Here is a 104133-nt window from a genome sequence, read left to right on the forward strand (position 1 = left end):
CCACCAGATACGACAAGCTCTCCGTCCGCTACCAGGCAACCCTCGAGATCACCGCCATCAACGAATGGCTCCACCTACTTCGAAACACGGCCTAGACCGCCCCGCCCCGACCCGCGGCGGGGCGGAGCCGGTGGGTCAGAGCAGGTCGCCGTACTTGTCCATGCTGCCGGCGGGCAGGTCGAGCTTCTTCTCGATCTTCGGGTAGTACTCGGCGCGGCACGCCTGCTTGTCGGTGGTGGTGTTGGACGCGCTGACGCAGCTCTGGTAGCCGCTCAGCTCCGTCCACAGGAACGCCGTCAGGGAGACCGACAGCAGCGAGAACACCAGCCCGATCGTCCCGAGCACGATGCCGGGGACGGCGCCGGGTGCGGCGTCGTGCGTGCGGCGGGCGCTGCGGCGGGCCTTGACGCCGACGACGAGCGCGGCGATGCCGAGCACCAGGCCGAGCGGGTAGAAGAAGAACGCGGTCAGCAGGGCGATGCCGCCGAGCCACAGGGCCCGCCAGCCGGTGCCTCGCCCGCCCTGGCGCGGTCCCGCGGGCGGCTCTCCCACCGGCCGCCCGTCGGGGCGGTCTTCGGGCTGGGCCGGACGGTCCGGCTGGTCGCTCACGTTCTTCTCCTCCTGGGGCGTGCGCATCTCGGTTCCATGCGGGGTGTGCGTACGGTCTGCGTTCGTACGGGTCTGGGTTCGGGCGGGCTCTTGTTCGGGCGGGCTTCCGGTTCGGGCGGTCTGGGGTGAGGCCGCGCCGAGGTCGCCCGATAGGCTTCGTGTCGTCCCAGCAACGTCCACCGGGGAGAAAAGGTGTCCGCCCGGCTCGTCGTCCTCGTCTCCGGCGCGGGGACCAACCTACAAGCGCTGCTCGACGCGTGCGCGGATCCAGCCTACGGGGCGGAAGTGGTGGCCGTGGGGGCGGACCGCCCCGATATCGGCGGAACCGAACGCGCCGAACGGGCGGGATTGCCGACTTTCACCCTCTGCATACCGGATTTTCCGTCCCGGGACGACTGGGACGCGGCGCTCGCCGAGACGGTCGCCGAGCACGAGCCCGACCTCGTGGTGTCCGCCGGCTTCATGAAGATCCTCGGCCCGCGGTTCCTGGCGCGCTTCGGCGGCCGGACGGTCAACACCCACCCCGCGCTGCTGCCGTCCTTCCCCGGCGCGCACGCCGTACGGGACGCCCTGGCGTACGGAGTGAAGGTCACGGGCTGTACGGTTCACTTCGTCGACGAAGGCGTGGACACCGGACCCGTCATCGCCCAGGAGACCGTCCCCGTGGGCTGGCATGACGACGAAGACTCCCTGCACGAGCGGATCAAGCAGGTGGAGCGCCGGCTCCTGGTCGACGTCGTCGGACGGCTGGCCCGCGACGGGTGGACCGTGCGCGGCAGACGGGTCTCGATGAAGTGCCGGACCTGCGCGGACTCGCCCGGCGGCGAGACCTCCGCCCCGGGTCCGTCCGACAGCGGTTCGTCTGGCAGGGGTTCGTCCGATCAAGAGGGGAGCTCGACCGGTGAGTCGGGTGGCGATTAAGCGCGCGCTGATCAGCGTGTACGACAAGTCCGGGCTGGAGGAGCTGGCCCGCGGCCTGCACGAGGCGGGAGTGGAGATCGTCTCGACCGGGTCGACGGCGGGCCGGATCTCCGCCGCCGGCGTCCCGGTGATGAGGGTGGAGAAGCTCACCGGGTTCCCCGAGTGCCTGGACGGACGGGTCAAGACCCTGCATCCGAAGGTGCACGCGGGCCTGCTCGCCGACCGGCGCAAGGAGGACCACCTCCAGCAGCTCGACGACCTGGCCGTCGAGCCGTTCGACCTCGTGGTCGCGAACCTGTACCCGTTCGCCGACACGGTGGCCTCGGGCGCGACGCCGGACGAGTGCGTCGAGCAGATCGACATCGGCGGGCCCACGATGGTCCGCGCCGCCGCGAAGAACCACGCGAGCGTCTCCGTCGTGGTGGACCCGTCCGCCTACGGGACGGTCCTGGACGCCGTGAACGCCGGCGGTTTCACCCTGGACGAGCGCCGCCGCCTGGCCGCGCGGGCGTTCGCGCACACCGCGTCCTACGACGTGGCCGTCGCGTCCTGGTTCGCCGGCGACTACGCGCCCGACGAGACCGCCGCCGAGACGCGGTGGCCCGACTTCCTCGGCGCCACCTGGGAGCGCTCGAACACCCTGCGGTACGGCGAGAACCCGCACCAGCGGGCCGCCCTGTACCGCTCGCCGGGCGAGAGCGGCCTGGCCGGGGCCGAGCAGCTCTACGGCAAGGAAATGTCCTACAACAACTACGTCGACACCGACGCCGCGCGCCGCGCCGCCTACGACTTCACCGAGCCGTGCGTCGCGATCATCAAGCACGCCAACCCGTGCGGCATCGCGGTCGGCGCGGACATCGCCGAGGCGCACCGCAGGGCGCACGCCTGCGACCCGGTGTCGGCGTACGGCGGCGTGATCGCGGCGAACCGGCCGGTCACCGCCGCGATGGCCCGCCAGGTCACCGAGAGCTTCGCCGAGGTGCTGGTCGCCCCGTCCTTCGAGGACGAGGCCGTGACCGTCCTGAAGGACCGCTTCAAGAACATCCGCCTGCTGGTCTGCCCGGACGCCCCGGCGGGCGGCGTCGAGTACCGGCGCGTCGACGGCGGCGTGCTGCTGCAGGACGTGGACCGCGTGGACGCCCCCGGCGACGACCCGTCCTCCTGGGAGCTCAAGACCGGTGCCGCCGCGGACGAGGCGACGCTGCGCGACCTGGCGTTCGCGTGGCGGGCGATCCGCTCGGTGAAGTCCAACGCGATCCTGCTGGCCGCGGACGGCGCCACCGTCGGCGTCGGCATGGGCCAGGTCAACCGGGTCGACTCCGCCAAGCTCGCCGTCGCGCGGGCCGGGCAGGAGCGGGCCGCGGCGTCGGTGGGCGCGTCCGACGCGTTCTTCCCGTTCCCGGACGGCCTGGAGGTGCTGGCCGAGGCGGGCGTCCGCGCGATCGTCGAGCCGGGCGGGTCCGTCAACGACGACAAGGTGATCGCCGCGGCGGAGAAGGCCGGCATCACCCTCTACTTCACCGGCGTCCGGCACTTCTTCCACTGAGGGGCCGCGAGGCGCGCCGTCCGCCGGGCGCGCCGGCGGGGAACGTCCCGCCGGCGCGCCTGCGCGCTTCCCGGCCCGTGCCGCCGCGGGGCGTCGCGTCCGCGCTCCCCAGACGCGGGTCAGCCGCGTCCCTGGCGCGGGCCATCGGGCGGACCGCGGGGCAGAAAAAAAGGATCGGCTCCCGGTCAAGAACGCGTCGGCCGACGGACCGAGCCCCGGTCGCTCCTCTAGCGTGAGCCCTGACGAGGGGCGTCTCCCGTGCGGCGGGAGCCACGGCGGGGGAGGGGCCATGAGCTTTCAGGTGCTCCCGCTGGCCATCACGATGATGGCGGGTCCCCAGATCATGTCGGCGATCATCCTGGTGACGACCCCGAGGCCCGTGCGGGTCTCCCTGGCGTTCCTGGCGGGCGTGGCCATCTCGGCGAGCGCGGGCGTCGCCGCCGCGCGGGGCATCTTCGCGCTGGTGGGCAACAGCGTGGACATCGGCAAGCCGTCCGACGACAGCTCGGTCGGCAAGATCGTCCAGTATGTGCTGATCGCGCTGCTGCTGGCCGCCATCGTGCGCAACTACGTGAAACGGGCCACGATCGAACCGCCCAAATGGCTCGGCTCGCTGATGAACGCCGGGCCGGGCCGGGCGTTCAAGACCGGGCTGCTGCTGATCATCCTGATGCCCTCCGACATCATCGTGATGCTCACGGTGGGGGCCAACCTGGAGCAGCACCACGAGGGCGCGGCGGAGGCCGCCGTCTTCGTCGGGGCCACCCTCCTGGTCGCGGCGCTGCCGCTGCTCGCCGTGCTGCTCTTCCACCGGCGCGCCGAGCGCGCCATGCCCCGCGCGCGGGAGTGGATGACGAACAACAGCTGGATGGTCAACATCATCTGCTGCCTGATCTTCATCGCGATCATCCACTGACGGCGGCCCGCCCGGCCGCCCTCGCGCGACCCGTTCCGCGGCGCGGGACCACACACGGCCGCCGGGCGGGTACCCTCAGGCTGCCGCGCCCCCCTGTGACCCTCCCTTGACCCCGGCGCGGGCGTTCCGTGGTGGAGGCAGGATGAATCTGCTGATGTCCCTCATGCTCGGCGTCGTCTACCAGGCCGACTTGCTGCTGATGGAGTCGCGCCAGGTGATCGGGCTGGTCGCCGCGTTCCTGGCCGCGGTGCTCGCCGCCCAGCTCGGCTGGCACGGCACCGACCGCCTCATCGGCTGGCGCCAGCGCTCCGAGGACTGAGCGCCCCGCCCACCGGCCGTCAGCGCAGTCTCGCGCGCAGGGCGCGTTCGGCGGCGGGCCAGTCGTCGTCCGTCATCGCGTAGACGGCGGTGTCGCGGATCGAGCCGTCCGCGCGGATCCGGTGCTTCCGGTGGACGCCCTCGAACGCCGCCCCGAGCCGCTCGATCGCCGCGCGCGACCGCTCGTTGCTGACGTGCGTGTGCCAGCCGACCCGGATCGCCCCTAGGTCGGCGAACGCGCGGCCTATGAGCAGCAGCTTCGCCTCGGTGTTGAGCCCCGTCCGGTGCCACCGCGCCCCGATCCACGTGTGGCCGATGCACAGGCCGCGGTCGGACGGTGAGATCTCGTAGTACGACGTCGTCCCGGCGACCTCCCCGGTCACCGCGTCGATCTGGACCCAGGGCAGGCGCAGCCCGCGCTCGCAGGCCGCCAGCGCCTGGTCGACCTGCGCGCGCATGTCGGCGACGCTCTCCGGCCGGCGCTGGCTCATCCACGTCCACAGGTCCGGGTCCTTGGACGCCTCGAACAGGCCCGGGGCGTGGTCGGCGGACAGCGGCTCCAGCCGCACGTACCGCCCGGTCAGGACGGGCCGCTCGAACCATTCCTCGTTCATGCGGAGCACGCTAGGACCCCGGGGGCGGCCTCCGGCAGAGCCACTCGGCGCCCTTTTCCGCAAGCCACTCGCGGGGGGCCTCCTCCACGGAGCCGCGGGGCCCGCCGTCTCCGGGCGGCCGGTTAGCATGGGGGCCTACGCGACTGGCGCGGTCAAGGTGGATCACCACCGGGGAGCGAACGACAGTCCGGACACCGCGCGCCTGGGTGGACGGGACCCATCCGGCCGGGCTGTGCGCCCGGGGCCCGGTCCCGCCGAGATCCACGCGGAGGAACGCATGACGGCACAGATTCTGGACGGCAAGGCCACGGCCGCCGAGATCCGCTCGAACCTCAAGGTCCGCGTCGAGGCGCTGCGCGAGCGCGGCGTCTCCGTCGGGCTCGGCACCGTCCTGGTCGGCGACGACCCCGGCAGCCACTCGTACGTGAACATGAAGCACCGCGACTGCGCCGAGGTCGGCATCGAGAGCATCCGCCGCGACCTGCCCGCCACCGCCTCGCAGGACGAGGTGGAGCGCGCCGTCGCCGAGCTGAACGCCGACCCCGCCTGCACCGGCTACATCGTCCAGCTGCCGCTCCCGAAGGGCCTCGACGAGCAGCGCGTGCTGGAGCGCATCGACCCCGTCAAGGACGCCGACGGCCTGCACCCGGTCAACCTCGGCCGGCTCGTCCTGATGCAGCCGGGCCCGCTGCCGTGCACGCCGAAGGGCATCGTCGAGCTGCTGCGACGCTTCGACGTCCCGCTGAAGGGGGCCGAGGTCACCGTCGTCGGCCGCGGCATCACCGTCGGCCGCTCCCTCGGCCTGCTGCTGACCCGCCGCACCGAGAACGCGACCGTCACCCTCTGCCACACCGCCACCCGCGACCTCGCCGAGCACACCCGCAAGGCCGACATCGTCGTGGCCGCGGCCGGGGTGCCCGGCCTCATCACCGCCGACATGGTCAAGCCCGGCGCCGCCGTCCTCGACGTGGGCGTGTCCCGCGTGGACGGCAAGCTCGCCGGGGACGTCGCCGCCGACGTCCGCGACGTCGCCGGCTGGGTCGCGCCCAACCCCGGCGGTGTCGGCCCGATGACCCGCGCCATGCTCCTCGCGAACGTCGTCGAGGCCGCCGAGCAGGCCACAGGGCAGGCCGTCTGACCACCAGCCCGACCGGCCGGCCCCGCCGGGCCGGCCGGGCACGGGCCGCGGACAGGCACGCTTCGGGGGCCGCCACCAGCACCTGGGTGGCGGCCCCCGCCGGCGAGTCCCTGGGCCGCGCCGTCACTTACGCGGCCGCATCGGGGGCTGAGCGATCGCCCTCCTGTCGCGCTGCCGGGGAGGGCGACCGCGGGTCTCACATCAGCTGGCCCTCCGTCCCGCGGCCGTGCTGTGCGCCGGACGGCCCGGGCCGTGCGCGTGGCCGGTGGCGCCCGGCCGGCGCGTCTCGGTGGTGCCGCGCACCCCGGGGACGCGCCCGTCCATCGGCGGACGGCCCTGCTGGGGCACGTGCACCGGCGGCAGCGGGCGGACGAGGCCCATCGCGATGACCTCGTTGGCGAGCCGGGTGCGCCGGTTGGCGCCCTCGGGGATCCGGAACTTCTGGTAGAGGCGCAGCAGGTGCTGCTTGACCGCGGCCTCCGTGACGACCAGCTCGCCGGCGATGTCGCGCGCCGTGGCCGGGGCCACGAACGCCTCGTCGGACAGTGCGGGCCGGCACAGCGAGGTCAGCACGTCGACCTCCCGGCGGGTGAGCTCGGGCGCGACGGCGCGCCGCAGTTCGACGTCCGGGTCGACCTCCTCACGGGGGATGCCCCCCAAGCGGCAGCGCGCCGTGCCGAAGCTCACGACGTCACCGTCCTCCAGCACACGGCGGGCGATCGGCCGGCCGTTGACGCGCGTCCCGTTGCGGGACAGGCCCATGTCCACCACGTAGACGTACGGGCCACGTCGGACGATCTCTGCGTGCAAACGGGACACAGACGGGTCGTCGAGGCGGATGTCCACTCCTCTCCCTCTCCCGACCGTCGTCACGTCGGGGCGCAGCGGCACCACCAGCCCGCTGTCCTCGATCCGCATGAACGGCCCCTCCACGGCAGTCCTCCCAGCTAGTTAGCGACCCCTGTCTGCCGGGTTACCCGGGTGCCATGCCGTCACACCCTCCTACTGGCGAGTAGGACCGATGGCGCAGGGGATTCCGGGCTCTCGGCCATCACCTTGAGCACATAGGTCCCATCCGCATTTCGGCGGCGTGTGACAAACCGGACGCTCCCCCCCGCCGCCTCGCTTGCGTCTCCGCCCCGACTCATTCGCGTCGCCCCGCGGACCGCTCCCGCCGGAGGGGTGCGCGATGTCGTGCCGGGGCCCGATTGCCTATACCGTGAGGGCCATGAGCACCCAGGTGCACCGGCGCAGGCGCAAGGCGCCGCGTCGGAGGAGCGCCGCCCCGCACTGGCTCGCGCGGCTGCCGTACCTCCTCGTGCTCAGCGGCGTCGGCGCGGGGCTCACGCTGTGCGCCTTCAACTACTTCCGCAAGGGCTCGGGCCTGATGGCCGCCGCGCTGCTCATCGGCGCGCTGGCCCGGCTTCTGCTGCCCGAGTCGCAGCTCGGCCCGCTCGCCGTCCGGAGCCGGTCGGTCGACTGCTGGACGCTCGTGATCCTCGGCGAGATGGTCGCGTTCGTGTCGCTGAGCGTCCCGCCGATGAACAAGACCGGGCTCGTCCTCGCCGGCGCGTTCGGCGTGCTGATCGCGTTCACGATGATGGTGCGCGGGGCGCGGCTGCTCCTCGCCGGGCGCTCCTCCCGGACGGCCAAGGAGCCCCCGGGCTAGCGCGTCGCCGCAGGTCAGGTCGGAGGCGGCGGGTCCCAGGGCAAGGCCAGGTCTAGACCTCATGACCGCCTCGGCTAGCCTTGCCAGTTGAGCCTTACAAGGACTGCTGGCCAGGTGTAGGAAAGGGACAGCAACAGCATGCCCAAGATCAAAGTAGCGGGCCCGGTCGTCGAACTCGACGGCGACGAAATGACGCGGATCATCTGGAAATTCATCAAGGACCAGTTGATCCTGCCCTACCTCGATGTGGACCTGAAGTACTACGACCTGGGGATCGAGCACCGTGACGCCACGGACGACCAGGTCACCGTCGACGCCGCCAAGGCCATCCTGGAGCACGGCGTCGGTGTGAAGTGCGCGACCATCACCCCCGACGAGGCGCGCGTCGAGGAGTTCGGCCTGAAGAAGATGTGGCGGTCCCCGAACGGGACGATCCGCAACATCCTGGGCGGCGTGATCTTCCGTGAGCCGATCGTTGTCTCCAACATCCCGCGCCTGGTCCCCGGCTGGACGAAGCCGATCATCATCGGCCGCCACGCCCACGGCGACCAGTACAAGGCCACCGACTTCGTCGTGCCGGGCCCGGGCAAGGTGACGATCACCTACACCCCCGAGAACGGCGACGAGCCGATGGAGTTCGAGGTCGCCTCGTTCCCCGGCGGCGGCGTGGCCATGGGCATGTACAACTACGACGACTCGATCCGCGACTTCGCCCGGACGAGCATGCGGTACGCGCTGAGCCGCGGGATGCCGCTGTACATGTCGACGAAGAACACGATCCTCAAGGCCTACGACGGCCGGTTCAAGGACCTCTTCCAGGAGATCTACGAGACCGAGTTCAAGGCCGAGTTCGAGGCCAAGGGCCTCACCTACGAGCACCGCCTGATCGACGACATGGTCGCGGCCGCGCTCAAGTGGGAGGGCGGGTTCGTCTGGGCCGCCAAGAACTACGACGGCGACGTCCAGTCCGACACCCTCGCGCAGGGCTTCGGCTCCCTCGGCCTGATGACCTCCGTCCTCATGACCCCCGACGGCAGGACCGTCGAGGCCGAGGCCGCGCACGGCACGGTGACCCGGCACTACCGGCAGCACCAGCAGGGCAAGCCGACGTCGACCAACCCGATCGCGTCGATCTTCGCCTGGACGCGCGGGCTGGAGCACCGCGGCAAGCTCGACGGCCAGCCCGAGGTCATCGACTTCGCCCGCAAGCTGGAGCAGGTCTGCATCGAGACCGTCGAGAGCGGCCAGATGACCAAGGACCTCGCCCTGCTCGTCGGCGGGGAGACCCCCTGGCTGACCACGCAGGGCTTCCTGGAGGCGCTCGACACCAACCTCCAGAAGAAGATCGGCGGCTAGCGTCTCGCCGGTCGCCCCCCGCGCACGCGGGGTGAAGGCCGTTCCGGATCCGTCCGGGGCGGCCTTCCGCCTGTTCGGGGCGGGGGGCGTGCCGGGAGGCGCACCTGCGCGGTGGCGGGCGGGACGTGCGCGATAGCCTGGCACCGCAACTATCTCGACGGCGAGAGAACCCGCGCGACGGAGTGCGGGCGGGCGGCCTCTCGGGCGGTCGGGTTCCCAAGGATGGCCGCCTGAGCCCCGTCAGGTCACAGCAGGAGAAGGACGCATGACTCGCACCCCAGTCACCGTTACCGTTACCGGCGCCGCGGGCCAGATCGGCTACGCGCTGCTGTTCCGCATCGCGTCCGGGCACCTCCTCGGCGCGGACGTGCCCGTACGCCTGCGCCTGCTGGAGATCCCGCAGGCGGTGAAGGCCGCGGAGGGCACCGCGATGGAACTGGACGACTGCGCGTTCCCGCTGCTGTCCGGCATCGACATCTTCGACGACGCCGGCCGGGCGTTCGAGGGGACGAACGTGGCGCTGCTGGTCGGCGCCCGCCCGCGCACGAAGGGCATGGAGCGCGGCGACCTGCTGGAGGCCAACGGCGGCATCTTCAAGCCGCAGGGCGAGGCGATCAACGCCGGCGCCGCCGACGACGTCAGGGTCCTCGTGGTCGGCAACCCGGCCAACACCAACGCGCTGATCGCGCAGCAGCACGCGCCGGACGTCCCGGCCGAGCGGTTCACCGCGATGACGCGCCTGGACCACAACCGCGCCCTCGCGCAGCTGGCGAAGAAGACGGGCGCCTCGGTCTCCGACATCCGCAGGATGACGATCTGGGGCAACCACTCCGCCACGCAGTACCCGGACCTGTTCCACGCCGAGATCGCCGGCAGGAACGCCGCCGAGACGGTGAACGACCAGGACTGGCTGGAGAACACCTTCATCCCGACCGTCGCCAAGCGCGGCGCCGCGATCATCGAGGCGCGGGGCGCGTCGTCGGCGGCGTCGGCCGCGTCCGCCGCGATCGACCACGTGCACACCTGGGTGAACGGCACCGCCGACGGCGACTGGACGTCGATGGCGGTCGTGTCGGACGGCTCCTACGGCGTCCCCGAGGGCCTGATCTCCTCCTTCCCGGTCACCGCCGCGGACGGGAAGTGGGAGATCGTCCAGGGCCTGGAGATCGACGACTTCTCCCGCGCCCGGATCGACGCGTCCGTCGCGGAGCTGTCGGAGGAGCGCGAGGCGGTCCGCAAGCTCGGCCTCATCTGACCTGAGCGCCGACGAGCCCCGGACCCCGTGGTCCGGGGCTCGTCCGCGTCCGGGGCCGCTTCCGGGCGGCGGCGGGGCGGCGATCACGCGGTGGCGACGGCAAATGATCTGAATGCGTCGGTATCGGTCGCTAGGGTGTGATCGCTCGGAAAGTGATCGGGGGAGGCGTGCCGGTGGCCGAACAGGCGTTCCAGGTGGACCTGCGGGGCGTGGTGGATCTGCTGAGCCGCCATCTCTACGCGAGCCCGCGCGTCTACCTGCGGGAGCTGCTGCAGAACGCGGTGGACGCGATCACCGCGCGCGGCGCCGGCGGCCGCGTCGAGATCGAGACGGGCGGCGGCGTGCTGCGCGTCCACGACGACGGCGTCGGCCTGACCGAGGACGAGGTGCACACGCTGCTGGCGACCATCGGGCGGTCGTCCAAGCGGGACGAACTGGGCTTCGCGCGGCACGACTTCCTCGGCCAGTTCGGGATCGGGCTGCTGTCGGCGTTCCTCGTCGCGGACGAGATCGAGGTCGTGACGCGGTCCGCGCGCGGCGGCGGCGCCGTCCGGTGGACGGGACGGTCCGAGGGCAGCTACCTGGTCGAGCCGGGCGAGCGCGACGAGCCGGGCACGACGGTGACGCTGCGGGCGCGGCCGGGCGCGGGGGAGCTGCTCAGCCCGCCGGTCGTCGCCGAGCTGGCCGCCACCTACGGGTCGCTCCTCCCGGTCGAGCTGGTCGTGGACGGCGTGGCCGTCACCGGCGACGGGCCGCCGTGGCGGGCGTCCTACCGCGATCCCGCCGACCGCAGGCGGGCGCTGGAGCGGTACTGCGAGGAGGTCTGCGGGTTCACCCCGTTCGACGTCGTGGACCTCGACGTGCCGGAGGCCGGGCTGACGGGCGTCGCGTTCGTCCTGCCCGAGCCGGTGTCGCCGTCCGCGCGCGCCGCGCACCGCGTCTACCTGAAGCGGATGCTGCTGGCCGAGAGCGTCGAGGGACTGCTTCCCGACTGGGCGTTCTTCGCGCGCTGCGTCGTGGACGCGGGGGAGCTGCGGCCGACCGCGAGCCGCGAGGCCCTCTACGAGGACGAGCTGCTCGAATCGACCCGGCACGGCCTCGGCGAGGTGCTGCGGCAGTGGCTGGTGAAGCTCGCCGAGACCGACCCGGCGCGGCTGCGGGCCTTCCTGCGGCTGCACCAGCTCGGCGTCAAGGCGATGGCCCTGCACGACGACGACATGCTGCGGATCGTCGACCGGTGGCTGGAGTACGAGACGTCCTCCGGGCCGATGACCCTGCACGAGTTCCGCCGCCGCCACCCGGACGGCCGGTTCACCGCGGACGTGGACGAGTTCCGGCGGCTCGCGGCGGTCGCGGGCGCCCAGGGCGTGGGCCTGGTCAACGGCGGCTACGTCCACGACACCGAGATCATCGAGCGGCTGCCGGACCTCGATCCCGACATCCGGCTCGCGCGGCTGGACGCGGCCGAGCTGACCACCACCTTCGGCGTCCTCGACCCGGCGGCGGAGCTGGCGCTGCGGCCGTTCCTCGCGGCGGCGCAGCGGGCGGTGGAGCGGCTCGGCTGCGAGGTCGTCGTCCGCGACTTCGACCCCGCGTCGCTGCCCGCGCTGTACCTGACGAGCCGGGATGCGCAGTTCCGCGAGGAGCTGGCCCGCGCGCAGGAGGAGGCGGGCGAGCTGTGGGCGGACGTGCTCGGCGCGGTCGGCGCGACCACGAGCGCCGACCGCCCCCAGCTGGTGCTGAACTACCGCAATCCGCTGGCGCGGCGGGTCACCTCGCTCGGTGACGGCGGGCCGGTCGAGGCGGCCGTCCAGGCCCTGTACGGGCAGGCGCTGCTGCTCGGCCACCATCCGCTGCGGCCCGTCGACACGGCGGTCCTGAACCGTTCCTTCATCGGCCTGCTGGAGTGGGCCGTCCACTCCCCGGAGGGCCCCGTTGAGCATGGATGACGTCTACGCGCTGATGGCGCGGTCGCAGGAGCTGCCCTACGGGGAGGCCCGCACCGTCCTGATCGAGGACGCGCTGCGCCGCGCCGAGGCGGCGGGCGACGAGGTCCTCGCGTTCCACGTGCGGGTCAGGCTGACCGACGCCTACCGGTACGGCGGCGAGCCCGTGAAGGCGTTCGCGACGTTCAGCCGCACGCTGGCCGACCACGACCGCGACCCCGCCCGGTTCGACGAGACGCACAGCCTGCTGTGGCAGATGAAGGCGGTGGTCAGCTCCCTGACCTCGTTCCCCGAGATCCCGCTGGACCGCGCCTACGCCGTCCTCGACGACATGGAGCGGCGCTACAAGGCGGGCGGGCACAGCCTCCAGGCGGTGTACCACTACCGCAACGTGGTGGCGCGGCACATCGGCGACGCTTCGGCGCACGAGTGGTTCGTGAAGTGGCGCGCCGCCGAGCGGGACGAGCTGTCCGACTGCGAGGGCTGCGACCCGACCGGCATGGCCCGCCACCTGGTCGAGGCCGGACGGCACGAGGAGGCGTTCGAGATCGCCGCGCCGGTGCTGAGCGCGCGGCTGTCCTGCAACGAGCAGCCGCAGTCGATCCAGACGGCGCTGCTGCCGGTGTACCTGCGCATGGGCCGCCTGGAGGAGGCCGCCGCCGCGCACCGCCGCGCCTACCGGGTGCACCGGGCGCGCCTCGCCGACCTCGGCGACATCGGCGAGCACCTGGAGTTCTGCGCGGTCACGGGCAACGGGGCGCGCGGCCTGGAGATCCTGCAGCGGCACCTCGGCTGGCTCGACCGGGCCCCGAGCGCGCACGCCGACATGGAGTTCTCCGCCGCGGCGGCCCTGCTGCTGGGGGCGGTCGAGGCGGCCGGGCACGGCGCGGCGACCGTCCGACGACCGGCGGCCGACGACCGCCCGGCGGCGGACGTGCCCCTGCCCGAGCTGCGCGCCGAGCTGGCCGAGCGCGCGACGGCGCTGGCGGCCCGGTTCGACGCCCGCAACGGCACGTCCCACCAGGGCGACAAGGTGCGCGCCACGCTGGAGGCCGAGCCGGTCGTCGACTTCCTGCCGCTGGCCCCCCACCACCGCCGCCCCGCGCCCGCCCCCGCCCCGCGGACCCCTTCCGCGGACGACGCCGCCTCCGCCGACGCCCTCGCGTCCATGGACGATCTCGGGGAGCTGCTCGACCTGGTGGACCGGCGCCGCGCCGACGGCGACCTGCCCGGCATGCTCGCGGCCTTCCGGCGGTTCGACGCCGTCGCCGAGACCACCGGGCCGACGCCCTTCCAGAAGGCCCGCCGCCTGGACGGCCGGGGCGTCGAGCTGGCCGTCGAGGGCGACGGCCAGGGCGCCGCGCGGTGCTGGGAGGAGGCCTCCCGGCTGTACGCGGAGCTGGGCGAGGAGACGCGCCGGTACCGCGCGCTCGGCCGCCTCGGCGCGATGCGCGTCGACCTCGGCGACGAGGGCGGCCTGGAGCAGGTGGTCGCGTCCGCCGAGCACCTCACCGCGCATCCGGGGGAGGACGGCGACGCCACGGCCGCGCTGCTCCGCCTCGCCACCGCGCACCTCGGGCTGGACCGCCCGGCCGAGGCCCTGGCCGCGCTGGACCGGGTCGACACCGGCGACGCGCCCGACCGCGCCGGCGAGCTGTGGTTCCTGCGGGGGCAGGCGCTCCTGCGGACCGGCGACACCGGCGAGGCGGTGGCGGCGCTGCGGCGCTCCGCCGACGCGGCGCGCGCCTCCGGCGAGCCGGAGACGGTCGCCTCGCCCGGCCTGCTGCTCGCCCGCACCCTCGCCCGCGGGGAGACCGGCCCGGACGAGGAGGTGTTCGCCCTGCTCGACGAGGTGATCGCCGCGCTGCCCCCGTCGCCGATGCGCGCGGTGGCGCACTGCGACCGCGGCCTGGCGCTCCTCGCCGCCGACCGGCCGGCCGACGCCGTCGCCGACCTCGCCGAGGCCATCGCGGCCTGGACGGCCGAGGGCATGCACGAGCAGGCCGTCCACCTCCGCGTGGACCTCGCCGCCGCGTACCTGGCCGTGGGCCGCCACCTGGAGGCCGCCGAGACCGCCGAGGAGGCGCTGCCCGGACTGGACGGCGACCCCGCCCGGCGCTGCCGCCTGATCCTCGCGCACGCGCAGAAGGACATGGGCGAGGAGGACGCCGCCGCGACGTTCGCCGACCTCGCCGAGGACGCCGCGCGGGACGGCCGGCACGACGCCGTCGCGCACTTCCTGGAGGAGGCCGGGGGCGTCCTGACCGCCCTCGACAGGGACGCCCAGGCCGCCGCCCGGTTCGCCGAGGCCGCCGAGGCCAACGAGAAGGCGGGCGATCCCTACGGGGTGGTCCGCACCCGCCGCCGCGCCGCGATGAGCCTGCTGTGGAGCGGCGACGCCGACGAGGCCGTCGCCGTCATGGACACGGCCCGCGCGGCCCTGGCCGGGCTGCCCCCGGACAACGAGCCCGCCCGCGTCTGGGAGACCGCCCTCGTCTCCTACGACCAGGCCCGCGTCCTCGGCCAGGTCGGCCGCCTCCCCGAGGCGGCCGCGCACGCCGCGGCCGCCGCCGACGGCTTCACCACCCTGGACGAGACCGGCGCCGCGGAAGAGGCCACCCGCCTGCACGACGACCTCAAGTCGGCCCTCAGCTGACGCGGTGGGCGCCCTCGGAGGGGGGCGCCTCCAGGAACTCCGGGGCCGTCCAGCCGCGGTCGGCGTAGGCGGCCGTGATCGCGTCCCGCACCTTCTGGGCCCGGGCGGCCGGGGTGAGGACGATGGCGGAGCCGCCGAAGCCGCCGCCCACCATGCGGCCGCCCCGGGCGCCCGCGCGCACCGCGGCGTCGACGGCGGCGTCGGCCTCGGGCCAGGAGACCTCGAACTGGTCCCGCAGGGACAGGTGCGAGGCGTTCAGCATGGCGCCGAGCTCGGGGAGGGCGCCGGCGCGCAGCAGCCCGACGGCGGCCTCGACCCGGTGGTTCTCGGTGACGACGTGCTGGACGCGGCGGCGCAGGACGGGGTCGCGCAGCGCGGCGAGGGCGGCGGCGAGGTCCTTGACGTCGCGCAGGGCCTCGACGCCGAGCAGGGACGCGGCCTCCTCGCACTCCGCGCGGCGGCGGCCGTAGTCGCCGCCCGTCAGCGCGTGCGAGGCCCGCGTGTCGACCACCAGCAGGACCATGCCCGAGGCGGCCGGGTCGAACGGGACCTGCGACGACAGACCGCTGCGGCAGTCGAGCATCAGCGCCCGGCCGGGCGTGCACAGCAGGGACGCCGACTGGTCCATGAGGCCGCAGGGCATGCCGACCTGCTCGTTCTCGGCGCGCTGGGCCAGCCGGGCCAGCGCGGGACGGTCGATCTCCACGCCGTGCAGGTCGCACAGCGCCAGCGCCGTCGCGCACTCCAGGGCGGCGGACGAGGAGAGGCCCGCGCCCTGCGGGAGGTCGGAGTCGATCAGCAGGGACGCGCCGCCCGTGCCGTGCTCGCGCAGCACGCGCGCGACGCCGACCGGGTACGCGGCCCACTCGCGGTCGGCGGGCCAGTTCTCGGCGGCGACCGTCCCGCCGTCCACGGGCGCGGTGACGGTGGTGGCGGCCTGCAGCGAGCGGACCTCCACCACGCCGTCGTCGCGGCGGGCGGCGGCGACCGAGACGCCGTGCGGGAGCGCGAACGGCAGGACGAAGCCGTCGTTGTAGTCGGTGTGCTCGCCGATCAGGTTGACCCGGCCGGGCGCGCGCCACACGCCCTCCGGGGCCCGCCCGAACGCCTCGGCGAAGGCCTCGCTGAGCGCGCCGCTCATCGGGAGCGCAGGAAGGTCCACGCGTCGCCGACCATGGTGCGCAGATCGCGTTCGGGCTTCCAGCCGAGCCGTGCCTGGATCTTCTCCGAGGAGGCGACCAGCACGGCCGGGTCGCCGGGACGGCGCGGCGCCACCTCGGCGGGGATGTCGCGGCCGGTCACCTCGCGGCAGACCTCGACGACCTCGCGGACCGAGTTGCCGGTGCCGCTGCCCAGGTTGAAGATCTCGTGGCGGCCGGGCTCGCAGGCGTCCAGCGCGAGCAGGTGGGCGCGGCCGAGGTCGGTCACGTGGATGTAGTCGCGGACGCAGGTGCCGTCCGGGGTCGGGTAGTCGTCGCCGAACATCTTCACGGCGTCGCCGCCGCCCTGCGCGATCCTCAGCACGTTCGGGATCAGGTGGGTCTCGACCGTGTGGCGCTCGCCGAGCCGCCCGTACGCGCCGGCCACGTTGAAGTACCGCAGCGACACCCCGCCGATCCCGTGCAGCCGCGCGTACTCGGCGAGGGCCGTGTCGATCGCCAGCTTGGACGCCCCGTAGGGGTTGGTCGGACGGGTCGGGTCGGTCTCCAGGATCGGCGTCGACTCCGGCTCGCCGTAGGTCGCGGCCGTCGAGGAGAACACGATCCGGGGCACGCCCGCGACGCGCATCGCCTCCAGCAGGGCGAGGGACTCGCCGAGGTTCTTGTCCCAGTACAGGCCGGGCTTCTCGACGGACTCCCCGACGAGCGAGCGGGCCGCGAAGTGCAGCACGGCGCCGAACCCGGCGCCGCCGAGCACCTCCGCCGCGGCGTCGCGCAGCGTGCCGCGCACCAGCCGTGCGCCCTCGGGCACCGCGTCCGCGTGCCCGGTGGACAGGTCGTCGAGCACGACGACCTCGTGCCCCGCCTCCAGCAGCAGAGCGGAGACGACGCTGCCGACGTAGCCGGCGCCTCCGGTGACGAGCAGCTTCACTGACGGACCTCCACGACGAGACTCTCGGCCGGTTCACGATCATCAGGACGGCGAGACCCGTCCAGGCCGAGGGGTCCGCCCAGGCTATCCGGAACGCCGAACGGGGAAGGCTGAACCCATGGACCGGACGCCGTCCCGGACGCTCGTGGGGCCCGCGGGAGCGCTCGCCCGCCCCCTGGCGCGGCTGCTGTCGAGCTCGACCCACCTCGTCGTGCGGCTGTCGGGCGGCGACCCGGGCACGCTCCGCGGGGAGATCACCGCGGAGCGGATGCGCACGCTGGTCGCCCAGAACACGCAGCTCACCCCGGACGAGCGGGCGCTGATCGGGGAGGTGTTCGCGGCGGGGGAGCGGCCGCTGCGCGAGGTCCTCGTCCCGCGCACCGAGGTGGAGTTCCTGGACGCCGCGCTCCCGCTGACCGCCGCCGCCCGGATCGCCGCCGGCAGCCCGCACTCGCGGTTCCCGGTCTGCCGCGACTCCCACGACGAGGTGATCGGGTTCGTGCACATCCGCGACCTGCTGGCGCCCGTCCTGCCGGACGGGCCCGCCCCGGGCGTCCCCGGCGACGGCCCGGTGGGCGGTCTGGTGCGGCCGGTGAAATTCCTGCCGTCCTCCAAGCGGGTGCTGCCGGCGCTGTCGGAGATGCGCCGCGAGGGCTGCCACCTGGCGATCGTCATGGACGAGTACGGCGGCGTCGCCGGCATCGTCACGCTGGAGGACCTCCTGGAGGAGCTCATCGGCGACATCCGCGACGAATATGATGTCCAGGACGCGCAGGCACGGCGCCTGCACGGCGGGGTGGTCGAGGTCGACGGCCTGCTCAACCTGGACGACTTCGCCGCCGAGACCGGCATCCGGCTCCCGGCCGGGCCGTACGAGACGGTCGCCGGGCACATCATGGCGGTGCTGCGCCGCGTGCCCGCCGAGGGCGACTCGGTGGACGCCGGCGGTCGCCGGCTCGCCGTGGCCCGGATGGAGGGCCGGCGGGTGGCCCGCGTGCGCGTCATGCCGCGGGCGTCGCCGCAGGCCGCACCGGTGCCGCCCGGCACGCCGTCCGCGACCCCGCGGGCGGTGGCAGGCGACGCCGCCGCCGGCCCCGGCACCCGGCAGGCCACCGGCGGCGAAGTCTCAAGCGACACCTGAGAGAATCGGTCCGTGCACATGCCCGAAGCGCCCAGCCCCGAAGCGTCCGCCGGAACGGCCGCGGCACCGCCGCGCGTGCTGTCCGGCATCCAGCCCACCGCCGACTCGTTCCACCTCGGCAACTACCTGGGGGCGCTCCGGCAGTGGGTCTCGATGCAGGACACCCACGACGCCTTCTACTGCGTGGTGGACCTGCACGCGATCACCGTCGAGCACGACCCCGCGCTGCTGCGCCGCCGGACCAAGGTCGCCGTCGCCCAGCTCCTCGCGATGGGCCTGGACCCCGAGCGCGCCACGGTGTTCGTGCAGAGCCACGTCCCCGAGCACGCCGAGCTGGCCTGGGTCCTCGGCTGCCTCACCGGCTTCGGCGAGGCCCAGCGGATGACGCAGTTCAAGGACAAGTCGTCCAAGCAGGGCACGGGCGGGACGACGGTCGGGCTGTTCACCTACCCGGTCCTCCAGGCCGCCGACATCCTGCTCTACTCGCCCGACCCCACCGCCGAGGGCGGCCGGGCGCTGCGCGTCCCCGTCGGGGAGGACCAGCGTCAGCACCTGGAGCTGACCCGCACCCTCGCGCAGCGGTTCAACCACCGCTTCGGCGACACGTTCGTCCCGCCGGACGCGCACATCCCCGAGGGCGCCGCGAAGATCACCGACCTGCAGGAGCCGGACGCCAAGATGAGCAAGTCGGCGTCCTCGCCGCAGGGGATCATCGACGTGCTGGAGGAGCCCGGCCCGATGCGCAAGAAGATCATGCGCGCGGTCACCGACACCGGCTCCGAGGTCGTCTACGACGAGGAGAAGAAGGCCGGCGTCACCAACCTCCTGCGGATCTTCTCCGCGCTGGAGGGCACCTCCGTCCCCGACCTGGAGAGCCGCTACGCGGGCTCGGGCTACGGGCAGTTCAAGAAGGACCTCGCGCAGGTCGTCCTCGACACGTTCACGCCGATCAGGGAGCGCACCCTCACGCTGCTGGAGGACGAGGAGCGGCTCGACCGGGTGCTCGCCCTGGGAGCCGAGCGCGCCTCCAGGGTCGCCACCGCGACGATGGAGACCGTGCGCGAACGGGTGGGATTCGTGGGACGTGGCCGCTGACGGCCCCGCCCGCGACGCCGCGGAGGGCCCCGGGAAGGCGCCCTCCGCCGCCGGGGGCGTGACCCCCGGCGGGGACGGCGGCGTGCGCACCATCGGCGTCGCCATCCCCATCCCCGACCCGTTCGGGGCCTTCCTCCAGGCGCGGCGGGCCTCGTTCGGGGATCCGCTCGCCCACGCGATCCCGACGCACATCACGCTGCTGCCGCCGACCGAGGTCCCCGAGTCGGGGATCGACGCCGTCCAGGAGCATCTGCGGGCCGTCGCGGCGACCGAGACCCCGTTCCCGATCAAGTTGCGAGGCAGCGGAACGTTCCGGCCGGTGTCACCGGTCGTGTTCGTGGCGCTCGCCGAAGGAATCGGCGGTTGCGAGCGGGTTCAGGCGAAGGTTCTGTCGGGTCCGCTCGCCCGGCCGCTGCCGTTCCCGTACCACCCGCACGTGACCATCGCCCACCACCTCCCCGAGAGCGTCATGGACCAGGCGTTCAAGGAGCTCGCCGGCTACAGCGCCGACTTCGAGGCGTGGGGGTTCTCCCTGTACGAGCACGGGCGGGACGGCGTCTGGCGCCCGCAGTGCGACTTCATCTTCGGCGACGGCGCGGTGCCGTCCCCGGGCGGCGACCGCGGCGGGCCCGCCCCCGGATGAGCGGGCCGCACGAGACGCTGCGTTGACCGTTCGATTACCGTCTGCGGCATCGACCGGCCCGCGTTGGGTACGTTGCGTGCATGCGGCAGGTGATCGGCAGGGTTCAGCGGCGGAGCGAGTCCCTGCTCGGCGACGGGAAGGCGCTGCTGCAACGCTCCCGGGAGCGGTCACGGTGGTTCGACCACCAGGTGCGCGCGTTGGAGCGGTACCAGGAGCGCCGCGGCGACCGGCTCGCCGCCGCCCTCACCAGCTACGCGTTCCTGTCGTTCTTCCCGCTGATGGCGCTGGCGTACGCGCTGCTCGGCTATCTCGTCGGGGTCAGCGACGAGGCCCGCGCCTACTTCGTCCGGGCGATCAGCTCGCAGCTGCCGGGGCTCGCGGGCCAGCTGGACGTCGAGCAGATCGCCCAGTCCAAGACCGCCGTCGGGGTCCTCGGCCTGGTCGCGCTGCTGGTCACCGGGATCGGCTGGGTGCAGGTGCTGCGCGAGTCCCTGCGCGACATCTGGGGCAACGAGCCGGGCGGCGGCGGCAACTTCTTCCTGAAGCGGCTCTGGGACGGGGGCGTGCTGGCGTTCCTCGGGCTCATCCTGATCTGCGGCATGGCGGTCACGACGGTCACGACGTCCGCCACCCACACCGTCCTCGGCTGGCTCGGCCTGGAGCACGTCCCCGGCGCCGGGACCGGGCTGCGGCTGCTGTCCCTCGCCTGCGCCATCTTCTTCGACACCGTGGTCTTCCTGGCCCTGTTCAGCCGGTTGTCGGGCACCCGGGCGCCCTGGCGCCGGATCATCCGGGGCGCGCTCTTCGGCGCGGTCGGCTTCGAGATCCTCAAGCAGATCGCGGCCTTCCTGATCGGGCGGACGACGCAGAACCCCGTCTACGGCACGTTCGCGGTGCTGGTCGGCCTGATGGTGTGGATCAACATCGCGACCCGGTTCGCGCTGTTCGTCGCCGCCTGGACCGCGACGCGCCGCGTCGTCCTCACCGCGGATGCCGCCAACCCGGAGAACAGCGTCGACCGCGCGGAGGTCGAGGCGCTCCAGGAGCGCGCCGGGGAGAGGCCCGGCAGGCACGAGAGGCCCGCGAGGAACGAGGACCCGGCCGAGGACGGGGCCGAGGCCCGCCGGAAGCCCGGCCGCCACGAGAAACCGGCCGAGACCGGCGACCGCGCGGAAGACGAGAAGGCCGCAGAGGCCACGAAGCCCAAGGAAGACGAAAAGCCGCTCGAAACCGGAAAACCGGCCTAGGACCTGTCTCGAAGTGGCCCTGCCCGCACGCGCGAACGCGTGACCTGGCCGGTGGAGCGAAGCCGGAGGCGAGCGGAGCCGGGCAGATCGCGAAGCGATGCCGCGTTCGCCCAGGCCCGGTCACGCAGCGAACCGCCAGGCGAGCGAAGTGGGCCGGGACGTTGAAACACAGCCGCCAGGCGAGCGAAGTGGGCCGGGACTGTGAAACACGGTCAGGTCCAGAAGGCGTCGTTGGCGTACTGGTCCTCGGCCAGGGTGCGAATCTCGGTGATCTTTCCGTCGCGGAAGCGGAACAGGTCGACGGCGCGGCCGTCCAGGATGCGGCCGGGGCGCTCGGCGCAGGTCTGGACGAGGGCGGCGCCGTACTCGTCGTTGGCCATGACCGAGTAGGGCTCGGTGTGGAACGTCCCGCCGGACAGCTCGAACAGCCGGACGTAGAAGCCCAGGACCTCCTCGGGCGTCCGGTACACGCCGCAGACGGGCCCGCGTCCGGGGACGCGGTGCACGACGTCGTCGGCGAGCAGCTCGCGGATGAGCTCCATGTCGCCCTTGTCGAAGGCCGTGTAGCCGTCCTTCAGCAGCGTCACGTTCGGATGCTCGTACGTCGGCGGCGGCTCCGGCGCCAGGGCGAGGGCGCCGGGCAAGGGGACATACAAGTCGGACATGGCGCAGTTCCTCCCCGCGGCGCCGTTCCGCCGTCCCCCCGGCGGTGACGCGATCACCGGCGCCACCGCGAGCGTAAGCCCGCCCGGCGCGGCGGTGCCAGGCCCGTGGGAAGGGGTGGGGGAAGCTTTACCGGCCGCCGCGGGAGCGGGCCGCCTCCAGCCGCCGCCTGCGGCGCAGCACCACGTACAGCACCGCGATCGCGAGCAGGGCGCCGACCGCGCCGCCGCCGACGAGCAGCCACATGCGGGACGAGTCGTCGGAGGCGAGCGGCGCGTCGGGCAGCACGCCCGAGCCGCCGTTCTTGCGGGTCTGCTCGATGTCGCCGGGCGGGACGAGCGTGCCCACCGGCTGGACCCTGCCGCGCGCGGCGAAGCCCCAGTCCAGCAGCTTGGCCGCGTACGCCGACGGCGGCATGTCCGCCCGCATCAGCGAGATCACGATCGTGTGCCCGCCGCGGCGCGCCTGGGCGACGAAGGTCTGCTGGGCGGCGATCGTGTAGCCGTTCTTGCCGCCGAGCATCCCGGGGTAGGCCAGCCGCTCGCCCGGGAGCATGTGGTTGTGCGTGTGGATCGGGTACCCGCCGACCTTCTTGCCCTTCTTGCGCTCCTTCTTGGTCGGGGGCGCCGGGAACGGGAAGTCGATCGCCTGCATGTAGGCGCGGTACTGGGGGTTCTTCATCCCCTCGCGCAGGATGAGCGCGAGGTCGTAGGCCGAGGTGTGCTGCGTCCGGACGTTCAGCCCGAGGTCCTTGTCCAGCCCGTTCGGGGATCCGGCGAGCGTGTCGCGCGCGTTGATCCGCCGGGCCTCGGCGTTCATGTCGGCGAGGGTCCTGCCCATCCCGCCGTCGGCCTCGGCCAGCGTCACCGCCGCGTCGTTGGCCGACATCATCAGCAGCGCGTGGAACAGGTCGGAGACCTTGTACTGCATCTTCGGCGTCAGCCCGACCTTGGTGCCCTCGGTGTCGCACGCCTTCTGGGACGGCCGGACGAGCCGGTTCGGGTCCAGCTTGGGGACGAGCGTCAGCGCGGTGAGGGTCTTGAGGGTGCTGGCGGGCAGGTAGTGCCCGTGCGGGTCCTTGGCGGCCAGGACCTCGCCGGTGTCGGCGTCCGCGATCAGGTACGAGGCCGCCTTGATCTTCGGCGGGGCCGGGACGCCCGGGGCCGTGTTCGCGACGACGCCGCGGCTCGCGAGCCGGGGCCCGCCGACCGTCTGCGCGGACGGCGACGCCACGGGCGACGCCTCGGCGCGCGCGCCCCCGCCCGGGGGGGCTCCGGCACGCGCGGCGCCGGCCGGTGCGGCGGCGAGCGCGGGGGCCGCCGCGAGCGAGGCGGCCGTGACCGGCACGGTGATCAACGTCAGGGCGCGGCGGACGCCGGCCGGCCCTCGTCGCTGTCCTGGCAAGCTCCCGACGCTCCTCAGTCCCATGGGAGCGCGATCGCTCCCGGCGCGCAGGCGCCCAACGCCCATGACTCCCCCCGAAGACTAGGCGACCTATCCGGCGAAGAGGTACCCGATCGCGAATCCGGCAAGCGCGGGGCGCAGGCGACGGACGTGACGACAGGGTGCAGCGGTCATAACCCGGTACGTATGGGGCGAGGCCGATCGGTTACCATCCGTCATGGACGAGACTTTGAGACGGGCTGACGGTATTTTGGACGGACTGACTAGTTCGATCTAGCGGTGCGGACGCCAAGATCGTGACCGAAAAGTAGGACGTCCGCCCCCCTTCCGACGGCTCGCATGAGTCAATTGATCCGCAAAGGGCATGGACGCCCGGCAGGGGGCGGGCACGGACGCCATCATGGAACGAACACGTGACCTGGACCGGCGTTTGTCCAGGCTTAGGGACCCGCTGGCTGAATTGCGCCACGTGCCACGCAACGACCTGCAAGGATTGTGGACGGAGGTTGGCCGTGGCCATTGACTTCAACGCATCGCACGGGGCGACGCTCGGCGTCGAGTGGGAGATCCAGCTCGTCGATGCGGAGACCAGGCACCTGCGGCAGGACGCACGCGAGGTGCTCGCCGCCCTGCCTTCGCTCAGTGACGACGGCGACAACCCGCGCGTCCGGCACGAGCTGATGGAGTCCACCATCGAGGTGGTGACCGGGATCAGCGACACCGTGGGGGAGGCCAAGGCCGACCTGGCCGGCACCCTCACCGACCTGCGCGCCGCCGCCGCGGACCGCGGCCTCGCCCTCGCCTGCACGGGCACCCACCCGATCAGCGACTGGCGGGAGGCGGTGATGGCGCCCATGGGGCGCTACGCCAAGCTGGTCGAGGAGATGCAGTGGCTGGCCCGGCGCATCCAGACGTTCGGCGTTCACGTCCACGTCGGCATCTCCGACGGCGCCAAGGCGATCCCGATCGTCAACGCGCTCTCGTCCTACCTTCCGCACTTCCTCGCGCTCACCGCGTCCAGCCCGTTCTGGAGCGGCAGCGACACCGGCCTCGCGTCCTGCCGGGCGGTCGTGTTCGGCCAGCTGCCCACGGCCGGGCCGCCCCATCTCCTAGACGACTGGGCGGCCTTCGAGGATTACATGGACACGCTGATGCGTTCGGGAACCATAAGGAGCATCAAGGAGGTCTGGTGGGACATCCGGCCGCATCCTGACTTCGGCACCGTCGAGATCAGGATGTTCGACGGGATTCCCACCCTGCGTGAGGTGGGGATGGCCGCCGCGCTGTGCCAGAGCCTCGTCACGCTGTTCGAGCAGCAGCTGGACCGCGGTTACACGCTGCCGCGGCCGGCCGCCTGGGTGGTGCGCGACAACAAGTGGCGCGCCACCAGGTACGGGCTCGACGCCATCGTCATCACCGACGACACGGGGAACACCGCTCCGCTCCGCGACGACCTGTACGAGCTGATCAGGGAGCTGGAACCGGTCGCCGACCGGCTCGGCTGCGCCGAGGAGCTCAAGGTCGCCGGCGAGGTGCTGGAGCACGGCGCCCCGTACGAGCGCCAGCGCGCGATCCGCGCCGGCGGAGGGACGCTGGAGAACATCGTCGACGCGGCGATCGCCGAGCTCGCGGAGGACAGGTTCGTCACACTGGGGGAGGTCGCACATGCCGGAGCCTGAGCAGCCGGACGGCGCCGGGAACCCCGCGAACACCGATCCCGCGAGCAGACCCGAGAACCGCACCGCATCCACCAACGAGAACATCACCCGGCGGGCGCCGCTAGGCTCCGCCGTCGCGCAGGGGGCGCACATGACATATCCGGGACCCGGGGTGATGCCCGGCCTTGAACCACCCGCCGCCCCGGGACACGAGAGTCCCGAGGGCCGGGAGGACCGGGGCGCCGCCGCCGGCGCCGCCGGAGTGAACGGGACGGCCTCCGGCGGGCCCGCACCGCGCGACGCCGAGGGCTCGGCGCGGCGGCGGGACGCGTCCGCCGCGGCGGCCGGAGCACCGGTCGTGTCCGGGCTCCCGGCGGTGCTCGGCGGCGCCGTGCTGCAGCCGCAGCTCGACGCGTTCCTCGCCGGGCACGAGGCGGAGCTGATCGCCTTCCGCCGCGACCTGCACATGCACCCCGAGCTCGGCTACGCCGAGCACCGCACCACCCGCAGGCTCGCCGAGCGGCTCCGCGCGGCCGGGCTCGAACCCGTGATCCTGCCGAAGGGCACCGGGCTGTTCTGCGACATCGGCCCCGCCGACGGCACGACCGTGGCGCTGCGGGCCGACATCGACGCGCTCCCGCTCCAGGACGAGAAGGAGGGCGTCGCCTACCGGTCGACCGTCCCCGGCGTCGCGCACGCGTGCGGCCACGACGTGCACACCGCGATGGTGCTGGGCGCGGGCCTGTTCCTGGCCCAGCAGGCGGAGGCGGGGCTGCTGCCCGGCCGCGTCCGGCTGCTGTTCCAGCCCGCCGAGGAGACGCCCGGCGGAGCGCTGGACGTCATGGCCGCCGGCGGCATCGCGGGCGTCGACCGCGCCTTCGCGCTGCACTGCGACCCCCGCATCGAGGTCGGCCAGCTCGGGCTGCGCACCGGCCCGATCACCGCGGCCTGCGACAAGGTCTACGTGAAGGTCACCGGGCCCGGCGGGCACACCGCCCGGCCGCACCTGACCGCGGACCTGGTCTACGCGCTCGCCAAGATCGTCACCGAGCTGCCGTCCGCGCTGTCGCGGCGCGTCGACCCGCGCTCCAGCCTGTCGCTGGTGTGGGGCCGCGTCTCGGCCGGGTCCGTCGCCAACGCCATCCCCGACGACGGGATCGCCGAGGGCACCGTCCGCTGCCTGGACGACGAGGCGTGGCACCGGGCGCCGGAGATGATGAAGGCGCTGCTGCAGTCGGTCGCCGCCGCCTACGACGTGGAGGCGTCGCTGGACTACGTGCGGGGCGTCCCGCCGACCGTGAACGAGGTGGCCAGCGTGCAGATGTTCCGCGACGCGGCCGCCCAGGTCATGGACGAGGACGGCGTCGTGCCGACCCCGCAGAGCCTCGGCGGCGAGGACTTCGGCTGGTACCTGGAGTCGATCCCCGGCGCGCTCGCCCGGCTCGGTGTCCGCACTCCCGGTTCGCCCGGCGAGTACGACCTGCACCGCGGCGACTTCGACGTCGACGAGCGGTGCATCGCCGTCGGCATGAAGGTGCTGAGCGCGACCGCGCTGACCGCGCTGTGGGACGGCGGACGTCCCGGCGACGCCGAGTCGATCGAGGGCGCCGCGCTGGCCTAGACTCCCCCCGCCGGCCGGGCTTGATCACCAGGCGTCATCGCCCGGCCTGTCGCTTTCCGTCCTTTCGGACGCCCGCGCACGAGGGCCTCGCGCGCCGGTCAGCGCCGTCCATGGCGGCGCTGACCTGTGGCGATATGCCTACGCATTGGTAACGGACCTGTTGCGAAACCGTGCAAGCAAGAGGTTTGCCCTCATTCGCGAGGTAGCGTCCTGACGATTTCGGTGACCGGATCTGTCACCGGACCGTGGGTGGGACGGAAGGAGCGCTACCTTGCGCCGTGGACTGAAGATTACGCTCGTCACCGTGACGGGTGCGGCGCTGACGCTCAGCGCTTCCGCGTGCGGTGGCAAGAAGGCCGACAGCGGCGACGGCGGCGGCGACGGCAAGAAGACCCTCAAGATCGGTCTGGCCTTCGACATCGGCGGCCGCGGCGACCAGTCCTTCAACGACTCGGCGGCCGCGGGCCTCGACAAGGCCAAGAAGGACCTGGACGTCAAGACCGAGGAGATCTCCGCCAAGCCGGACGAGCCGGACTCCGACAAGGAGTCGCGCCTGCGTCTGCTGGCCAACAAGGGCTACAACCCGGTCATCGGCGTCGGCTTCGCCTACACGGCCTCGATCAACAAGGTCGCCAAGGACTTCCCGAACACCAAGTTCCTCGTCGTCGACGCCGACCAGTGCAAGGTCGAGGGCGCCAACGTCAGCGGCGCCTGCTTCTCCGAGGAGCAGGGGTCCTACCTGGTCGGCGCCGCGGCCGCGCTGAAGTCCAAGACCGGCACCATCGGGTTCATCGGCGGCGTCAACGTCCCGCTGATCAACAAGTTCTTCGCCGGGTACCAGGCGGGTGCGAAGAAGGCCAAGCCGGGCATCAAGGTGCTGCCCGCCAAGTACCTCACGCAGCCCCCGAACTTCAACGGCTTCAAGGACGCCGGACTCGGCAACGAGGCGGCCAAGGGCCAGCTCGACGAGAACGCCGACGTGATCTACCACGCGGCGGGCGGCGCGGGCATCGGCGTCATCAAGACCGTCGGCGCGGCCAAGAAGTGGGCGATCGGCGTCGACTCCGACCAGTACAACCAGCCCGCGGTCGCCGGGGTGAAGGCCCAGATCCTGACGTCCATGGAGAAGCACGTGGACGTCGCGGTGTACGACTTCGTCGAGAGCGTCGCCAAGGGCACCTTCAAGGCCGGCACCACGCAGTACAACCTGAGCAACGACGGCATCGGGTACGCCACCTCCGGCGGCAACGTCGACGACATCAAGGCCAAGCTCGACGAGCTGAAGGCGGAGATCGTCAGCGGCAAGATCACCGTTCCGACCAAGGCCTGACGCCGCGGCCGGGACGCGGGAGCACGCTCCCGCGCGGCGACGTGCCGGCCGGTCCGCCGGCCGACGCGCGCACCGGGCGCCATCTCGTGGTGGCGCCCGGTGCGGCGGCACGTATCCCCGTCCAGGACCTCTCTCACGTTCTAGGCAGGAGGAGGGGCACTCGTGCCTGACCAGGTGCCGGCCGTGCGGCTGACATCGATCACCAAGCGGTTCCCCGGAGTGGTGGCCAACCGCGACATCAACCTCACCATCGAGCGCGGCGAGGTGCACGCGCTCTGCGGTGAGAACGGCGCCGGCAAGTCCACGCTGATGAAGATCCTTTACGGGATGCAGCGGCCGGACGAGGGCACCGTCGAGGTCGACGGCGAGCAGGCGGCCTTCCGGACGCCGGCCGACGCGATCGCCCGCGGCATCGGCATGGTGCACCAGCACTTCAAGCTGGCCGACAACCTCACCGTCCTGGAGAACGTGATCCTCGGCGCCGAGCCCCGCGCCAAGGGCCGGCGGCGCGGCCGGATCGACTTCGCCGCCGCGCGCGCCAAGATCAAGGATATGTCGCAGGCGTACGGGCTTCGCGTCGACCCCGACGTGCTGGTCGAGACGCTCGGCGTCGGCGAGCGGCAGCGCGTGGAGATCCTCAAGGTGCTCTACCGCGGCGCCCGCGTGCTCATCCTGGACGAGCCGACCGCGGTGCTCGTCCCGCAGGAGGTCGAGGAGCTGTTCGGCAACCTGCGCGAGCTGCGCGCCGAGGGCCTGACCGTCCTGTTCATCTCCCACAAGCTGGACGAGGTGCTGACCGTCGCCGACACGATCTCGGTGATCCGGCGCGGCACGACGGTCGCGACCCGGCTCGACCCGCGCGAGGTGACGTCCCGGCGCCTGGCCGAGCTGATGGTCGGGTCCGAGCTGCCCACCCCGGAGCTGCGCGAGTCCACCGTCACCGAGGACGTCCAGCTGGACGTGGCCGGGCTCACCGTGCTGACCTCCGAGGGCCGTCCCGTGGTGGACGGCGTGTCGCTGCGCATCCGCCGCGGCGAGATCGTCGGGCTGGCCGGTGTCGAGGGCAACGGGCAGACCGAGCTCATCGAGGCGATCATGGGCATCCGCGGCGCCGACGCCGGGACCATCGGCTACGGCGGCGAGGACGTCACCTCGTGGTCGACGCGGCGGCGCCGCGAGGCCGGCATCGCCTACATCCCCGAGGACCGGCACCGCCACGGGCTCGTCCTGGAGGGGACGCTCTGGGAGAACCGCATGCTGGGCCACCAGACCCGGCGCCCGAACGTGCGGGGCCCGTGGATCGACCGGCGCGGCGCCCGCCGCGACACCACCCGGATCGTCCAGGCCTACGACGTGCGGACGCCGGGGATCGACGTGCCCGCCGCCGCGCTGTCGGGCGGCAACCAGCAGAAGCTCATCGTCGGGCGGGAGATGTCCGGCGACCCGCGGCTGCTGATCGCGGCGCATCCGACGCGCGGCATCGACGTCGGCGCCCAGGCCGCCATCTGGGAGTACCTGCGGCAGGCCCGCGCGGACGGGCTGGCCGTGCTGCTGATCAGCGCCGATCTTGAGGAACTCATCGGTATGTCCGACACCCTGCACGTGATCCTGCGGGGGCGGCTGGTCGCGGAGGTCGATCCGCGGACCGTCACCCCCGAGGAGCTCGGCTCCGCCATGACCGGTGCCGGAGCGCCCGCATGAGCGACGAGCGCAAGGACCTGGACCCGGCGGGCGAGGAGCCCGCGGGCGGCGGGGAACCGGCGGGCGCGACGCCCCCGGCCGACGTCCCCGCGCCGCGTCCGGGCGAGAGCCCCGATCCCGGGAAGCGGCCCGAGAAGGCGTCCGGCCCGGTGGAGCCGGAGACGGTGCCGTCGTGGAAGGCGATGCTGCGCGGCCTCGGCCCGCGGGGGCTCGGCCTGAAGATCGGCGCGCCGGTGCTGGCGCTGCTGATCTCCCTCGGCATCACGATGATCCTGCTGCGGGTCACCGGCGCCGACCCGGTCAGCTCGATCCAGAGCATGATCGACTACGGCACGACCGACAACTCGATCGTCGACATCGTCAACCGCGCCACCCGCTACTACCTGTCGGCCGTGGCCGTGGCCATCGGGTTCCGGATGGCGCTGCTGAACATCGGCGTGGACGGCCAGTACCGGATCGCCGCGTTCCTCGCCGCCGCGCTCGGCGGCGCGCTGGCGCTGCCCGCCCCCCTCGGCCAGATGCTGACGATCGTCGCGGCGATGGTGGTCGGCGGGCTGTGGGCGGCGATCGCGGGCGTGCTGAAGGTGACGCGCGGGGTCAGCGAGGTGCTGTCCACGATCATGCTGAACGCGATCGCGACCGGCCTGATCGCCTACCTGCTGAACGACAAGCGGCTCGCCGAGGTGCGGCCGGGCAGCAACAACGTCGCGACGCCGCAGATCCCCGAGTCGGGACGGGTCGGCGGCCTGAACGGCCTCCTGTCCTCGATCGGCATCGATCTGCCGGGCGACGTCTACGGGCTGCTGCCGCTGGCGATCCTGGTCGGCGTCGTGTTCTGGGTCGTCATCAACCGCACGCGTTTCGGGTTCGACCTGAAGGTGTCGGGGCTGTCGCCGTCGGCGGCGCAGGCCAGCGGCGTCAACGCCCGCCGCATGATCGTCTACACGATGGTCGCGTCCGGCGTGGTGGCGGGCCTGATCGGCATGCCGGAGCTGCTCGGCGCGTCCTACGAGTACTCGCTGAACTTCCCGGCCGGCCTCGGCTTCACCGGCATCACGGTCGCGCTGCTCGGCCGCAACCATCCGGCCGGGATCGCGCTGGCCGCGCTGCTGTTCGCGTTCCTCGACCAGACCTCCGACGTCCTCCAGGAGGTCGATGTCCCGAAGGAGATCGTCGGGGTCATGCAGGGCGTGGTCGTGCTGACCGTCGTCATCGTGTACGAGCTCGTCCGGCGCTGGGAGATCCGGCTGCAGCAGCGGGCCGTCGCCGCCGAGCTGGCCACCGGCCACGACCTGGCCCGCGAGGCCGCTGGGAGCGCCTCATGAGCACCGCCACCGAGACGGCCCCGGCCCGCAAGGCCGCGGGCGGCGCGCGCCGGCTGCGCTGGCCGCACTACCTGCTCATCGCGTCCGGCCTGCTGGTGCTGCTGTCGCTGGTCCGGGTGATCGACGACGCCGACCCGGTGACCTCCAGCGGGACGGTCAGCGCCGCGCTGCGCCTCGCCGTGCCGATCTTCCTGGCCGGGCTCGGCGGGCTGTGGTCCGAGCGGTCCGGCGTGATCAACATCGGCCTCGAGGGCATGATGATCCTCGGCACCTGGACGGGCGCCTGGGCCGGCTACCAGTGGGGCCCGTGGATCGGCGTCCTCGCCGGGATCATCGGCGGCGTGCTCGGCGGGCTGCTGCACGCGATCGCGACCGTGTCGTTCGGCGTCGACCACATCGTGTCCGGTGTCGCGATCAACATCCTCGGGCTGGGGCTCACCCAGTTCCTCGCCGGGCTGATCTTCGACAAGGGGGAGGCGAAGGCGCTCGGCGGCGGCCCCCGGCAGTCTCCGCCCGTCGATCCGATCCCGACGCTGACGCTGCCGGTGCTGTCCGGAGGCAAGATCGGCGGCTGGCAGAGCCCCGACTGGCTCGGCTCGCTGGAGAGGCACCACTGGTTCCTGGTGTCGGACCTCGCGGGGATCGTCCGCGGTCTCACCAGCGACATGTCGCTGCTGACGCTCGTGGCCCTGCTGCTCCTCCCGGCCAGCTTCTTCGTGCTGTGGCGGACGGCGTTCGGTCTGCGGATCCGCTCGTGCGGCGAGGACGCGTACGCGGCCGAGTCGCTCGGCGTGCAGGTCTACCGGATGAAGTACGCGGCCGTGATGATCTCGGGCGGTTTCGCGGGCCTGGCGGGCGCGTTCCTCGTCACCGTCGCCGCGCCGATCTACCAGGACGGCCAGACCAACGGCCGCGGGTTCATCGGCCTCGCCGCCATGATCTTCGGCAACTGGCGTCCGGGCGGCCTCGCCGCGGGCTCGCTGCTGTTCGGCTACACCGACGCGATGAACGTGCGCGGCGGCGGCCAGTCGGTGCACGCGCTGCTGCTGTTCGTGGCGATCCTGCTGATCGGCGTCGCGGTCTGGCAGGGCGTGCGCGCGAACCGCCTGCTCCCGCAGGCGGCGCTGGACGTGGCGCACCGCCGCGACATGCGGGGCGCCGTCGTCGGCTCCGCGCTGTCCCTGGTCACGGCCGCCGCGCTGCTCACGTGGTTCCTGCTGAGCGACATCGTCCCCGGCGAGCTGGTCTCCTTCACGCCGCACCTGACGACGCTGCTCGTCCTGGCCCTGGCCAGCCAACGCCTCCGCATGCCCGCCGCCAACGGGCTCCGCTACCGGCGCGGTGAGGCACGATAACTCTTATGGAGATTGATTGGCCTGTTCTGCGCGCTGAGGCGCGGGAGGCTATGGAACGTGCCTACTGCCCGTACTCCGGGTTTCCGGTCGGGGCCGCCGCGCTGGTGGACGACGGCCGGGTGATCACCGGGTGCAACGTGGAGAACGCCTCGTACGGGGTCGGGCTGTGCGCGGAGTGCGCGGTCGTGTCGGCGCTGCACGGGCCCGGCAAGTCCGAGCGGCCGCGGCTGGTCGCCATGGCGGTGGTCGACCGGCACGGGAATCCGCTGATGCCGTGCGGGCGCTGCCGGCAGTTGCTGTGGGAGCACGGCGGCGCCCCGATGCTGCTGGAGACGACGCGCGGCATCCTGCCCATGTCGGACGTCCTGCCGGACGCGTTCGGTCCCGACGATCTCGTGGACCGGGCCTGACCGACGCACCCTGGCCGGCACACCCTGGCCGGCTCGGTTTCACCTTCTGAGAGGATTTCGTGGACGCCACCGATGTCATCCGCGCCAAGCGGGACGGGGGGACGCTGACCCCCGAGCAGATCGACTGGGCGGTGGACGCCTACACGCGGGGCGTGATCGCCGAAGAGCAGATGTCGGCGCTGGCGATGGCGATCCTGCTGAACGGCATGTCGCGGGCCGAGGTGGCCCGGTGGACCGAGGCGATGATCCGGTCCGGGGAGCGGATGGACTGGTCGGCGCTGGACCGTCCGACCACCGACAAGCACTCCACCGGCGGGGTCGGCGACAAGATCACTCTGCCGCTGGCGCCGCTGGTGGCGGCGTGCGGGGCGGCGGTCCCGCAGCTGTCGGGGCGCGGCCTCGGGCACACCGGCGGGACGCTCGACAAGCTGGAGTCGATTCCGGGCTGGCGGGCGTCGCTGTCGAACGCCGAGATGCTGGACGTGCTGCGCTCGGCGGGCGCGGTCATCTGCGCGGCGGGCGGCGGCCTCGCGCCCGCCGACCGCAAGCTCTACGCGCTGCGGGACGTGACCGGCACGGTGGAGTCGATCCCGCTGATCGCCTCCTCGATCATGTCGAAGAAGATCGCCGAGGGCACGGGCGCGCTGGTGCTGGACGTCAAGGTCGGCTCGGGCGCGTTCATGAAGACGGCGGACCGGGCCCGCGAGCTGGCCGAGACGATGGTCGCGATCGGCGCCGACCACGGGCTGCGCACGGTCGCGCTGCTGACCGCGATGGACCGTCCGCTCGGCAACGCGGTCGGCAACGCCGTCGAGGTGGCCGAGTCGGTGGAGGTGCTCGCCGGGGGAGGCCCGTCCGACGTGGTCGAGCTGACCCTGACGCTGGCGCGGGAGATGCTCGCCGCCGCCGGGATCTCCGGGAGGGACCCGGCGGACGCGCTGAAGGACGGCTCCGCCATGGACGCCTGGCGCCGCATGATCACCGCGCAGGGCGGCGATCCGGACGCGCCGCTGCCGGCCGCCCGCGAGACCCATGTGGTCACCGCCCCGTCCTCGGGCGTGCTGACCAGGCTGGACGCCTACGGGGTGGGCGTCGCGGCGTGGCGTCTGGGCGCCGGCCGGGCCCGCAAGGAGGACCCGGTGTCGTTCGGCGCGGGCGTGATCTGCCATGCCAAGCCGGGCGACACGGTCGAGGCGGGCCGGCCGTTGCTGACGCTGCACGCCGACGACGAGGCCAGGTTCGGTCGCGCGCTGGAGGCCCTGGACGGCGCCTTCGACATCGAGGCAGGCGGCACCGTGCCCGCGCTCCCCCTGGTCATCGACCGGATCGCGTGAACCGGCCGGTTTGTTAAGAATCACCGTTGACGGGCGTTGTGTCCGCTCTGGAAGCTGATCAGGTTTCTCTCAGCAGCCAAGGAGCGGACGTTGCGACTCTCACTCCTCCCCGCCGCGGCGCTCGCGGGCGCGGTCGGCCTCGCGGCCGGCACCGTGCCCGCGTACGCCGACGCGGGACGTCCTCACATCGTGGTGAAGGACGGCAAGACGCAGCCCACGTTCTCGTTCAAGGACGCCATCCGCGAGAAGGTGTTCGTCGAGACGACCGTGGACAGCGACCGGGACGGCAAACGCGACCGCGTCTCCGTCTACATCACCCGCCCGAAGGAGACCGGCGGCGGCCTCAAGGTCGCCTCGATCCTTGAGGGCAGCCCCTATTACGCGGGCCTCCAGGACCCGCCGTACCACCCGGCCGACGTCACCGACCACCCGCGCCTCGCGCCGTGGACGCCGCCGCCCGGTCCGCCCGGACCGACGAGCTACTCGCGCGTCTACTACGACAACTACTTCGTCTCCCGCGGCTACGCCATCCTCGCGGCCGACACCCTCGGCACGGGCGACTCCGACGGCTGCCCGACCGCCGTCGGGCCGAACGAGGCGCAGGGCATGAAGTCGGTCATCGAGTGGCTCACCGGCAAGGCCACCGCGTACGACGCCCAGGGCAACAGGATCCGCGCGGGATGGTCGACCGGGAACGTCGCCATGGCCGGCAAGTCCTACGACGGCACGCTGCCCCTGGCGGCCGCCGCGACCCGGGTGTCCGGCCTCAAGACGGTCGTGTCCATCTCCGGCGTGTCGAACTGGTACGACGAGTACCGCGCCAACGGCGGCGTCGTCGCACCGGACGGCTGGGAGGGCGAGGACCTCGACCTGCACGCCAAGGCCGTGCTGACCCGGCGCGACCCCGAGGTCTGCGCGCCCGTCATGCACGACCTCGAGAAGAAGATGGACCGGGTCACCGGCGACTACAACCGGACCTGGGACGAGCGGAACTTCGCCAAGTCCGCGCCCCGCTTCAAGGCCAGCGTGTTCATGACCAGCGGCCTCGCCGACTGGAACGTCAAGCCGATCCAGATGTCCCTGCTGTGGGACGGCCTGAAGAAGGCCGGCGTCGACCGCAAGCTGTGGATCCACCAGGCCGCGCACGACGAGCCCCTGGACGTCCGCCAGAGCGTGTGGCTCGAATCCCTGAACCTGTGGTTCGCGCATGAGCTCTACAACGTCCGCAACGACATCATGCGCCAGCCCAAGGTCGACCTGGAGCGCACCCCCGGCCAGTGGGAGACGCACAAGGACTGGCCGGAGGCCTCGGCTCGCCCCGTGCCGCTCGGCCTGTCGGCCAAGGGCCTCGGCGAGCGCGGCGCCGGCACCCAGCAGCTGGTGGACGACCCGTCCCGCAAGGCCGAGGAGCTGGCCGCGAACCCGGACGCGGCGGACCCGAACCGCCTGGTCTACCTCACGCCGAAGCTGACCAAGGCCATGCGGCTCAGCGGCACGGCGCGGATCAAGCTGCGCGCCTCCGTCGACGGCCGCTCGCCGTACCTGTCGGCCCTCCTGGTCGACTACGGCTCCGACGAGCGCGTCTCCGGCTTCGGCCCGACGTCCGACCGGTGGTGCTACGGCGACTCGATTCCCGGCGACGAGGGCTGCCGGACCGTCCGGAAGTACACCACCGCCGTCAGCCCGTTCAAGATCGTGACGCGCGGCTGGACGGACGTGCGCAACCGCGAGTCGATCTGGCGCAGCAGCCCGGTGACGCCCGGCAAGGACTACACGTTCAGCTGGCCCATGCAGCCGTACGACTACGTCTTCAAGCCCGGCCACCGGATCGGCCTCATGGTGCTGGCCACCGACCACGCCTACACGCTCCGCTACCCGGCGGGCACGAAGGTCAAGGTCGACCTGCACGGCAGCACCCTGACCCTGCCCCTCACCAGCGGCTGACCCGGCACGCCCTGAGGTAGGGGCGGCCATTGAAGAGCTGCGCCCGGAACGCCGAATCGGCGTTCCGGGCGCACGCCTTCATGGCCCGTGCGCGCTCGCCCCCACGCGCGGCGGGGCCGTCCCTTCACCGACTCCCGCAGCGCGGGCAGTTCGGCGGGCCTTCGGCTCCCCCGCGGGGTCCTGGACGCCTCGTTCGGGCTTGCTCGCCGATGTCCGACGACACCTGCGACCGCACGGAACCTGACCTGTTCACCCTCCGGTCGTCGGCCGGCGGCATCCAGTTGAGGCCCCAGGGCCGCGATCTCTGCGTCGGTGTGAAGGGCGAGCCCGCGGTCCGCGCCCCGGTGCTCCAGTTGCCGTGCGACGAACGCGCGCCCGGCCAGCTCTTCACCGTCGCCGACCGCTAGCGCCGTTCACTACTTGACGCGGAGGAGCAAGTACTTGCTATCGTTCGTCAAGTGACGACCACGCAAGACCACATCGAGCTCGTCGCCGAGCTGGTCCGGACGCTGGAGACGCGGATCTTCGATCCCCTGGAGATCCTGCTGGCCTCCGACGAGCCGCTCGGGCCGATCAGGGCGCGGCTGCGCGTGGAGGCCGAGGTGTGGGCGGCCCAGCTGCTCGGCGCCGACCGGGAGCGGGCCACGCTGACCGCGGCACGGCTCATCGGGGTGCTGTTCCCCGGTGACGGGCCCTTCGACCCGCCCGCCGCGTGGTGGCGCACCGCGCTGGGACGGGCCGTGGCCCGCACGACCGCCCACCCCGCGGCGGCCGTCCCGTACTCCACGGCCGGGGCGATGCTCGGCATCACCCGGCAAGGCGTCCACGACCTGGTGAAACGCGGAAAGCTCGACAGGGATCCCGGCGGCGGCGTCACCACCTCCTCCATTCGCGACCGGCTCGACCGACCCCAGGAGAGCACCCGTGGCACCGCAAGAAGTGATCATCGATGACCGTCCGGTCCGCCTGGCCGCCCGCGACCACGGCGGGGCCGGGTCTCCGGTGCTGCTGCTCCACGGCCTGGGCGGCACCCTCCTGCACTGGGACGCCGTCGCGCCCCTGCTGACCGGCGCGCACCGGGTCGTCGCGATGGACCTGCGCGGCCACGGGCTGTCCGGCGACGGGCCGTGGGAGTGGGAGGCCGTCCTGGACGACGTGCAGGCGGTCGTCGACCACTTCGGCCTGACCGCTCCTCTCGTGGTCGGCCATTCCTTCGGCGGCATGGTCGCGGTGCGGTGGGCGCTGCGCCATCCGGACGGTCCCGGGATCGTCAACATCGACGGCCTGCGCTCGGCCGAGACCGCGCCGGAGCACTACGCGGGCATCGAGCCCGACGAACTGACCCCGCTGCTGGCGGAGCTGAAGTCCCTCTTCGACGCCCAGGCCGAGGCGATGGCCCGGCCGCTGCCCGAGGCCCAAGCCGCGATGCTTCCCTCGCGGGCGCTGCGCACCATCGATGAGGGCGTCTACGCGCGGCCGGACGCGGAGCTGGCCGGGCAGATCAGGTACGACCCGTACTTCCAGGACAGCGTGGCGGCGGTGGCCGGCATCCGCTGCCCCGCCCTGTTCGTCCTGGCCACCGAGAACCTGCCCGGCCTGCCGGGCCGCGTCGGCGACCTCATGGCGGCGCAGCGTGCGGGCGTCCGCCGCGACCTGCTGGCCCTCACCGCCGATCGGCCGCACCTGCGCGTGCTCGAACTGGCCGGCAGCCACGCCGCGGTCGCGGAACGGCCCGAGGAGATCGCCCGGGCCGTGCTGGAATGCGGCGCCCACCGCCCGAACCTTTCCTAGAACACCGGGCGGGCGCGTCGCCGGCCATTGAAAAAAGGATCACCGAACCAAACCGGGGCCGTCCTCATCAGAGATGGGCATAAGGGGGACACGGTCCAGCGGGCTGAAAGTCGAGTAAGCCACCGTGTCGATATGGGGAGAACATGCGACTCGGTAAGGCGGCCGTTCTCGGCCTTGTGATCGGTACGGCGACGCTCGGCGCGGCCGCGCCCGCGATGGCCGACCCCGGCGACGTCGTCGTGAAGCCCGCGCAGGCGCGCCCCGGCGAGCAGGTCACCGTCGTGGGGAAGAAGTGCGAGGTCGACGGCACGGCGGGCTCGCTGGCCTTCGTGGGCGGGGCCGTCCCGCTGAACGGCGCGGAGGAGGTCGACGGCCGCGCCGGTCTCGCGACCATCAAGAAGGACACCTTCGCCGGCACCTACACGGTGCTCGTGCGGTGCGGCGCGTACAAGGGGACCGGCGAGGTCCACGTCGTGGACGGCAAGGCGCGTCCGATGTCGCAGCCCACCCCGACCGGCGGGCCGGCGACGGGATTCGGCGGCGGGACGGGCGGCGCGGACACCGCCCTTCTGGCCGGCGGAGGCGTCCTGCTGCTGGGCGGGATCGGTGTCGGCGCCATTGCCGTCCGACGCAGGAATGGCGCGAGCGCGTAATACCGCAGCCTTTCTCGCGAAGGCTGACTCCGACAATTCCAAGGGGACGGGAAGGGCGATGGGGAGAAAGGGCGGCCGGTGGGGCCCGGGGGCGGCGGCAGCGGTCCTGACGGCCGCCGGTCTCGTCCTGGTCGTCCTCGGGCTGGGCGGGCGGGCCGGTCCGCCCAGCCCGCCCGCGTGGGCCGCGACCCCGCGGGCGGTCGACCGGCACGGGCCGGTGCTGGACCGCTCCCTGCCCGTCCGGGTGTCCATCCCGTCGATCGGGGTGCGGGCGCCGCTGTCGCGCCTGGGCCTCGGGGCGGGCGGCGAGGTGCGGGTCCCCCCGGCCGACCGGCCGGGGGAGGCCGGCTGGTACCAGGGCGGGCCCACTCCCGGCGAGCGCGGCGCGGCGGTCATCCTGGGCCATGTCGACTCCGGGAAGGGCGCCGCGGTCTTCTACGACCTGGGCCGTCTGAGGCCCGGGAACCGCGTCGAGGTGGAACGCGCGGACGGCCGGGTGGCCGTGTTCACCGTCGAGTCCGTGGAGCGCGTCCCGAAGGGCCGCTTCCCCACCGCGCGCGTCTACGGCCCGCTCGACCACCCCGGGCTCCGCCTGGTCACCTGCGGCGGCGCGTTCGACCGCGCCGAGCGCAGCTACCGCGACAACGTCATCGTCTACGCCGCCGAGACGGCGGTCCGGTAGCCCCGGCCGAAGGCCGATCCGGTCACTGCGCGGGGGAGACGAGGGTGCCGGAGGACTGGAACGCGGTGGTCAGGATCCGGCCGACCTTGTCGAGATTCTTCCGTAGCTTGACGGCGCCGGTGGCGCCGCCGGACAGACCGGTCGTCGCGAGCCCGAGCTCGACGACCACGGTCCCGTCGGGCTGCGGCCTCAGGAGCAGGTGGTACTTGTAGTGCGTGGCGAACGCTCCGAGGAGCATCGCCTTGGTGCGGGTCCCCTTCTCGACGATGCCCTGACCGGGGTTCTCCCACGTGAAACGAAAGCCCTCGGGCTGCAGGGCGGCCTCCACGACGGCACGGACCTGGTCGAGGGTGCCGGACACCGCGAGGCTGACGGAATTGGCCATGGTTCTCCTTGATCGAGTGGGATCGGGGGGCCGGCGCCGCCGCCCCCCGACATGAGACGTCCGTCCACTCCCCGAGTACGCAAGTCCGATCGGTCACCTCGTTCGCCCATGCCAGGGGTGACAACGCGTGGTTGTGACCTGGGCGGGCGGTTGTTTGATCCGCGGCCCCGCCGCCCGCTTGGATCTCCCTGGCCGCCGGAGGCGCGGCCGGCGGAAGGGGCGTGGCGATGGTGCGCACGGGGGAGCGACGGTCGCTCGGCCGGGGGTTCGGGTGGCTCTGGACGGCCTACGCGGTCAGCGCGTTCGGGACGTGGCTCGCCTTCGACGCGTTCCCCCTGATCGCGATCACCGTGCTGCACGCCGGGCCGGCCCGGGTGTCGGCGCTGGCCGCCGCGGGCCTGCTGGCGGGGGCGGCGGTGGCGGTGCCGCTCGGCCCGTGGGTGGAGTTCCGCCGCAAGCGGCCCGTGATGGTCGCGATGGACCTGGTCCGGTGCGCGGCGCTGCTGAGCCTGCCCGCGGCGTTCCTCCTCGGCGGGCTCGGCTTCGCCCACCTGCTGGTCGTGTCGGTCGTCGTCGCCGCGGCCGACATCGCCTTCACCGCGGCGAGCGGCTCCTTCCTGAAGGCGCTCGTCCGGCCGGACGACCTGCTCACCGCGAACGGGCGGCTGGAGTCCACGAGCTGGACCGCCACCATGCTCGGGCCGCCGCTCGGCGGCGCCGCGATCGGCCTGTTCGGCCCGCTGGTCACCGTGGCGGCCAACGCGGTCAGCTTCCTGCTGTCGGCGGCCGGGATCCGCGCGATCGGCGGGACGGAGCCGCGCCCGGCCCGGAGCGCGGGTGCCCGGCTCCGGGCCGGGGACCTGCTCGAAGGGTGGCGGCACATCCTCACCGGCCCGGCGCTGCGCTCGCTGTTCCTCAACCAGATCCTGGTCGGCGGGCTGATCATGGCGACGGCGCCGGTGCTGGCCGTCCTGATGCTCGGCGACCTCGGGTTCGCGCCGTGGCAGTACGCGCTGGCGTTCGCCGCCCCGTGTGTGGGAGGGCTCGCCGGTTCGCGGCTGGCCCGGCCGCTGGCCGCGCGGTTCGGACGGGCCAGGACCATGCTGGTCTTCGGCACCCTGCGCGCGTGCTGGCTGCCCGGGCTGGCCTTCGTCCGCCCGGGCGTCGCCGGCCTGGTGCTCGTCATCGCCGTCGAACTCGGGCTGATCACCTGCATGGGGGTGTTCACCCCGCTGTACGCCACCTGCCGGCTGGAGTGGACGCCGCCCGACCGCGTCGCCCGCGTGCTGTCGGCGTGGTCGGTGACGAGCAAGCTCACGATCGCGGCCATGACGGGCCTGTGGGGCGTGCTGGCCGGGCTCACCGGCCCCCGCACGGCCGTCGCGGTCGCGGGAGTCCTGTCCCTGGCGACCCCGGCGCTGCTGTTCCGCAACCGCCGCGCGCTCGCCGCTCCAGACGGCTTGACGCAGGTCAGCACCAGTGCGAGCGTGAAAAGAGAGGGGGAAGGGGGACCCGACATGATTGAGATCAAGAGCATCGAGAAGCCGGACGACCGGCGTGACTTCCCCAGGGGGCACCTGGAGATCGCCAACCTCAGCGGCCTCGTCTTCGGGAAGGCGACGTTCGAGCCCGGATGGCGCTGGACGGAGTCGGTGAAGGACATCGCGGGCACCGACCTGTGCGAGGTCCACCACAACGGCTACGTCGTCCAGGGGCGGATGCACATCCGCATGCGCGACGGCGCGGAGCAGGAGGTCGGCCCCGGCGACGTGTTCGTCGCCACGCCCGGCCATGACGCATGGGTCGTCGGAGACGAGGCCTGCGTCATGTTCGACTTCGCCGGCGGCATCGGCGAGTACGCCAAGGCCGGTCACTGAGCGTTCGGTTCCGTGAGGCGGGGGCGCCGTCGGGTGCCCCCGCCTCCGCGTGTCAGGAGGACTCCGGGCCGGGTTCCGCGGGCCTGTGCCGCCGGTAGTGCCGCGCGACGCGGACGCGGTTGCCGCAGCGCGCCGCCGAGCACCAGCGGCGGCGCGGGTGGGCGGGCAGGAAGAGCAGCACGCAGTCGTCGGCCTCGCACTTCCGGATCCTGGTGACCGCCGGGTCGGCGAGGAGTTCGGCGGCGGCCTCGGCGAGCCAGGACGCCGGGCGCAGTTCCGGCGGGCCGGTGCGGCGGCGGGCCGCGAGCAGGGACCGCCCGTCCCAGACCGGCTCGGTGACCGCGGGCGCCGCGCACTGGGCCCGGGTGAGGGCCTCCAGGTCGGCGGCCGAGGGCGGCTCGCCGCGGCGGACGCGGTCGAGGGCCCGGGCCGTGTGCTCCCGGACGTCCCGGACGGCGGCCAGCGACGCGGCCCCCGTCTCCGCGGCGGCGAGCGCCGCGGCCTCGTCGGACCGGTCGGCCTGCAGGCGCAGCCAGGCCCGGAGGTCGTCGGGCGTGGACAGCAGGTCGGCGCCCGCCGGTCGCGTGTTGACCAGGTCCAGGGCCGGGGGCTCGCCGGTCAACGGGGTCGGGTCGCTCATGTCCTAACGGTACATCGACCGATTGACCCGTTAGGTGTGCGATCGTTGTACCTAATGCAACATCTCGACAGTTAGGCGTTAGGTATGTTTTCGATCGCCCGCACCGCCCACCGGCACGCCGACGTGAACGGTGTCCGCGTCTTCTACCGCGAGTCCCTGCCGGAGAGGGAGGACGCGCCCGTCCTGCTGCTCCTGCACGGCTTTCCGTCCGCCTCGCACCAGTTCCGCCGGCTCGTCGACGTCCTCGGCGCCCGCTACCGGCTGATCGCCCCGGACTACCCGGGCTTCGGCCACACGCGGGCGCCGGACGACTTCGCCTACTCCTTCGACGGGCTCGCCGACGTCATGGAGGGCTTCGTCGAGCGGCTCGGCCTCACCCGTTTCGCCATGTACGTGTTCGACTTCGGGGCGCCGGTCGGGTTCCGGCTGGCCGAGCGGCGGCCCGAGCGCATCGCGGGCCTGGTCGTCCAGAACGGCAACGCCTACGCCGAGGGCCTGTCGGACGGCGCCCGCGACTTCATCGCCCTGCGTCCCGGTGCGCCGGGGGCGGAGGAGGCCGTCCGGGGCCTGCTGACCCTGGACGGGACCCGGAGCCAGTACGAGACGGGCGTCGCCGACCCCGAGGCGATCGCACCGGAGGGCTGGACCCTCGACCAGCACTTCCTCGACCTGCCGGGACGCAAGGAAGCCCAGGTCGCGCTGGCCTTCGACTACCACTCCAACGTCGAGCGCTACGGCCGCTGGCAGGCCTGGCTGCGCCGGTGCACGCCGCCCACCCTCATCGTCTGGGGAGCCGGCGACCCGTTCTTCACCGCGTCCGGCGCCCGTGCCTACCTGCGGGACGTCCCGGACGCGGAGCTCCACCTTCTCGACACCGGCCATTTCGCCCTCGAAACCCACCTCTGCGAGATCGCGCCCCTCGTCGCCGCGTTCCTCGACCGTCTCGGGGTGTAGCGGGCCGGAAGGTCCGCAGGTCGCGAGGGCGGGGGGCGGCGGTTCCGGCGAGAATTGATGACGCCGGGAGAGGCCGGGACGGGTAGGTTCGGGGAATGAACGATCGGCCTACTCTCGAGGACATCCGCCGCGCGCCGAAGGTACTGCTGCACGACCACCTTGACGGCGGCGTGCGGCCCGCCACCATCGTGGACCTGGCGCGGGAGACCGGGTACGGGGACCTGCCCACCACCGACGCGGACGCCCTGCGGACGTGGTTCGAGGAGGCCTCCAACTCCGGATCGCTCGAACGGTACCTGGAGACGTTCTCCCACACGGTCGGGGTGATGCAGACCGTCGAGGCGCTCACCCGGGTCGCCTACGAGTGCGCCGAGGACCTCGCGAACGACGGGATCGTCTACGCGGAGGTCCGGTACGCCCCCGAGCAGCACCTGCGCGAGGGGCTGTCGCTGGAGCAGGTCGTCGAGGCCGTCCTGGACGGCTTCGCCCGCGGCCGCGAGGACTTCGGCATCCGCGTCGGGACGCTCGTCACCGCGATGCGGCACCAGGCGCGCAGCATGGAGATCGCGGAGCTGGCCGTCCGGTACCGGGACGCGGGCGTCGTCGGGTTCGACATCGCGGGCGCCGAGGCCGGGTACCCGCCCACCCGCCACCTGGACGCGTTCGAGTACCTGCAGCGCGAGAACGCGCACTTCACGATCCACGCGGGCGAGGGGTTCGGGCTGCCGTCGATCTGGCAGGCGATCCAGTGGTGCGGCGCCGACCGGCTCGGGCACGGCGTCCGGATCATCGACGACATCGAGGTCGAGGGCGGCGAGGCGCGGCTCGGCCGGCTCGCCGACTACGTGCGCGACAAGCGGATCCCGCTGGAGATGTGCCCGACCTCCAACATCCAGACGGGCGCGGCGAAGTCGATCGCCGAGCACCCGATCGGGCTGCTGCGGAGGCTGAGCTTCCGGGTCACGGTCAACACCGACAACCGGCTGATGAGCGGCACGACGCTGTCGGAGGAGTTCGCCAAGCTCGCCGACGCGTTCGGCTACGGATGGGACGACCTGCAGTGGTTCACGGTGAACGCGATGAAGTCGGCGTTCGCGCCGTTCAACGAGCGGCTCGAACTGATCAACGGGGTGATCAAGCCCGGTTTCGCGCAGCTCAAGTGGAGCGGCGCCCGGCCCCTGGCATGATCGAGCCATGACCATTCGCTCCACCGGCGGGCGCGTCGCGGCGTACGCGTGGCTGGTGTTCGCCGCCCTCAACCTCGTCGACCTGTTCGTCGGCATCACCGGCGACCCCGACTACTCGCTGACGACGGTGACGATCGCGTTCCTGCTGCTGCTCGGCTGCGGGATCGCCTACACGGTCGGGCTGCGGCCGCTGATCGCCGGCGACGAGGACGGGGTGACGATCCGCAACCCGCTGCGGGACGTCCGGGCGCCGTGGGGCGCGGTCCGCCGGATCGAGGGCAGGAACGCGCTCACGGTGGTGTTCGCCGGCCCGGACGGGACGGACCTGGAGACCCGGGCGTGGGTGCTCCAGACCTCGCCCCGGGCGCAGGCCAAGGCGGAGGCCCGCGCCGAGAAGGAGGCCCGCAAGGGCAAGGGGCAGGCGCAGGGGCTCGATCTGCGGGGGCGGACGCCGACCGCGTACGCGGCGCAGCAGTTGAACGAGATGAAGGAACGGCAGCGCTCCACGGCCCGGTCGGGCGCGCCGGACAAGGCGGCCAGGGCCAAGGCCGAGGCGGAGGAGCAGGGGCCCGCCAGGGGGAGGGTCACGTGGTCCGTTCCCGCGGTGGCCTCGCTGGCCGTCCCGCTGGCGGTGGTCGTCGCCCTGCTGATCGTCGGCGCGGTCGGCTGAGGGGCCCGGTCGGCTGAGAGGGGCCCGGTCAGCCGATGGCCGCGGACACGTCCGCGCGGAGGGCCTCCAGGTCGGCGGCGGCGCGCGCGCGGACCTCGGCGACGTCCCCGTCCACCGGGAGGACGACCTCCAGGTAGCACTTCAGCTTCGGCTCCGTCCCGGAGGGGCGCACGACCACCCGCGAGCCCCCGGCCAGGCGGAACCGGAGCCCGTCGGTGGGCGGCAGGTCCCCGGCGGGCAGGGCGAGGTCGTCGAAGGACTCGACGCGCCGCCCGCCGAGCTCGCGCGGGGGATCGGAGCGCAGCCGGGCCATCGCCGCGGTGATCAGCGAGAGGTCGCTCACCCTGACCGACAGCTGGGACGTCGCGTGCAGCCCGTACCGGCGGGCCTGCGCGTCCAGCAGGTCGAGAAGCGTGCGGCCGTCGCGCCTGGCGTCGGCCGCGAGCGCGGCGACGGCGAGCGCGGCGCCGATGCCGTCCTTGTCGTTGACGAGCACGCCCCGGTCGCCGCCGACGCTGTAGCCGAGCGCCTCCTCGTAGCCGAACACCATCCTGAGGCCCGGACCGCCCGCCTTCATGATCCACTTGAAGCCGGTGAGCGTCTCGGCGAACCGGACGCGGTGCGCGGCGGCGATCGAGCGCAGCAGCGACGACGACACGATCGTCGTCGCGACCAGGCGGTCGTCGCCCGTGGTGTGCCGCAGCACGTGCTCGGCCAGCAGCCCGCCGACCTCGTCCCCGGTGAGGGTCCGCCACCCGGACGGGCCCGGGACGGCGACGGCGCAGCGGTCGGCGTCCGGATCGTTCGCGATCACCAGGTCGGCGCCGCGGGCCTCGGCGAGGCCGAGCGCCAGGTCGAGCGCGCCCGGCTCCTCCGGGTTCGGGAAGTCGACGGTCGGGAAGTCGGGGTCGGGCTCGGCCTGCTCCGGGACGACGGCCGGCGCGGGGAACCCGGCGCGCTCGAACGCGGCGAGCAGGACGTCCCGGCCCACCCCGTGCAGGGGCGTGTAGACGATCGAGACGTCCCGGTCGCCGCCGAGGCGCAGGGACGACACCGCGTCCAGGTAGAGGCCGGCGCCCTCGTGGACGGGCCACCCCTCGCCGAGGGGGAGCTCGTCGACGCGGCCGACGGCGTCGATCGCGGCGGAGATCTCCGCGTCCGTCGGCGGGACGATCTGCGCCCCGTCCGCCCAGTACACCTTGTAGCCGTTGTCGCGCGGCGGGTTGTGGCTGGCCGTGACCATGACGCCCGCCACGATGTCGTCGAACGCCCGGGTGAAGTGCGCCAGGACCGGCGTCGGGACGGGGTCGGCGAACACCTCGGGACGCAGCCCCGCCCCGCTCAGCACGGCCGCGGTGTCGTCGGCGAACCGCCGGGAGCCGTGCCGCGCGTCGAACCCGATCACCACCCGGCCGCCGGCGGGCAGCCGGGCGGCCAGACCGGCGGCGGCGCGCATGACCGTCACCCGGTTCATCCGGTTCGGCCCGGCGCCGAGCTCGCCGCGCAGCCCGGCCGTCCCGAACTCCAGCCGCGTCCCGAACCGGTCGGCGAGGACCGCCTCGTCGCCCGCGTCGAGGATCGCCCGCAGTTCTGCGCGGGTCGCCGGGTCGGGGTCCTGGGCGAGCCACTCCCCGGCCCGCGCGCGCAGGTCGCTCACAGCTTCGCCAGGACGGTGGCGAGCAGGGTGCCCATGCGGCCGGCCGACGCGCGTCCCGCCGCGAGGACCTCCTCGTGGTCGAGCGGCTCGTCCGACAGCCCCGCCGCGATGTTGGTGACCAGGGAGATGCCGAGCACCTCCGCGCCGCCCTGGCGGGCCGCGATGGTCTCCAGCACCGTCGACATGCCGATCATGTCGGCGCCCAGCGTGCGCAGCATCCGGATCTCGGCGGGCGTCTCGTAGGTCGGGCCGCGGAACGCCGCGTAGACGCCCTCCGACAGGCTCGGGTCGGCCTCCTTGGCCAGGGCCCGCAGGCGTCCCGAGTACGCTTCGGTCAGGTCGAGGAACGTCGCGCCGGTCAGCGGGTTCGCGCCGGACAGGTTCAGGTGGTCGGAGATCAGCACCGGGTCGCCCACCCGCTGGTGCTCGGGCCGCAGCCCGCCCGCCGCGTTCGTGAGCACCATCGTCTTGACGCCCGCGGCGAGCGCCGTCCGGACGCCGTGCACCACGGAGTCGACCCCGCGCCCCTCGTACAGGTGCGTGCGGCCGAGGAACACCAGCGCGTTGCGCCCGCCGATCTCCACGACCCGGATCCGGCCGGCGTGGCCCTCCACGGCCGGCGGCGCGAACCCGGGCAGCTCGGCCACCGTCAGCTCGGCGACGGGCTCGCCCAGCTTGTCGGCCGCCGGAACCCACCCGGACCCCATGACGAGGGCGACGTCGAAGGAGTCGATGGACGTGCGGGAGCGCAGCGCGTCCGCGGCGTCCCGTGCCAGTGCAAAAGCGTCGTTGCTCACGCCGCCGACACTACCGCCGCGCCGCCCGGCCGCCGCCGGTCAGTCGCCCAGCGACTTGCAGGGGCGTGTGCGCAGGTCCTTGACGTAGTCGTCGGGCGCGCCGGCCTTCTCGGCGGCGTCGGCGAGGATGCCGAGATAGCGCGCGGACGGCAGCCCGCCCTCGTAGTCGTCCAGGACGTACATCCAGCACAGCGCGTCGCCGTCGAGCGTCTGCACCCGCACCCTGATCTTGCGGTAGACGTTGAGCGCGGCGCCCTCCCAGGCGTCGAGTTCCTTCTCGTCCCAGGCAGGCACGTCGTAGATGACTACGAAGACCTGCTCGGAGTCGTCCTCGACGACCGTCGCGAGAGCCCCGTCCCAGCCCTTGTCCTGCCCGCCGAAGGTCAGGCGCCAGCCGGCGAGCCAGCCGGTGCCGCGCATGGGCGAGTGGGGAGCCCGGCCGGCCATCTGCTCGGGATCCATGTTGGAGGCGTACGCCGCGTACAGAGCCACGGGGGAAGGCTACGCCAAGTAAGGCTCGGGGGTGTGGGGGACGCCCCCCACAGGGAAGACGCCACCGGGGAGGCGGGGGTGTGGCTGCTGTGGTCTGCGATGGAACGCGCCACACCGGTTGATGGGCCACTCGGGGGTTGTTGCAGGAAGAAAGGGTCCGGAGCGGGACTTTTCACTGCCGTGAGTAGGAAACAATGGAAGATGTGACCCGCATCGTGATCATCGGAGGAGGCCCGGGCGGTTACGAGGCCGCGCTCGTCGCGGCGCAGCTCGGCGCCGACGTGACCGTCGTCGAACGGGACGGTCCGGGCGGCGCGTGCGTGCTCACCGACTGCGTGCCCTCCAAGACGCTCATCGCCACCTCGACCCGCATCGCGGTCATGTCGGAGTCGGCCGGCCTCGGGCTGCGCTTCAACGGCGGCCCGGACGGGATCGTCGGCGCCCTCGAAGCCGACATGGCCATCGTCAACAAGCGCGTGAAGGACCTCGCACGGGCCCAGTCGTTCGACGTCGCCGAACGGCTCGCCTACGAGGAGGTCAAGATCGTCCGCGGCGAGGCGCGGCTGGTGGAGCCGCACGTCGTGGCGGTCGGCGAGCGCCGCATCCACGCCGACATCGTGCTCATCGCGACCGGCGCGACGCCGCGCGTGCTGCCCGGCGCGGAGCCGGACGGCGAGCGCATCCTGAACTGGCGCCAGCTCTACGACCTGCCGGAGCTGCCCGAGGAGCTGATCGTGGTCGGCTCCGGCGTGACGGGCGCCGAGCTCGCGGGCGCCTACCTGTCCCTCGGCTCGAAGGTGACGCTGGTCTCCTCGCGCGACCGGATCCTGCCCACGGAGGACGCCGACGCCGCCGCCGTCCTGCAGGACGTGTTCCTGCGGCGCGGCATGAACGTCATGTCGCGGTCGCGGGCCGCGGCCGTGGAGCGGTCGGGCAACGGCGTGATCGTCACGCTGGAGGACGGGACGAAGGTCGAGGGCACCCACTGCCTGATGACCGTGGGCATGGTCCCGAACACCCGGGGCATCGGCCTGGAGGAGGTCGGCGTGCGGTGCGACGCGCGCGGCTTCGTCGAGGTCGACAAGGTGTCGCGGACGTCCGTCCCGCACATCTACGCCTCCGGCGACTGCACCGGCGTGCTCATGCTGGCGTCCGTCGCCGGCATGCAGGGGCGCATCGCGATGTGGCACGCGCTGGGCGAGGCCGTGCAGCCGCTGAAGCTCGGCTGGGTCTCCTCCAACATCTTCACCGATCCCGAGGTCGCGTCGGTCGGCGTGACGCAGCACATGGTCGACTCCGGGGACGTCAACGCCCGGACGGTCATGCTGCCGCTGTTCACCAACGCGCGCGCCAAGATGCAGGGCTTCGAGGACGGCTTCGTGAAGCTGTTCTGCCGCCCGTCCACGGGGATCGTGCTCGGCGGCGTCATCGTGGCGCCGCGGGCCAGCGAGCTGATCCTGGGCGTGTCGATCGCCGTCCAGCAGCACCTCACGGTCGACCAGGTGGCGCACACGTTCGCGGTCTACCCGTCGCTGTCGGGCAGCATCACCGAGGCGTCCCGCCGGCTGATGGCCGAGCACGCCTACTAGCGGCGTGCCCGGCCGGGCCGTCCGGAGATCCGGCTAGAAGTAGCGCAGGGCGACGTAGACCCACGCCATCAGCGTGCTCAGCACCGTCACGATGATCCCGTACCGGGTGAACTGCCAGAAGCTGATCGGGTTGCCGGTCTTGGCGGCGATGCCGATCGCGACCACGTTGGCGCTCGCGGCGACGGCCGTCCCGTTGCCGCCGAAGTCCGCGCCGAGGGCGAACGACCACCACAGCGCCTGCGCGGTCGTGGGGTCGGGCGCGCCCGCGGCCATCCCCTCCACGATCGGCGCCATCGTCGCCGCGTAGGGGATGTTGTCGAAGAACGCGCCGAGCACGGCCGACCCGAACAGCAGAGCGGTGGCGCCCGCGAAATAGTTGTCGCCCACGGCGTCCGCCGACCAGGTCCCGATCCTCTCGATGACGCCGGTGTGCCCGAGGGCGGCCACCATCACGAACAGCCCCATGAAGAAGACCAGGACGGGCCACTCCACCTCTTCGAGGACCTCGGAGACCTGGACGCGCGACACCAGGAGCATCACGCCCGCGCCGACGAGCGCCACGATGGACGGCTCGACGTGCAGCACCGAGTGCAGCGAGAACCCGGCGATGACCAGGCCGAGCACGGCCAGGCACCGGACGAGGAGCGCCGGATCGGTGATCGCCTTGCGCTCGTCCAGCGACATCACCTCCGCCGCGTACCGCTCGTCGTACCGGAAGGAGGAGCGGAACAGCACCCGGGCCAGCAGCACGAACGCGATGAAGACGATCACCGTGATCGGCGCCATGTGGACGAGGAAGTCGTTGAACGTCAGCCCCGCCCGGCTGGCGATGATGATGTTCGGCGGGTCCCCGATCAGGGTCGCGGCGCCGCCGATGTTGGACGCCAGCACCTCGGCGATGAGGTAGGGGTGGGCCGGGACGCGCAGCCGGTTGCAGACCACCACCGTCACCGGCGCCACCAGCATGATCGTGGTGACGTTGTCCAGGAACGGCGAGGCGACCGCGGTGATGAGCATCAGCATCACCAGCAGCCGGTACGGCCGGCCCCTGGAGCGCTTGGCCGCCCAGATCGCCAGGTAGTCGAAGAGCCCGGTGCCCTTGACGACCCCCACGATGATCATCATTCCGAGCAGCAGGAAGATGACGTTCCAGTCGATCCCGTCGTGCTCGGAGAAGAAGACCTCGGCGCCGGGGGCGAGCCCGAGGACCGTCAGCACGCCCGCGGCGACGAGGACGACCTTGACCTTGTCGACCTTCTCGGTCGCGATGAAGAAGAACGCGACCACGAACACGGCGAGTGCCGCGACCGCGGTCACCGCGCGCCCTCGCGCCGGGCGCCGGCGGGGGAGCCGTCCCTCAGTCGCCGGGCCTGGTCAGCGCCAGCGCCGACAGCAGCCGGTCGAGCGTGACCGCCCCGGCCAGCAGCCCGGCCTCGTCCACCACGGCGACCAGGGGGCTGCGCTGGCGCGCCATCAGCGTGGCGAGCTCCAGCAGCGTCGCGGACGTCCTGACGATCACCGGGCGGGGAGTGGGCGTTGCGAGGCAGTCGCCGACCGTGAGGTCGCGGATCTCGTGCCAGAAGACGTCGGCGTGCGCCTCGTCCACGGTCCGGGTCAGGGCCGGATCCTCCTGGTAGGCGACGGGGACCGCCAGCCGCAGCACCTGCGTGCCCGGCAGGACGACCAGGGGGCGCTGCGCCCGGTCGATCACGATCAGGCCGGGCAGCCGCCCGAGCGCCATGACCTGGATGGCGTGGGCGATCGAGTCGCCCAGGGTCACGGTGGGCACCTGTACGGCGATGTCCCGCGCTTGCATGGTGTCCTTTCGGCTTCCGGAAAGCCTGGTCCTCCGGGTGGATAGGGTCCTCCTTCTGGCGCCGGGGGCGGACCCGTCACGGGACGGCCTCCGCGGTGCCGTGGGCGGGGGACGGTGCCCTCCGCCCGTTCGCCGTGCCATGCGTCCGCCCCTTTCGTCCTGCGGCTTCCAGTCTTTTCGGCGGCGGCCCGCGTCCCCATCGGGCGCGGCACCCATATCGGGCGGTGCGGATCATGTATTCGCGGGCGGCGGCCCGGTCCCGCCGGGGCGGCGCGCCTAGGATGAGGACGAGACCGCAGGTGACCGGTGCGCACGAGAGGCGGTGATCGGTGCACGCGGGAGGCTTCGCGCACACCCGGGAGTCGGCGACCCGGATCCTGCTCGCCGACGACCACGCGCTGGTGCGCCGGGGGCTGCGCCTGATCCTGGACGCCGAGCCCGACCTGACCGTGGTGGCGGAGGCCGCCGACGGGGCGGAGGCGGTCGACGCGCTCGCCGCGGGCGGCGTCGACCTGGCGATCCTCGACATCGCGATGCCCCGCATGACGGGGCTGCAGGCCGCGCGGGAGATCTCCCGCCGCTTCCCCGGCGTCCGGACGCTGATCCTGTCGATGTACGACAACGAGCAGTACCTGTTCGAGGCGCTCAAGGCGGGCGCGTCCGGGTACGTGCTGAAGTCCGTCGCCGACCGCGACCTGCTGCACGCCGTCCGCGCCGCGATGCGCGGCGAGCCGTTCCTGTACCCGGCGGCGGTGACCGCGCTGATCCGCGAGTACCTCGACCGCGACCGGCGCGGCGAGGGCCAGGCGAGCATCCTGACGCCCCGCGAGGAGGAGATCATCAAGCTGGTCGCGGAGGGCTACTCGTCCCGGCGGATCGCCGAGACCCTCACGATCAGCGTCAAGACCGTCGACCGGCACCGCGCCAACATCCTCGGCAAGCTCGGGATGCGCGACCGGCTGGAGCTGACGAAGTACGCGATCCGCGTCGGGCTCGTCGAGCCCTGAGGGGCGGGCGCGGCGCCCGGCGGGGTCAGGCCCGGCGTGCGCCGGGCGGGGGGACGACCAGCCTCACCTCGGTGCCGCCGCCGTCCGCCGGGCCGATCGTCAGCTGCGCGCCGACGAGCATCGCGCGCTCCCGCATCCCGTGGATGCCGGACCCCACCCGGTCCGGCGGGCCGGTCCCGTCGTCGGCCACCCGCAGGACGACGCGCCCCTCCTCGTCCTGGGCGAGCGACAGCTCGGCGTTCCGCGCGCCCGAGTGCCGCCACACGTTCGTCAGGCTCTCCTGCGCGATCCGGTAGATCACCAGTTCGGCGTCCGCGCCGAGCCCCTCGGGGACGGGCTGGACGCGGCGGGTCACGCGGGGGCCGCCCGTCCCGGAGAAGTCCGTGGCGAGGGCGGTGAGCGCGCTGGTCAGCCCCAGGTCGTCCAGGACGCCGGGGCGCAGCCGCCGGGCGACGCGGCGCACCTCGTCCAGGCTGGACCGGACGGTCTCCTGGACCTCCCGCAGCTCCTCCGAGATCTCCTCCGGCGCCCGGTTCGCCACCGACTTCAGCTCCAGCAGCACCACGGTGAGGGTCTGGCCGATCTCGTCGTGGAGCTCCTGGGCGATGCGGCGGCGCTCCGCCTCCTGCGCGTCCAGGACGAGGGCGGTGCTGGTGCTGCGGTCGGCCTCCAGCCGGTCGAGCATCGCGTTGAACTCGTCGACCACGTGGAACAGGTCGCCGCTGCCGCCGGCCGGCAGGCGGTCGCCGGAGCGCAGCGAGTCCATGCGCGCCATCAGCGCGGTGAGCCCCTCCAGCGGCGCCAGGCCGGCGCGCAGCAGCAGGGCGTTCGCCGCGACCATGACCGCCAGCCCGCCCAGCAGCACGAAGAACTCGTTCAGGAGGATCGGCGTCGACACGGTCACCGGTCCCACCGCCAGCACGAGGGTGCCGACCACGAACACCAGGCCGTTGATGCCGAGGATGCGCCAGAACAGCGCGGACGCGGGTGTCCTGCTCACGGGGAACGCCCCTCAGAAGCCGCCGAAGTCCCCGCCTCCGCCGAAGTCGCCGCCGCCCCCGAAGTCGCCTCCGCCGAAGTCCCAGCCACCGCCGACGTCGCCGTCGCCCCCGCCGAAGTCGCCTCCGCCGAAGCCTCCGCCGAAGCCGCCGCCCCACATCGAGCCGAGCGCGGTGCCGATCAGCATGCCGCTGAGCAGGTCGACGCCGCCGTAGCCGTAGTAGTAGCCGCCGGCGTAGGGCGCGTAGGCGGGGCCGGCGTTCCAGTAGGGCTGCCGCCCCCCGCCGACCGGGACCATGCGGACGTCGGGGTCGTTCCCGTGCAGGACGGCCTCCGCGTCGGCCGCGCACGCCGGGACGGAGCGGGCGACGCCGCCGGGCGGCGCCCACGTCACGTCCTGGACGGACGGGCCGTGCTGCGGGTTGAAGAAGCAGGGCGGGCGCCGCTCGGGCACCGGGTCGCCGGCGACCCGGGCGCGCGTCGCGGTCATGTAGTAGCGGCCGTCCTCCAGCGCCGTCGTGACCTCCTGCATGTCCTGCGGCCGGGCGGCGCGCTCGGTCGCGGACTTGGCGCGGTCGTAGGAGTTCATCGCGCGCTCGTAGTCGGCGCGGGTGTCGGGATCGAGGCCGCTGTCCATGACGTTCAGGTCGAGGCGGGCGATGTCCTCGCCGAGGAGCGTCACGTCCTCCTGCACGCCCGCCTTGAGGTCGGCCATCTCGCGCGCCGCCCGCTCCCGCCGCTTCCTCCGGGCGTTGAGCATGACGCCCGTGATCGCCGCCACCACGAGCACGAGCACGCCGAGCAGCACGTAGCCGATCGTCGCGCTGGACCTGGAGTCGCTGTCGACCTTCTTCTCGGCGAGGCCGCCGAACTGGATCAGCCGCTGCTTCAGCGGCGCGCCCTCGGTGCGGGTGACCAGCTGGTTGATCTCCGCGCGGTCCAGCTTCTTGGAGATCGCGCCCATCCGCGCGCCGTCGGCGGTGACCGCGACGTAGGTCTGGCCCTTGCCGACGCGCTCGGCGACGGCCGGGAGCAGTTGCCGGACCTCGGTCCCGGTCACGTCGTTGCGGACGACCACGGCGCGGATGTCGGCGTCGCTGTCGCCGCCGAGGGACGTCTCGATCTCGTTCCGGTCGGCCGGGGTCAGCGGGTTCCCGGCGCCGCTCGTCACGTACAGCCGCGAGTCGATCAGGCCCTTGGCGATCTGGCCGACGGTGTCGTCCGCCGCCGCCCGCGGAGCCGCCGCCCGCACGGCGGTTCCCGTCGCCGTCGCGGTCGCCGTCGTGCGGGTGGCGGCGGCCTGCGACGCGGCGGCGCCCGCCGGGGCGGCCAGGGCGAACGCCGGGACGGCGACGGCGGCGATGACCGCCGCCGCGGCGCCCCCGCGAGCCGCTCGAACGGCCCGGTTCTCGGTGCTCATGCTCTCAGTCTGCCCACGTGGACGCACCGATGCGTCCTTCGCAGGACGGATTTGCGCACGCGCCGCATGGGCACCGCGCCCCATCCCCTCCAGGGACCCGGAGCGCCGGGGCCCTGGAGGCGGCGCGGGCCGGGGGCCGCGCTCAGGAGTCCTTGATCTCGCAGATCACGGCGCCCGCGGAGACGGTCTGGCCCACCTCGGCGGACAGGCCGGTGAGCGTCCCCGCCTTGTGCGCGGTGAGCGGCTGCTCCATCTTCATGGCCTCCAGGACCACGATGGTGTCGCCGGCCGCCACGGTCGCGCCCTCCTCGACGAGGAGCTTGACGATGGTGCCCTGCATCGGGCTGACCAGGGAGTCGCCGGACGCCTGCGCCGCGCCGCCCTTTTTGGCGCCGCGCCGCCTGGCGGGCGCCGCCTTGCCGGCGGCGGGGGCGGCGGAGGCGCCGAACCCGGCGGGCAGGACGACCTCGATGCGGCGGCCGCCGACCTCCACGGTGACGCGCTCGCGCTCGCCCTCGTCCTCCTCGCCCGCGGGGGGAGCCTCGTGGGGCGGGATCGTGTTGTCGAACTCCGTCTCGATCCACCGGGTGTGGACGCTGAACGGGGTCTCGTCGTCCGCCGGGACGAACGCGGGGTCGTCCAGCACCGCCCGGTGGAACGGCAGGACCGTCGGCATGCCCTCGACGACGAACTCGGCGAGGGCGCGGCGGGACCGCTCGACGGCCTGCCGCCGCGTCGCGCCCGTCACGATCAGCTTCGCGATGAGGGAGTCGAACTCCTGGGGGACGGTCTGCCCGGCCTCGTAGCCGGCGTCCAGGCGGACCCCGGGGCCCGTCGGGGGGTGCCAGGCCGTCAGGGTGCCGACGGCCGGCAGGAACCCGCGCCCGGCGTCCTCGGCGTTCAGCCGGAACTCGATCGAGTGGCCGCGCAGCTCCGGGTCGCCGTAGCCGATCTCCTCGCCGTCGGCGACGCGGAACATCTCGCGGACGAGGTCGACCCCGGCGACCTCCTCGGTGACGGGGTGCTCGACCTGCAGGCGCGTGTTGACCTCCAGGAACGAGATCGTCCCGTCCTGGCCGACGAGGAACTCGCACGTCCCGGCGCCGACGTAGCCGGCCTCCTTCAGGATCGCCTTGGACGAGGAGTACAGCAGCTCCAGCTGCTCCTCGGACAGGTACGGCGCGGGCGCCTCCTCGACGAGCTTCTGGTGGCGGCGCTGGAGCGAGCAGTCGCGCGTGGACACCACGACCACGTTGCCGTGCTTGTCGGCCAGGCACTGCGTCTCCACGTGCCGGGGCTTGTCGAGGTACCGCTCGACGAAGCACTCGCCACGCCCGAAGGCGCCCACGGCCTCGCGGACGGCCGACTCGTACAGCTCGGGCACCTCCTCCAGCGTCCGGGCGACCTTCAGGCCGCGCCCGCCGCCGCCGAACGCGGCCTTGATCGCGATGGGCAGGCCGTGCTCGCGCGCGAACGCGACGACCTCGTCCGCGCCCGACACCGGGTCGGCGGTGCCGGCGACCAGCGGCGCGCCCACCCGCTGGGCGATGTGCCGGGCCTGCACCTTGTCGCCGAGCGCGGTGATCGCGGCCGGCGGCGGACCGATCCAGGTCAGTCCCGCGTTCTGCACGGCCGCGGCGAAGTCGGCGTTCTCCGCCAGGAAGCCGTAGCCGGGGTGGACGGCGTCGGCGCCCGACTCCGAGGCGATCTTCAGCAGCTTGTCGATGTCCAGGTAGCTCTCGGCCGCCGTCCGCCCGCCGAGGGCGAACGCCTCGTCGGCGACCCGAACGTGCAGCGCCTCCAGATCGGGCTCGGCGTACACCGCCACACTGGCCAGCCCCGCGTCGCGGCAGGCACGGGCGATACGGACCGCGATCTCGCCGCGGTTGGCGATCAGGACTTTGCGCACGTGGGTCTCCTCCTTCAACCTCGCAGGCAGTCTAGATAACCCGGATCCCAGGTTTTCGTAAGCCCCTCCTTATTGGGGGCGAGGTCCCGGATAGTGGGAGGCTTCCCCAGAAAGCGGTACCCCCAGGGGGATCCGGGCGGGTCTCCGGTCCGTCTCATCCGGGAACCCGCGGCACGACCCCCCGTGCGGGCATGAGAGGAGCCACCGTGGCCGAGAAGAAGACGTCCACAGCCAGGGAGAAGGCCGGCGCGACCCGGCGCTCCGGGGTGAGGGCGCCCAGCCGGCGCACCGCCATCGTCGCCGCCGTGCTGCTGGTCGTCGTGGGATGGCCGGTGCTGAGCGCGCTGTTCGGCGGCTTCGAGCGCACCGGCGGCGGCGAGATCGCCGTCGTCCGCAACGGCGGGTTCTTCGACAACAACAGGATCCGGCAGGTCATCGACCCCGGATCCGGCCGCGTCTGGGTCGGGCTCTACTCGCAGGTCCACAAGTACCCCGCCCAGCAGCGCTTCTACACGATCACCTCGGACTCCGGGAAGGGCGACGAGTCCGGCGTGGACGTCGTCACCGTGCCGAGCTCGGACGGCGTCAACATGGGCATCGAGGGGACGCTGTACTTCACGCTCAACCAGGACCACAAGGCCCTCAGGCAGTTCGACGACAAGTACGGCACCCGCAAGTTCCGCAGCGCCAGCGGCGAGACCTACAACGTCTACGACGGCGACAAGGGCTGGTCGGCGTTCCTCGACCAGATCGTCCGGCCGGTCATCGACAACGACCTGCGCAGCCAGATCAACAGCTTCCGCTGCGCCGAGCTCGTCTCCTCCTGCGCCCTCGTGCAGAACTCCTCCGCGCCGAGGAACGTCCAGACCGCGGGGCAGCAGGCGCAGAGCAACAACGGCAACATCGCCAAGGTGCAGAACGCGATCAACACGAGCCTGGCCGCGGACCTGGAGCAGACGCTCGGCGGCAAGTTCGTCACCAACATCCACTTCAACCTGGTGCGGATCACCCTGCCGGCCAAGGTGCAGGACGCGGTGGACCGCGCGCAGGCCGCGTTCGCGCAGATCAGCGAGGCCCAGGCCAAGGTCGCCTCGGCCAAGGCGGAGGCCGCGGCCAACAAGGCCCGCCAGGACGGCTACAACAAGTGCCCGACCTGCGCGAGGATCGAGGAGCTGAAGGCCCTTCCGCAGGGCATCACGGTCTACGCGCCCGGCAACCCGAACGGCTCGCTCCTGCGGGGCAGGTAGGCGCCGGGGCGGCGGCGGGCGCGGACGGCGAGGGAGGCGGTCGTGCGGTTTCTGATCGTTCTGGTGGCGCTGGCGGTGGCGGCCGTGGTGGTCGTCCTGCTGCTCTACGGGTTCTCCGACCGGTCGTCGCGGAGCCGGGCGCGGCTGGAGGACGGCGCCCGGTGGGAGGCGCACACCGAGTCGACCGGCGGCGTCACCACGGTCGTCGTCCGGCGGGTCTCCCGCGGCGGCGCCGGGGAGGTGCTCGCGGAGATCGGCCGCCAGGCCGTCGCCGCCATTCCGGACGGTGATCCGGAATGGGAGGAGCGCTACCACGAGGCGATGGCGCGGGCCCGCTCGCGCGTCGCCGCACTGGAGAGCGAAGCGGACTGAACCGGCGTTCCTCCCACGGTCCGGCCGTGTAATGTCGGCTCGGACCCACCAGCCTTTGATCAGCGGGAGAGGCCGATGGTTCGCCCGTGGCCCCGGGCCGGACTGGCGGTCGTGCTGGCCGCCTGCCTGCTGGCGCCCTCGTCGGGCGTGCGCGGGCCGACCCCTGCGGTGGAGGACTACCTCACCCGCCAGCTCACCGTCGCCGCGAACTCCTACCTGGAGCGCCGTTCCCAGGCCCTCGTGCAGAAGGACGGCCGCGACCGCGGCGCCGCCCCCACGGAGGTGCTCGGCGTGCGGATCTCCCCGTCGCTGGTGCGGTCGCAGGAGAAGGCCGTCCGGGAGCTGGAGACCCGCAACCGCGCCCCCGTGGAGGGCGGCCCCGCCTATACCGGGGCCCGCACGCGCCTGGACGAGGGCCGCGCCGTCCGCACGGGCGACCGCATCACGCTGGAGGCGGTGGAGCACACGGAGATGCGCTACGGCCTCGGCGGCCGCGGGAAGGTCACCCAGTCGGTGCGGCGCCGGTTCGAGTTCCGCGCGTCCGGCGAGCAGATCACGATGGTCGGCGAGCGGGTCCTGGACCCGGGGGCGCACCCGGTGAACGACCCGATCGGCGAGAACCGCTGACGCGCCGCTCCTCCCTTTCTTACGGCGATCTCCATTCGCATCCGGAAACCGCTCTGAAATTCTCTTGACGCGCAGTAATTATCCTCGTCACAAGCCGTTCGGCTTCGCCCTCGCTGGCCACATCCGGACAGGCCGTCATGGTGGGAATGTGGCCGTTTCGACGGGGGATACCCGGGGGGTCGCTGGATGGATGTGATCGGTGGGGCGTAGGCTGGCGCCATTCCTGCGGCAGCGGCTGGAAACGTTCCAACGATCAGCGAGGAAAGGGCCGGGGCGATGGGTGACAAGCGCGGCGCCAACCTGGGCGAGCTAGAGGAACTGTCCCGCATCTTCAGCAAGCACTCCCGCAACCTCGACGCCCTCATCAAGGACCTCAACGGCCGCACCGTGAGCAGCAGCGCGGCCTGGTGGGGCCCCGGGGCCGACCGCTTCCGCGCCTCCTGGGCCGAGGCCAAGACCGCCTTCGACAAGATGGCCGTCGCCCTCGAACAGGGCAGCCAGGACATCCGCAGGTCCCAGCAGAACATCGAGGCCGCCACGCGCTGAGCCTCCGCGAGCCGCGGGTCCCGGCCCATCCCCCCGAGGCCGGGACCCGCCTTTTTTCTTCGCCCGGCGCCCTCCGCCCGGCGGAGGCCGGTCGCGATCAGTCGGAGCCGACCGGAGGGGGAAGCGCCACCTGGATCCGGGTGGTGGCGCCCGCGGCCACGAACAGGCCCCGGCCGGTGGGCCCGCCCAGCGGCGCGTTGCGGGGCAGGCGCAGCCCGAACAGGTCGCCGTCGTCCGGGGAGTCCACCGACAGCAGGACGCCCGACCGCGAGCGCCGGGTGTCGGACAGGAAGCCCCGGTAGCCGCGGCCCAGATCGTCGGTGGTGCCGCCGATCACGACGGCGTGCTCCCCGTCCCGGGCGGTGCGCAGGACGCCGCTCAGGGCCTCGTCCAGCTCGGTCTCGTCCAGGAGCTCGGCGTCGTCCACGACCACCGCGAAGCGGTGCTCGTCGCCGATCGCGCGTTCCAGGTCGTCGGCGCCGGCGTCGGACGTCAGCACGCCGAGCACGCCGGGCCGGCCCGCCAGCAGGCGCAGCGGGGAGCGGCGCGGCGTCACCAGGACGACCGGGACGAGCCCGCCGCCGACCGCGGGGTCGAGCAGCGACTGGACGATCGTCCGCAGCGTCGTGGAGCGGCCCGAGCGGGGCGGCCCCGCGACGGCGAACCCCGGGCCCTCGTTGAGCAGGTCGACGCCGACGGGCGCGAGCGTGTCGCCGCCGACGCCGACCAGCGCCCACAGCGCCGAGGGGGCCAGGAACTCCGGGTCGAGCGACATCGCCTCCCGGTAGGTGACGCGGACCGGCAGCTCGTCCACGTGCAGGGGACCCCGGCGGCGCGGCAGCCGGCCGTAGCGGGACACGCAGCTCCGGGCGATCTCCTGCAGGGCCGCGACCTGGGCCGCGCCGGACGCGTCGTCCCCGAGGAGCGCGATCTGCGACTCGCGGGGAGGCGCGCCGGGCCCCGCGGGCTCCAGGGCGCGCCCGGGCGGCATCTCGGCGGGGATCTGCCGGTCCTGCAGGCCGCCGTACCCGTAGTCGTTCGGGTCGGCCATGCGCAGGATGAGGCGGCGGTCGAAGACCGTGGAGACCTGCCCCCCGAGACCGGAGCGGTCGCCGGTGAACACGGCGCGCAGCCCGGCCGCGGCGCCCTCACGCAGCAGCCGGACGACCTGGTCGACGAGGCGCCCGTAGTCGTAGTGCTCGAACGCGCCGAGGAAGCCCTCCCAGCGGTCCAGGAGCAGGACCATCCACGGGAGGCGGTCGGTGGCGGCGACGGCGGCGCGCTGCTCGGCGAGGGAGGAGAACCCCGCCTCGGCGAGCACCTGCTGGCGGCGGGCGACCTCGGCGGAGAGCGCGGTGAGGAGGCGCTCGCAGCGGTCGAGCTGGTCGCGGGTCACGACGGCGCCGCAGTGCGGCAGGGAGACCAGCGGCAGCAGGGCGTTCGCGCCGCAGTCGACGGCGTACAGGTGCGCGTCGTAGGGGGAGCACGCCCCCGCCAGGGACCCGGCGATCGTGCGCAGCGCCGTGGAGCGGCCCGACTGCGCGGACCCGGCGATGTAGAGGTGGCCGCCGGCCGCGAGGTCGAGCGTCAGCTCCTCGCGGGACTGGACGGCGGGCAGGTCGGTGACGCCGAACGGGATCGGCGGGACGTCCACGACGGAGCCGCCCGCGGCGGTGCGGGGCGCCAGCGCGACCCGCTCGGGCAGCGGGCTCAGCCACGGCGAGGGCTGCCGGGCGATCCCGGCGCGGCGCGCGGCCTCGTCGACCGCCTGGACGAGCACGCCGAGGTCGGTGGCGAGCACGGCGTCGTCGGCCGCCTCGCGCGGCGCGGGCAGCGGATGGCCGAGGCCCTGCCACGGCAGCGGGTGGACGGTCGGCCCGCCGGACCCGGACGCGGCCCCGGGGCGGCGGCCCCCGATCCGCGCCGACTGGACGGCCTGCGGCGACGACGCCCCGGAGCGGACGTAGCAGCGCCCGGGGGTGGACTTGGAGATCTGCGCCGCGTCAGGGGAGTCCAGGACGTCGGCGGACTCGTCGGGGTCGGTGACGCGCAGCGCGATGCGCAGGTTGGTGTTGGCGCGGATGTCGGCGGTGACGACCCCGGCGGGGCGCTGCGTGGCGAGGATGAGGTGGACGCCGAGGGAGCGGCCCCGGCGGCCGATGTCGACCAGGCCGGCGACGAAGTCGGGCAGCTCGGTGACCATCGCGGCGAACTCGTCGATGACCAGGACGAGCCGCGGCACGGCCGGCAGCCCCGGATCGGCGGGGCGCAGGTCGTCGTAGTCGTCGACGTCCTTGGCGCCCGCGCCGAGCAGGATCTCCTCGCGGCGGCGGAGCTCGGCGGCCAGCGACTCCAGGGCGCGCTCGGTGGCGTGGCCGTCCAGGTCGGTGACCATGCCGACCGTGTGGGGGAGGTCCGCGCAGTCCTTGAACGCCGCGCCGCCCTTGTAGTCGATGAGGACGAACGTCATCTCGTCGGGGCGGTTCGCCACGGCGAGCGAGGCGATGAGGGTCTGGAGCAGCTCCGACTTGCCCGCGCCCGTGGTCCCGGCGATGAGGCCGTGGGGGCCGTCCGCGCGCAGGTCGATCTCGTAGCGGCCGCCCGAGGCGAGGCCGACGGGGACGCGGGTCGTCCGGCCGCCCGTCCTGTTCCACGACTGCAGGACGTGCTCGGCCGTGGGCTCGGGCATGTCGAGAATGTCCAGGAGCCGCACGTCGGCGGGGAGCGAGTCCTCGGCGTCCTCGCGGGACACGTCCCGGACGGGGGCCAGCGCGCGCGCCACCCGGTCGGTCCAGGTCGCGGAGACCTGGTCGGCGAGGACGGGGCCGACGGCGTCCAGGCCCCGCCCCTGGAGCAGGAGCGTCGAGTGCCGCTGGGCGTCCCAGGCGGCGACGGCGCTGCACTCCTCGGGGAGCAGCCGCTCCTCGTCGTCCACGCAGATGGCGTAGAGCCCGTACTCGGCGCCGCGCGACAGCAGCATCGGCATCCCCGGGATGCGGCGCAGCGCGCGGGCGCCGTCCAGGACGATCAGGATGTTGTACGGCGCGCCGTCGGCGGGCCGACCGCCCTGGCCGAAGAACGACGACTCGGCCTGCGCGGCCCGCCGCCGCTCGGTCACCCGGATCGCCAGTTCGGTGACGCGGTGCGCCGCCGACTCGGGGTCGGTGCCGACGAGGGCCACACAGTCCTCGCCCTCGCGCGGCGCGCAGTGGGGCAGCCAGCGCACCCAGTTCCACTCGTGCCCGGCGTTCTGGTCGGCGGACAGCACGACGATGGCCAGGTCGCGGGGGCTGTGCAGGGCGGCGGCCTGCGCGACCATCCAGCGGGCCAGGGCGCGCGAGGCGTGCCGGGGCCCGGTCAGCCCGACGACGCCCAGCTCGGTGAGGGGCAGCACCACGGGGACCTGCCGGGCCTTCGGGACCCGGAGTCCGCGCCCGTCGGAGGACGGCCCCTCCCGCTCGCCTCCGGCGCCGCCCGCCGGCTCGGCGTCCCCGGTCAGCTCGATGCGGGCGGGCAGGTCGGCGAGGCCCACCCGCAGGTGCAGGACGTCGGGGTCGTCCCGGCGGCGTTCCCACAGGCGGCGCCGCGGGCCCGTCGCGGTGAGCAGGACCTCGGCGGCGTCGGGGTGCAGCGCGCGGCGCTCGGCCTCGTCCTCGCGCCGCAGCCGCTCCAGCTCGCCGTCGAACTCGCCCGCCTTGCGGTGGTACTCCTTCAGCGACTTCTTGTAGGACTTGCGGCCGTGCATCCGGTCGCCGAGCCACTCGCCGAGCGTCATCACCGGCCAGGCCAGCGCGAACAGCGCCCACCACCACTGGCCGAGCCCGAACGCCATGGCGAGCCCGAACGCCGAGAACAGCAGGGCGCCGAAGAGCCGGAGCCGCTCGCGCGGGTTGCGCTCCGGGCGCTTCGGCACCTCCAGCGTCCGCGCCCGCCGCGGTCGGTTCAGCCGCGGCGGCCGGTTGAACGCGAGGCCGCCCTCCGGCAGGGGCTCCAGGTGGGTGTCGGGGGCGGCGCACGGCGCGAGGGCGAGCACGCTGGCCCCCACCGTCAGCAGCGCGCCCATCGGCCACGCCGTCTTCGCGCCGAGGGGCGTTCCGTCCAGGACGACCGCCCCCTGCATCGTCAGGGCGGACGCCTCGACCTGGACGGCCGTGCGCTCGACCGTCAGCCGCAGGGACCGGGCCGGGACGGACGGGTCGTCCAGCACCACGTCGACGTCGTTCCCGGACCCGATCGTGCAGACGCCGAGCCCCAGCCGGTGCACGGACCCGGCGGCCGGGCCGCCGACGACGCGCACCTCGACCAGCCCGGTCGGCTCGGTCAGCACGGTCGCGGCGGCGCCGCGCCGCTCGACCGCCACGACGGCGCCGTCCCGCAGTTCCTTCACGGCGAGCGCCTGCGGGTCCAGCATCCGGCCGTCCATCCAGAGGGCCTTGCGCGCGCCCCGGGACAGCAGCGCGTCCTTGGAGAAGCGCGGGGCGGGGACCGCGGGACGGCCGTCCAGCGTGGCGGCGAGCGTCTGGGCGACGCCGTCCACGGTGGCCTCGGAGTCGAGGTTGAGCACCACGTCGCGGGGGCCCCCGCCGGTCAACGCCGTGAACGAGATCCGCATCCGAGCCCTCCGACGTCCGCGGGACAACCGGGCCTAGCTTAATTACCCGTCCCCTCCGCCATCCGGGAAGCCGACACGACCGCCTTCAGGGCGTCGTCCAGCGGTGTCGGGGCCATCCCGAAAGTCGACTCGAAGGCCGAGGAGTCGAGGATGTAGGGCTTGTCGAACTGGTACCGCGTCTCCCGCAGCTCCCTGAGCATCGGTGAGAGGAGCCCGGCCGCGTTGAAGACCGCGCGGGGAACCTCGCTGATGCGCGGCGCCGGCGCTCCGGCGATCTCGCACAGCCGCTCCCCGACCTCGACCGTGGACACCGCCGGGCCGGTGGGGACGTGCCAGGGACGCCCCCAGGCGCGCTCGTCCGTCCCGGCGATGGCGAGGGCCTGCGCGACGTCCGGCAGGTACGTCCACGCGTGCGGGACGGACGGGTCGCTGAAGTACAGGACGCGCTTGCCCGCCAGCAGCGGTTTCACGAACCGCGTCTCGCCGATGTAGGCCTGGTCGGTGCTGCGCGGCCCGTAGTAGTCGGACCCGCGCAGCTCGGTGACCCTGGCGCGGCCCGCCTCGTGCGCGGCCAGGGCGTCCTTCCACATCCTCGCCCGCACCCGCCCCTTGGCGCCGGTCGCGGCGAGCGGCAGGTCCTCGGTCATCGGCCCGTCCACCGGTCCGTATCCGTACAGGCAGCTCAGCGTCACGAGGACGGCCCCGGTGTCCTCGGCGGTCCCGAGGAGGGACGCGGCCATCGGCGGCCAGTCCTGCGTCCACCGGTGGTACCGCGGATTGACGCAGTTGTAGAGCGCGTCGGCCCCCTTGGCGATCCGGGTGAGGCGGTCCCGGTCGGCGACGTCCGCCGCGACCCGCTCGACCCCGTCCGGGCCCGACCCGGACCGGGTCACGACGACGACGTCGTGCCCCCGCCCGGTCAGCAGTTCGGCGAGGTGCGTCCCGACCTGCCCGGCTCCGACGATCACGTGCCTGCCCATGGTTCTCTCCCTGACGGTGGTGTGTGCCCGGTGGTGTGTGCTCGGTGTTGCGCGCTCCGCCTCAGGCGGAGGCCTCGACGTGGTCCTTGAGGGCGGCCAGCCGGGCCTCGTGGCCCGCGCGGAGCTTGTGCTCCCCGTAGATCAGCCGGATCAGCGGGCCGTCCAGCGACTCCTGCACGGTCACGCGGGTCCGGCCGCCCTCGTCGGCCAGGACCAGCCGGTCCACGGCCCGGTAGAGCGCGAGGAAGGTGCCCGTCCAGCTCAGCTCCCGGCCGGGGTCGACCACGGCGAAGCGGGACCGCAGGGGCGTGCCGCCCTGGCTCCAGCGGAACTCCCGGCCCGGCTCGACGGCGTCCAGCTCGCGGAGCCTGAAGTCGGGCGCCCAGGCCTCCCAGCCGCGCAGGTCGGCCAGGACCTCCCAGACCCGCGCGGCCGGCGCGTCGATCAGGACGGTGGAGGCGCTGGTGACGGGCGCGGCGTCGTCGATGCGTCCGCGCAGCGCGTAGTCGTCGTGCAGGGTCGTGAGGCTTCGCATGGCCGGCTCCTTGTTCGGTGCTCCGTTACGAGAGCAATGCTCTCTGAGGAGAGCGGTGTTGTCAAGAGCAGTGCTCTCGAAGAAGTTCGTCGCTCTCAAAACAGCGCGGCGCTCTGCTAGCCTCCGGAGGACGGGCAGGACGAAGGGGCCGGCGGAAGGCCGTCCCCGAGGAGGTGGGCATGAGCGCGGGGCAGACGGCGCGCGAGCGGGTCCGGGCGGAGATGGTCCGGGAGATCACCGAGATCGCGAGGCGGCAGCTCGCCACCGACGGCGCCGCGGGGCTGTCGCTGCGCGCGGTCGCCCGCGAGATGGGCATGGTGTCGTCGGCGATCTACCGGTACTTCCCGAGCCGCGACGACCTGCTGACCGCGCTGATCATCGACGGCTACAACGCGGTCGGCGAGGCCGTCGAGCGCGCCGACGCCGGGGCCGGCGCGGAGCACTACGGCGGACGCTGGCTCGCCGTGTGCCGCGCCGTCCGGGAGTGGGCCCTCGCGCACCCGCACGAGTACGCGCTGCTCTACGGGTCGCCGGTCCCCGGCTACAAGGCCCCGGAGGAGACCGTCCCCGCCGCCGTGCGGGACACCGTCGTCATGGCGCGGATCGTCGCCGAGGCGCACGCCGCCGGCGAGCTCGACCCCGCCGGGCCGTGCCCCCCGCCGCCGGCCGCCATCGCCGAGGACATGGCCCGCGCACGCGCGATGCTCCCCCTGGACGTCCCTGGCGACGTCATGGCGCGGGCGTTCACCGCGTGGGCCGCTTTGTACGGGACTGTCAGCTTCGAATTGTTCGGCCAGTACAACAACGTGATCGAGGAACGGGCCGCCTATTTCGACCACACGTCGACCCTGCTCGCGCGCCTCATCGGCCTGAAACCGTGACCGGACGGGCCCTCCCGCCCGTCCGGCCCGGGGGTCAGTGACGGATGTGACTGGTGGTAAGTGGCCATGTGATCCGTGAATTCGCAGGTCATCGCCGTGTGCTCGGATATGGGGGCGCTCGGCTCCCGCGAATCCATTGACGTGACCTCTCCGCCCCCGCGAGCATGGATCGCTCGACGACGCGGACTCCGGTGGGACGGGGCCGGGTCAGGGCGGGAAGGAGCGCGTGGGCAGCGCGATGAAGGCCAACCAGTCGACCATCTCCGGCGGCGGCGCGGCGGGCTCGTCCGGCGGGACGGGACTCGGCCGGTCGGGGCTCGGCACCTCGGGAGGGCAGCGGCTCCCCGCGTCCTCGCGCGAGCGCAGACCGGCGCTCGCCGCGCTGGCGGTGCTGCTGATCCTCGGCGGCGCCCTCGCCAGCGCCTACCTCGTGATGGCCAGCGGCGAGCGGGTCTCGGCGATCCGCATCGCCCAGCCGGTTGCGGCCGGGCAGCGGATCCCGGCGGGCGCCCTCGAAGAGGTGCAGATCGGCGACACCGGCATCCAGTACCTCAAGTGGTCCGAGCGGGCGAAGGTGAGCCGGTACTTCGCGGCCGTCCCGCTGGTGAAGGGCGCGCTGCTGACCAACTCCATGATCAGCCCGGCCGACGCGCCCACCAGCGGCCGGCTCGTCGTCGGGCTCGCGCTCAAGCCGGGCCAGATGCCCTCCGGGAACGTCACCCGCGGCGCGCACGTCACCCTGTTCGCGGTCGGCGGCGGGACGGGCGGCGGGCCGCGCGCCGGGACCGTCCTCGCGCGGGACGCGGTCGTGCTGAACGTCGGCGCCGGGGACGGCGGCGGCCCGACGCGGCTGCGGTCCGAGCAGACGAGCGTCGACGTCGCCGTGCTCCCGGCCGACGCGGCGCGGGTGACGCAGGCGGCCTCCGCCGGGACGGTCGCGCTCGCGCTGCTCCCGCCCGGCACGAACGTCTCGGTGCCGCCCGCGGCGCCCGAGGGCTCGGACGGCGGCAACGGCGTCCAGCCCGTCCCCGGAACCGGCACTCCCGGAGCCGGCACTCCCGGAGCCGGCACCCCCGGCGCCGGCACCCCGGGCCCAGGCACGGGCGGTAACTGACGGTGGCACTCATCGCGCTGGCGGCCGACAAGGGCGCGCCGGGCGTCACGACCGCGGCGGTCGCGCTCGGCGCCGTGTGGCCGCGTCCCGTGCTCGTCGCCGAATGCGACCAGGCGGGCGGCGACCTGGTCTACCGGCTGCCCTCCGCCCAGCCGGACGGCGACGCCGACGGCGGCATGCTCAACCCCTCGCGCGGGCTGCTCAGCCTCGCCGCCACGGCCCGCCGCGGGCTGCGCCCCGACCAGGTCGCCGAGCACTGCCAGCGGCTCTCCGGCGGCCTCGACGTGCTCGTCGGCGTCACCAACGCCGAGCAGGCGCACGCGATGACGTGGCTGTGGGGGCCGCTCGGCCGGGCGTTCGCCGGCCTCGCCCCCGTCGACGTGATCGCCGACTGCGGGCGGCTCGGCGCGGCCAGCCCGCTGATCGACCTCATGCACGAGGCCGACCTCGTCGTCCTGCTCACCAGGGCCACCCTGGAGCAGGTCGCCCACCTGCGCGAGCGCGTCGCCGCGCTGACCGCGGAACTGCGCGGCGGGCCGCCCGTCGGCGTGCTGGTGCTCGCCGACCCGCGCGACTTCCGCGGCTCCATCGCCGAGGTCGACCGGATCCTCGCGGGGGTGCGCGGGCGCGCCGCCGACGCCGCGCAGGGCCCTCCGCCGCCGGACGTCACCGTCCTCGGCGGCCTGGCCCTCGACCCGAAGGGCGCCGACCTGCTGTCCGGCAGCTGGGGCGGGCGGCTGGACCGTTCGCTGCTCATCCGGTCGGCGCGCGAGGTCGCCGCCGACCTGGTCGGGCGCCTGCCCGCCGCGGTCTCCGCCGCGCCTTTCGCCGGGCCCCCCGGAGCGCCTCCCGCGGGGCACGACGTCCCGCTCCCGCCGGGACCGCCCGAGCAGCCGCCGCAGGGACCCCCGTCGCCGCGGCAGGCGCCGCACGTCCCCGCGGGCGGCGGGCACGAGGAGGGGAGGCGCTAGATGGACCACGCTCTGGTCAAACGTCTCCGCCAGGAGGTCGGCGACCGGCTGGCCCGGCAGCGCCGGCTGGACGCCGCCAACGGGCTCCCGCCGATGTCCGGGGAGGACGAGCGGCAGTTCGCCCGCGCCCTGATCGGCCAGGTGCTGGAGGAGTTCGCGCGCGGCGAGATCACCTCGGGGCGCCGGCCGCCGAACGCCGAAGAGGAGGAGGCCCTCGCCGCCGGCGTGCACGCGGCCCTGTTCGGCGTCGGCCGGCTCCAGCCGCTGCTGGAGGACCCCGAGATCGAGAACATCGACATCAACGGCTGCGACCGGGTGTTCCTCGGCTACGCCGACGGCCGCGAGGCCATGGGCGAGCCCGTCGCCGAGAGCGACGAGGAGCTGGTCGAGCTGATCCAGATCCTCGCCGCCTACAGCGGGCTGTCCTCGCGCCCGTTCGACACCGCGAACCCGCAGCTGGACCTGCGGCTCCCGGACGGGTCGCGGCTGTCGGCGGTGATGGACGTGACCGTCCGCCCCGCGCTGTCGATCCGCCGCGCCCGCCTCGGCAAGGTGTTCCTCGCCGACCTGGTCGGCAACGGCACGATCACGCAGGAGGTCGGGCAGTTCTTCCGCGCCGCCGTGCACGCCCGCAAGAACATCATGATCGCGGGCGCGACCAACGCGGGGAAGACGACGCTGCTGCGCGCCGTCGCCAACGAGATCCCGCCGCACGAGCGGCTGATCACCGTCGAGCGCGCCCTCGAACTCGGCCTCGACGCGTTCCCCGAGCTCCACCCGAACTGCGTCGCGTTCGAGCAGCGGCTGCCGAACTCCGAGGGCCAGGGCGCGATCTCGATGGCCGAGCTGGTCCGCCGGTCGCTGCGGATGAACCCGTCCCGGGTGATCGTCGGCGAGGTCCTCGGCGACGAGATCGTCACGATGCTGAACGCGATGACGCAGGGCAACGACGGATCCCTGTCGACGATCCACGCCAACTCCTCGGCGGAGGTCTTCAACCGCGTCGCCACGTACGCGATCCAGTCCGAGGAGCGGCTGCCGGTCGAGGCGACCCACATGCTGATCGCGGGCGCGATCGACTTCGTGGTGTTCATCGAGAAGCGCAACGACTACGCCTCCGGCGGCCGGCTGCGCCGCTACGTGGCCAGCGTCCGGGAGGTCACCGGCGTGGACGGGCGCGTGCTGTCCTCGGAGATCTTCGCGCTCGGGCCCGCCGGGTACGCCGTCCCCGCGGCGCCCATCGCGTGCATCGCCGACCTGGTCGAGCACGGCTACGACCCGTCCGCCGGGGGGTCCTGGTGACGCGCGGGGGTGACGGCTGATGTACGCGCCGGACGTGATGCTCGCCGTCGTCACCGGCGCCGCGGTCGGCGGCGGCCTCCTGCTGCTGATCGTCGCGATGCGCGGGCTGCCGCCGCGCCGCGGGCCCGCCCGCGGCCGCAGCCGCGAGGACCTGGTCCGCACCCTCACCACCCGCACTGCCCTCGCCGTCATCGTCGGCGCCGTCGTGCTGATCGTGACGCGCTGGCCGATCGCCGCCGGCGGCACCGGCGCGCTCGTCCTCGCCTGGAACGGCCTGGCGGGCGGCGCCGCCGAGGAGCGCAGGGGCATGGCGCGGCTGGAGGCCCTCGCCGCGTGGACGGAGTCGCTCCGCGACACCATCGCCGGCGCCGTCGGGCTGGAGCAGGCCATCCCCGCCTCCCAGCGCGCCGCCGCGCCGGCCCTCCAGCAGCCGCTGCGCAACCTCGTCGACCGGCTGCACACCCGCGTCCCGATGCCGGAGGCGCTGCGCCGGTTCGCCGACGACCTGGACGACCCGTCCGCCGACCTGGTGATCGCCGCGCTGATCCTGAACGCCAAGCTGCGCGGCCCCGGGCTGCGCGACATGCTGGGCGCCCTCGCCGACTCGGCCCGCGCCGAGCTGGACATGCGCCGCCGCGTGGAGGCCGACCGCCGCGCGACCCGGCGCAGCGTCCGGATCGTCGTCGCCGTGTCCGTCGGGACGGCCCTGGCGCTCGCCGTGTTCAACCACTCCTACGTCGAGCCGTACGACGACGTCCTCGGGCAGCTCGTCCTCTGCATCGTCGTCGCCCTGTACGGCGCCGCCTTCCTGTGGCTGCGCCGCCTGTCGCGGTACGAGATGCCCGGCCGGTTCCTCAGCGAGCCGCGCGGGGCCGCCCAGCCCGGCGTGCCCGGCGAGGTGCCGAGCACGGTCGCGGGCTGGCAGGGCCGCGCCGCCGAGGGCGGTGGCGTCCCGTGAACGCCGCGATGATCGCCGGGGCCGTCGTCGGGTTCGGCCTGTACGTGCTCTTCCGGGCGCTGTTCCCGTCGCGGCCCGGCCTCGCCGCGCGGATGGCGGCGCTCGACGCCGCCCGCCGCCGCGACCTGGAGCAGCGGCGGTCCGGGACGCCGGCGCCGACGCCGGGACGGTTCGGCGGGACGCGGGAGAAGCTCGGACGGGAACTGGCGCGGATGTGCGAGGCGCGCGGCTGGCGGCTGCGGTCGGTCCGCGCCGACCTGGCGATCACCGAGCGGTCGCTGGAGGCGTTCCTCGCCACCAAGTTCCTGCTGCCCGCCGCCGCGCTGGTGTTCATCCCGCTGGTCGTCGCCTACTTCACGCTGCTCGGGCTCGGCTCCTCGGTCGCCGTCCCGGTGTGGATCTGCGTGCTGTTCGCCGGCCTGTTCTTCTTCTTTCCCGACATGCAGCTCCGGCAGGAGGCGCAGTCGCGCCGGCAGGACTTCCGGCACGTCGTCGGCGCGTTCCTCGACCTGGTGTCGATGAACCTCGCGGGCGGCCGCGGCGTCCCCGAGGCGCTGATGACCGCCTCGAACGTCGGCGAGGGCTGGGCCATGCACCGCATCCGCGACGCCCTGGCCAACGCCCGCATCACCGGCCAGACGCCCTGGCAGGCGCTCGGCGGGCTCGGCGAGGAGGTCGACATCGCCGAGCTGCGCGACCTCGCGGGCGCGCTCGCGCTGGTGTCCGACGACGGCGCCCAGATCCGCAAGTCCCTCGCCGCCCGCGCCGCGTCGATGCGCAGCCGCGAGCTGTCGGAGCTGGAGGGCAAGGCGGGCGAGCGCTCCCAGTCGATGCTCATCGCGCAGCTGTTCCTGTGCGCCGGCTTCCTGATCTTCCTCGCCTATCCGGCCCTCATGCGGGTGCTGGCCTCATGACCGCGAACCTTCCCCGACCCGTTCACCGACCCACGCCCCTGGAGCTGTCACGATGAGCCCGCTCAATCCCCTGAACGACCCGGCCGTCGTCTACCTGCGCGCCCTGCTCGGCACCCGCCTGGCGCGACTGCGAGACGAGGAGGAGCGGTGCCGCGGCGCGTCCGCGATCGAATGGGCGATCATCACCGCGATCCTCGCGCTGATCGCGATCACGATCGGGGCGGTGATCCAGAAGAAGATCCAGGACAAGGCCAACAGCATCAACACGGGCTGACCGCCGTGCGGCCCAGGGAACCCGGCGCCTCCTCCGACGCGGGCGCCTCGTCGATGGAGTGGGCGCTGCTCACCCCGGTCCTCATCATGATGATGCTCGCCGCGGTGCAGTTCGCCATGGTCTTCCACGCCCGGCACGTCGCCCTCGCGGCGGCGCAGTCGGGCGCCCGCGTCGCGCGCACCTCCCCGGTCGGCGGCGGCTGGGAGGGCGCGGCGACCGCGAAGGCGTCCTCCAGCGTGCGCGAGATCGGGCCGAACCTGCTCGGCGGGCTCCAGGTCCGGGCGGGGGAGGAGAACGACGAGCGCTGGGTCGAGGTCAGCGGCGAGGCCGTCCAGGTCGTCCCGTTCATGAGGTTCCACGTGTCGCAGCGCTCGCAGGGCCCGATCGAGTGCTTCCGTCCCGACGTCGGTTCCGGGACGGCGTGCCAGCGGGGAGCGGGCGGATGAGGGCCCGCCTGCCGCGCCTCGTCGCCGACGGCGGGTCCATGTCGCTGGAGATGGTCCTCGTCACGCCCATCTTCGTCGCGTTCCTGCTGTTCCTCGCGGGCGCGGGGCGCATGGTGGACGCCAAGAGCCAGGTGGACGGCGCGGCCCGCGACGCCGCCCGCGCCGCGTCCATCGCGCGCAGCGCGGGAGACGCGGAGGGCCTCGCCTCCGACACCGCGTCCGCCGGGCTGCGCGGCACCTCCTGGTGCTCCGGCGGCCCCACCGTGGAGACCGACGTGTCCAGCTGGGGGCCGGGCGGCAGCGTCGACGTGACCATCACCTGCGACGTCGACCTCGGCGACCTGGCGTTCATCGGGCTGCCCGGCAGCAAGCGGCTCCAGGGGCACGCGATCGCGCCCGTCGACACCTACACCTTCCGCGGGACGGACGACGAGCCGCCGGAGGACACGCCATGACGGGACCGCGCAAGGCGCCGGGACGGCGGGGCCGGCCGGAGGCACGGGCCGTCGGCGACGGCCGCGACCGGGGCACGATCGCGATGTACACGGTGCTGTTCACCCCGGTCGTCATCCTGCTGGCCGGGCTGCTCGTGGACGGCGGCCTCGCCATCCACGCCCGGCAGCGCGCGGCGGACATGGCCGAGCAGGCCGCCCGCGCCGGCGCGAACCAGATCGACCCCGACGCCCTGCGGCAGACCGGCAAGCCCGTCCTCGACCCCGGCAAGGCCCGCGCGGCGGCGTGCGACCTGCTGGCCTCCTACAGCGACCAGGTGACCGGGTCGCGGTGCGACGCCGACGAGCAGGAGGTCGCCGTCAGCGTGCGGATCAGCGTGCGGCCCCAGCTGCTCGGGATCATTCCGGGCTTCGGCGAGTTCCAGATGACCTCCAGCGCGACCGCCCGCCCCGTCACGGGCGGACCGGGAGGAACGAACCCGTGAGCATCGGCGAGAACAGATCTACCATGAGGACGACGTCCAGGGACCGGAGAACGGCAGGGGCGCGATGGTGACGCGGCAGGAGCGCAGGACACCCGTCCGGGTGCGGAGGCAGCGCAGCGCGGGCGATGTGCTGGCGGGGATCGGGGCGCTCGTCCTGCTCGCCGCGCTGATGGCCGGCGTCCCGTTCGCGCTGTTGACGATCTTCGGTTCGCCGCTGCCGGACCACGTGCCGTCCGCGTCCGACCTCACGCACCGGGTGGGCCCCGGCTCGCTCATCGCGATCCTCGTGGTGCTGGTGTGGCTCGCCTGGATCCAGCTCGCGGCGTGCGTGGTCGTCGAGGTGTACGCGGGGATCCGCGGCGTCGGCGTCCCCGCGCGGGTGCCGCTCGCGGGCGGGACGCAGTCGCTCGTGCACCGGCTCGTCGTGGCGGCGCTGCTGCTGTTCACCGCCACCACTTCGATCATGCCGGCGCTCTCCGGCGGGCTGGCCCAGCGTCCGCCCGCCGTGCAGATGCAGCCGCAGGCGGCGGAGTTCCACCAGATCCCCGAGGCGCCGGAGCGGCCCGCCGCCGCCCCGGCCGCCGAGAACCTCGCCGCGAGCCCGGCCGAGAAGGCCGCCACCACCAAGATCTACCGGGTGCGTCCGCCCGAGGGCCGGCACCACGAGTCCCTGTGGGAGATCGCCGAGAAGTGCCTCGGCGAGGGCCGCCGCTACAACGAGATCTACTCCCTCAACAAGGGCCACATCCAGCCGGACGGGACGCGGCTGACGATCGCGAGCCTGATCCGTCCCGGCTGGATCCTGGAGATGCCCGCGGACGCCAAGCACGCGCAGGTCATCCCCACCAAGGACCTCCAGGACTACTTCCGGCACGGGCACGCCGTCCCCGACGCCCCCGCCAGGCCGAACCCGGCCCCGCCCGCGGCGCCGAAGCCCACCCCGCCGGCGCAGCAGACGCCGCCGCAGCAGCAGACGCCGCCCACGCATCAGGCGCCACCGACCCATCAGGCGCCGCCCACGCACGAGCCGCCCACACACGAAGCCAAGCCGACGCAGCCGCCCGCGTCCCAGGCCCCGCCGGTCGTCCCGCGGCCGTCGGCCTCGCCGACCCCGGCGCCGCAGCACACCGAGCCGAAGGCGCCCGCGCCGGAGAAGTCAGGGCCGGACAGGACGGAGACCGCGCAGCCGCCCGCGCACGACGGCGGGACGGAGAGGCCCTCGGCCGAGACCGGCGACAGGTTCGACGTGAGCTGGCCGCACGGACTCGCCGCGGCGTCGCTGCTCGCCGCCGGGCTGCTCGGCGCGCTCGGCCGGCGGCGCCGCACCCAGATGTGGCACCGCGCGTTCGGGCACATGATCGGCCGGCCGGAGGGGGCGGCCGTCGAGGCGGAGCGGGCCCTGCGGATCGGCGCCGACGACGACGCGGCGCGGCTGCTCGACCTCGGGCTTCGGCACATGTCCAAGTCGATGGCGGCGGGCGGGCGCGCCCTGCCGACCATCTACGGCGTGCACCTCGGGCGCGGCAGCCTCGACCTGTGGATCGCGCCCGCCGACCGGAACCCGCCCGCGCCCTGGCAGGCGTTCGACGACGGGCAGGTGTGGCGGCTGGGCGCCGACGCGCTGCCGGGCCTGGAGGCCTCCGACCTCGCCGACGTCCTCGCCCCCTACCCCGGCCTGGTCTCGATCGGCACGAACGACAACGGCCGCATCCTCGTCGACCTGGAGGCCGCGCACGGGCTGATCGCGCTGCGCGGGCCCGAGGAGACCCGCCGCGCCGTGCTGTCGGCGGTCGCGCTGGAGCTGGCCACCAACCGCTGGTCCGACCACATGCGGATCACGCTCGTCGGGTTCGACGCCGAGCTCGGCGAGGGCCTGGCGGAGATCGCCCCCGACCGGGTCCGGTCCGTCCCGACGCTGGAGGACGCGCTGCCCGAGCTGGAGGGCCGCAGCGAGGAGGTGCGGCAGGCGCTGGCCGCGTCCGGCGTCGACTCGGTGCTCACCGGGCGCTGCCGCGGCGTGTTCGGCGAGGCGTGGATGCCGCACTACCTGATCATGGCCGACCAGCCCCCCGAGCGGGACGCCGACCGGCTCGTCGCGCTGGCCCGCACCGGCACCCGGATGGCCGCCGGCTACCTCGTGCCCGGCGACGTGCAGGGCGCCACCTGGACGTGGGACGTCGACGCCGCCGGGCGCCTGACGGCCGGCGTGCTCGGCTTCGACGTCGAGGCGCAGCTCGTCGGCGACGACGACTACCGCGGCGTGTTCGAGCTGTTCCGCACGGCCGCGCGGCTGGAGCCGGTGGAGCTGCCCGGCCTCGCCGGAGGCGAGGAGCCGCCGACCGCGCAGGAGTCGTCGGTGGAGGTCCGGCTGCTCGGCCCGATCGAGGTCGATGCGCCGGGGCCGATGGACGAGTCCCGCCGCGAGCTGTGCACGGAGCTGCTGGTGTACCTCGCGGCACACCCGGAGGGCGTCCATCCGACGGTGCTGTCGGGCGCGGTCTGGCCGCGCGGCGTCTCCGCCGGGGTCCGCGACGCGTGCGTGGCCCGCGTGTCGGACTGGCTCGGCCGCGACGCCCGAGGCCGCCCCAACCTGTACTACGACGACCGGGGCCGGATCCGGCTCGGCTCCGAGGTGCGCGTCGACCTGAACGTGTTCCGGTGGCTGGTGTGGCGGTCGGCGGCCGAGCCGGCGTCCGAGACCGCCTACATGGCGTACGCGCTGGACCTCGTCCGCGGCCCGCTCCTCGCCGACCGGCCGCGCGGCCGGTACGCCTGGCTCGCCGACCACGACCTGGAGTTCGAGGCGCCCGCGCGGGTCATCGACGTCGCGCACCGCCTCGTCGTGCTGCGGCTGGAGGAGGGCGACCCGCGCGGCGCGGTGGGCGCGGCCCGCGCCGGGCTGCGGCTCGCCCCCGAGGACGAGGGCCTGTGGCGCGACCTGCTCCGCGCCACCCACGCGACCGGCGACGTCGCGCAGGTCCAGGTGGCCGTGGACGAGCTGCGCGGCCGCGTCGTCCGGGACCCGCTGTTCGACGGGCTCCAGCCCGAGACCGAGGCGCTCGTCGAGGAGCTGCTCCCCGACTGGCACCATGTCGGTTCGCGCTAGCCGGCCCCGCTAGCGGTACAGGCCGGTGCCGCCCAGCGAGTAGCGGCCGGGCTGCGGATGCACGCACATCCCCGCCGGGCGCCCGCCGACCCGGACGGACCGGACGACGTGCCCGGTCCGGGTCGAGACGGCGTAGACGAGCCCGGCGGGGTCGGCGAGCCACAGGGCCGTCCCGTCCGGGGACACCCCGCCCGGCGCGGGCGAGCCGCCGCCGGGCAGCGGCCAGCGCGCCGCGACCCGCCGCGTTCCGAACTCGACGGCGGTGACGGCGCCGCCGCCGACGACGAAGAGCCGGCGCGCGTCCCTGCTGATCGCCAGGCCCCGGGCGCCGGCTCCCGTCCGGACGAACCCCAGCGGGGTGAACCGCCGGGCGTCCACCAGCCACACCCCGCCCTGCCGGGCGTCGGCGACGTAGAAGGCGGACCCGTCGGGGGACAGGCGCAGGTCGCCGGGCCGCGCTCCGCCGGGCAGCCGCAGCGTGCCGGAGACGGCGCGGCTCGCCAGGTCGACGCGGGCGAGCACGCCGGCGGCGGCGCACGTGGCCACCAGGGACGCGCCGTCGGGGGTGAAGTCGGCGTGGCCGGCCGCGCACGGCAGGGGCGCCGTCCCCCGCGCCGCCATCGTGCGCGGGTCGCGCACGTCGATCCGGTCCGGGCGGCGTGCCAGGACGAGCGCGTCGCGGCCGTCGGGGGAGAAGTAGAGCCCGGTCGGCGCGGTGACCCCGACCGGGCGGCCCAGTCTCCCGCTGCGCGGACCGAGCGGGACGAGCAGGCCGTTCGCGCGGTCGGTGGCCCACAGCCGCCGCAGATCCCACGACGGCGCCACCCGCGACACCGGCGCCCCGGTGGGGAACCGGCCGACGAGCCTGAGCCCGGCGGGGTCGAGGACGTCGACGTACGGGCCGTTCGGCACGTACAGCCGCGCCGGGAGCCCGCGGGCCGCCGGGGCGAGCATCCCGGGGCCGGTGGCGGCGTAGACGCGGCCGCCCGCCGGCGTGACGGGCACCCCGCCGGGCGGCCCGGACTCGGACGCGCGCGGCGCGCCGCCCGGGCGCGCCGGCAGGTAGGGCGCCGGTCCGCCGAGCCCGACGACCGGGTCGTCCGGGGAGCCCTCCCCGGGCCGGTAGAAGGGGACGGGCGACTCGCACCCGGCCAGGCCGGTCAGCGCGAGGGCCGCGGCGAGCGGCAGCGCGGCGGCCCGTGATCGTCCCTTGTGAGGTTGCATGCGCGGTCTCCCCCAATCACGGCGGGGACCTTACCTAGGGACGACGTTCTGCATCCGGCTAATTGCCAAACGTGTTCACTGCGGAGACGGTATCGGGTGCCGGCCGGTCCGCGGGGTGCGCGGTTCACCGCCACGAACGGCGCAAAGCCCGCCGGCCCCTCTAAAAAACACTTACGTCTGTTAGATTCGGTCCCGTTCTGAGGGGAGCGATCGATGACCCTGGCGCACTGGCCCGACACCGTCGACGACATCATCGGCGGCGACCAGGCCGTCATCCTCGCCACCGTCACCCCGGCCCGCGGGGTGGTGCTCACCCCGGTCACCAACTTCGGCGCACGTGACCGCGACGGCGGAACCGTCACGGTGAACAGTTCGGTCGGAGGCTGGAAGAAGCTCCAGCGCATCAAGCGCGAGCCCAAGGTCGCCCTGGCCTTCCACACGCGCGACCACGGCTACAGCGACCGGCCTGAATACGTGCTGGTCCAGGGCGCCGCATCGCTCTCGGCCCCGCTCGGCGACTACCCGGAGACGCTGGGCGCCGACTCCGGCGCCGACGGCTTCCCCATGGTGATCCCCGTCTCCGTCACCGGCGACGACCAGGACGGCATACTGCTCGACCCGCCTCCCGGGATCCTCCCCGGCGGCGGGCGCCGCGCCGGCCTGACCGCCCACTCCTTCACCAAGTACGTCCAGGGGCAGCACCAGCGCGTCCACACCGGCTGGCTGGAGAACGGCCCCGAGGTGCGCTACGCCCCGCACACGGAACTCGCCTACCGGACACCGCCGTCCAGACTCGTCTACCGGCTCGGAGTGGGCGCCGCCATGCGCGTCGCCCACCGACGCGCGCGCCGCGCAGGCCACGACATCCTCCGCTGAGGCGCCGCGGCCGGTCCGTCAGTCGGACTTGCCGATGCCTATGCCGAACTCGCGGTAGACGCGCTCCCAGAAGCCGTCCCGCAGCCAGGTGCGGGCCTCCTGGTAGGGGCGCAGCGAGCCGCCGAGCTCCTTCTCCGCCTCGATCAGCAGCTCCTTGTCGATGACGGGCGGCAGGATCGGGCCGGGCAGCAGGTCGCGGATGTTGTCCCGGCCGCGCTCGAAGATCCACTTCTGGGCGACGTGCTCGCCGATCTCCAGCATGTGGTCGCGGTCGGGGCCGAGCTTGCCGTCGGACGGCGCGGCCGTGGCGGAGTTCAGCGACGCGGCCACCGTGGCGGGGGTGGCGGCGCCCGGCACCGGGACGGCCGCGCGGGCCGCCGCGGGCGTCGGCTTGACCGCCGGGGGACGTCCCGCGAACACCTGCGACGGCGACGGGACGGGGCTGGTGCGCTGCGCGGCGGCCGCGGCGTCGCGGACCGCGGCGGCGGAGCCGGGCGCGGGCACCGGCAGCACCTTGGCCTTGGTGAAGTACGGGCGCAGGAACTCGGCGGGCAGCACCTCGACCGTGTCGGACTCCCACACCAGCCACTCGGCCTGGTTGGAGCCGTGCGTCGGCTCCACGCCCCACAGGTGCACGCGGACGCCGTAGCGCTGCGCGGCCTCCACGGCGGGCAGCATGTCCTCGTCGCCGGCCAGCAGCACCGCGTCGGTGATCGCGCGGTGCCGGGCCAGGGCCTCCAGGTCGGCGCGCAGCTGGGCGTCCACGCCCTTCTGCTGCCCCTGCGCGTTCAGGTTGCCCAGGCGCAGCTTCACCAGCGGCAGGTTGGCGATCACCCGCTGGTCGACGGTCGGCTGGCGCCTCGGCGCGGCGTCGAACCAGTACACCCGCAGCAGCTCGCCGCGCCGCTGCTCGTCGGCGTGGTCGGTGAGCGCCTTGATCAACTTCTCCGCGGCGACCCGGTACTCGCGCCGGGAACCGCAACCGAGCAGGAGGGCCCCGGAGGCCGCGTAGAGGTACCCCGCGTCGACGAAGATCGCGTATCGCGCGGGCTGAGGGACGTACTCCGAGGTGGCCATGGCCTTCCACCTTATTCGTGCGGAGCGCCCTGCCGGGTGCGAACCACGCTTAGATGTCGCGGGGCCGCCCGGCGCGGCCGGCGCCGGGCGTCAGCGCGGCAGACCGCTCGCCCTCCACGCGCCCGGCCCCCGCGGCCGCGGCCCGCCCGCGAGAGAGGCGCGGACGAGCCGGGAGCGGTCGGCCCAGCGCGACGGGGCGGGCCGGGCCGCGCCGTCGCCGGACGCGGCGGCCGCCCGGGCGCGGGCGGTCAGCACGGCGACGAGCGCCGCGACCTCCTCCGGACCCGGGTCGCCGCGGACGACCCGGAGGAACGGCTTGCTGTCGGCGGTCACAAGATCTCCAACATTCCCGGCGTGTCCCCGCTAGAGCGGGATGTTCCCATGCTTCTTGGGCGGCAGGGTCTTGCGCTTCTCGCGCAGCGCCCGCAGCGCCCGCACGACCTGCCCGCGCGTCTCGGACGGCTTGATCACGTTGTCGATGTAGCCGCGGTCCGCCGCGATGTAGGGATTGGCGAGCGCGTCCTCGTACTCGGTGATCAGCTCGGCGCGGCGGGCGTCGGGGTCGTCCGCGGCGGCCAGCTCGCGCCGGTACAGGATGTTGACCGCGCCCTGCGCGCCCATCACGGCGATCTGCGCGGTCGGCCAGGCCAGGTTGATGTCGGCGCCGAGGTGCTTGGACCCCATGACGTCGTAGGCGCCGCCGTAGGCCTTGCGGGTGATGATCGTGACGAGCGGGACGGTGGCCTCGGCGTAGGCGTACAGGAGCTTCGCGCCGCGCCGGATGATCCCGTTCCACTCCTGGTCGGTGCCGGGCAGGAAGCCGGGGACGTCCACGAACGTCAGCACCGGGATGTTGAAGGCGTCGCACGTCCGGACGAACCGGGCGGCCTTCTCGGAGGCGTCGATGTCGAGCGTCCCGGCGAACTGCATCGGCTGGTTGGCGACGACGCCGACCGAGTGGCCCTCGACCCGGCCGAAGCCGACGATGATGTTGGGCGCGTACAGCGCCTGGACCTCCAGGAACTCGCCGTCGTCCAGCACGTGCTCGATGGCGGTGTGCATGTCGTACGGCTGGTTCGGGGAGTCGGGGATGAGGGAGTCGAGCTCCTCGTCCACCTCGGAGGGGTCGACGGGCACGTCGAACGCGGGCGCGTCCGAGAGGTTGTTCGACGGCAGGTACGACAGCAGCGCCTTGACGTACTCGATCGCGTCGTCCTCGTCCGACCCCTGGTAGTGGGCGACCCCGGAGCGCGAGTTGTGCGAGTGGGCGCCGCCGAGCTCCTCCATGGTCACCTCCTCGCCGGTGACCGTCTTGATGACGTCCGGCCCGGTGATGAACATGTGGGACGTCTGGTCCACCATGACGATGAAGTCGGTGATCGCGGGGGAGTACACGGCCCCGCCCGCGCACGGCCCCATGACCAGCGAGATCTGCGGGATGACGCCGGAGGCGTGCACGTTCCGCTTGAAGATCTCCGCGTACAGGCCGAGCGCGACCACGCCCTCCTGGATCCGCGCGCCGCCCGAGTCGTTGATGCCGATCACCGGGCAGCCGGTCGTGACCGCGTGGTCCATGACCTTGCAGATCTTCTCGCCGAAGACCTCGCCGAGGGAGCCGCCGGAGACGGTGAAGTCCTGGCTGAAGACCGCGACGGGACGTCCGTCGACCGTGCCGTACCCGGTGACGACGCCGTCGCCGTAGGGGCGGTTCTTCTCCATCCCGAAGTTGGTGGAGCGGTGCCGCGCCATCTCGTCGAACTCGACGAACGAGCCGGGGTCCAGGAGCGCGTCGATCCGCTCCCGGGCCGTCATCTTGCCCTTGGCGTGCTGCTTCTCCACGGCGCGCGCCGAGCCGGCGTGCACCGCCTCGTAGCGGCGCCGTTCCAGATCCGCGATCTTTCCCGCCGTGGTGTGGATGTCGTAGTCCACCGGGGGTTCAGGGGCTTCCATCGCCATGCGCGCCAGGGTAACCGCCCGCTGATGCGGCGCTCGCGGCCGGGGCCCGCTGACCGGGACGGACGCGGGCCCGCGGGAGGCGCGGGCCGGTGGGGAAGCGCCTCGCGGCCTCTCGTTACCCTTGGTCGGGTGGCTACGAAGACGCGAGACATCCTCCGGCAGGACATGCCCGAACCGCTGCGCCGCGACGTGCGGCTGCTCGGCGCCATGCTCGGCGACTCCCTCGTGGAGTACGGCGGGCCGGGACTTCTGGAGGACGTCGAGCGGCTCCGCCACGCGGTGATCGCCGCCCGCCGCGGCGAGACGGGCGGGGACGACGTCGCCGCGATCGTCGACGGCTGGTCGCTGGAGCGCGCCCGGCAGGTCGCCCGCGCGTTCACCGTGTACTTCCACCTGACGAACCTGGCCGAGGAGCACCACCGCATCCGGACGCTGCGGGAGCGCGACACCGGCGGCGCCGTCTCCGGGTCCGTGGCCGCCGCGGTCGAGGAGATCCGCGCCGCGGGCGACGGCCGGCTCGACGCCGTCGTCGAGGGCCTGGAGTTCCGGCCGGTGTTCACCGCGCACCCCACCGAGGCCCGCCGCCGCGCGGTCGTCACCGCCATCCAGCGGATCAGCGACCTGCTGGCCCGGCTGAACGGCGACCCCGGCGCGAGCGAGCGCGAGGAGACCGAGCGCAGCCTCCGCGAGGAGATCGACCTGCTGTGGCGGACCGCGCTGCGCCGGATCTCCCAGATGGACCCGCTGGACGAGGTCCGCACCGCGATGGCCGCGTTCGACGAGACGATCTTCCGGGTCGTCCCGCACGTCTACCGGTCCCTGGACCGCGCCCTGGACGGCGAGGGCTCCGGCGCCCGGCCGCCGAAGGCCCGCCCCTACCTGCGGTTCGGCAGCTGGATCGGCGGCGACCGCGACGGCAACCCCTACGTCACCGCGCAGGTCACCCGGGACGCGGTCATGATCCAGGCGGACCACGTCCTGCGCGCCCTGGAGGCGGCGTGCGCCCGGATCGGCCGGGAGCTGACCGTCCACGAGTCGACGACCCCGGCGTCCGGCGACCTGCTGAACGCCCTCGCCGCCGCCCGGACGGCCCACCCGCGGCTGCTCGGCGAGACGGCCAAGCGGTCGCCCGGGGAGCCGCACCGCCAGTTCCTCCTGCACGCCGCCGCCCGCATCTCCGCGACCCGCGAGCGCGACGCCGACCTCGCCTACGCCTCCCCGGAGGAGCTGCTCGCCGACCTGCGCGCCGTCCAGGACTCCCTCGCCGCCGCGGGCGCCCCCCGGCAGGCGTACGGGCGCGTCCAGCAGCTCATCTGGCAGGTCGAGACGTTCGGCTTCCACCTCGCCGAGCTGGAGATCCGCCAGCACTCCGAGCTGCACGAGAAGGCCCTCGCGCAGGTGCGCTCCGGAGGCCCGCGCTCGGAGATGACCGAGGAGATCCTGGAGACGCTCCGGGTCATCGCCTGGATCCAGCAGCGGTTCGGCGTCCGCGCCTGCCACCGCTACATCGTCTCCTTCACCCGCTCCGCCGAGGACATCGCCAACGTGCACGCCCTCGCCGAGACCCTCGGCGAGGGCGCCCCCGTCCTGGACGTGATCCCGCTGTTCGAGACCGGCGAGGACCTGGAGCGCGCGCCGTCCGTCCTCGACGGGATGCTGGAGATCCCGGCCGTGCGGCGCCGCCTGGAGGACACCGGCCGCCGCCTGGAGGTCATGCTCGGCTACTCCGACTCGGCCAAGCAGCTCGGCCCGACCAGCGCCACCCTGCGGCTCTACGACACGCAGGAGGCCCTCGCCGCGTGGGCGGCCCGGGCCGGCGTGACGCTCACGCTGTTCCACGGCCGCGGCGGCTCCCTGGGCCGCGGCGGCGGACCCGCGAACCGCGCGATCCTGGCGCAGGCGCCGGGCTCGGTCGGGGGCCGCTTCAAGGTCACCGAGCAGGGCGAGGTCATCTTCGCCCGGTACGGCCACGCCGAGATCGCCAAGCGGCACGTCGAGCAGGTCACCAGCGCCGTCCTGCTCGCCTCGACCGACGCCGTCCAGGACCGCGCCCGCGAGGCGGCCGCCCGCTTCCGCCCCCTCGCCGACAAGATCAGCGAGGCGGCCAGGGCCGCCTTCTGGTCCCTCATCGAGACCGAGGACTTCGCCCTCTGGTTCGCCCGGGTCAGCCCCCTGGAGGAGATCGCCGAGCTGCGCATCGGCTCCCGCCCGGCCCGCCGCAAGGCCGCCCGCGGCCTGGAGGACCTGCGCGCCATCCCCTGGGTGTTCGCCTGGACGCAGACCCGCGTCAACCTCCCCGGCTGGTACGGCCTCGGCAGCGGCCTCGCCGCCGTCTCCGACGACGGCCGCGACCTCGCCGAGCTCCGCGAGGCTTACGAGGCGTGGCCGCTGTTCAACACCCTCCTCGACAACGCCGAGATGAGCCTCGCCAAGTCCGACCGGGCGATCGCCGAGCGCTACCTGGCCCTCGGCGAGCGCCCCGAGCTCTCCGAGACCGTCCTGACCGAGTACGACCGCACCCGCCGCCTTGTCCTGGCGGTCACCGGCCACGACCGCCTCCTGGAGAACCGCAGGGTCCTGTCCCGCGCGGTCGAGCTCCGCAACCCCTACGTGGACGCGCTCTCCCACCTCCAGCTGCGGGCCCTGAAGGCGCTGCGCGCGGGCGTGGAGGACGACGCGGAGCGCGCCCACCTGGAGGACCTGCTCCTGCTGTCGGTCAACGGCGTCGCCGCCGGCCTCCAGAACACGGGCTGACGCCGTGCTGGCCCAGGGGGGCGACCCCCTGGAACCCCCGTCGCGACGCAGGCGATCCTCACGCCGCCGTTGCGGTTCGCTGTGCCTGTGACGGCCGGTGTGGCGTCGCTGCGGTCGCCTGCGTCGGCGGGCATGCGCGTTGCGCTCGCTGCACTCGCTCCACGCGCCTGCCCGCGCCCCGGGCTGAGCCACAAGCCCAAGAGGGTGCGAACCATGCAGGTCCAACGCTCTCGGAGTGGGCCTGAGCCGGGGCGCGGGTCGGGTGGCCGGAAGGCGTTCTGGCGCCTGGAGGTCGCACGACCCGCCGAGCCGGGCGACCGCAGCGACACCGGCGAACCCGCACGGACACAACACACCCGCACTGTGGCGTGAGGATCGTCCGGCTCGTGACGGGGTTCCAGGGGGTCGCCCCCCTGGGCAGAATCAGTGCATGAGGTACGCGCTGCTGATCTGCGACGACGAGTCGGTCTCGCCGAGCAACGAGGAGCTGGCGGCCGATCCGGGGCACCAGGCCTGGCACGCGGATCTGGACCGGCGCGGCGCCAGGATCCTCGGCGCGCGGCTGCGGCCGGTGGCGGACGCCACCACGGTTCGGGTCCGCGACGGGGAGACCCTGGTCGCCGACGGGCCGTTCGCCGAGACCAAGGACTTCGTCGGCGGCCTGCTGATCATCGAGTGCGCGGACCTGGACGAGGCGATCGAGATCGCCGCCGGCCACCCCTACGCGCGCTGGGGCCGCGTCGAGATCCGCCCCCTCTGGGAATGACCGCGCCCGGCGACCGCGTGCGGGCGGCCGTCGACGCGGCGTACCGGGACGAGTGGGGCCAGGTCGTCGCCACCCTGATCGCGGCCACCGGCGACTGGGACCTGGCCGAGGACTGCGCGCAGGACGCCTTCGCCGCCGCGCTGGCGAGCTGGCCCCGCGACGGCGTCCCGCGCCGCCCGGGCGCCTGGCTCACCACGGCGGCCCGCAACCGCGCGCGCGACCGGCTGCGCCGCGACGCGGCCGGCGCGGCCAAGCTGCGCCTGCTCGCGGCCGGCGGCGCCGGTGAGCCCGCGGAGGAGGACGTCCCCGACGAGCGGCTCAGGCTGATCTTCACCTGCTGCCACCCGGCGCTGCCGTTCCCGGCCCGGGTCGCGCTCACCCTGCGCACGCTGGCGGGGCTGAGCACCGCCGAGATCGCCAGGGCGTTCCTGACCGCCGAACCCGCGATGGCGCAGCGCCTGGTCCGCGCGAAGCGCAAGATCCGGGAGGCGGGCGTCCCGTACCGGGTCCCGGCGGCCGCGGATCTCCCGCGGCGCCTCGCCGCCGTCCTCGCGGTGCTCTACCTGATCTACAACGAGGGCTACGGCGGGGAGGAGCGGCAGGGGCTGACGGCCGAGGCCGTCCACCTGGCGCGCGTGCTCGTCCGGCTGATGCCGGCCGAACCCGAGCCGCGGGGGCTGCTCGCGCTGATGCTGCTGCACGAGGCCCGCCGCCCCACGCGCACGGACGGCGGCGTCCTGGTCACCCTGGAGGGCCAGGACAGGTCCCGATGGGACAGGGCGCTCATCGCCGAAGGCGTGGAGACGCTCGACCGGGCGGTCGCGATGCGGCGCTCCGGCCCCTACCAGGTGCAGGCCGCCATCGCCGCCTGCCACGCCACGGCGCCCGACGCGGCGGCCACCGACTGGCCGCAGATCGCGGCACTGTACGGCGAGCTGGCCCGGCTGGCGCCGTCCCCGGTCGTGGACCTCAACCGCGCCGTGGCGGTCGCGATGGCGGACGGCGTCGCGGCCGGCCTCGCCCTCGTCGACGAGCTCGCGGCGTCCGGGAGGCTCGCCGGGTACCACCTCCTGCCCGCGACCCGCGCCGACCTGCTCCGTCGCGACGGCCGCGCCGCCGAGGCCAGAGCGGCGTACGAGGAGGCGCTGGCGCTCGCGCCCACCGAGCCCGAGCGCCGCTATCTGGCGCGCCGCCTCCGCGAACTCTGAGGAATTCTTCGCCGCGGGTGTCGATCCCGGCGGGCGCCCTTCGTCGGTGGGGCGACGGTCCACCGAGAGGAAGGGAAGCCATGAACCCCACGACGCCGATGCCCGAGGTGGTCGACCGGGCCGCCTGGCAGGCCGAGCTGGACGCCCTGCGGGAGAGGGAGAAGGCCCACACCCGCGCGGGCGACGCGATCGCGGCGGCGCGGCGGCGGCTGCCGATGGTGGAGGTGGACGCCTCCGCGCCCCTGACCGGCCCGGACGGCCCCGTGACGCTGCTGGACGCCTTCGAGGGCCGCCGCCAGCTGATCGCGTACTACATGATGTGGTCCGCCGGCCGGCCCGCCGCCGAGCAGTGCGACGGCTGCACGTACTTCAACGGCCAGGTCAGGGAGCTCTCCAACCTGCACGCCGCGGGCATCACCTACGCCACCCTCTGCCAGGGCCCCTACGAGGAGAGCGTGCGGTACCGCGACTTCATGGGCTGGGAGATGCCCTGGTACTCCGCCCAGGACTCCGCCGAAACCCTGCTCACCGGCCGCCGGGCCGGCATGTTCCACCTGGTCTTCTACCTGCGGGACGGCGACCGCGTCTTCGAGACCTACTGGACGAACGGCCGCGGCGTCGAGGCCATGGACATCGCCTACTCGCTCATGGACATGTCCGTCTACGGGCGCCAGGAGGCGTGGGAGGACTCGCCTGAAGGCTGGCCGCGCGAGGGGTCGGTCGACGGCGGCTTCTTCCGCGCCGACGGCCGCCCGATGGCCCAGTGGCCCCGCCTGAAGGCAGGCCACTCCGACACCCTCACCTAGAAGCCGAGCCCCCGCCACGGGCAGGGGGTTCCAGGGGTCGCCCCCTAGGTCAAGTCGGCCAGACCGGCTTGCGCTTCTCGTTGAAGGCGGCGATGCCCTCGCGGCGGTCGGCGGAGAAGGCGACGGTGCGCCAGGCGTTCTCTTCGAGGTCGAGGGCGGCTTCCAGGGCGGCGCCGCCGCCCTGGCGCATCGCGCGCTTGGCGGCGCGGACGGCGGTGGGGGAGTTGCCGGCGATGACCTCGGCGATGCCGAGGGCCTCCTCGCGGGCGGTGCCCGCGGGGACCCGGCGGTCGGCGAGGCCGTAGGCGAGGGCCTCCTCGATGCCGAGGCGGCGGCCCGTGAAGACCAGGTCGGCGGCCTTGCCGGGGCCGAGGCGGCGCAGCGCGAGCTGGGTTCCGCCGCCGCCGGGCACGAGGCCGACGCCCACCTCGGGGAGGCCGAACACGGCCGACTCGTCCGCGACGACGATGTCGGCGGACAGCGCGAACTCGCAGCCGCCGCCGAGGGCGTAGCCGTGCACGGCCGCGACCACCGGCTGCGGGAGGTTCAGGACGCCGCCGAACGCGGCGCGGAAGACGGGGCGCTGCGCGAGGATCTCCTCGTCGCTCATCGCGTTGCGCTCCTTGAGGTCGGCGCCCACGCAGAACGCCTTCTCCCCGGCGGCGCTGAGGACCACCGCGCGGACCGACGCGTCCGCCGCGACCTCGGCGCACACGCCCGCGAGGCGCCGGGCCATCGCGGTCGACAGGGCGTTGAGGGCCTCGGGGCGGTCCAGCACGATCTCCGCGACGTGCCCGTCGCGCCGCAGCGTCACACCATCCAGCGTCGCACCATCCATGGGGGCACCCTAACGAGCGCGGCCGCCGCGGCCGGACGCCGGTCCCAAGATCGACTTCGGGATGAGGTTGGATTGGTCGTGTGAGCGACTCGCGTTATGGGGATCTCGGCCGGCCGCCGCTGCACGAGGCGGCGCTGCGGCGCGCGCTCGTGCGGGAGGGCGGGCTGTGGCGGGACGTCCGCGTGGTGGAGGAGACCGGGTCCACCAACGCCGACCTCGCGGAGCGGGCGCGGGAGGGCGCGCCGGAGGGGACCGTGCTGGTCACCGAGCTGCAGACGGCGGGCCGGGGGCGGCTCGGGCGGACCTGGACGGCGCCGCCGCGGTCGGGCCTGACGTTCTCGATGCTGCTGCGTCCCCGCGTCCCGGTGGCGCGGTTCGGGTGGGCGTCGCTGCTGACCGGCGTGGCGGTCGCCACCGCCCTCCGCCGGATGACCGCTTGGTCGCAGGCGGGGGAGGGGTTCCTCGGCGACGGCGGCGAGGGCGGTGAGGACGGCGACACCGCGGTGGACGTGCGCCTCAAGTGGCCGAACGACGTGCTGGTCGGGGACCGCAAGCTCGCCGGGATCCTCGCCGAGATGGTCGACGGCGGGCTCGTGGTCGGGGTGGGGCTGAACGTGGGCCTGCGCGAGGAGGAGCTGCCGGTGCCGACCGCGACGTCCCTCGCGATCGAGGGCGCGCCGCTCAGCGACCGGGCGCCGCTGCTGCGCGCGATCCTGCGCGAGTTCGGCACCTGGTACCAGGAGTGGACGGCGCTCGGCGGCGATCCGGAGAGCAGCGGGCTGCGCACCGCGTACCGGGACCTGTGCGCGACCCTCGGCCGCGAGGTGCGGGTGGAGATGCCCGGCGGCGAGCGGCTGACCGGGACGGCGCGGGACGTGGACGAGGAGGGCCGCCTCGTGGTGGCCGGACCGGCCGGCGACACGGCGGTCAGTGCGGGCGATGTGGTGCACGTCCGGTGAACGGGACGAGGCGATCCGGCATCCGTCCGTTGACGTTGATGCTGATCTGCGACGATATGTGCGGGTACCGATTCACGACGCCGCCGCCACGGCCCACGGCGGCCGCGGACTGAGGGGCGGATGATGGCGGCCGGATTGCCGGATCCGAAGGAGATCGAAGAGCTCCTGCTGGGCGGCGAGCTGCGGTACAACCGCGTCGAGGCGGTCCGGCTGTCCGGCGTGTCGCGGGACTTCGCCGGACGGATCTGGCGGGCGTTCGGCTACCCGTCGATGCCGGACGAGACGATCGCCTACACCGAGGGCGACGTGGCGGCGCTGGACCGGCTCCGCCGGCTCGTCGACGACGGGATCCTGGACGAGGACGGCGTGATCCGGCTGGTCAGGGCGTTCGGCCAGACCATGACGCGGCTCGCCGAGTGGCAGGTCAACCTGCTGCGCAGCATGCTGACGCAGGACCTGACCGAGACGCCGTCCGCGGAGGCGGTGGACACGGTGGTGGACATCGCCGAGAAGCACATCGGCGACTTCGAGCCGCTGGTCCTGCACGCCTGGCGGCGGCAGCTCGCGGCCGCGGGGACGCGGGCGCTGGCCGCGGCGGCGAGCCGGGAGAACGGCGATTCGGCGGGCCGGCCGATGACCACGGTCGGGTTCGCGGACATGGTCTCCTTCACCCAGGTCAGCCGGGAGCTGGAGGAGATCGAGCTCGCCCGCGTCGTGGAGTGGTTCGAGGAGACCGCCGCGGACATCATCGCCTCCTGCGGCGGCCGGCTGGTCAAGACGCTCGGCGACGAGGTGCTGTTCAGCGCGGCGACGCCGGAGATCGGCGCGGAGATCGCGCTGACGGTGGCGGCGGCGATCCAGGACGAGACCGAGGTCCCGGACGTGCGGGTCGGCGTCGCCCACGGGCCCGTCCTGCCGCTGATGGGCGACGTGTTCGGCACGACCGTGAACCTCGCGGCCCGGCTCACCTCGCTCGCCCGGCCGGGCGCGGTGGTGATCGACGCGGAGCTGGCGGCGTGCCTGGAGAAGGCGCCGGGCTACGAGGTCACGCGGATCGTCAAGCGCCCGGTCCGCGGTCTCGGCATCATCCAGCCGTACGTGCTGCGCAGGAGCGGCGGGCGGGCGACGTAGGGCTCAGACGGGGCTCGGGCCGCCCTCGCCGGGCGGTTCGGTGAGGCGCTGCAGGTAGTTCTGCTCGCCGAGGGCCTGAACGAGGCTCAGCTCGGTCTCCAGGTAGTCGATGTGCTCCTCCTCGTCGGCGAGGATGTCCTCGAAGATCCGTGCGGAGGTGACGTCGCCGCGCGAGCGCATCAGCTCGATGCCGGGCCGCAGCCGGGCCACGGCCTCCATCTCGATCTCCAGGTCCGCCTTGAGCTGCTCGACGATCGTCTGCCCGATGCGCAGGGTGCCGAGCTTCTGGTAGTTCGGCAGGCCCTCCAGGAACAGGATCCGGTCGGTGAGCCGCTCCGCGTGCCGCATCTCGTCGAAGGACTCGTCGCGGGTGTGCTTGGCGATGCGGGTGAAGCCCCAGTTCTCCTGCATCTTGGAGTGCAGGAAGTACTGGTTGATCGCCGTGAGCTCGGCGGTGAGCTGCTCGTTCAGCAGAGCGATGATGTCGTTGTCGCCTTCCATGGCCCCATGCTTCCATGCCGGGCCGGATCCGGGACAGTACCTAATCGCCCACAGCGCGTTCCCCTATTGGAACGGAACGTGAGGGAGGGGTCTGTTCAGGCGGCGGTCGTGGACGCGGGATCGTTGCCGCCGAGCAGGGCGTCCGCCAGGGCCGTGGAGGCGCGGTACTCGCTGACCATCGTGTGGATGCGTTTGGTGCACAGACCGCAGCCCGGCTTGAAGCCGCAGGCCGCCTTGACGGCCTTGGCCGTCGTGCAACCGCTCGCCATGCAGCCGTGAACGTCGTCCTCGGTGACGGCGTTGCAGATGCAGACGTACATTCCGGTGGGAGACCTTCCGTGCGGCTCGTCCTCTTCGCAGCGTGCCCCACCGGCGCCGGTTAGGGCGCCCTCATTAAGGTAAGGCTCCCCTAACGTAACCCACGGATGTCCGTTCTGGCCAGTGGGGTCCTGATCGGTGTGATCCATCCCCCAGAGGGAAGGGCTTCCGGGGTGCGGCCCCCGGAACGTGCGCGGTCGGGCGCCCGGCGCCGCACCCTACGAAGGGCGGACCAATTGGCTCAGGTTTGGCCGGGTGACGCCTACCCCCTGGGGGCCCGGTTCGACGGCGCGGGAACGAACTTCGCCGTCTTCTCCGAGGTGGCCGAGAAGGTGGAGCTGTGCCTGTTCGACGGACCGGCGGGCGACGGTGAGGAGACGCGGCTGACGCTGCCGGAGGTGGACGCCTTCGTGTGGCACGGCTACCTGCCGGGCGTCATGCCGGGACGCCGGTACGGGTTCCGGGTGCACGGGCCGTACGATCCGCCGCGCGGCCTGCGCTGCAACCCCTCGAAGCTGCTGCTCGACCCGTACGCCCAGGCCGTCGAAGGCCAGGTCGACTGGGACGAGGCGTGCTTCGGATACAACTTCGGAGACCCCTGGTCGCGCAACGACGCCGACTCGGCGCGCCACACGATGCGGTCGGTGGTCGTCAGCCCGTACTTCGACTGGGGGGACGACCGCCCGCCCCGCACCCCCTACCACGAGACGGTGATCTACGAGGCGCACGTCAAGGGGCTCACCGCCCGGCATCCGGACATCCCGCCGGCGATGCGCGGCACGTACGCGGCGCTCGGCCACCCGGTGATCACGGACCACCTGCGCTCGATCGGGGTGACGGCGGTCGAGCTGATGCCCGTCCACCAGTTCGTCCACGACGACGCGCTGACGAGCCGCGGGCTGCGCAACTACTGGGGCTACAACACCATCGGCTTCTTCGCGCCGCACAACGAGTACTCCTCGTCCGGCCAGCGCGGCGAGCAGGTGCTGGAGTTCAAGGCGATGGTGAAGTCGCTGCACGAGGCCGGGATCGAGGTGATCCTGGACGTCGTCTACAACCACACCGCCGAGGGCAACCACCTCGGGCCGACGCTGTCGTTCCGCGGCCTCGACAACGCCTCGTACTACCGGCTCACGGAGGACGACGGCCGCTACTACATGGACACCACGGGCACCGGCAACAGCCTGCTGATGCGCAGCCCCCACGTCCTGCAGCTGATCATGGATTCGCTGCGGTTCTGGGTGACCGAGATGCACGTGGACGGGTTCCGCTTCGACCTCGCCGCGACGCTGGCCCGCGAGCTGCACGCGGTGGACCGGCTGTCGGCGTTCTTCGACCTCGTCCAGCAGGACCCGGTCGTCTCCCAGGTCAAGCTGATCGCCGAGCCGTGGGACGTGGGGGAGGGCGGCTACCAGGTCGGCAACTTCCCGCCGCTGTGGACGGAATGGAACGGCCAGTACCGGGACACTACGCGCGACTACTGGCGCGGGCAGCCGGGCACGCTGCCCGACTTCGCCTCCCGGCTGACGGGCTCGTCCGACCTGTACGCCGACGACGGCCGCCGTCCCATCGCCTCGATCAACTTCGTGACCTGCCATGACGGCTTCACGCTGCACGACCTCGTCTCCTACGACGGCAAGCACAACGAGGCCAACGGGGAGGGGAACCGGGACGGCACCGACGACAACCGGTCGTGGAACTGCGGCCACGAGGGCGAGACCGACGACCTCGACATCATCTCGCTGCGCGAGCGGCAGAAGCGCAACTTCCTGACCACGCTGTTCCTGTCGCAGGGCGTGCCGATGCTCCTGCACGGCGACGAGATAGGGCGGACGCAGGGCGGCAACAACAACGCCTACTGCCAGGACAGCGAGCTGTCCTGGGTCGACTGGACGGGCCTGCGCGACGACACGTTCTTCGACGAGCGCGGCCCGCTGCTCGACTTCGTCCGCCGCCTGTCGGCGCTGCGCACCGAGCATCCGGTGTTCCGGCGGCGGCGCTTCTTCACGGGCGGCGACGAGAGCTCCAAGCGCACCCGCGCGGGAGCGAGGCCCGAGGATCTGCCCGACCTCGTCTGGTTCACGCCCGGCGGGGCGGAGATGACCGGCCGCGACTGGTCCGCCGGCTTCAACAAGTCCCTCACCGTGTTCCTGAACGGCGACGCGATCGGCGAACCGGACCGGCGCGGACGGCAGGTCAGGGACGCCTCGTTCCTGCTGCTGATCAACGCCCATGACGGGGACCTGGCGTTCGCGCTTCCGCCCGTGCTGTACGGGCAGATGTGGATAAAGGTGCTCGACACCGCCGATCCGCTGCTCGCCGAGGAGGAGTCGCCCGTCGTGAAGTCCCGCGAGAACGTGCCGGTCGCCGCCCGGTCCATCCAGGTCATGCGCCGGGTCTGAGGCGGGGGTACGAGATGGAGGCCGAGCCCGCCCCCGAGGAACCGATGCCCGTCACCGAACCCCCCGAGGAAACCGTGTCCGAGGACCACAGCCCCGAACGGGCGGAGACATCCGAACGCGTGGACGGCGGCGTCCCGGAGGAGGACGCCCTCGCCGCGCCGCCGACCGGCACCTACCGCCTCCAGCTCCGAGGGACGCCCGAGGCGCACTTCGGGTTCGCCGACGCCGCGGCGCTGGCCCCCTACCTCGCGGCCCTCGGCGTGTCGCACGTCTACCTGTCGCCGGTCCTGCAGGCCGCGCCGGGCTCCACGCACGGCTACGACGTCGTCGACCACTCCCGGCTGTCGGAGGAGCTCGGCGGACCGGAGGCGTTCGGCGCCATGGTGACCCGGTTCCGGGCGCACGGGCTCCGGGTGCTGGTGGACGTCGTCCCGAACCACATGGCGATCCCGGAGCCGGCCGGGCTGAACCTGCCCTTCGCCGACGTCCTGGCGGAGGGGCCGCGGTCGCGGTTCGCCCGGTGGTTCGACGTCGACTGGGACGCCGGCGGCGGGCGGCTCGTCCCGCCCGGCGAGGGCGAGCCCAACTACCGGCGCTTCTTCGACATCTCCGGCCTGATCGGGCTGCGGCAGGAGGACGCGGAGGTCTTCGAGCGCACGCACGCGCTCCTGCTGAACCTGGTCAGGGACGGTCTGGTGGACGGGCTGCGCGTCGACCATCCCGACGGGCTCGCCGACCCGCGCGGCTACCTGCGGCGGCTCGCCGAGGCCGCGCCGGACCGCTGGCTGCTCGTCGAGAAGATCACCGAGGGGGAGGAGCGGCTGCCGCCGGACTGGCCGTGCGCGGGCACCACCGGCTACGACGCGCTCGGCATGATCGGCGGGCTGTTCCTCGACCCCGCCGGGGAGGGGCCGCTGACCGACTACTACGTGTCGCTGAGGGGCAACCCGGCCTCCTTCGAGGAGGTCGAGCGCGACGCCCGGACGCACGCCGCCGAGCACGGCCTCAGGCCCGAGATCGAGCGGCTCCAGCGCGTCCTCGCCCGGGTCGTGGGCGAGCGCCGTCCCGGCCTGGAGAGGGCACTGGTCGAACTGCTGGTCTCCATGCCCGTCTACCGCGCGTACGTCGTGCCCGGGGAGGACGCTCCCCAGCAGGCCGTGGACGTCGTGAACGAGGCCGCCCGCCGTGCGCGCACCCACCTGCCACAGGACCTGTACGACGACCTTGAGGTCATCGTGGACCTGGCTCTGGGGCGCGGTGAGCGCACCGACGCCGAGTTCATCGTGCGTTTCCAGCAGACCTCCTCCCCGCTCGCCGCCAAGGGCGTGGAGGACACGGCGTTCTACCGCTGGAACCGCATGGCCGCGCTGAACGAGGTGGGCGGCGCGCCGGGCCGGTTCAGCGTCGGGCAGCCGGACTTCCACGCGTTCTGCATCCGGCTCGCCCGCGACTGGCCGTTGACGATGACGACGCTGTCCACGCACGACACCAAGCGCGAGGAGGACGTGCGGGCCTGGCTGGCGGTGTTGTCGGAACTGCCCGCGGAGTGGGCCGAATCGGTGGAACGGTGGCGGAACTGGGGGCCCGGCACATCACCCCTGGAACCGGACCTGGAGTACCTGTTCTGGCAGACGCTCGTCGGTGCGTGGCCGCTCACCATCGGGAGGCTGGAGGAGTTCCTCACCAAGGCGATGCGCGAGGCCAAGACGCGCACTTCCTGGGCCGAACAGGATTCCGGCTACGAGGAGGCCGTCCTGGAGTACGCGCGCGGCGTCCTGGCCGATCCGGACCTGGTGACCGACATGACGTCCTTCGTCGCGAAGCTGGCCCCGTACGCGCGCGTGAACACGCTCGGGCAGAAGCTCGTCCAGCTGGCGATGCCGGGCGTCCCGGACGTCTACCAGGGATGCGAGATGACGGGCCTGTCGCTGGTCGACCCCGACAACCGGCGGCCGGTCGACTACGGGCGGCGCCGCGAGCACCTGTTCCGGCTCGACACCGGGCGGCAGCCGAAGGAGGTGGACGACGAGAAGCTGCTGGTCACGTCCCGGGCGCTGCGGCTGCGCCGGTCCCATCCGGAGTGGTTCGGGCCCGGTTCCCGGCACGAGCCGATCACCGCGCGCGGGCCCGCCGCCGACCACGTCGTGGGGTTCGCCCGGGGCGAGGCCGTCGCGCTCGCCACCCGGCTCCCCGTGGGGCTGGAGAGCCGCGGGGGCTGGAAGGGGACCCGCGTGGACGTCCGCCGTCAGGGCTGGCGGGACGTCCTGACCGGCTGCACGCACATGGGCCCGATCCTGGACGCCTCGCGCGTGTTCGAGCACCTTCCCGTCGCGCTGCTCGTCCCCAGGGAGATCGATCGGTGAGCGCGCGTTTCGAGGTGTGGGCCCCGGCCGCCGGCCGCGTGGACGTCGAGGCGGGCGGCGCCCGGTACGCCATGGAGCCGCGGTCTCCCGATCCGGGGCCTTCCGGATGGTGGGAGGCCGTGGTGCCGGACGCCTCCCACGGCACCGACTACGGGTTCGTCCTGGACGGGGCGGACGAGGTGCTGCCCGACCCCCGTTCACCCTGGCAGCCCGACGGCGTCCACGGTCAGAGCCGCGTCTACGACCACGGACGGTTCGCCTGGACCGACCGGCACTGGCACGGACGCCCGCTCGCCGGAAGCGTCCTGTACGAGATGCACGTGGGCACTTTCACGCCCGAAGGCACGTTCGACGCGGCGATCGAACGTCTCGACCACTTGGCGGCACTCGGCATCGACGCCGTGGAACTGCTGCCGGTCGCGTCCTTCCCCGGCCGTCACGGCTGGGGATACGACGGTGTTCACCTTTGGGCGCCGCACGAGCCCTACGGCGGGCCCGACGGTCTGAAGCGTTTCGTGGACGCCGCCCATGCGCGCGGTCTGGCCGTAGTGCTGGACGTCGTCTACAACCATCTGGGACCGGACGGGAATCGCCTGGGAAGTTTCGGCCCGTACTTCACGAGCGCCCATGCCACCCCGTGGGGCGACGCAGTGAACTTCGACCAGGAAGGGTCGGACGAGGTTCGCGCGTTCGTCGTCCAGAACGCGCTGATGTGGTTGCGCGACTACCACCTGGACGGGCTGCGCCTCGACGCCGTCCACGCCATCACCGACCACGGCGCGGTGCACCTACTGGAAGAGATGGGACGCGCCGTGGCGGCGCTTTCGGCCCACCTCGGCCGGGAACTGTTCCTCATCGCCGAATCGGATCTGAACGACCCGCGCCTGGTGACGTCCAGAGAAGCGGGCGGTTACGGGCTGGACGCCCAGTGGAGCGACGACTTCCACCACGCCCTGCACGCCGCGCTCACCGGTGAAAGGCAGGGTTACTACTGCGACTTCGGCTCTCTGGAAACGCTGAAGAAGGCCTTCACCAGAGCCTTCGTGCACGACGGCACCATGTCGACCTACCGGGGACGGCATCACGGCCGGCCTGTGAATGTCCGGGAGACGCCCGCGCACAGGTTCCTCGGTTTTCTCCAGAACCACGACCAGGTGGGCAACCGCGCGGCGGGGGACCGCATCGGCGCCCTTCTGCCGTCTCCTGGCCTGCTCAAAGTCGGCGCGGCGCTGCTCCTGCTCTCGCCTTTCACGCCCATGCTCTTCATGGGCGAGGAATGGGGCGCGACGACCCCCTGGTGCTACTTCACCGACCACCAGGACCCGGAGCTGGCGCGCGCGGTCAGCGAGGGGCGGCGGCGCGAGTTCTCCCGGCACGGCTGGAGCGGCGAGATCCCCGATCCACAGGCTGTGGAAACCTTCCGCCGGTCCGTCCTCGACTGGACCGAACCGGACCGGCCGCCGCACGCCGGCCTGCTCGAATGGCACCGCGACCTGATCGCGCTGCGCCGCTCCCGGCCCGAGTTGAACGACCCCCGGCTGACCGCGGCGACGGTCGAGACGCACGACGGGGCGCCCGGCGGACCGGACGACGGGGCGGACGACGTCGCGGCGCGGTGGCTGACCGTGCGGCGCGGCTCGGTGTGCGTGGCGGCGAACCTCGGTGACCGGCCCGCCCTGGTTCCGGTGCCCGGTTCCGGCGGGGCCGCCCCCGGGCTGCTGATCGCGTCGGATCCGGCGATTCGCCTTGACCCGGTCGGCCTCGGCGATTCCGGAACGGCCTCGGTGGTGCTGCCGGGCGCCTCGGTCGCGGTCCTCGACCTGGCCGGGCCCCCCGCCCTGCGGGCGTGATGCGGCCTACATCCCGATCGCGACTGAAAAATGGTGATCGTGGATGTACTACGAGTGGCAAACCGCAGGTCAAGAGCGCGGCGGTAGCCGAGCAAAGGTCAAGTTTGGTCATACGATCGGTTCATGACCTCAGTACTGCTCGCCGAGGACGACACGTCCATCTCCGAGCCTCTCGCCCGCGCGCTGCGTCGCGAGGGGTACACCGTCGAAGTCAGCCCCGACGGCCCTCAGGCGCTGGAGCGGGCGCTCGGGGGCGGCGTGGACCTGATCGTCCTCGATCTCGGCCTTCCCGAGCTGGACGGCCTTGAGGTGGCCCGCCGGGTGCGGGCCGAGGGGCACGGCGTGCCCATCCTGATCCTGACCGCCCGTGCCGACGAGGTCGACACCGTCGTCGGGCTGGACGCGGGCGCGGACGACTATGTGACCAAGCCGTTCCGGCTGGCGGAGCTGCTCGCGCGGGTGCGCGCCCTGCTGCGCCGGGGCAGCACCGAGACTCCGATCGTCCAGGGGGTGCGGATCGACGCCGAGTCGCGCCGCGCCTGGATGGGCGAACAGGAGCTGCAGCTCACCACCAAGGAGTTCGACCTGCTGCGCGTCCTCGTGCGGGACGCGGGCAAGGTCGTGACCCGCGAACAGATCATGCGCGAGGTGTGGGACACCAACTGGTGGGGTTCCACCAAGACCCTCGACATGCATATTTCCTGGCTGCGCCGCAAGCTCGGCGACGACGCCGGCAGTCCCCGCTACATCACCACGGTGCGGGGCGTCGGCTTCCGGTTCGAGCGCGGCGACTAGCTCCGGCCGCCGCGGCCCGGCGGGACGCCGGGGGCCTTCCCGAGAGGCCCCCGGTGCGCGTTGCCGCACGGTCCGCGGCCCCACCCCTGAAGGAGCCCTGATGAGGCGCCGACTGCTCCTGTCGACGCTCGCGGTGGCGGTGGTCGCGCTGCTCCTGCTCGGCATACCCCTCGCCTACGCCGCGCACAAGCTCGTCTACGAGGAGGCCGGCCGGTCACTGGACCGGGAGGCGTCCTCGATCGCGGGCGGCGTGGGCTACAGCCTGGAGGCGCGCCAGCCGGTGACCCCCGCGGTCCTCGCCCGGGAGTACCCGGGACGGCATGTCTCGATCACGCTGCCGGACGGCCGGACGCTCACCGCCGGGCCGCAGCGGCGCGGTCGCGTGCTGTCGGCGACGGCGGCGCAAGGCCGGGTGCGGGTGCGGGTGTCGCGCCCGGAGGCGCAGGTCCGCGACGCCGCGCTGCGGCTGCTCCTGCTCGTCGGCAGCCTGGCCCTGCTCGGCGTGGCCGTCACGGTCGGCCTGGCGATGGTGCAGGCCCGCAGGCTGACGCTGCCGCTGGTCGACCTCGCCGAGACCGCCGACCGGCTCGGCAGCGGCAACGCCCGCCCGCGCCCGCGCCGCTACGGCATCCCCGAGGTCGACCGGGTCGCCGAGGTGTTAGACCGCAGCGCCGTCCGCATCACCGACCTGCTGGTCGCCAGCCGCGAGTTCGCGGCCGACGCCAGCCACCAGCTCCGCACCCCGCTGACCGCGCTGTCGATGCGGCTGGAAGAGATGATCGACGCCGCCGACTACCCCGACGTCGTCCGGGAGGAGGGGGCGGCGGCGGTCGCGCAGGCCGAGCGGCTCGTCGCGGTCGTTGAGCAGCTGCTCGCCCGCGCCCGGCACGACCGCACCGGCGGCGCGGTGCCGTCCCCGATCGACGAGATCATCGCGCAGCAGGTCGAGGAGTGGCGGCCGAGCTTCCGCAAGGCCGGACGGGACGTGCGGATCATCGGCGAGCAGGGACTGGTCGGCATGACCCATCCCGAGGGCCTCTCCCAGATCGTGGCCACCCTCCTGGAGAACTCGCTGACGCACGGCGCCGGCACCGTGACCATCCACACCAAGCCGGGCGCGAGCTCGGTGGTGGTCGAGGTCGGCGACGAGGGCGAGGGGATCCCGTCGGAGCTGGAGCCCCGCATCTTCGAACGCAGCGTCTCCGGCGGCCGCGGCACCGGCCTCGGCCTCTACCTGGCCCGCTCCCTGGCGGTGGTGGACGGCGGGCGCCTGGAGCTGATCCAGTCCCGTCCCGCGGTCTTCGGGGTCTTCCTGCGCCAGGCCGCCGAGGTCCGGCTGGCCGCGGAACGCGTGGTCATGGGCCCCGCCTGAGGGCCCGGCGCCGGTCAGATCTCGGCGTAGTCCTCGGCCGTCCGGTCGAGGGGGCGCCGCAGCCGGGGCGCGCGGCCCGGGGCGGCGCGGGTCGCGCCGGGGCCCTCGGCGGCGGCCTCGGCGGAGGGGGCCTCCGGCAGCCCGGACGCGGGGTCGACGTGCGGGGCGCTCGCCGGCAGGAACACCCACTTCTTGTAGGACCAGAAGCGGAACAGTGTCGCCACCGCGGTGCCGATGACCAGCGCGATGTTGTAGAAGACGGCGCCGTCCAGCCCGAGGACGTAGTGCGAGAAGCCGATGAACAGCTCGGTGATCACCAGGCCGACGCCGTTCAGCGCGAAGAACAGCACGTACTCGCGGCCGAGGCCGGTGCGGTCGCGGTGCCGGAACGTCCAGTAGCGGTTGGCGAGGTAGGAGAACGTCGTCGCGACCACCGTGGCGACGCCGTTGGACGTGAGCGGGCCCACCCCCAGGCCGGTGTGCAGGCCGTTGCCGATCGCGAACGTGATGACGAATGCGATGGCGCCCACGCTGCCGAACTGGGCCAGTTCGCGCATGAGGTGCGCGAACCGCCGGTGGATTCTGGCGACCAGGCTCACGAAGGGGAACCGTCCTTCCGGGCTTGCACTGCTGGGCACGGCGGGCGGCCGGCGACTACGGGGGAGGCACCACGAGGATAGACGTCCGTGGCCCCCGGGACGCCGGAACATGAACGGTAGGCGCTCACCTCCGGTCCGTGCCCATTGCCGGGCCCCCCACACACCGCCGGCGCTCCCCGCGCGCCTTCTCCCCCCGCGCCCCTTCGACCCCCCACAGTCCTTCGACGCGGGTGCCGCGTGGTTCGTTCGCCCCGCCCGCCCGATAGCCTTTCGACGTGAAGGTTCGTGAGATGCCCGTGGTCGGGATGGCGGGCGGAGGGCAGCTCGCAAGGATGACCCAGCAGGCCGCGATCGCCCTCGGCGTGTCGCTGCGCGTGCTCGCCGGGGCGCCGGACGAGTCGGCGGCCAAGGTCGTCTCGGACGTGCGGGTCGGCAACGACCGCGCCCTCGACGACCTGCTGGGCTTCGCCCAGGGCTGCGACGTGGTGACGTTCGACCACGAGCACGTCCCGGGGCCGCACATCCAGAAGCTGGAGGCCACCGGCGTCCCCTGCCGGCCCGGGTCGGCCGCCCTCGCCCACGCCCAGGACAAGCTCGTCATGCGCGAACGCCTGAGCGAGCTCGGCGTTCCCTGCCCCGCCTACGCGCCCGTCCCCTCGCCCGAGCCGCGGGCGTTCCTGGAGGCGTTCGGCCGCGAGCACGGCTGGCCGCTGGTCCTGAAGTCCACGCGCGGCGGCTACGACGGCAAGGGCGTCTGGGTCGTCGGCGACCTCGCGGAGGCCCAGGTCGCCGACCGGCTGCAGGCCGAGGGCGTCGACCTGATGGTGGAGCAGCACGTCGCCTTCGGCCGCGAGCTGGCCGCGCTCGTCGCCCGCTCCCCCTACGGGCAGGGCGCCGCGTACCCGATCGTGGAGACCGTCCAGGAGGGCGGCATCTGCACCGAGGTGATCTCGCCAGCGCCCGGCCTGCCGAAGGACCTCGCCGTCGAGGCGCAGAGCCTCGCCCTGCGCGTCGCCGAGGAGCTGAACGTTGTCGGCCTCCTCGCCGTCGAGCTCTTCGAGACGGACGCGGGGCTGCTGGTGAACGAGCTGGCCATGCGCCCGCACAACTCCGGGCACTGGACCATCGAGGGCGCCCGGACGTCGCAGTTCGAGCAGCACCTGCGGGCCGTCCTCGACCTGCCGCTCGGCTCCACCGAGCCCACCGCCCCGTACACGGTCATGGCCAACGTCCTCGGCGGCGACGACCCGGACGTGTACCCCCGCTACATCCACGTGATGGCCCACGACCCGGGCGTCAAGGTGCACATGTACGGCAAGGAGTCCCGGCCCGGCCGCAAGATCGGCCACGTGACCGCGCTCGGCGCCGACCTCGCCGAGGTCCGCGAGCGCGCCCGGCACGCCGCCGACTACCTGCGCTGGGGCCCCGCCATGAAAGACCATGCTCGATGAGGGACCGTGCGGTGAGCGAGTTCGAGGAGGAGGCGCGCGTGAGCGACCCGGTCGTCGGCGTGGTGATGGGGAGCGACTCTGACTGGCCCGTCATGGAGGGCGCCGCGAGGGCGCTCGAAGAGTTCGGCGTCCCCTACGAGGCCGACGTGGTGTCCGCGCACCGCATGCCGCACGACATGATCGCCTACGGGGAGGACGCGGCGTCCCGCGGCCTCCGCGTGATCATCGCGGGGGCGGGCGGCGCCGCGCACCTGCCGGGCATGCTGGCGTCGGTGACGCCGCTGCCGGTGATCGGCGTGCCCGTCCCGCTGAAGTACCTCGACGGGATGGACTCGCTGCTCTCGATCGTGCAGATGCCCGCGGGCGTCCCCGTCGCGACGGTGGCGGTCGGCGCGGCCCGCAACGCCGGCCTGCTGGCCGTCCGGATCCTGGCCGCGTACGACGACGACCTGCGCGCCAAGATGGCGGTGTTCCAGCGGCACCTCTACGGCGAGGCCAAGGCGAAGGGCGCCCGGCTGCGAGAGCGGCTCTGAGGGGCGCCCGCCGCCCGCGCGGCGGCGGGCCGGACAGGGCCGGTCAGCGCCGCAGGGCCCACTCGACGGCGGGGCAGCGGTCCATGACGACGTCGAGCCCGGCGTCCCTGGCACGCCCGGCCGCCGCCTCGTCGATCACCTGGAGCGGCAGCCACACCGCCTTCGCGCCCGCCGCGATCGCCTCGTCCACCGCCTGCCCGGCGTGCTCGGCGCGGCGGTAGACGCCCACCACGTCCACCTCGGAGGCGTCCGGGACGTCGGCGAGGGAGGCGTACCCCTTCTCGCCGAGCACCTCGCGCGCCTCCGGGTGCACGGGGATGATGCGCTTCCCGCGCTGCTGCATCAGCCGGGCCTGGGTGTGGACCTCCCGCTCCGGGTTGTCCCCGAGGCCGACGAAGGCCCACGTCCTCGACTCGTTCAGCAGGCGGCGGATCACGGCCGGGTCGGCGAAGTCAGCGCTCATGCCCGCGACAACACCGCCCGCGGCCGCTTTAGTTCCGCGCCGGTTCCGCGTCAGCCCCGCGTCACGGGCGTCCCAGGGCCCGGTAGTTCCACCCGGCCGCGCGCCACCGCTCGGGGTCGAGCGCGTTGCGCCCGTCCACGATGTTGCGCTCCGCCACGGCCCCGGCGACCGTGGCCGGGTCCATGTCGCGGAACTCCGCCCACTCCGTCAGCAGCAGCACGGCGTGCGCGTCCTGGACGGCCGACATCGCCGACTCGCCGTACTCCAGCGTCGGCTGGGCGCGGCGCGCGTTGCGCATGGCCTGCGGGTCGTAGACGGTCACCCGGGCGCCCTGGGCGCGGATGGAGGCGGCCACGTCCAGCGCGGGCGAGTCGCGCACGTCGTCGGAGTTCGGCTTGAACGCGGCGCCGAGGACGCCGACCGTCCGCCCGGCGAAGGAGCCGCCGAGCAGCTGCCGGGCGAGGTCCACCATCCGGATCCGGCGCCGGATGTTGATCTCGTCGACCTCGCGCAGGAAGGTCAGCGCCTGGTCGGCGCCGAGCTCGCCCGCCCGGGCCATGAAGGCCCGGATGTCCTTCGGCAGGCAGCCGCCGCCGAACCCCAGCCCCGGGCCGAGGAACTTGCCGCCGATCCGGTCGTCGTAGGACAGCGCCTCCGAGAGCTTCGTCACGTCCGCGTGCGCGGCCTCGCAGACCTCCGCCATCGCGTTGATGAAGGAGATCTTGGTGGCGAGGAACGCGTTCGCCGACACCTTGACCAGCTCGGCGGTGGGGAAGTCGGCGGTGATGAAGGGCGTCCCCTCGGCGATCATCGTCCGGTAGACCTCGCGGAGCACCTTCTCGGCGTGCTCGGCGGCGCCCGGCTCGGCGGGCAGCCCGGCCACGATCCGGTCGGGGTGCATGGTGTCCTGGACGGCGAAGCCCTCGCGCAGGAACTCGGGGTTCCAGGCGAGCACGGCGTCGCCGCCCGCCGGCGCCGCCTTGGCGAGCGCCTCGCCGAGCCGCGCGGCCGTCCCGACCGGCACGGTCGACTTGCCGACGACCAGGCAGGGCCGCTCCAGCAGCGGCGCCAGCGACGCGATCGCGCCGTCGACGTAGGTCAGGTCGGCCGCGTACTCCCCGGCCTTCTGCGGGGTCCCGACGCACAGGAAGTGGACGTCGCCGAACTCCGCGACCTCCTCGTAGGAGGTGGTGAAGCGCAGCCGCCCGGTCTCCAGCCCCCTGCGCAGCACGGGTTCGAGCCCCGGCTCGTACACGGGCAGGTCGCCGGCCGAGAGCCGCGCGATCTTCTCCTCGTCCACGTCGAGACCCAGGACCTCGAAACCCAGGTCGGCCATGCACGCCGCGTGGGTCGCGCCGAGGTAACCGGTTCCGATGACCGTCAGCCGGTGGGACAAGGCCTGCTCCTCTCCGTTCGCTGCCGCCGACCGGCGGCCCTATTGGACACGTGCCCGCTGCGGGCGGGTACCCGCGTCGGCCGCCACTGCCTACTGGCCGGTAGCATCGGCGGCATGAGTGCTGACTTTCCCTCGTACGCGCCGTCCGAGGAGCATGAGCTGCTGCGGAGTTCGGTGCGTGAGCTGGCCGAGGCCAAGATCGCTCCTTTCGCGGCGGAGGTGGATGAGGAGTCGCGGTTCCC

General features: G+C 73.5%; 94 protein-coding genes and 1 riboswitch. Of the genes, 64 read left to right on the plus strand and 30 right to left on the minus strand.

The features are described 5' to 3' along the window. Positions 1-135 precede the first annotated feature (135 nt). On the minus strand, positions 136-636 hold the full coding sequence (locus AB0C87_RS36735; protein WP_360581521.1) for a DUF4190 domain-containing protein: 501 nt from the start codon (positions 634-636) through the stop codon (positions 136-138). Between the two features lie 165 nt (positions 637-801). On the opposite strand from AB0C87_RS36735, the gene purN reads away from it, so the two are divergent. The 4 genes from purN to AB0C87_RS36755 all read left to right on the plus strand — a co-directional run bounded on the left by purN (position 802) and on the right by AB0C87_RS36755 (position 4311). Then, complete coding sequence (gene purN / locus AB0C87_RS36740; RefSeq protein ID WP_345176667.1) at positions 802-1530, plus strand: phosphoribosylglycinamide formyltransferase; 729 nt, start codon at positions 802-804, stop codon at positions 1528-1530. Further along, on the plus strand, positions 1511-3076 hold the full coding sequence (gene purH / locus AB0C87_RS36745; protein ID WP_353835748.1) for a bifunctional phosphoribosylaminoimidazolecarboxamide formyltransferase/IMP cyclohydrolase: 1566 nt from the start codon (positions 1511-1513) through the stop codon (positions 3074-3076). Before purN ends, purH begins: the two co-directional genes overlap by 20 nt. A gap of 289 nt (positions 3077-3365) precedes the next feature. Next, positions 3366-3992 (plus strand): GAP family protein, encoded by a 627-nt coding sequence (locus tag AB0C87_RS36750; RefSeq protein WP_345176671.1) that lies wholly within the window; start codon positions 3366-3368, stop codon positions 3990-3992. Between the two features lie 142 nt (positions 3993-4134). Further along, on the plus strand, positions 4135-4311 hold the full coding sequence (locus tag AB0C87_RS36755) for a hypothetical protein (protein ID WP_179837580.1): 177 nt from the start codon (positions 4135-4137) through the stop codon (positions 4309-4311). 19 nt (positions 4312-4330) lie between these two features. Here the strand turns inward: AB0C87_RS36755 and AB0C87_RS36760 are convergent, their stop codons facing one another. Continuing rightward, on the minus strand, positions 4331-4924 hold the full coding sequence (locus AB0C87_RS36760) for a GNAT family N-acetyltransferase (RefSeq protein WP_353835086.1): 594 nt from the start codon (positions 4922-4924) through the stop codon (positions 4331-4333). A 129-nt stretch (positions 4925-5053) separates the two neighbouring features. Next, positions 5054-5139: riboswitch (ZMP/ZTP riboswitch) on the plus strand. Between the two features lie 62 nt (positions 5140-5201). Between AB0C87_RS36760 and AB0C87_RS36765 the strand changes: the two genes are divergently transcribed. Further along, positions 5202-6062 carry a bifunctional methylenetetrahydrofolate dehydrogenase/methenyltetrahydrofolate cyclohydrolase gene (locus AB0C87_RS36765; protein ID WP_345176676.1) on the plus strand — a complete coding sequence of 287 codons (861 nt, stop codon included), beginning with the start codon at positions 5202-5204 and terminating at the stop codon, positions 6060-6062. A 201-nt stretch (positions 6063-6263) separates the two neighbouring features. On the opposite strand, the gene AB0C87_RS36770 is transcribed toward AB0C87_RS36765, so the two are convergent. Next, positions 6264-6995 (minus strand): FHA domain-containing protein, encoded by a 732-nt coding sequence (locus tag AB0C87_RS36770; protein WP_345176679.1) that lies wholly within the window; start codon positions 6993-6995, stop codon positions 6264-6266. A 295-nt stretch (positions 6996-7290) separates the two neighbouring features. Here AB0C87_RS36770 and AB0C87_RS36775 point away from each other — a divergent pair, with 295 nt between their 5' ends. The 5 genes from AB0C87_RS36775 (at position 7291) to AB0C87_RS36795 (ending at position 14944) form a co-directional block, all read left to right on the plus strand. Then, positions 7291-7731, plus strand: coding sequence for a DUF3017 domain-containing protein (locus tag AB0C87_RS36775; RefSeq protein ID WP_345176682.1), 441 nt, complete (start codon positions 7291-7293; stop codon positions 7729-7731). A gap of 138 nt (positions 7732-7869) precedes the next feature. After that, positions 7870-9087 (plus strand): NADP-dependent isocitrate dehydrogenase, encoded by a 1218-nt coding sequence (locus AB0C87_RS36780; protein WP_360357568.1) that lies wholly within the window; start codon positions 7870-7872, stop codon positions 9085-9087. Positions 9088-9352: 265 nt separating this feature from the next. Continuing rightward, positions 9353-10342: a malate dehydrogenase gene (locus AB0C87_RS36785; RefSeq protein ID WP_360581522.1), complete on the plus strand. Its 990-nt coding sequence runs from the start codon at positions 9353-9355 to the stop codon at positions 10340-10342. A 173-nt stretch (positions 10343-10515) separates the two neighbouring features. Continuing rightward, positions 10516-12291, plus strand: coding sequence for an HSP90 family protein (locus AB0C87_RS36790; protein ID WP_345176690.1), 1776 nt, complete (start codon positions 10516-10518; stop codon positions 12289-12291). Further along, positions 12278-14944: a hypothetical protein gene (locus AB0C87_RS36795; RefSeq protein WP_353835088.1), complete on the plus strand. Its 2667-nt coding sequence runs from the start codon at positions 12278-12280 to the stop codon at positions 14942-14944. Before AB0C87_RS36790 ends, AB0C87_RS36795 begins: the two co-directional genes overlap by 14 nt. Here the strand turns inward: AB0C87_RS36795 and galK are convergent. Both galK and galE read right to left on the minus strand, forming a co-directional pair. Further along, positions 14937-16085, minus strand: a complete 1149-nt coding sequence (galK, locus tag AB0C87_RS36800; RefSeq protein WP_353835092.1) for a galactokinase — start codon at positions 16083-16085, stop codon at positions 14937-14939. The genes AB0C87_RS36795 and galK overlap by 8 nt on opposite strands. Then, positions 16082-17035, minus strand: a complete 954-nt coding sequence (gene galE, locus AB0C87_RS36805) for a UDP-glucose 4-epimerase GalE (RefSeq protein WP_353835089.1) — start codon at positions 17033-17035, stop codon at positions 16082-16084. The genes galK and galE overlap by 4 nt, the downstream gene beginning before the upstream one ends. Positions 17036-17153: 118 nt before the next feature. Here galE and AB0C87_RS36810 point away from each other — a divergent pair, with 118 nt between their 5' ends. The 4 genes from AB0C87_RS36810 (at position 17154) to AB0C87_RS36825 (ending at position 21161) form a co-directional block, all read left to right on the plus strand. Continuing rightward, complete coding sequence (locus tag AB0C87_RS36810) at positions 17154-18176, plus strand: hemolysin family protein (RefSeq protein ID WP_345176697.1); 1023 nt, start codon at positions 17154-17156, stop codon at positions 18174-18176. 18 nt (positions 18177-18194) lie between these two features. Beyond that, a complete protein-coding gene (gene trpS, locus AB0C87_RS36815) occupies positions 18195-19271 on the plus strand; it encodes a tryptophan--tRNA ligase (protein WP_353835093.1) in 1077 nt (358 codons plus the stop codon). Further along, complete coding sequence (locus AB0C87_RS36820) at positions 19261-19914, plus strand: 2'-5' RNA ligase family protein (RefSeq protein ID WP_345176699.1); 654 nt, start codon at positions 19261-19263, stop codon at positions 19912-19914. Before trpS ends, AB0C87_RS36820 begins: the two co-directional genes overlap by 11 nt. A gap of 80 nt (positions 19915-19994) precedes the next feature. Further along, on the plus strand, positions 19995-21161 hold the full coding sequence (locus AB0C87_RS36825) for a YhjD/YihY/BrkB family envelope integrity protein (RefSeq protein WP_360581523.1): 1167 nt from the start codon (positions 19995-19997) through the stop codon (positions 21159-21161). 212 nt (positions 21162-21373) lie between these two features. Here AB0C87_RS36825 and AB0C87_RS36830 read toward each other — a convergent pair whose 3' ends face one another. Both AB0C87_RS36830 and AB0C87_RS36835 read right to left on the minus strand, forming a co-directional pair. Then, a complete protein-coding gene (locus tag AB0C87_RS36830; protein ID WP_360581524.1) occupies positions 21374-21826 on the minus strand; it encodes a nuclear transport factor 2 family protein in 453 nt (150 codons plus the stop codon). A gap of 127 nt (positions 21827-21953) precedes the next feature. Then, positions 21954-23228, minus strand: a complete 1275-nt coding sequence (locus AB0C87_RS36835) for a D-alanyl-D-alanine carboxypeptidase (RefSeq protein ID WP_360581525.1) — start codon at positions 23226-23228, stop codon at positions 21954-21956. A gap of 512 nt (positions 23229-23740) precedes the next feature. Here AB0C87_RS36835 and AB0C87_RS36840 point away from each other — a divergent pair. The 14 genes from AB0C87_RS36840 (at position 23741) to AB0C87_RS36905 (ending at position 39032) form a co-directional block, all read left to right on the plus strand. Further along, positions 23741-24907, plus strand: coding sequence for a glutamate--cysteine ligase (locus AB0C87_RS36840; protein WP_345176708.1), 1167 nt, complete (start codon positions 23741-23743; stop codon positions 24905-24907). Positions 24908-25262: 355 nt separating this feature from the next. Beyond that, positions 25263-26507, plus strand: coding sequence for a M20 family metallopeptidase (locus tag AB0C87_RS36845; RefSeq protein WP_345176843.1), 1245 nt, complete (start codon positions 25263-25265; stop codon positions 26505-26507). Between the two features lie 304 nt (positions 26508-26811). Then, positions 26812-27837, plus strand: coding sequence for a BMP family ABC transporter substrate-binding protein (locus AB0C87_RS36850; RefSeq protein WP_345176711.1), 1026 nt, complete (start codon positions 26812-26814; stop codon positions 27835-27837). A gap of 162 nt (positions 27838-27999) precedes the next feature. Continuing rightward, positions 28000-29538: an ABC transporter ATP-binding protein gene (locus AB0C87_RS36855; protein ID WP_360581526.1), complete on the plus strand. Its 1539-nt coding sequence runs from the start codon at positions 28000-28002 to the stop codon at positions 29536-29538. After that, a complete protein-coding gene (locus AB0C87_RS36860) occupies positions 29535-30863 on the plus strand; it encodes an ABC transporter permease (protein ID WP_345176716.1) in 1329 nt (442 codons plus the stop codon). The genes AB0C87_RS36855 and AB0C87_RS36860 overlap by 4 nt, the downstream gene beginning before the upstream one ends. After that, positions 30860-32218: an ABC transporter permease gene (locus tag AB0C87_RS36865; RefSeq protein WP_360581527.1), complete on the plus strand. Its 1359-nt coding sequence runs from the start codon at positions 30860-30862 to the stop codon at positions 32216-32218. Before AB0C87_RS36860 ends, AB0C87_RS36865 begins: the two co-directional genes overlap by 4 nt. Before the next feature lie 5 nt (positions 32219-32223). Continuing rightward, the gene (locus AB0C87_RS36870) at positions 32224-32628 is read left to right on the plus strand and encodes a cytidine deaminase (protein ID WP_345176722.1); all 405 of its coding nucleotides are present in this window, start codon (positions 32224-32226) and stop codon (positions 32626-32628) included. A 59-nt stretch (positions 32629-32687) separates the two neighbouring features. After that, positions 32688-33962 carry a thymidine phosphorylase gene (locus AB0C87_RS36875; RefSeq protein ID WP_345176724.1) on the plus strand — a complete coding sequence of 425 codons (1275 nt, stop codon included), beginning with the start codon at positions 32688-32690 and terminating at the stop codon, positions 33960-33962. Between the two features lie 90 nt (positions 33963-34052). Continuing rightward, positions 34053-35906, plus strand: coding sequence for a Xaa-Pro dipeptidyl-peptidase (locus tag AB0C87_RS36880; RefSeq protein ID WP_360581528.1), 1854 nt, complete (start codon positions 34053-34055; stop codon positions 35904-35906). 209 nt (positions 35907-36115) lie between these two features. After that, positions 36116-36313 carry a hypothetical protein gene (locus AB0C87_RS36885; protein WP_353835452.1) on the plus strand — a complete coding sequence of 66 codons (198 nt, stop codon included), beginning with the start codon at positions 36116-36118 and terminating at the stop codon, positions 36311-36313. Positions 36314-36364: 51 nt separating this feature from the next. After that, a complete protein-coding gene (locus tag AB0C87_RS36890) occupies positions 36365-36859 on the plus strand; it encodes a hypothetical protein (protein ID WP_360581529.1) in 495 nt (164 codons plus the stop codon). Further along, a complete protein-coding gene (locus AB0C87_RS36895; RefSeq protein WP_360581530.1) occupies positions 36831-37697 on the plus strand; it encodes an alpha/beta hydrolase in 867 nt (288 codons plus the stop codon). The genes AB0C87_RS36890 and AB0C87_RS36895 overlap by 29 nt, the downstream gene beginning before the upstream one ends. Positions 37698-37840: 143 nt before the next feature. Next, positions 37841-38350, plus strand: a complete 510-nt coding sequence (locus AB0C87_RS36900) for a hypothetical protein (RefSeq protein ID WP_345176736.1) — start codon at positions 37841-37843, stop codon at positions 38348-38350. A 58-nt stretch (positions 38351-38408) separates the two neighbouring features. Continuing rightward, the gene (locus AB0C87_RS36905) at positions 38409-39032 is read left to right on the plus strand and encodes a class F sortase (RefSeq protein WP_360581531.1); all 624 of its coding nucleotides are present in this window, start codon (positions 38409-38411) and stop codon (positions 39030-39032) included. A gap of 22 nt (positions 39033-39054) precedes the next feature. On the opposite strand, the gene AB0C87_RS36910 is transcribed toward AB0C87_RS36905, so the two are convergent. Next, positions 39055-39417 carry a hypothetical protein gene (locus AB0C87_RS36910; RefSeq protein WP_345176740.1) on the minus strand — a complete coding sequence of 121 codons (363 nt, stop codon included), beginning with the start codon at positions 39415-39417 and terminating at the stop codon, positions 39055-39057. 227 nt (positions 39418-39644) lie between these two features. On the opposite strand from AB0C87_RS36910, the gene AB0C87_RS36915 reads away from it, so the two are divergent. Then, positions 39645-41294, plus strand: coding sequence for an MFS transporter (locus tag AB0C87_RS36915; RefSeq protein ID WP_360581532.1), 1650 nt, complete (start codon positions 39645-39647; stop codon positions 41292-41294). 52 nt (positions 41295-41346) lie between these two features. On the opposite strand, the gene AB0C87_RS36920 is transcribed toward AB0C87_RS36915, so the two are convergent. Further along, positions 41347-41934 (minus strand): ABATE domain-containing protein, encoded by a 588-nt coding sequence (locus AB0C87_RS36920; protein ID WP_353833690.1) that lies wholly within the window; start codon positions 41932-41934, stop codon positions 41347-41349. An 84-nt stretch (positions 41935-42018) separates the two neighbouring features. Here AB0C87_RS36920 and AB0C87_RS36925 point away from each other — a divergent pair, with 84 nt between their 5' ends. The 3 genes from AB0C87_RS36925 to AB0C87_RS36935 all read left to right on the plus strand — a co-directional run bounded on the left by AB0C87_RS36925 (position 42019) and on the right by AB0C87_RS36935 (position 44745). Further along, positions 42019-42888, plus strand: a complete 870-nt coding sequence (locus AB0C87_RS36925) for an alpha/beta hydrolase (protein WP_345176746.1) — start codon at positions 42019-42021, stop codon at positions 42886-42888. A 95-nt stretch (positions 42889-42983) separates the two neighbouring features. Continuing rightward, the gene (locus tag AB0C87_RS36930; protein WP_345176748.1) at positions 42984-44075 is read left to right on the plus strand and encodes an adenosine deaminase; all 1092 of its coding nucleotides are present in this window, start codon (positions 42984-42986) and stop codon (positions 44073-44075) included. 7 nt (positions 44076-44082) lie between these two features. Continuing rightward, a complete protein-coding gene (locus tag AB0C87_RS36935; RefSeq protein ID WP_345176749.1) occupies positions 44083-44745 on the plus strand; it encodes a PH domain-containing protein in 663 nt (220 codons plus the stop codon). 28 nt (positions 44746-44773) lie between these two features. On the opposite strand, the gene AB0C87_RS36940 is transcribed toward AB0C87_RS36935, so the two are convergent. From AB0C87_RS36940 to AB0C87_RS36950, 3 genes are read right to left on the minus strand one after another with little or no spacing between them, the layout of a single operon-like run. After that, positions 44774-46402, minus strand: coding sequence for a phospho-sugar mutase (locus AB0C87_RS36940; RefSeq protein WP_360581533.1), 1629 nt, complete (start codon positions 46400-46402; stop codon positions 44774-44776). Continuing rightward, the gene (locus AB0C87_RS36945) at positions 46399-47199 is read right to left on the minus strand and encodes a purine-nucleoside phosphorylase (protein WP_345176753.1); all 801 of its coding nucleotides are present in this window, start codon (positions 47197-47199) and stop codon (positions 46399-46401) included. The genes AB0C87_RS36940 and AB0C87_RS36945 overlap by 4 nt, the downstream gene beginning before the upstream one ends. Before the next feature lie 39 nt (positions 47200-47238). After that, positions 47239-47691: a gamma-glutamylcyclotransferase gene (locus AB0C87_RS36950; RefSeq protein ID WP_345176756.1), complete on the minus strand. Its 453-nt coding sequence runs from the start codon at positions 47689-47691 to the stop codon at positions 47239-47241. A 203-nt stretch (positions 47692-47894) separates the two neighbouring features. Here AB0C87_RS36950 and AB0C87_RS36955 point away from each other — a divergent pair, with 203 nt between their 5' ends. After that, entirely contained in the window at positions 47895-49280 is a 1386-nt protein-coding gene (locus AB0C87_RS36955) for an NAD(P)H-quinone dehydrogenase (protein ID WP_360581534.1), read from the plus strand. Positions 49281-49313: 33 nt separating this feature from the next. Here AB0C87_RS36955 and AB0C87_RS36960 read toward each other — a convergent pair whose 3' ends face one another. Next, a complete protein-coding gene (locus AB0C87_RS36960; protein ID WP_345176761.1) occupies positions 49314-50597 on the minus strand; it encodes an ArsB/NhaD family transporter in 1284 nt (427 codons plus the stop codon). A gap of 40 nt (positions 50598-50637) precedes the next feature. Beyond that, positions 50638-51096, minus strand: coding sequence for a CBS domain-containing protein (locus tag AB0C87_RS36965; protein ID WP_353833694.1), 459 nt, complete (start codon positions 51094-51096; stop codon positions 50638-50640). 329 nt (positions 51097-51425) lie between these two features. On the opposite strand from AB0C87_RS36965, the gene AB0C87_RS36970 reads away from it, so the two are divergent. Continuing rightward, complete coding sequence (locus tag AB0C87_RS36970; RefSeq protein ID WP_345176767.1) at positions 51426-52103, plus strand: response regulator transcription factor; 678 nt, start codon at positions 51426-51428, stop codon at positions 52101-52103. Between the two features lie 25 nt (positions 52104-52128). Here the strand turns inward: AB0C87_RS36970 and AB0C87_RS36975 are convergent, their stop codons facing one another. From AB0C87_RS36975 to AB0C87_RS36985, 3 genes are all read right to left on the minus strand, one after another. Beyond that, positions 52129-53103: a sensor histidine kinase gene (locus tag AB0C87_RS36975; protein WP_345176769.1), complete on the minus strand. Its 975-nt coding sequence runs from the start codon at positions 53101-53103 to the stop codon at positions 52129-52131. Between the two features lie 12 nt (positions 53104-53115). Then, positions 53116-54522, minus strand: a complete 1407-nt coding sequence (locus tag AB0C87_RS36980; RefSeq protein ID WP_360581535.1) for a hypothetical protein — start codon at positions 54520-54522, stop codon at positions 53116-53118. Positions 54523-54664: 142 nt separating this feature from the next. Beyond that, the gene (locus AB0C87_RS36985; RefSeq protein WP_345176774.1) at positions 54665-56431 is read right to left on the minus strand and encodes a biotin carboxylase N-terminal domain-containing protein; all 1767 of its coding nucleotides are present in this window, start codon (positions 56429-56431) and stop codon (positions 54665-54667) included. A 206-nt stretch (positions 56432-56637) separates the two neighbouring features. Here AB0C87_RS36985 and AB0C87_RS36990 point away from each other — a divergent pair, with 206 nt between their 5' ends. The 4 genes from AB0C87_RS36990 (at position 56638) to AB0C87_RS37005 (ending at position 59223) form a co-directional block, all read left to right on the plus strand. Further along, positions 56638-57678, plus strand: a complete 1041-nt coding sequence (locus tag AB0C87_RS36990) for an SPFH domain-containing protein (protein ID WP_345176777.1) — start codon at positions 56638-56640, stop codon at positions 57676-57678. Positions 57679-57720: 42 nt separating this feature from the next. Beyond that, positions 57721-58050, plus strand: coding sequence for a hypothetical protein (locus tag AB0C87_RS36995; RefSeq protein ID WP_345176779.1), 330 nt, complete (start codon positions 57721-57723; stop codon positions 58048-58050). A 75-nt stretch (positions 58051-58125) separates the two neighbouring features. Continuing rightward, positions 58126-58677 carry a hypothetical protein gene (locus AB0C87_RS37000; RefSeq protein WP_345176781.1) on the plus strand — a complete coding sequence of 184 codons (552 nt, stop codon included), beginning with the start codon at positions 58126-58128 and terminating at the stop codon, positions 58675-58677. A gap of 276 nt (positions 58678-58953) precedes the next feature. After that, positions 58954-59223: a WXG100 family type VII secretion target gene (locus AB0C87_RS37005; RefSeq protein ID WP_089314806.1), complete on the plus strand. Its 270-nt coding sequence runs from the start codon at positions 58954-58956 to the stop codon at positions 59221-59223. Between the two features lie 97 nt (positions 59224-59320). On the opposite strand, the gene AB0C87_RS37010 is transcribed toward AB0C87_RS37005, so the two are convergent. The 3 genes from AB0C87_RS37010 to AB0C87_RS37020 all read right to left on the minus strand — a co-directional run bounded on the left by AB0C87_RS37010 (position 59321) and on the right by AB0C87_RS37020 (position 65350). Then, positions 59321-63835, minus strand: a complete 4515-nt coding sequence (locus AB0C87_RS37010) for an FtsK/SpoIIIE domain-containing protein (RefSeq protein ID WP_360581536.1) — start codon at positions 63833-63835, stop codon at positions 59321-59323. A 38-nt stretch (positions 63836-63873) separates the two neighbouring features. Then, positions 63874-64815 carry an NAD-dependent epimerase/dehydratase family protein gene (locus tag AB0C87_RS37015; protein ID WP_360581537.1) on the minus strand — a complete coding sequence of 314 codons (942 nt, stop codon included), beginning with the start codon at positions 64813-64815 and terminating at the stop codon, positions 63874-63876. A 61-nt stretch (positions 64816-64876) separates the two neighbouring features. Further along, positions 64877-65350 (minus strand): SRPBCC family protein, encoded by a 474-nt coding sequence (locus AB0C87_RS37020; protein WP_345176789.1) that lies wholly within the window; start codon positions 65348-65350, stop codon positions 64877-64879. Between the two features lie 179 nt (positions 65351-65529). Here AB0C87_RS37020 and AB0C87_RS37025 point away from each other — a divergent pair, with 179 nt between their 5' ends. The 11 genes from AB0C87_RS37025 to AB0C87_RS37075 all read left to right on the plus strand — a co-directional run bounded on the left by AB0C87_RS37025 (position 65530) and on the right by AB0C87_RS37075 (position 76253). Continuing rightward, on the plus strand, positions 65530-66231 hold the full coding sequence (locus AB0C87_RS37025; RefSeq protein WP_345176792.1) for a TetR/AcrR family transcriptional regulator: 702 nt from the start codon (positions 65530-65532) through the stop codon (positions 66229-66231). A 226-nt stretch (positions 66232-66457) separates the two neighbouring features. Then, entirely contained in the window at positions 66458-67345 is an 888-nt protein-coding gene (locus tag AB0C87_RS37030; protein ID WP_345176795.1) for a hypothetical protein, read from the plus strand. A gap of 2 nt (positions 67346-67347) precedes the next feature. Continuing rightward, a complete protein-coding gene (locus tag AB0C87_RS37035) occupies positions 67348-68316 on the plus strand; it encodes a hypothetical protein (RefSeq protein WP_360581538.1) in 969 nt (322 codons plus the stop codon). Then, positions 68317-69618 carry an ATPase, T2SS/T4P/T4SS family gene (locus tag AB0C87_RS37040; RefSeq protein WP_345176800.1) on the plus strand — a complete coding sequence of 434 codons (1302 nt, stop codon included), beginning with the start codon at positions 68317-68319 and terminating at the stop codon, positions 69616-69618. Between the two features lie 19 nt (positions 69619-69637). After that, complete coding sequence (locus AB0C87_RS37045) at positions 69638-70576, plus strand: type II secretion system F family protein (protein ID WP_360581539.1); 939 nt, start codon at positions 69638-69640, stop codon at positions 70574-70576. Further along, a complete protein-coding gene (locus AB0C87_RS37050) occupies positions 70573-71490 on the plus strand; it encodes a type II secretion system F family protein (protein WP_345176806.1) in 918 nt (305 codons plus the stop codon). The genes AB0C87_RS37045 and AB0C87_RS37050 overlap by 4 nt, the downstream gene beginning before the upstream one ends. A 52-nt stretch (positions 71491-71542) precedes the next feature. Then, positions 71543-71764, plus strand: coding sequence for a hypothetical protein (locus AB0C87_RS37055; RefSeq protein ID WP_089314798.1), 222 nt, complete (start codon positions 71543-71545; stop codon positions 71762-71764). A 5-nt stretch (positions 71765-71769) separates the two neighbouring features. Further along, entirely contained in the window at positions 71770-72210 is a 441-nt protein-coding gene (locus tag AB0C87_RS37060) for a TadE family protein (protein ID WP_345176809.1), read from the plus strand. Continuing rightward, positions 72207-72665 carry a TadE family protein gene (locus AB0C87_RS37065; protein ID WP_360581540.1) on the plus strand — a complete coding sequence of 153 codons (459 nt, stop codon included), beginning with the start codon at positions 72207-72209 and terminating at the stop codon, positions 72663-72665. Before AB0C87_RS37060 ends, AB0C87_RS37065 begins: the two co-directional genes overlap by 4 nt. Next, entirely contained in the window at positions 72662-73147 is a 486-nt protein-coding gene (locus AB0C87_RS37070) for a pilus assembly protein TadG-related protein (protein WP_353833704.1), read from the plus strand. Before AB0C87_RS37065 ends, AB0C87_RS37070 begins: the two co-directional genes overlap by 4 nt. 64 nt (positions 73148-73211) lie before the next feature. After that, positions 73212-76253, plus strand: coding sequence for a BTAD domain-containing putative transcriptional regulator (locus AB0C87_RS37075; protein ID WP_360581541.1), 3042 nt, complete (start codon positions 73212-73214; stop codon positions 76251-76253). Positions 76254-76262: 9 nt separating this feature from the next. Here AB0C87_RS37075 and AB0C87_RS37080 read toward each other — a convergent pair whose 3' ends face one another. Then, positions 76263-77477 carry a YncE family protein gene (locus tag AB0C87_RS37080; protein ID WP_360581542.1) on the minus strand — a complete coding sequence of 405 codons (1215 nt, stop codon included), beginning with the start codon at positions 77475-77477 and terminating at the stop codon, positions 76263-76265. Between the two features lie 213 nt (positions 77478-77690). On the opposite strand from AB0C87_RS37080, the gene AB0C87_RS37085 reads away from it, so the two are divergent. After that, positions 77691-78353 (plus strand): pyridoxamine 5'-phosphate oxidase family protein, encoded by a 663-nt coding sequence (locus AB0C87_RS37085; protein WP_360581543.1) that lies wholly within the window; start codon positions 77691-77693, stop codon positions 78351-78353. A gap of 18 nt (positions 78354-78371) precedes the next feature. Here the strand turns inward: AB0C87_RS37085 and AB0C87_RS37090 are convergent, their stop codons facing one another. From AB0C87_RS37090 to AB0C87_RS37100, 3 genes are all read right to left on the minus strand, one after another. Beyond that, on the minus strand, positions 78372-79430 hold the full coding sequence (locus AB0C87_RS37090) for an NYN domain-containing protein (RefSeq protein ID WP_345176822.1): 1059 nt from the start codon (positions 79428-79430) through the stop codon (positions 78372-78374). Positions 79431-79520: 90 nt separating this feature from the next. Continuing rightward, positions 79521-79763, minus strand: a complete 243-nt coding sequence (locus AB0C87_RS37095) for an acyl-CoA carboxylase subunit epsilon (RefSeq protein ID WP_360581544.1) — start codon at positions 79761-79763, stop codon at positions 79521-79523. 30 nt (positions 79764-79793) lie between these two features. Next, positions 79794-81386, minus strand: a complete 1593-nt coding sequence (locus tag AB0C87_RS37100) for an acyl-CoA carboxylase subunit beta (RefSeq protein WP_345187295.1) — start codon at positions 81384-81386, stop codon at positions 79794-79796. A 165-nt stretch (positions 81387-81551) separates the two neighbouring features. On the opposite strand from AB0C87_RS37100, the gene AB0C87_RS37105 reads away from it, so the two are divergent. The 4 genes from AB0C87_RS37105 to AB0C87_RS37120 all read left to right on the plus strand — a co-directional run bounded on the left by AB0C87_RS37105 (position 81552) and on the right by AB0C87_RS37120 (position 86920). After that, a complete protein-coding gene (locus AB0C87_RS37105) occupies positions 81552-84140 on the plus strand; it encodes a phosphoenolpyruvate carboxylase (protein WP_360581549.1) in 2589 nt (862 codons plus the stop codon). A 430-nt stretch (positions 84141-84570) separates the two neighbouring features. Then, a complete protein-coding gene (locus AB0C87_RS37110) occupies positions 84571-84906 on the plus strand; it encodes a YciI family protein (protein WP_353835796.1) in 336 nt (111 codons plus the stop codon). Then, entirely contained in the window at positions 84903-86114 is a 1212-nt protein-coding gene (locus AB0C87_RS37115; protein ID WP_360581545.1) for a sigma-70 family RNA polymerase sigma factor, read from the plus strand. The genes AB0C87_RS37110 and AB0C87_RS37115 overlap by 4 nt, the downstream gene beginning before the upstream one ends. Positions 86115-86194: 80 nt before the next feature. Continuing rightward, positions 86195-86920, plus strand: a complete 726-nt coding sequence (locus AB0C87_RS37120; protein WP_353835114.1) for a DUF899 family protein — start codon at positions 86195-86197, stop codon at positions 86918-86920. Between the two features lie 49 nt (positions 86921-86969). Here the strand turns inward: AB0C87_RS37120 and AB0C87_RS37125 are convergent, their stop codons facing one another. Further along, the gene (locus AB0C87_RS37125) at positions 86970-87758 is read right to left on the minus strand and encodes an enoyl-CoA hydratase-related protein (protein ID WP_360581546.1); all 789 of its coding nucleotides are present in this window, start codon (positions 87756-87758) and stop codon (positions 86970-86972) included. A gap of 80 nt (positions 87759-87838) precedes the next feature. On the opposite strand from AB0C87_RS37125, the gene AB0C87_RS37130 reads away from it, so the two are divergent. Next, positions 87839-88717, plus strand: coding sequence for a biotin--[acetyl-CoA-carboxylase] ligase (locus AB0C87_RS37130; protein ID WP_345187288.1), 879 nt, complete (start codon positions 87839-87841; stop codon positions 88715-88717). A gap of 123 nt (positions 88718-88840) precedes the next feature. Then, positions 88841-89848 carry an adenylate/guanylate cyclase domain-containing protein gene (locus AB0C87_RS37135; RefSeq protein WP_353835112.1) on the plus strand — a complete coding sequence of 336 codons (1008 nt, stop codon included), beginning with the start codon at positions 88841-88843 and terminating at the stop codon, positions 89846-89848. A 3-nt stretch (positions 89849-89851) separates the two neighbouring features. Here AB0C87_RS37135 and bfr read toward each other — a convergent pair whose 3' ends face one another. Both bfr and AB0C87_RS37145 read right to left on the minus strand, forming a co-directional pair. After that, positions 89852-90349: a bacterioferritin gene (gene bfr, locus AB0C87_RS37140; protein ID WP_345187283.1), complete on the minus strand. Its 498-nt coding sequence runs from the start codon at positions 90347-90349 to the stop codon at positions 89852-89854. A 95-nt stretch (positions 90350-90444) separates the two neighbouring features. After that, positions 90445-90669 carry a (2Fe-2S)-binding protein gene (locus tag AB0C87_RS37145; protein WP_345187280.1) on the minus strand — a complete coding sequence of 75 codons (225 nt, stop codon included), beginning with the start codon at positions 90667-90669 and terminating at the stop codon, positions 90445-90447. A gap of 234 nt (positions 90670-90903) precedes the next feature. Here AB0C87_RS37145 and glgX point away from each other — a divergent pair, with 234 nt between their 5' ends. The 5 genes from glgX to AB0C87_RS37170 all read left to right on the plus strand — a co-directional run bounded on the left by glgX (position 90904) and on the right by AB0C87_RS37170 (position 99449). Further along, positions 90904-93069, plus strand: a complete 2166-nt coding sequence (glgX, locus tag AB0C87_RS37150) for a glycogen debranching protein GlgX (RefSeq protein WP_345187278.1) — start codon at positions 90904-90906, stop codon at positions 93067-93069. Between the two features lie 74 nt (positions 93070-93143). Then, entirely contained in the window at positions 93144-95432 is a 2289-nt protein-coding gene (treY, locus tag AB0C87_RS37155) for a malto-oligosyltrehalose synthase (RefSeq protein WP_360581547.1), read from the plus strand. After that, positions 95429-97282 (plus strand): malto-oligosyltrehalose trehalohydrolase, encoded by a 1854-nt coding sequence (gene treZ / locus AB0C87_RS37160; protein ID WP_360581548.1) that lies wholly within the window; start codon positions 95429-95431, stop codon positions 97280-97282. The genes treY and treZ overlap by 4 nt, the downstream gene beginning before the upstream one ends. Before the next feature lie 123 nt (positions 97283-97405). Next, positions 97406-98077: a response regulator transcription factor gene (locus AB0C87_RS37165; RefSeq protein ID WP_026402549.1), complete on the plus strand. Its 672-nt coding sequence runs from the start codon at positions 97406-97408 to the stop codon at positions 98075-98077. Positions 98078-98177: 100 nt separating this feature from the next. Further along, positions 98178-99449 carry an ATP-binding protein gene (locus tag AB0C87_RS37170; RefSeq protein ID WP_345187269.1) on the plus strand — a complete coding sequence of 424 codons (1272 nt, stop codon included), beginning with the start codon at positions 98178-98180 and terminating at the stop codon, positions 99447-99449. Between the two features lie 14 nt (positions 99450-99463). Here the strand turns inward: AB0C87_RS37170 and AB0C87_RS37175 are convergent, their stop codons facing one another. Continuing rightward, complete coding sequence (locus AB0C87_RS37175) at positions 99464-100048, minus strand: GtrA family protein (RefSeq protein WP_345187267.1); 585 nt, start codon at positions 100046-100048, stop codon at positions 99464-99466. Positions 100049-100338: 290 nt separating this feature from the next. Between AB0C87_RS37175 and AB0C87_RS37180 the strand changes: the two genes are divergently transcribed. Together AB0C87_RS37180 and purE are read left to right on the plus strand one after the other, a co-directional pair. Next, the gene (locus tag AB0C87_RS37180; RefSeq protein WP_345187304.1) at positions 100339-101499 is read left to right on the plus strand and encodes a 5-(carboxyamino)imidazole ribonucleotide synthase; all 1161 of its coding nucleotides are present in this window, start codon (positions 100339-100341) and stop codon (positions 101497-101499) included. Positions 101500-101564: 65 nt separating this feature from the next. After that, positions 101565-102032 (plus strand): 5-(carboxyamino)imidazole ribonucleotide mutase, encoded by a 468-nt coding sequence (purE, locus tag AB0C87_RS37185; RefSeq protein WP_345187302.1) that lies wholly within the window; start codon positions 101565-101567, stop codon positions 102030-102032. A 43-nt stretch (positions 102033-102075) separates the two neighbouring features. Here purE and AB0C87_RS37190 read toward each other — a convergent pair whose 3' ends face one another. Both AB0C87_RS37190 and AB0C87_RS37195 read right to left on the minus strand, forming a co-directional pair. Continuing rightward, positions 102076-102495: a CoA-binding protein gene (locus tag AB0C87_RS37190; protein ID WP_360354335.1), complete on the minus strand. Its 420-nt coding sequence runs from the start codon at positions 102493-102495 to the stop codon at positions 102076-102078. A gap of 61 nt (positions 102496-102556) precedes the next feature. Next, entirely contained in the window at positions 102557-103891 is a 1335-nt protein-coding gene (locus AB0C87_RS37195; RefSeq protein ID WP_353835109.1) for a nucleotide sugar dehydrogenase, read from the minus strand. Between the two features lie 114 nt (positions 103892-104005). On the opposite strand from AB0C87_RS37195, the gene AB0C87_RS37200 reads away from it, so the two are divergent. After that, positions 104006-104133 (plus strand): acyl-CoA dehydrogenase family protein (locus AB0C87_RS37200; RefSeq protein ID WP_360581550.1); only part of this gene is annotated, 128 nt, incomplete at its 3' end.

The sequence above is a fragment of the Actinomadura sp. NPDC048021 genome (assembly GCF_040653135.1).
Lineage (GTDB): Bacteria > Actinomycetota > Actinomycetes > Streptosporangiales > Streptosporangiaceae > Spirillospora > Spirillospora verrucosospora.

Excerpts from the sequence above, each read along its gene's own strand:
- AB0C87_RS37010 (WP_360581536.1), bottom strand. The coding sequence starts at position 63,835 with ATGCGGATCTCGTTCACGGCGTTGACCGGCGGGGGCCCCCGCGACGTG.
- AB0C87_RS36920 (WP_353833690.1), bottom strand. The coding sequence starts at position 41,934 with ATGAGCGACCCGACCCCGTTGACCGGCGAGCCCCCGGCCCTGGACCTG.
- AB0C87_RS36780 (WP_360357568.1), top strand. The coding sequence starts at position 7,870 with ATGCCCAAGATCAAAGTAGCGGGCCCGGTCGTCGAACTCGACGGCGAC.
- AB0C87_RS37080 (WP_360581542.1), bottom strand. The coding sequence starts at position 77,477 with ATGCAACCTCACAAGGGACGATCACGGGCCGCCGCGCTGCCGCTCGCC.
- AB0C87_RS36965 (WP_353833694.1), bottom strand. The coding sequence starts at position 51,096 with ATGCAAGCGCGGGACATCGCCGTACAGGTGCCCACCGTGACCCTGGGC.
- AB0C87_RS36910 (WP_345176740.1), bottom strand. The coding sequence starts at position 39,417 with ATGGCCAATTCCGTCAGCCTCGCGGTGTCCGGCACCCTCGACCAGGTC.
- AB0C87_RS36925 (WP_345176746.1), top strand. The coding sequence starts at position 42,019 with ATGTTTTCGATCGCCCGCACCGCCCACCGGCACGCCGACGTGAACGGT.
- AB0C87_RS36755 (WP_179837580.1), top strand. The coding sequence starts at position 4,135 with ATGAATCTGCTGATGTCCCTCATGCTCGGCGTCGTCTACCAGGCCGAC.
- AB0C87_RS37090 (WP_345176822.1), bottom strand. The coding sequence starts at position 79,430 with ATGGCCACCTCGGAGTACGTCCCTCAGCCCGCGCGATACGCGATCTTC.
- AB0C87_RS36860 (WP_345176716.1), top strand. The coding sequence starts at position 29,535 with ATGAGCGACGAGCGCAAGGACCTGGACCCGGCGGGCGAGGAGCCCGCG.
- trpS (WP_353835093.1), top strand. The coding sequence starts at position 18,195 with ATGCCCGAAGCGCCCAGCCCCGAAGCGTCCGCCGGAACGGCCGCGGCA.
- AB0C87_RS37040 (WP_345176800.1), top strand. The coding sequence starts at position 68,317 with ATGGACCACGCTCTGGTCAAACGTCTCCGCCAGGAGGTCGGCGACCGG.
- AB0C87_RS36935 (WP_345176749.1), top strand. The coding sequence starts at position 44,083 with ATGACCATTCGCTCCACCGGCGGGCGCGTCGCGGCGTACGCGTGGCTG.
- AB0C87_RS37000 (WP_345176781.1), top strand. The coding sequence starts at position 58,126 with ATGGTTCGCCCGTGGCCCCGGGCCGGACTGGCGGTCGTGCTGGCCGCC.
- AB0C87_RS37105 (WP_360581549.1), top strand. The coding sequence starts at position 81,552 with ATGCCCGAACCGCTGCGCCGCGACGTGCGGCTGCTCGGCGCCATGCTC.
- AB0C87_RS37075 (WP_360581541.1), top strand. The coding sequence starts at position 73,212 with ATGGTGACGCGGCAGGAGCGCAGGACACCCGTCCGGGTGCGGAGGCAG.
- AB0C87_RS36905 (WP_360581531.1), top strand. The coding sequence starts at position 38,409 with ATGGGGAGAAAGGGCGGCCGGTGGGGCCCGGGGGCGGCGGCAGCGGTC.
- AB0C87_RS37190 (WP_360354335.1), bottom strand. The coding sequence starts at position 102,495 with ATGAGCGCTGACTTCGCCGACCCGGCCGTGATCCGCCGCCTGCTGAAC.
- AB0C87_RS37135 (WP_353835112.1), top strand. The coding sequence starts at position 88,841 with ATGGCGGCCGGATTGCCGGATCCGAAGGAGATCGAAGAGCTCCTGCTG.
- AB0C87_RS37115 (WP_360581545.1), top strand. The coding sequence starts at position 84,903 with ATGACCGCGCCCGGCGACCGCGTGCGGGCGGCCGTCGACGCGGCGTAC.
- AB0C87_RS36765 (WP_345176676.1), top strand. The coding sequence starts at position 5,202 with ATGACGGCACAGATTCTGGACGGCAAGGCCACGGCCGCCGAGATCCGC.
- AB0C87_RS37120 (WP_353835114.1), top strand. The coding sequence starts at position 86,195 with ATGAACCCCACGACGCCGATGCCCGAGGTGGTCGACCGGGCCGCCTGG.
- AB0C87_RS36870 (WP_345176722.1), top strand. The coding sequence starts at position 32,224 with ATGGAGATTGATTGGCCTGTTCTGCGCGCTGAGGCGCGGGAGGCTATG.
- AB0C87_RS37170 (WP_345187269.1), top strand. The coding sequence starts at position 98,178 with ATGAGGCGCCGACTGCTCCTGTCGACGCTCGCGGTGGCGGTGGTCGCG.
- AB0C87_RS37110 (WP_353835796.1), top strand. The coding sequence starts at position 84,571 with ATGAGGTACGCGCTGCTGATCTGCGACGACGAGTCGGTCTCGCCGAGC.
- AB0C87_RS37070 (WP_353833704.1), top strand. The coding sequence starts at position 72,662 with ATGACGGGACCGCGCAAGGCGCCGGGACGGCGGGGCCGGCCGGAGGCA.
- AB0C87_RS36930 (WP_345176748.1), top strand. The coding sequence starts at position 42,984 with ATGAACGATCGGCCTACTCTCGAGGACATCCGCCGCGCGCCGAAGGTA.
- AB0C87_RS37165 (WP_026402549.1), top strand. The coding sequence starts at position 97,406 with ATGACCTCAGTACTGCTCGCCGAGGACGACACGTCCATCTCCGAGCCT.
- AB0C87_RS36775 (WP_345176682.1), top strand. The coding sequence starts at position 7,291 with ATGAGCACCCAGGTGCACCGGCGCAGGCGCAAGGCGCCGCGTCGGAGG.
- AB0C87_RS36900 (WP_345176736.1), top strand. The coding sequence starts at position 37,841 with ATGCGACTCGGTAAGGCGGCCGTTCTCGGCCTTGTGATCGGTACGGCG.
- AB0C87_RS36810 (WP_345176697.1), top strand. The coding sequence starts at position 17,154 with ATGGACCGGACGCCGTCCCGGACGCTCGTGGGGCCCGCGGGAGCGCTC.
- AB0C87_RS36750 (WP_345176671.1), top strand. The coding sequence starts at position 3,366 with ATGAGCTTTCAGGTGCTCCCGCTGGCCATCACGATGATGGCGGGTCCC.
- AB0C87_RS37025 (WP_345176792.1), top strand. The coding sequence starts at position 65,530 with ATGAGCGCGGGGCAGACGGCGCGCGAGCGGGTCCGGGCGGAGATGGTC.
- AB0C87_RS36825 (WP_360581523.1), top strand. The coding sequence starts at position 19,995 with ATGCGGCAGGTGATCGGCAGGGTTCAGCGGCGGAGCGAGTCCCTGCTC.
- AB0C87_RS37055 (WP_089314798.1), top strand. The coding sequence starts at position 71,543 with ATGAGCCCGCTCAATCCCCTGAACGACCCGGCCGTCGTCTACCTGCGC.
- AB0C87_RS36830 (WP_360581524.1), bottom strand. The coding sequence starts at position 21,826 with ATGTCCGACTTGTATGTCCCCTTGCCCGGCGCCCTCGCCCTGGCGCCG.
- AB0C87_RS36885 (WP_353835452.1), top strand. The coding sequence starts at position 36,116 with ATGTCCGACGACACCTGCGACCGCACGGAACCTGACCTGTTCACCCTC.
- AB0C87_RS37180 (WP_345187304.1), top strand. The coding sequence starts at position 100,339 with ATGCCCGTGGTCGGGATGGCGGGCGGAGGGCAGCTCGCAAGGATGACC.
- AB0C87_RS36865 (WP_360581527.1), top strand. The coding sequence starts at position 30,860 with ATGAGCACCGCCACCGAGACGGCCCCGGCCCGCAAGGCCGCGGGCGGC.
- AB0C87_RS37100 (WP_345187295.1), bottom strand. The coding sequence starts at position 81,386 with ATGGCGATGGAAGCCCCTGAACCCCCGGTGGACTACGACATCCACACC.
- AB0C87_RS36785 (WP_360581522.1), top strand. The coding sequence starts at position 9,353 with ATGACTCGCACCCCAGTCACCGTTACCGTTACCGGCGCCGCGGGCCAG.
- AB0C87_RS36735 (WP_360581521.1), bottom strand. The coding sequence starts at position 636 with ATGCGCACGCCCCAGGAGGAGAAGAACGTGAGCGACCAGCCGGACCGT.
- AB0C87_RS37065 (WP_360581540.1), top strand. The coding sequence starts at position 72,207 with ATGAGGGCCCGCCTGCCGCGCCTCGTCGCCGACGGCGGGTCCATGTCG.
- AB0C87_RS37020 (WP_345176789.1), bottom strand. The coding sequence starts at position 65,350 with ATGCGAAGCCTCACGACCCTGCACGACGACTACGCGCTGCGCGGACGC.
- AB0C87_RS37125 (WP_360581546.1), bottom strand. The coding sequence starts at position 87,758 with ATGGATGGTGCGACGCTGGATGGTGTGACGCTGCGGCGCGACGGGCAC.
- AB0C87_RS36760 (WP_353835086.1), bottom strand. The coding sequence starts at position 4,924 with ATGAACGAGGAATGGTTCGAGCGGCCCGTCCTGACCGGGCGGTACGTG.
- galK (WP_353835092.1), bottom strand. The coding sequence starts at position 16,085 with ATGAGCGGCGCGCTCAGCGAGGCCTTCGCCGAGGCGTTCGGGCGGGCC.
- purE (WP_345187302.1), top strand. The coding sequence starts at position 101,565 with ATGGGGAGCGACTCTGACTGGCCCGTCATGGAGGGCGCCGCGAGGGCG.
- AB0C87_RS37085 (WP_360581543.1), top strand. The coding sequence starts at position 77,691 with ATGACCCTGGCGCACTGGCCCGACACCGTCGACGACATCATCGGCGGC.
- AB0C87_RS37015 (WP_360581537.1), bottom strand. The coding sequence starts at position 64,815 with ATGGGCAGGCACGTGATCGTCGGAGCCGGGCAGGTCGGGACGCACCTC.
- AB0C87_RS37045 (WP_360581539.1), top strand. The coding sequence starts at position 69,638 with ATGTACGCGCCGGACGTGATGCTCGCCGTCGTCACCGGCGCCGCGGTC.
- AB0C87_RS37005 (WP_089314806.1), top strand. The coding sequence starts at position 58,954 with ATGGGTGACAAGCGCGGCGCCAACCTGGGCGAGCTAGAGGAACTGTCC.
- bfr (WP_345187283.1), bottom strand. The coding sequence starts at position 90,349 with ATGGAAGGCGACAACGACATCATCGCTCTGCTGAACGAGCAGCTCACC.
- AB0C87_RS36915 (WP_360581532.1), top strand. The coding sequence starts at position 39,645 with ATGGTGCGCACGGGGGAGCGACGGTCGCTCGGCCGGGGGTTCGGGTGG.
- AB0C87_RS37145 (WP_345187280.1), bottom strand. The coding sequence starts at position 90,669 with ATGTACGTCTGCATCTGCAACGCCGTCACCGAGGACGACGTTCACGGC.
- AB0C87_RS36980 (WP_360581535.1), bottom strand. The coding sequence starts at position 54,522 with ATGAGCACCGAGAACCGGGCCGTTCGAGCGGCTCGCGGGGGCGCCGCG.